Raw genomic sequence first — 107,701 nt, forward strand, 5'->3', positions numbered from 1 at the left:
GTGCGGGCATGCCAAGCCTCGTTGCAGCGCTTCCAGGATCTCCGAGGACTCCTCATCGGGTGTCTCGGGGTTCAGCACGCGTTGAACGAGGGGGATCGCTGCTTTGCGGCTCATCCTCGATGCGGGCTGCGCGGTCACTGCTGCGCGATCAGGTGGCGTCCGTCGTGGCTGCGGACATGTGGGCCATTCCCATCGACCGCGTCCAGGAGGCGGATCGCGTAGACCTCGGACATTCGGTCCTCGATCTCTGCCGGTGTTAGCCAGTCGACCGCGGTCGACTCGTCCGACGTTCGCTCGGTGCCGCCTGACGGCTTGCAGCGGAAGACCAGGGCGACGATGCCGCGCGTCGTGTTCTTGTAGACGCCTGTCAGCTCGTCCACCTCTACGTGAATGCCTGTCTCCTCCAGGACCTCGCGGGCGACGCCGGCCTCGGGGGCCTCCGTGAGTTCGAGGACTCCGCCCGGGAGTTCCCACGTTCCGTTGTCCGCTCGGCGGATCGCGAGGAGGCGCCCGTCGTCGCGGACCACTGCTCCCGCCACCGACACGGAGTGCAGTGGCGTTGACTGGGCTTCGCGGGCGCTGTTACTCATGTACAGGAGCATAGGAGAGTGAGTAGGACCGTGGGAACTTCAGTGGGAGGTGATCGGGCCGTACCGCGGTACGTGCAGATCGCCAACGAGATCGTTCAGCAGATCCGGGCCGGCATCCTCAAGCCCGGCGACATGGTGCCCAGTGAGTCGGAGCTCGTCGAGCGCTATGGGGTCGCCGGGGGGACCATTCGTAAGGCCATGGTCGAGGTGCGGGCTAGTGGCCTCGTGGACACTCGGCACGGGAAGGGTTCGATCGTTAAGGATCGGCCTCCTGTGCGGCTCCGCTCCTCGGATCGGTTCCGTGCCTCGCACCGGCGGGGCGGTAAGGCCGCTTACCTCGCTGAGTCCGCACAGTCCGGCGCCACCGCCAAGGTGAGTGTTCTCTACATCGGGCCCATGGAAGCGCCGGCGGGCATCGCCGAGCGGCTTAGCGTCGACGCGGGTACACAGGTGCTCGCGCGGCGGCGTCTGTACTTCCGGAACGGGACCCCAGTCGAGACAGCCTCGTCGTACCTGCCGTGGGATGTCGTCAAGGACATCCCTGAGCTGTTCGCCGAGAACCCTGGGCCTGGCGGCATCTATGCCCGGCTCGAAGACCACGGGCACACCTTCGTCGAGTTCGTCGAGACGCTTCAGGCGCGGCCGGCCGCGAAGGCAGAGGCTTCGGAGCTGGCTCTGAGTCCCGGAGCTCCTGTGGTTCATCTGCTGCGGGACGCGGTGACCAAGAAGGGGCGCGTCGTCGAGGTCTGCGACACCCTCATGGCCGCTGACCAGTTCGTCTTCCAGTATCGGATCCCCGCCACCGACTGACGCTCGCTCAACTCCCCACAGCCCGCTGCGGTTTCTTCTTCGCAGCGGGTTGACTCATGTACAGGAGTCAGGCACTCTTCTTCATGTCACTCCTATACATGAGTGATGGAGTTCATCATCTATAGAGGAGTGATCCACTGTGCGTCAGATCCCCGTCGACACGTCCACCGCGATGGTGATGGTGGCCCAGCCCCCGGCCCCGAAGATCGCGAACCGGCAGACCGGCGAGGTCGCCACCGACCGCGAGACCGGCGCGACGCTGATGACCGTTGACGTCATGTTCGTCATGGACGGCAGCGCCGAGATCCTGAACCTGGTCGTGCCCTCGACCGGGGTCTCCGGCGAGCTGACGATGGGCACCCCGGTCGCCCTGACCGGCGTCGTCGCCCGGCCGTGGGAGAACGAGTTCAACGGCCAGAAGCGCCACGGCATCAGCTTCCGCGCCGTCGCCGTCACCTCCCTCGCCGCCGCGAAGGCGGCCTGATCATGACCGGCTTATCGGTCGCCCTCGCTCTGGTCGCCTCCGTCGCGCTGCTGCTGCGGTGGCAGCGTCCGGCCTGGTACTGGATGACCTTCGGCATCCTCTTCGCGCTCGTGCGGGTCCTCGGCCGGTACTCCTCCGTGATGGACGCGTGCGGGTTGACCGTCCCGCCCCCTCGCTGGCGCCTCGCGCTGGCGCGGATGACCAGCCGGCCCGTCCCAGAGGCTCGGGCGCCTCGGATCCTGCGACTGCGGCCCACCCGAACGGGGCTGGTGCTGCGGGTGAAGCTCCGGCCCGGTCAGGACGCGTTCGACTTCTCCGCCGCGTCAGACCGGCTGCGACACTCGTTCGTCATGCGGAACGTCACCGCCCGGGAGATTCGATCCGGTGTTGTCGAGCTGCGGATGACCGGTTACGACGTCCTCAAGCGAGTCCAGATGCCCTCCCTGCCGGGTGGTGGGGTGATGCGGGTTCCGGTCGCCATGAGGGAGGACGGAGAGGTCTACTACCGCGACTACCGGCAGATCCCGCACGCGCTGAACGTCGGTGCCACTCAGTCGGGCAAGTCCGTCTATCAGCGCAACCTTGTCGCCGCTCTCGCCGCGCTCGATGTTGCCCTGGTCGGGATTGACTGCAAGCAAGGTGTCGAACTCGCGCCGCTCGCACGTCGGTTCACCGCCCTCGCCGACAATCCCGACATTGCGGCCGACCTCCTCGACGCGCTCGTCGGGCACATGGAAGACGTCTATCAGCTCATCCGACGCGAACAGCGGCTGAGTGCGGATCTCCCTGATGCGGATATCACCGCGGACATCTGGGACCTGCCCGATCACCTCCGCCCGACCCCGATCGTCCTGATGGTCGACGAGGTCGCCGAACTCGCCCTGTTCGCCACGAAGGACGAGGAGAAGCGCCGGGATCGGATCATCACCTCCTTGGTCCGTCTCTCCCAGCTCGGCCGCGCCGCCGGCATCTATCTGGAGATCTGCGGGCAGCGCTTCGGCTCCGAACTCGGCAAGGGCATCACCATGCTCCGTGCCCAGCTCACCGGCCGTACCGCCCACCGCGTCAACGACGAGACCAGCGCCAACATGGCCTTCGGTGACATCGCCCCGGATGCCGTGCTCGCCATTGTCCAGATCCCCACCGACCGGCCCGGTACCGCCGTCGTCGGTGACGCCTCCGGCGGCTGGGTTCGCATCCGTACCCCGCACCTCACCCTGCGACGGGCCGTGAACACCTGCAACGCGCATGCCGGCCGCACTCCGGAGATCCCCGCGCTGGACGCCTTCCGGCCCGTCCTGCCGCCCCTGGCCAAGGCTTCGGAGCCTTCCGCCGCCGCGGCTCCCGCAATCGCCTGACACCCCTCGCTCCACGGCTGGCGCGACCGCCTCACGCCCTGTCCCTACCCCTCCCATGTCCAAAGCCGGAAGGAGGACCCCGCGATGCGCTCGACACTGCGACCCGACGCCGTTCTCGTACAGGCCGTGATCGCCGGTGCCCTGTCCTTCGCCCACCTTCACGACCTCGCCGAAGCGGCCGGCCAGACCGGATGGAAGGCGTGGGCCTACCCCGTCTCCGTCGACCTCCTGCTCGTCGCCGCCTGGCGCCGTCTCCGAAGCCTCCGGGCCGCTGGTGACTCGGCCCGCTCCGCGTGGACCTGGTTCACCGTCGCCCTGGTCGCGTCGCTCGGCGCGAACGTCGCAACCGCCGGCCTCCTCGACCTCACCCACGTGCCCGACTGGTTGCGCATCCTCGTTGCCGGATGGCCCGCCCTCGCCTTCCTCGGCGGCACCCTCCTCGTCCACACACCGGCCGTGCCCACGCCGGCGCCTCATCCCGTGGAACCCGTAGCCGTCGACACGGTCATCGGGCGAAGCGACTCGTACGAGCCGGATGCCGGTCCCGCATCTCCGTCAGCGCTACCCGTCATCGAGCCGGAGCCGGAGCCCGCAACCACCGCCCTCGCTGTCCCTCCAGCTCTGGTCGCTCACGCCCAGAAGGTCGCTGACGACCACCGCGCCCGCACCGGCTACCCGATCGACGCCGACACCCTGCGTACCCGCCTCGGCGTCCCGTCCCAGATGGCCGACGCCATCACCGCCCAACTCGTCTGAAGGGGAGATCCATTCATGCGCGACTCGACCCGGCACGCATTGGAGCGCGCCGCCGAACTGACCCGGAACAACCGCCTCGTGGACGCCATGGCCATCGCCGAACCGGTGATCATCGCCGCCGACGAGTTCGAGTCGGCCGAGATCCGCCAGTGGCTCCGCGAGCACGCCGACGACTTCTCGAAGGAGGTCTGAGCGATGGCCCCTCGCGATCACTTCCACTCCGTGATGCGGATCGGCCCCGTGCAGATCGGCACCCACCGCGACCGCCACGGCCACACCAAGTACGCCGCCGTCTGCACCGCCGACCGCTGCGGCTGGTCCTCCGACTACTCCAGCTCCTCCGCCGCCCAGCTCGCCGCCCGCACCCACCGCTGCCGCATCGCCAACTGAACGGATACCGCTCGTGGACGTCCCGCTCTGGCTCGCCCTGGTCGTCGTGGGCGCCCTCGGCATCAAGCTCATCCGCCCGCCCTGGTGGCTCGTCGTCGTGATCCTCCTCGGCGGCTACCTCCTCGCCGACAGCGTCCTGACGCCGCTCATCGACCCGATCACCAAGTAGGGAGACCCGCCATGTTCCGACCGCGCATCCCGGTCAACCCGCTCCCGACCGGCATCGTCAGCCCGCTCATCCAGCCGACCGCCGCCACGGCGACCCACATCGAGTCGGCCACCTGCCACCACGCCCACACCCCGGCCCCGGCCTCGCCGCGGGCTCAGGTCCCGGCCGTCCGCCTCACCCCGACGGGCCTCGTCACGGTCGTCGCCGGCGGCGCCGGACTCGTCCTCATCGTCGGCACGGTCCTCGTCTCGATGCTCCTCGCCGTCGCCATCAGCGCCGCCTCGGTCGCCGTCTGCGCCGTCGTCATGCGCTCGCTCCTCAACAGCCAGCACAAGCACCGCTAGTCGGGCTCCCGGGCGGCCTCAACCGCCAAGTCTCCGCCGCGCGGGAGCCCCGCCCCTACCCAGTCCAGAGAACCGGAAGGCGCCCGCCCATCATGGCCGACCACCACGACTCCCACTTCACCCTCCGCCCGGCCTCCCCGGCGGTGGCCGCGTGATCAAGACCCCGCCCCTCATGGGACTGGACTCGGCCACCCTGAGCGACATGCTCCGGGTGGCTGCGTCCCCCGGGTACGACCGCTGGAAGGAGCAGATCCACCGCACCGGCGGCTGCTCCAGCCCCATCCACCTCACCGGGTGGACCCTCTCCAAGGACAAGGCCACCGGCGAGACCCTCCACCGCTACTCCACCGACACCGAGCCGGACGGGCGCCTCCGCATTGCCTGCGGCAACCGCCGTGCCTCCCGCTGCCCCTCCTGCGCCTGGACCTACGCCGGCGACACCTACCACCTCATCCGCGCAGGCCTTGCCGGGGACGACGGCCGCGATATCCCCACCGCCGTCCGCGACCACCCCCGTGTCTTCCTCACCCTCACCGCCCCGTCGTTCGGACCGGTCCACAACCGTCCCGATACGCGTCCCTGCCGCTGCGGCATCTGGCACGCCGAGGACGCGGCCGAGTTGGGGAATCCCCTCGACCCCGCGTCGTACGACTACGAAGGCGCCGTCCTCTTCAACAACCACGCCGGACAGCTCTGGCAGCGGTTCACGACCCGCCTCCGCCGAGAGCTCGCCGCCTCCGCGGGACTGTCCCAGCGAGCGCTGAAAGACGTCCTCCGGCTCGCGTACGGGAAGGTGGCCGAGTTCCAGAAGCGGGGCGCCGTCCACTTCCACGCCGTGATCCGGCTCGACGGACCCGACGGACCGGACACCCCGCCCCCGTCCTGGGCCACCACCGAGCTCCTCAGCCAAGCCATCCACACCGCCGCCGCCCACGCGTACACGACGATCACCGTCCCCGCCGTCGGCAATCAGCCCTCACACCGACTGCGCTGGGGCACCCAGCTCGACATCCGGCCCGTCAAAGCCTTCGGCGACGGCTCCGACATCACCGAACAGGCCGTCGCCTTTTACATCGCCAAGTACGCCACCAAAGCCGCCGAGACCACCGGCAGCCTCGACCGCCGTGTCGGTAACCGCGAAGCCCTGCTCCTCCTCGGCGTCCCCGACCACACCCGCCGCCTCGTCGAAGCCTGCTTCGACCTCGACCCGCTCTACCCGGATCGCCGGCTCCTGGCCTGGGCCCACATGCTCGGCTTCCGCGGCCACTTCTCCACCAAGTCCCGCCAGTACTCCACCACCCTCGGCGAACTGCGCCAGACCCGCGCCGACTACCGCGCCGCCCAGGAGCGCACCGCCCGCGGCCTGGACGCCATCGAGCCGGACACCGTCCTCGTCCTCACCTCCTGGCAGTACGCCGGCCAGGGCCACTCCCCCGGTGAAGCCGCCCTGGCCGCGTCCATCGCCCGGGACATCCAGCTCAACCGCGAGACCGCCCGCGAGGCCCTGCGCGACCAACTGGCCCTGGAAGGAGCCCCAGCATGACCACCGCCACTGCCCCCGCCGAACTGCTGACCGTGCCCCAGGTCATGGCGCTCCTCAAGCTCGGACGCTCCACGGTCTACGACCTCATCCGCTCGCGCCGCCTGACCTCCATCACCATCGGGCGGGCGCGGCGCGTCCCCGCCGATTCAGTACGGGACTTCATCAATCACGAGATCGAGGAGGCAGCCTGATGGCCACCCCGCGCAAGCGCAACCCCAACGGCTCCGGCACCATCACCAAGCGCCAGGACGGCCGCTACCAGGCCGCCGTCTACGTCCTCCAGCCGGACGGCACCCGCGCCCGCAAGTACGTGTACGGCAAGACCTGGGCCGACTGCGACGCCAAGCGCCGCGCACTGCTGGACAAGGTCGACAACGGCATCCCGGTCCCCACCCGGTCCATGAAGCTGGCCGAGTGGCTGCCGTACTGGCTCGACAACATCGTCAAGCCCCGTCGCAAGCGGACCACGGCCGCCAAGTACGAGGTGCACGTCCGGCTCTACCTCGTCCCGATGATCGGCTCCAAGCGGCTGGAGTCCCTCAGCGTCGCCGACGTACGGAAGTTCGTCGTCGCGTTGGAGAACAAGACCAGCGCCGCCACGGCGAAGGAGTCGCATCGCGTCCTGCGGACGGCTCTCACCGCGGCCTGCCGCGAGGAGCTCGTTACACGGAACGTCGCCACGCTCGTCGAGCCGCCGACAGTGGCGGATCGGGACCTGGACCCCTGGTCTCTGGAGGAGACGCTCGACTTCCTCACCGCTGCCCGGAAGGACCCGCTGTACGCCGCGTTCGTGCTCGCCATCGCGCTCGGCTTCCGTCGTGGTGAGGTCGTCGGTCTTCGTTGGGAGAACGTCGACCTCGACAAGCGGGAGATCCGGGTCAGGACTCAGCGTCAGCGGGTCGGCGGAGAGGTGTATGAAGACGACCCCAAGGGTCGGCGCCGCAAGCAGACGCTTCCCCTGCCCGGGATCTGCGTCGCTCCCCTGCGATGGCAGCGTCTCAAGCAGGCCGCTGCCCGCGAGCTCGCCGGAGAGAAGTGGGAGGAGACCGGATACGTCTTCACCACCCGCACCGGCAAGCCGATCGAGCCGCGCAACCTCTACCGCTCGTTCACCCGCGTCGCGAAGAACGCCGGCCTTCGCGTCATCCGGCTGCACGATGCCCGTCACGGGACCGCGACTCTCCTCACCGCCGCCGGCGTCGCTCCCCGCGTCGTCATGGAGATCCTCGGGCACAGCCAGATCGCTGTCACGATGAACGTCTACGCCCACGTCGTCCAGGACACGCAGCGGGAGGCCGTCAGCCACATGGACCGGCTGCTCAGGAGGCGTCCGCGGTCGTGATCGACCGTCCCCGTTGATGTCAGATGTAGATGTCAAAGGCCCCAGACCATGATCGGTCCGGGGCCTTTGCACTGGTGGGCGCGGACGGTTTCGAACCGCCGACATCTGCTTTGTAAGAACCCGTGGAACGGGCGTGAGGCTCAGTGAGTCTCAATGAGCCCTGGTGAGGCGGGTGCAACACCCGGACAGGACCCAAGAGTGAGGCTCCGTGAGGCTCAATGAGTCTCCGTGAGGGGGTCTTGTGGCATCTATGTGGCATCCCGTGGCATCCATGCCTCACGACACCGCCCGCAGGTGCCTGCCGCTGACCAGCGCCAACCGTACTTCCTCGACCAGCTCAGGCCCCGCGTGCTGGTACAGCCACGTGACGCGACCGCCGCGCTCGTGCCCCATAACGACCTGGACATCCTTCTCCGGGACACCGGCGTCCTTCAGACGGGTGGCGAAGGTGTGCCGCAAGTCGTGCACCCGCGGCCAGAACTCCATCCGCCCCGTCTCCGGGTTCTTCACCTGTCGAGCCAGGCCAGCGGCCTTGATGGCGGGGATCCAGTGCCGGCGGAAGTTCGGGCGGGTGAGGGCCCCTTCGAGCTCCACCTTCACGCCGTCCTTGCCCTTCCGCTTGGTGCCGGACAGCGGGCCCCGGAAGATCAGCTCCTCGGGGTGCATACCGTCGTCGATGGCCGACTCGGTCGCGGTGGGGTTCCACTTGTCCACCATCACCTGAACCGCGGCGACAGCGGCCGGCGTGAGCGGCACGGTTCGGAATCCGGCCTTGGACTTGGGCGCGGGCTTTCGACGGATCTTGCCCCGGTCGTCGATGAGAACTTCCTTCACCTTCACCGTGGCGGCGTCCAGGTCCACGTTGCAGAGGCGGAGCGCGGTGTACTCGCCCCAGCGCATCCCTGTCTCCTCGGCGAACACTACCAACGGCAGGTAGTACTCACTGAGATGCTTCCGAATTAGTTCGCACTGCGCCGCGGTGGGCGGAATGAGGTCGTCGGGGTGCTTGGCCGGTGCCGGGGACACCTCGATGTCGAGGGTGGGGTTCACGGTGATCCGCCGGTCTCGGAGCGCCGCGACCATCAGGTGGCGCAGCAGCTCCAGCACCTTCTTCTGGGTAGCGTGGCCCTTCACTTCGTTGGTGATCCAGTCCTGGACCTGGATCCAGGTGATGCTGTTGAGCTTCCGCCGGCCCCACTTCGGCTGGACGTGCACCGTCCAAGCGGAGAGCTTGCGGTTCTGCGTCGTCACCGACTTGACCTTGACGGTGGGCCACCAGATCTCCCACCAGTCATCGACCGTAATGGCGCCGCGCTTCGGGTCCTGGTACGTCCCCTCACGGACCTGGGTGCGGACCTTGTCGAGGTGCGCCAGGGCCTCCTTCTGGGTGGGGAAGGTCGGCCCGCACTGCTTGCCGTCCGGGTCTCGGTAGCGGGCCTGCCACGAGCCGATGCAGTCCCGCCGGCTCTTCCGGGCGCCGTACTTTTGCTCGGGGTACTTCTCCTTGCACGGGCCGCAGCCACAGCCCTTCTCTCGCAGCTGCCGCGGGTTGTTCGCTGCTCTACGCGCCATGGCGCTCACCCTCCAATGCGGCAGTTGCAAGGAACGCTTGGGCGTCCTGATGGGTGGCGAAGCTCACGGCCCGCTGCCTCCCGTCGGAGGCGCGGTAGCGAACGTGCCACTGGCCCAGACACGCGGCCCGTGGCGGCCTAGCGCCGTACTGCTCCGGCGGGTAGTCGATGAGGCATTCCTGGCATCCGCACTGGGGGCTGGACGCCTGCTCTGGTTTACGCGCCATGGTGGGTCACCTGGCCACTCCTCCGCTGAATGGGAACGCGGGGCATGAGGTCAACAGGCGCCCCGCACCAGCAGATTGCACCGTCCAGAGGCTGCTCGACAGCCAGTTCCTCAAGGACAGCCCGAAGGGCTACGAGAGAGGTGTCCTGGCGGAGCGCGTCGGGGAGGGTGACCGTGTTTCCGACGGGGTCGTACGGCCGGAAGTTAAGCGGGTCGAGAGGTGCGAAGCGGACGCGAAGACACATGGGAATCCCCCGGGCAGGCAGGCGACGACGTTTGACCGTCGGCCATGGGGGAGGGCAGGCCGCTTGACCGACCGTACCCCCTTGTAGGTGAATATGCGACCACTCTGCGTACACCAAGCACCCGGAGAATCACGGGGAGTGGTGGGGTCCATTTTTGTTAGACCCGCAAGGGCGGCACACGGTTGTAGCCGCGCGGCCGACTACTGCTTATTCGCCTCGCCGAGCGCGCGCATCTCGATGAGCTTGGCGCGCTGCTGCTCTTCAGTGAGACCCCGGAAGAGATCCAGAAGGCGCTGCTCGGCCTCCTCGTCGAGGGGGCCGGGCGCGGCCCTGCGTGCAGCGGCGAAGATGCGCTCTTCGGTGAACTTCGGGAAGGCGGCGTGGAGGGCGCGGAGCTTCTCGGGGTTCGGGCCGCGGGAGCCACCACGCTTACCCAGCTTCCAGGCGTTGACCGTGGCCGGCGCGACTTCGATGGCGCGCGCGATCGCGGACTGGCTCACCTTGTAGGTGGACTCGATGGCCTCGATCAGCTGCGCCAGGTTTTCGGTGCGCTCGGCAGGGGTTTCCACATGGGTAACCATGCCTGTGGATCTTCTACTTTTGCAAGTAAAAGTAGAAGCATGGCGGGATCGCGCGACGGCGCGTGACCTCCCCGTCGCGCGCCGTCGCGCATGGCATATGCGGCGAGAATAGAACAGCCATTCGATACCCGCCAGCGACTTACTCAACCTCACCGAAACTCACCGCGACTCACCGAGACTCACTTGACGAGCTGACACTGACACAGTAGAAATGTGTCAACGACGACGGGGAACCCGTCGCCAGCCACACGACCAGCGCGAGGCGTACATGACCCACCTGCTCCGCAAAGACCACGGCAAGCCAATCCGCAGCGCAATGGAGCGCCACGGGCTCACCGGGGAGAAGCTCGCAGCGGCCACAAAGAAGGTCGACGCGGCGGGGCGCGGGATCAGCCTGGCAACGGTCTCGAAGATCACCGGACGCGGCGAGACGGCAGTCGACAAATGCCGCCTCCGGACCGCGTGGCTCATGGCCACGGTCCTCCGCGAACCGCTCCAGGAGCTCTTCGACATGCCCTCAGTTTCAACTGACACAGTGGAAAGGTCTAGCCCCCATGGCGACTCAGACCCTCGCTGATCGCACCGAGGTCCTCCGCCCCACCGGCATCACGCCGCTCCTCACCACCGCCCAGCTGATGGCCCGCTACGGGGTCAGCAACTGGACGGTCAACGAGTGGGTGAAGTCGGGCTGCCCCCTGGAGCCCACCGCGTTCCGGGGCCGGCGCTTCGACATCGACAAGGTCCGCGCCTGGATGTCCGAGCAGTCGCTCGACACCGCTGCCTGACCCAAGAAAAACGGGGCCGCCTCGAACCCAGCCCGGTCCGAACGCAGCCCCTCGGAATCCCACACACCCAAGAAGGAGTGGAACCCCGTGAACACCAACCCTACCGACCTTCCCGGTCAGACCGCATTCACCAACCACATCCCCGTCGAGCTCCCGGCCACGCCGGTCGAGCTGTTCCAGTCGGAGGACGGCAAGGAGTGGCGCCTCGCGGGCCACGACGAGGAGGGTGGCCGGCTGTTCGTCCCGGCGCACCTGGACCCGGCGAACGTTGCGCGGTGGCTGTGGGCCGAGGAGTCGTACCTGGTCGAGGCCGTGGGCGCGTTCTCGCCGGTGGAGCGTGCGGCGTGAACGCGAAGCGTGTGGCTGCGGCAGCTGGTGTGGTCCATGCCGCGATGCAGACCCGGCAGACGGCTGCGGGTATCGCGGTGGCTCTGGAGTCGGCGTGTCTGCTCCAGTCGCCGGAGTCGGCGGCCGAGCAGGTCGAGCTGCGGAAGACGTTGGAGCAGCGCACGGAACTGCTGCGCGAGGTCCAGAAGATCGCTCGCCAGCGGACGGCCGAAGCGAAGGGCCGGAAGGCGCACGGCGACCGGCTGAAGTCGGAGAACTCCCGACTGGTGGCCGAGGTGCACGAGGCGCGCAAGGAGGTCCGCGCGGTCCGGTCGTGGGTCTCCGAGAACACTCCGTTCTCCGGCAGTGTGCCCGGCCAGGTGCTTCGGACGCTGTCGTGGCTGCGTGAGTCCCGGGACATGAACGCGGGCTGGCTCCAGGACAAGTCTGTGCGCGGCCGGGAGCTGCTTCGGGAACTGATCGCCGTGAACGCGGACCGGGATCGGTTGGAGAAGGAGCGGCACTCGACGAACGAGTCGCTGAGCGACGCGGCCGAGGCGCTGCGTGTCCAGCGGGACCGGATCGCCGAGCTGGAGGGCGAGCTGCGCGCGACGATCGGACACCGCGACTACTGGCACGGCGAGTTGATGCATGCAGATGCCCGGATCGCTGAGCTGGGTGCCCGCCAGGCACGGAAGCCGTGCGGCCGGGAGCTGTCGACGGGCCTGCCGTGCCCGGACCACCCCCGTTCCCTTCTGGCCCGGCAGCAGGAGGACCCGCACGACGGGCCGCTCGCCAGCCGGTACGCGATCCCCCACGACCTCCCCACCACCACGATCGAAGTCACCGGGAGCGCCCTGTGAGCACCGACCGCACGCCCATCACCGGGCCCATCCCCATCTACGTCGAGACCACCCCGGCCGCCGTCGTCCTCGACATGGCCGCGCTCACGCGCCTCGTCGTCGGCGACGTCCTCGACGCGCTTCTCCACCCGGAGGACACGAGCGCGTGGGACCGGCTCCACGAGCTGGCCGAGGCGCCGGCCGCGACGGACAACCGGCTCCCGTACGAGGAGCTCGTCGAGCAGATCGCGGCGGCCGCATCGTCGAAGGTCCCGCTGTACGGCACGAAGGCCGTCGAGTTGTCCCGCGAGCTCGCGTCGCGGTCCTGGACCCGGCCGGTCCCGAAGCAGATCCGGAGGGCGTCGTGAAGAACACCCTCCGCCTGCGCGGCACTCTGACCGTCACCCCGCAGTCCAGCCCGCACTGGGGCCCGGCCGAGCACGCCCACGAGACGGAAGCCTTCCGGACCTCGGTGTGGCCGGCCGTCCAGAAGCTGATTGCCGAGGAGTTCCCCGGCTGTGGCGTCGTCTTCGCCGCCGACTCCGTGGCGGTGTGCTCGCACTGCGGCCTGTTGTGGGAGGAGTTGACCGCCGACGAGGCGGCCGACGACTCCACGAACGTCGACGCCCGCAGCATCGAGGGCGAGCCGGTGTGCTGCGGCAAGGCGATCGAGGAGTTTCGGGCCGAGCGCGGTATCCCGATGCCGAGCTGGACGGGCGGTGCCGCATGAGCAGCGCCCGCGCCGAGATCCTCCGCGCTCTCCAGTACGTCGGCCACGGCCCCGTGAGCGCCGCCGGTGTTCTGGCTCGCGCCGACAAGGAGCCCCGCGAGACCACGCCCAACCCCGACTTCCGGGAGACGTTGGCCGGTGGTCACGCCCTGATCGTCGAGTACGGCGACTGCGAGCTGATCGGCTCGTGCCAGTGCGGCGCCGAGCTCGGTCGTACGACGCCGGACGCCAGCCTCGACACCTTCGTCCCGGGCTGGGAGCGCCACAGCATGACGGAGGTGCCCCGTGGCTGAGCCGATCACCGCCCGCCGCACCTGGCTTCTCACCGAGATCCGCCGCACTGGCGGCGTGTGGACGGTCCGCCGCGTGGAGGCCGTGATGCACGGGAGCCCGTGGCCGACGACCGGCCGCAACACGTCGAGGAAGGACCTGCGGGCGCTGGCCGCCCACGGGGCCCTCGTCGCCCTGGACGACCGGGAGACCGGCCGCCGCACGTACACCGCGAAGATCCTGAACCTGAGGAGTGCCGCATGACGACGACCGCGCAGGCTGGGGCCACCACGGCCCCGGCCGCCGGCCGCCGGGTCACCCCCACCGGCCGCCTCATCCTCTCCGCCGACGCCGACCGCGACGTCTGGCTCTACGCCCGCCGCGCGGGGCTCGGCTCCAGCGACATCGCCGCCATCCTCGGCATCAGCCGCTACGGCAACGCCCTCTCCGTCTACCACGACAAGACGGGCGGCCTCCCCATCGACGGCGACGACTCCGAACCCGCCCTCTGGGGACGGGCGTTCGAGGAGACCGTCGCCCGCGAGTGGGCCCGCCGCAACCGTTCCGTCGTCCGCCGCGTCGGCCTCGTCCAGAACGTCGACCGTCCGTGGCAGATGTGTACCCTCGACCGCCGCGTCCTGGAGTGCCCGCTCGCCGACGGCCGCGAGAAGTGCGCCGTCGAGATCAAGTGCCGCGACAAGATGAAGGCCGGGGCCTTTCGGCGCGGCGTCGCCGACGACGTCCTCGTCCAGACCCTGTGGCAGGCCGACGTCTGCGGCTTCGACCACGTCCACGCCGCCGTCCTCATCGGCGGGAACGACTACCGGCAGTTCGTCATCCGGGTCGCGGACCACGCCGACCTGATCGCCGACCTCCGCACCGCCGGCGCCCTCGCCTGGCAGCAGATCACCGACCGGCGCCCGCCGTCCGTCCCGGGCGACGCCGACCCGGACGTCCTCCTCGACCTGTACGACCGGCTGTACGCCGAACGTGACGGCGAGATCGACATCACCCGCGACGTCGACACCCAGGACGCCGTCGGCGACTACCTCGACGCCCACGCCGACTACGCCGCCGCCGAGCGCCGGAAGAAGGCAGCCAAGGCCCGGATCCTGTCCGGCCTCGGCGGCGCGGAGGCTGCCTCGGTCCTCGGGTCCCGATTTGTGTCCCTCGACGAGCAGTCCCGCGAGCACTGCGACGTCAAGCGGCTCGCCGAGCGCTGGCCAGACGCCTACGCCGACTGCGTCGAGGACCGGGTGTCCCGCCGCCTGACCATCCCCCGCTCTGTCCGTGAGGAGCACACCTCGTGACCACCATCGCTGAGCGCGCGGCCGCCGCCGCCGGACGCGCCGACAACCAGCCCGCCGCCGACGCCTCGCCCGCCCAGGCCCCGGAGCAGCTGCACGACCCTGGCATCCCCGAGCCTGGTCCCGACGGCCCCGAGCAGATTCCGGTGCACGTCGCGTGGTCCAGGGTGATGGGCACCGTACGGGGCATCGCCAAGGGCGCCTGGTACGGCGAACCCAATTCGCGTGGCAGCTACCAGTTCCGTGGCGTGGACGCCGCTCTCAACTCCTTCGGCCCGGCCTGCCGCTTGCACGGCGTACTCGTCCTGCCGGTGCGTACTGAGGCCTCGTACCGCGACGTGAAGACATCGACGGGCAAGAACTCCCGTGAGTGCACCGTCACGGTGACGTACCGCATCGTCGGTCCCGCCGGCGACTTCATCGAAGTGCAGTCTGTCGGTGAATCGATGGACTCGGCTGACAAGGGAACGGCCAAGGCCCTGTCCACCTCGCTTCGGTCGCTCCTGCTCCTGGGCGGTCTCGTCCCGACCGCCGATCCCGATCCGGACTCGGTCAACGTCGAGCGCGGAGAAGCTGCCGTCCGCAGCGCCGAGGACTACCGCGACGAGATCCTCAAGTCGGGAACGTCCCGCCAGCGTCTCGCCCAGATCAACTACGAGATCAAGCAGATCGGCCACTACGACACGCTCGTGCAGAACGAGGTCGGCGACGAGGAGAAGCTTGGCGCTTTCCTCTTCCGGATCGGCCAGGAGCGCATCCAGGCAGGTGCCGAGTGAGCTGGCACCTGGGCCGCATGGCTGGCTTCGATCTGGAGACCACCGGCATCGACGTCGAGCAGGACCGCATCGTCACCGCCACGGTGGTGCAGTGCGGCGGCGGACAGCCCACCGTGGCCGCGAACTGGCTCGCCGACCCCGGGATCGAGATCCCCGACGGCGCAGCCGCCGTACACGGCATCACCACCGAGAAGGCGCGCGCCGAGGGGAAGCCGGCGGCCGAGGTCGTCGCCGACATCCTCGCCGCGCTCGGGCAGGTCATCGCCTCCGGCGTGCCGATCGTCGCGATGAACGCCCGCTACGACCTGACCCTGTTGGACCGGGAGGCCGCGCGACACGGACTCCCCCCGCTCCCGGACGGACCGGTCATCGACCCGCTCGTCATCGACAAGTACGTCGACCGTTACCGCAAGGGCCGCCGCACCCTCACGGCCCTCTGCGAGCACTACGGCGTCCCGCTCGGCGCCGCCCACACCTCGGACGCCGACGCGATCGCCGCGTGCCGCGTCGCCTGGCGGATCGGCAGCACCCGCCCCGAGCTGGCCGCCATGCCACTCGAAGGCCTCCACTACGCCCAGGTCACGTGGGCCGGAGAGCAGGCCGCCGGCCTCCAGGCCCATCTCCGCAAGACCGACCCGGCCGCGTACTGCCCGCCCGAGTGGCCGCTCATCCCCCGCCAGCAGACAGGAGACCGCTGATGTTCACCTCCTCCCGCCGACTCCGAGCCGCGAACGACGCGGTGCGCGCCGCCTCGGCCAAGGTCATCGAGCGTGACGCCCGCATCCGCGAGCTGGAGACGAACCTCGCCTCCGCTCAGGACCGCACGTACGAGCTCGCCCGGGGCCGCGCCGACGTCAACCACGTCATCCAGCTGGAGAAGCAGGTGGAGACGCTCACCACGACCGTCTCCCAGCTCCGCAAAGGGGTCGTAGACGACGCGCTGACCGCCGAGCTCCGCCGTCAGCTCACGCTGGAGAAGCGCGCCAACCGTGACCTGCACGACCGGCTCGCTGTCCTCCAGGCCGCAAACTCCGGCATCTCCGAGATCCGGGTGATCGCGTGAGCCTCACCCAGACCCCCGCGGCCGGGATGACCCGCCTCCCGGCCGCGGGCGCCAAGCGCCTCTACCGCGTCGCCGGACTGGACATCAGCCTCACCGGCACCGGCATCTCCACCATCGGCGGCACCACGCGTGTTCCGACCGCCGGCCGCCGCGCCGACTCGCTCGCCGACCGGGACACCCGCCTGCGGTTCATCACCGGCCGGGTGATCGAGGAGGTCGGCACGGTCGACCTCGTCTGCGTCGAAGGGCCGGTCAGCTACCAGCAGCCCGGCGGCTCCACGTGGGACCGGGCCGGGCTGTGGTGGCGGATCGTGTCCAGCTTCGTCGGCCGCGAGATCCCCGTTGCCGTCATCCCGCCCACCTCCCGCGCGAAGTACGCCACGGGCCGGGGCAACGCCCGCAAGAACTCAGTGCTGGAGGCCGCGCAGCAGCGGTACGGCGCAATCCTCCCGACGGACGACGAGGCCGACGCACTGATCCTGCGCGCCATGGGCCTCGACTGGCTCGGCCAGGCCCTCGTGTCCGTCCCGGACGGCCACCGCGCGGCGCTCGGTGGAGTCCGCTGGCCCGAGATGGCGGTGGCGTCATGACGTTTCGCCAGAACGTCGCCGACATGCTTCACGCTGGGCACTCTGACCGGGCCATCGCCCGCGAGCTGCACGTCGACTGGACTACGGCCGCCACCACCCGGACTGCCCTCGGCCTGCCGAAGGCCCGGCCCGGCAAGAAGCCTGCCGCCACGCTCCAGGACGCGTTCCATGCCCACGTCCAGAAGGGCCGCGACGGCCACATGCAGTGGACGAGCCGCGTCCAGAAGAACGGCGTCGCCGCCTTCCGGTGGCAGGGCCGCCAGTGGACCGCCTACCGAGCCGCGTTCGAGATCCACCACGGGCACGCACCCGTCGGAAAGACACTCCCCGCCTGCGGCAAGCCCAAGTGCGTCGCACCGGCCCACATGCAGGACCAGAACGGCCGCACCGGGAGCACCCGAACGGCCGCCGAGGCCCGGGCGGCTGTGGCCGCCAAGCGCACTGTGCCGCGCGCCGTCATCGCCGACATGCTGACCGCCGGCCACTCGATCTCCGAGATCCTGCGGACCCACAAGGTCAGCCCGGACCGCGTCCGCGCCGTCCGCGACGACCTCGGCATCCCCCCTCACCCGCCCGGTGCCAAGCCCGAGCCCATCGAGCAGACGTTCCGGCGCCGCGCGATCCCCACCGCAGACGGGCACCTCGTGTGGCCCACCACGGACTACCACATCAAGACCGTCGAGGGCGGCTCCCTCAGCGCCACCCGGTACGCCTTCCAGCAGCGGCACGGCCGCCCCCCGGTCGGCAAGGTCCTCCCCGGCTGCGGCACCGCGCGCTGCGTCCACCCCGACCACGTCGAGGACCGACCCATGCGCGACCGGTACGCCGCGATCTTCGGAGGCGCCTGATGGAGACCCGAGGCATCAACACCGAGCAGGCCACCGACTGGCGAACGCTCGCCGCCTGCCAGTACGTCAAGCCCGACGACATGTTCCCTGACCCCGGCAACAAGAAGGCCGTCGTCCAGGCCAAGCAGATCTGCGGCCCCTGCCCGGTCTGGGACTCCTGTCTCACCGACGCCCTGGCCACCGAGGGCGGCAAGACCAAGGACAACCGGTACGGCATCCGCGCCGGCCTCACGCCGACCCAGCGGTACAACCTGCACCACCGCAACCGCATGCGTGACCAGAAGGCCGCCGCATGACGGGCCCTCAGCAGGTGGCCGGCGCCCTGTTCATCGACTGCGGCCAGCAGCTGAAGAACCTCACCTGGGTCCGGCCGCCTCGCGCCCGCTACGAGTGCCTCACCTGCCGCACCGTCGAGGGCCCGGTCGTCGGCGCCGCCGCCGTCACCGCCTTCGTCCAGACCATCCGCACGAAGCACCAGCACCGTCAAGGAGCAGCCGCATGACCGCGATCCAGCCCGAGACCAGCACCGACGAGCAGGCCACCGCGCCCGTCGCCGCGTTCCTCGCCAGCCACCTCAACGGCCGCACCGACGAGGAGCTCTCCCGCGAGCTCCACGGCCTGCTCGAAGCCGTCCGCACCCATGGCAAGAAGGGCTCGCTCACGATCACGATCGTCGTCGACCCGCCGGCCAACGGCGTCGACAGCGCGCCCATGCCGATCGGCGTCGAGTCCACGGTGAAGGCCCCGAAGCCCACCCCGGTGAAGTCCTTGTACTTCCTCGACGACGAGGGACAGCCCGTCCGCGAGGACCCCCGCCAGCTCGCCATGGACTTCCGCACCGCGCCCGCCACCACCGAGTTCAAGAAGGCCTGACACCCATGACGATCGACACCTCCGACAACGTCCGCGCCCTCGTCGCCGTCGCCCAGCAGGCCGCCGCCCCGGTCGCCCTGGAACCCGGCAAGTACCACGTCGTCCACACCGGCGACCGCATCCACACCGTCGACCTCACCACCCCCGAGGCCACCGGCGTCCCGGCCCGGAAGTCCGGCACCACCACCGTCCGCGACGCCGCCAGCTTCGCCGCCTACTACGGCAAGCACGCCGACCCGAACACCGAGGTCTACGCCGACGCCGACCGACTCACCGTCACCGCCGTCCTCGACGCCCACACCACCACCTCCCCCCGCTGGTCCGGCCACCGCCTGACGCTCTCCCTCCGCAAGACGAAGGCGTGGGAGCAGTGGATCACCAACGACGGCAAGCTCATGGGCCAGGAGCTGTTCGCCGAGTTCCTGGAGGACCACCTGCCGGAACTCCGGAGCCCCGACGCCGCGACCATGCTGGAGATCGCCCAGTCGTTCCAGGCCACGAGCAAGGTCGACTTCACCGCCGGGACCCGGCTCGCCACCGGTCAGCGCCAGTTCAGCTACGTCGAGAACACCCAGGCGCGGGCGGGCCAGAAGGGCCAGCTCGTCATTCCTGAGGTCTTCACCATCGGCCTCGTCCCCTTCGAAGGCTCCGGGGGCTACGAGCTCACTGCCCGGCTCCGGTACCGCATCCAGGAGTCCCAGCTGCGGATCGGCTACAAGCTGGAGCGCCCCGACGACACGGTCGCCGACGCGTTCGCCGACGTCGTCGAGAAGATCCGCGAGCAGATCGAGCAGCCGATCATGAACGGCACCCCGGCCTGATGAGCCGGCCACGCGCGACGGGCGCCGCCGACTCCCGGTGCCCGTCGTGCGCGGCCCCCGCCCTCACCCAGTGGGTCGGCACCGTCGCCGCCCTGAAGGTCACTGCGGACCTCACCCCGCTCGCCCCCACCGAGCAGGACGCAGTCCGCGAACCGAACCGGCTCATCTGGTGCCTCTACCGGGCCTCCGCCCACAGCCCGCCCCGGCTCCGCTGGATCACCGCCAGCCACCCCAAGACCTGCGGCCACCCGCACGTCACCGAACACCGCTGCCCGCCCGCCGAGCCGACCACCTTGTTCTGAGGAGCACCACGTGGACAACGTCCGCCCCATGAACCGCGACGCGGCGGACCACGACGGCTTCACCCGGCTCCCCCCGCACAACGCGGAAGCAGAGACGTACGTCCTCGGCAGCTGCATCCACCAGCCCCGCCACATCCCGCTCCTGCGCACCCTCATCACCGGCGCCGACTTCTACCGGCCCGCCCACGAACTGATCTGGAACGTCCTCGGGGAACTCTTCGATGCTGGCCAGCCCACCGAACCCGTCGCACTCGCGCGGGCCCTGGAGAAGCGCAAGGACCTGAAGCGAGCAGGCGGAGCCGCTTACCTCCACACCCTCGCCAACTACTCGTGGCCCGCGCCCGACTACTACGCCGACTTCATCCGAGAGACCGCCGACCTCCGGGCCGCCGAAGAGCTCGGGCGCCGAATCTCCCTGTACGCCAACGAACCGGACGCCGAACCCGCCAAGGTCGTCACCTTCATCGACGACTACCTCACCCGGCAGAAAGAGCGCACCGCCGGCCGATCCGGCGACCCCGCCGACGCGCTCCTCGCCGAACTCCTCGACGCCAGCGCCCTCGACAACATGCCAACCCTGGAGCCCCTCGTCGGCGACCTGCTCCACCTCGACTCCCTCGCCCGGATCATCGGCCCGTCTGGGCATATGAAGTCCTTCGTCGTCATCGACATCGCCGCCCACGTCGGCACCGGCAAGCCCTGGCACGGCCACCATGTCCGGCAGGGCACCGTCGTCTACCTCGTCGCCGAGGGCGCCCGCGGCATCCGCAAGCGCGTCCGGGCCTGGGAGAAGCACCACGGCCTGAAAATGGACAACGTCCTCTTCCTGCCCCGGCCTGTCCAGACCCGCGGGCCCGAGTGGGACACGTGGATCGAGGCCATGCGCCGCCTCGGACCCTCCCTGATCGTCATCGACACCCAGGCCCGCGTCTCCGTCGGCGTCGAGGAGAACTCCAACACCGAGCTTGGGCTCGTCGTTGAACGGCTCGACGACCTGCGGCGCGCCACCGGCGCCTGCGTCCTCCCCATCCACCACACCGGCCACATCGGCGAGCACGGCCGCGGCGCCTCCGCCGCCAAGGGCGCCCTCCAGTCTGAGATGCACGTCTCGAAGAAGGGCGACAACGCCTCCAACATCGTCGTGACGATGAAGGTCGGGAAGCAGAAGGACGACGAGGAAGGCGACGACCTCCAGTTCGGTCTGAAGGTGGTCACCCTCGACGGCGAGCTCAAGGCCGACGGCCGGCCGGTCACCTCCGTCGTCCTGGAGTCCCTGGCCCCGGTCGGACCCGCGCACAACAGCCCCGAGTGGCTCGTCCAGATCCTCGACCGGGCCGACATCCCCCTCGCCTGGGGCAGCCCCCGCGTCATCAAGTGGTGCGCCGAATCCGACATCCAGATGCGCAAGTCGAAGATCGAAGAGGCCGTCAAGATCCGCAAGACGCGGAACACGTTCGACGACCCTCGGAATGCCCGAAATGACCTCCCCCCGAACCTCCCCCGCGATCTTGAAACCACTTCTCCCCGTGATCTTGGGGGGACCCCGGGGGAGTTCAAGCAAAACCCCAGGTCAAACAACCCCCCGCAGACCGGGGGAGGCCGGGGGGATGGCCCTACAAAACCTCCCTCCCCCCGCTCCCCCTCTAGGGAGGGGGGAGGTGCGGGGAGCGAGGGAGAAGAAACCCCCTCCGACACCCCCCACTGCACCGTCTGCGGAGACCCCCTCCACGGCTACCGCCTCACCCGCGGATACGACACCTGCCTCCAACACGACACCCCCGCAGCCTGACCCGCAGCCATCCGGTTCCACCCGACCTCGCGCACAGGAGAGCCCCATGAACCTCGCCATCCCGACCGGCCGTCTCAGCACCACCGGCCTCGGTGAAGCCGTTGCCGCCGAACTTGACATCCCCCTCGCGGACGGCAGCCTCGCCGTGCAGGCCGTGTTCAACGTCATCGCTCGCGCCGTGGCCGGCGGGCACTCGGTGGCCGTCACGAACTTCGGAACGTTCCTCCCGGTTGAACGGGCCGCCCGCATCGCCAGGAACCCCCAGACCGGGCAGCCGGTGACGGTGCCCGCGAACGCGGACGTTCGGTTCCGGGTGTCGCCGGGTCTGCGGGCGACGGTCCGGACGGCGGATCCGGAATCCGCGACGATCCGGAAGAGCCCGAAGACGGTCCAGACCGTGGCGCAGAACGAGGTGACGGGCCAGTGAGCACCCACCGCGTACCTCTGTTCGTAGCCACTCCCGGCTTCCACCGGTTCGCTGGGGCCGTTGACGACGAGCGCCAGGCGCAGCTCGCGAAGTGGGGCGAGCAGAAGCACCCCGACGGCACCGGCCCCCGAGTCCCGGCCATCGTCGGGCGGCTGTGCTTCGCCGATGAGGCCGCCGACTACGCCCGCCTCGAATGCCAGTCCGCCGCCAAGGCCGACGAGGTCACCTGGCGGCACATCCTCGCGGAGGAGGTCCTGGAGGCCCTCACCGAGGACGACCTCGTGAAGCTCCGCGCCGAGCTGGTCCAGGTCGCCGCCGTCGCCGCCGCATGGGTCCGGGACATCGACACCCGGCCGCACCCGATGATCTGCGCCCACTGCGGCCAGCCGATCCCGGTCGACGAGCACCACAACACGTGGCACGGCCCGGTGCCGCTCCCCGGCCAGCCGAACTGCACGGTGCCGCGCTACCACCTCGGCCCGGAGTACCCCGAGTGCCGGAAGGCCGGCAGCCCCGGGGGCGGAGAGAACGCATGACCGCGCCCGACACCGCCCAGTCCATGCCCGCCCTTACCGTCGCCTGCCCGGCCTGCGGCTCACCGCCCGGTTCCTTGTGCACCAGCCACGGCGGCACTCGGCTCCGCCGGAGCGACGTCCACCAGGCGCGCACCAAGGCCTTCAAGGCACAGCAGCCGACCGCCACCGCCTGACCCGCCCACCACGAAGGAGACACACGACATGACCAGCACCCTGCGCCACGCCGTCGACACCAACCTCGGCCCCGTCGAGGTCGATGCGGTCGCCCCCGTCCCCGGGATCCGCGTCTTCCAGCTTCCCGCCGACGTCAGCCCGGACTCGCCGTACCGCTGGATCCTCGCCCACCACGACGGCCCCGCCCTGGCCAGCTTCGAGACCGACGACGCCGCCAAGCGCGCAGCTGAGCAGGCCGGTTCGCTCGTCGACTGGACGCGCAACGCGATGACTGTGGCCAACCTGCTCGGCCCCGGCGGGATGAACGAACTCATGGAGCAGCTCCGGGCCGCGGGTGGCCAGCACCCCAACGCCTGACCCCGCACGCAAGTCGGCCGCCCCGGGGCTATCGGGGCGGCCACCCACAGCATCCCACCACCAGGAGCAGACGCATGAACCGCTACCGCCGTCAGACCATCCGCCAGCTGGCTGCCGAGCGCGCCGCCCGAGAGCTGGACGCCGCCATCGATTCGGAAGTCGCAGTGCGCCTCGGCCTCGACCGCGAGGAGAGCGAGGAGTTCGACGCGGAGATCCGTCGGATCGTCGCCCGACTCCGAAAGCGCGCCTCCGCCTGACCCTCGCCGCCGGGCCGTCCTCCGGGACAGCCCCCACCAAGGAGCACCCCATGGCCTACTTCAGCCCGAAGATCGAGATCAAGAAGATCGTGAACGCCGCGCTTGACGAGGCGCTCCCCACCTGGGAGGCCAACTACGAGCCCGGGAACGTCTCCGACTACCTCATCGGCTACGCCAACAGCGAGGCCGCCGCCAAGGGTGCTGCGCTCGCCTGGCTCCAGTCCCAGAGCGACATCGACCTGGAGACCGTGGAGTGGGTCGAGATGCCGGTCGGGGATCAGCATGACCACTGGTACGACCTGATCCAGAACCATGCCGACGGCATCCCCACGGACACGGGCATCAACGTCCGGCACCGCCTGCCCGCCACGGTCCGGGACGCCGCCCGCACCGTCAGCGGACAGCAGCCCGAGCCGACCGTGGCCGACGCCACAGCGATGCTCCGCCGCATGGCCGCCGACGCCGGACTACCCGTCCCCGCTGTCGGGCAGCCGGCCGAAGCACAACCCGCCGACGAAGCCCACCCGCCGCACACCGGCTGGGTAGTCGAGGTCTACGCCGACGACAAGTGGATCTGCGTCACCGGCGCCTTCGACACCCCTCAGACCGCTGCGCAGCAGCGGGGCCGCATCAAGAAGCGCCACCCTGGCAAGCCCACCCGGATCGTCCGCGAGACAGTCACCCGGACCGTGGAGGACGAGACCCGATGACCCAGCCGAACTCCAGGCGGCCCGAGATCACCCCGCGCGAACGCCTCGCAATCATGATCCGCACCAGCCGGGGCGACATGACCGTCTGGGACGCGCCCGAAGTTCAGGACGCCCTCGACGCGTACCGGGCCGCCGTCCTCCGCGAAGCCGCCGCTCTGGTCCGCGCGGGAGCTGAGGACGGCGACTTCAACGCCCCCGAGTACGGCTCCCACGAGAACGTCCTCGAAGCCGCCGACATGCTCGACCGGACGGCCGAGGAGGCCCGCTCATGACCACCGCCGTCACAGTCCTCGCCTGGCTCGCCGCCGCTGTTCTCGCCCTCAGCCTCATCGGCGCCTGCTACGCCTTCTACCGCGCCTGGAGGGACTGGCGATGAACCTGCTCCTGCCCCTCGCCCTCGTCGCCCTGGTCGTCCTCGGCACCGCCGTACTCCTCGGCCACCCCGCCGCACGACACCGCACCCGCCGCCAACGCTGGCGCCACTGGGCCTACCGCGCCGGAATCCTCTGGGGGCCAGCCTGCGCATGGGCCGGATGCCGCTTCGGCAGCCGCCGCCAGCGCGCCCAACTCCGCGCCGGCCTCCCCGTCATCCGCCCGAGTGCCCGCGACCGCGCCCGGATCGTCGCCTCCCACGCACGCCGCGGTCTCCACGCCGAATGCCCCACCCAGTGCAGCGAGGACCACACCTACCGCCGGCCCTGCGCCCTCGCCCACTCCCGGACCACCCCGAAGGGAGGGCGGTCGTGACCGCCCGCACCATGGCCCTCCGCCTCGACCGCGCCCAACGCCGTACCGAGCGCCGCGACACCCTCCTCGGCCTGCTCGCCCGCCTCGACACCCTCACCAGTGCCGAGCAGGCGCTCCTCGTCGAGTACACGTACGCCGAACTCGCCGCCTCCGACGAGCTACGCCGGACCGTGCAGGGCCAACAGCGCGCGCTCCAGGCGGCCATGGACCGGACCCAGGCGGCCGGGGACACGATCGTCGAGGTCGAGCAGGACCGGGACTTCTGGAAGGAGCTCGGCCAGGGAGCACGGGACGCGGAGCTCCGCCGAACTGCCGAGCGGGACGCCGCCAAGAGCGCCGTCTTCCGCGTCCGGGCCTTCGCCGCCGACATCGACACCCCGACATGGCGCGCGCCCGGCAGCGAAGTCGCGGCACGCATCCGTCTCGCGCTCGACGAGTACCAGGAGCAGCCGCACCGGCACCTCCCGGGCGAGCGCATGGTCTCCACCTGCCCTACGTGCATCACCGCCACCACGAAGGAGAACTGACCATGACCGACACCATCGAAGACCTGAAGCTCGACTACACCCGCGCCTGCAAGACCATCGCCGACATGCACGCCGCCGCCATCGGCCGCAACGACCTCGGCCCCATCCGCGGAGTCGTCGAGGACGTCGCCGACATCCGCGCCGCCATGCTCCAGGCCGAGGAGCAGCGGGACGCCATCTACCGCGAGCGAGCGCACCTCGTCGCCCTGCTCGCCACCCACTACCCCTCCCACATCGGCTACACCGACCCCGACGCCCCCGACTGGGCCGTCCTCATCATCGAAGCCCCCGGCTGCCAACTCTCCTGGCACATCGCCCCCAGGGACATGGACCTCTTCGGCCACGTTCGCGCCACGAGCGTCATCAGCCGGGCCTGGGACGGCCACACCACCGACCAGAAGTACGAGCGCATCCGCACGCTGACCGCCCGTCGTGCGGCCGGCATCCACCTGATGACTGTCCCGCTGACGACCCCGAAGGAGAGCTGACCATGGGATGGGGATCCGGCTACGAAGTCTTCAACCGTGTCGCCGACGGACTCATCAAGGCCGGCGCCACCGACGAGGTCAAGGAGTCCGTCCTCACCGACCTCATCGGCTCGCTCCAGGCAGAGGACTGGGATACCGAACTCGACAGCCTTCAGGACTACCTCGACGACCCCGCGATCGTCCGCGCCTTCGCCGCCCACGACGTCCACTGGCCCGACGAATAGCGACCCAAGCGACTGGCCCCCAGACATGCGAGAGGGGCGCGCCTCCAGACCTCCCCAGGCCAGGCACGCCCCACACGGTGCCACCACCGTACGCCCCACCAGCACCCCGGAGCGCACCATGAACGACACCCGCACCACCGCCACCCAGCTCCAGCAGATCGCCCGCCTCTGGCCCGACCTCCACGACGCCCTCGGCGACCGCACCCAGCACGCCTGGCCCCCGCCGCAGCTCCGCGACTACATCGCCGGCCTCGAACGGGACGCCCTCGACGACCCCGCCGCCTACAACACCGCCCGCCGCGGCCTGGAGCGCTCCCCCGACCAGCTCGGCACCCGCCCCATCCCCATCAGCCTCCGCGTCCACGACACCATGCGTACCGTCGAGGCCGCCCTCCTCGACACCGCCGACCGACTCGCCCGCTCCGTGCAGCGCGCTCCGATCCAGCCCCCGCCGCCGGCCCGAGCCGCCGCCGTCCGGACCCGCGGGGAGCGCCTCGTCTGGGAGGACCGGGCGCGCCGCATCGAGCAGGCCCGGCAGGACTCAGCCGACCCGCGCCGTTGGCACACAGTCGGCGGCGGCCGGACCGCGATCCGGGCCGCGCTGTGGCTGTCCGGACGCGCAGCCGGATCGTCCGGACCGTTCCGGCCGTTGCGCGAGGCCGAGCAGCGGCAGGTGGCGACCGTCGCGGCCGGCGCCCTCGGGCGCGTGGAGTCGGTGCTCGACCTGGCGGACCAGAGGCGCGAACTCACCGCGGAGCACCCGTGCCAGTGCGGCGGGACGATCGAGATGTACGGCGGGGCCGGCGCCCGGCCGGTGGCCCGGTGCAAGCGTTGCGGGGCGATCTGGTCAGAGGGAGGGGTAGTTGCGGCTTAGCGCCTCGGTGGCACGCGAAGCGGCAGGTGCTCCTCCTGCCCGTCCCACTTGGCGAACAGCTGAGCCGGGACGGGCGAACCTGCCGCGCCCCTCATTTGGAAGTCGATGGCTTCTCCCGCTGAGAGAGACAGACCTTCCCTACCCCGGAGCTGGAACAGATACGGCAGGCCGTCCTCTCTGAACGAGACGTTTGCGGCTGGCGCGTTGCCGTCGTTCTTCAGCCGGTACCGATATGCGCCCACGAACTCCACTGCCAATCGGACCCGTGGCCGTGCAGCTTCAGCCTCAGCTGCTCTCTGTTCTGCTTCCATTCGGCGTTGATCGGCCAATGCGGCCTCGGCGACATCTGCCGACCGCACGGACGCAGCAGCAGCCGTCTCGGAAGCATCGGCCGACCGCTTCCCGTCCCCTCGTGTCTTGATCGCAACGCCCAGCGCCGCCGCCGATATGACGAATGCCGCCCATGCGGGTGTGTCTCCCCAATCCATGGCGAGACAGTACGTCACCGTTACTCAGGGATGAATCTTCAGTGGCGATGCCAACCCGAGCCCAGGCCTCGGCGGCGCCATTCGAACGGCAGCCATCACGCCGAGCGGTCTACGGCGGGGCCGACACGGACCAGTCGCCCGATGCGACGGGCGAGGCCCGTGGCGCGGGGACGGGAGGTTGGGGGGACGTAGGGCCGTCGCCAATTTCCACGAAACTGACCCACTTTCAGCGAGAGTTGCCTAGTCTCTGCGAGAGCGGCGCACGCGGCGCCGAGGAGGAGGGGTCATGACTGACGGCACACCGCGGGTACTGCGCGTCTCGTTCGAGTTCCACGTCGATCGCGAGCTCAAGAAGAACATCCAGTGGGGCCGTATCGAACGGGCCCTCGAAGCAATCACGCACCGAGTCATCGGCATGGCCGAGACCGTCTTCCCCTGGGCCTGGAAGGTGACCGTCCGCAAGCAGTGGGTCTACAACTGGGCCGACGACACGGAGAGCCACATCCTTCCGTCGACGAGCGACAACACGCCTGCATGACTCATCCTGGCCGCGGCTCCGGAGCCCACATCTTGGGGCCAGCACCCGGCCAGCCGCCCAATGCAAGGGCGCGGGGCGATGTGGCACGAAGGCGGGGTGGTTGCGGCGTAGGGAAGCACTACTATCACCCCTGACCTTGGGGGGGGACATTGAACAGCTTGAAGAGCCTGTGGGATCGCGCTCCACGTCAGACGCGGAGGCTAACAATGTGGTTGGCGCCAGCAGGCGTCGTGCTGGCAGCCATTGGTATCACCGGTGACTTCATGAAGTGGTGGGAAGGCAAGTCCTTCCTCACGAACCTCCTCAGCAGTCTGACCGGTATTGCCTTCGCCATCCCAGTCGCCCTGTTGATCATCAGCAAGTTCAGCGACGAGCAAGCCCGAGCCACGGAGCTTTCGAACGCCCAGAGGTTCGCCCAGAGCACCCTGGACTCCTTCTTCAAATCGGTCCGAGACCTTCAGCCCTTCATCCTTGGACTGAAGGACATCGAGCAGAACGTGGGTCGGGTCGCTAGCTCTTCTAGCGAAGCGGGCGATATCGAAGGCGCAGCCACTCGGATCCGTGCGCTTGCAGATGAGTACTACGACCTGATGCATGTGCCTTCCGGGGAGTGGGAAGCCCTGCATGCCGTGGCCCGGCCTCGGCTTGCCCAGTGTGGAGTTCGCTGGCTCGCGGAGGCCGATGTTGCAAGGATGTCGACTATGGCCAACGGCCCCCTGAAGGCATTTCTGGAGATGATCGAATCGCCAGGGCCCGACGACTCCGGGTCTTCCGAAGTCGCGGCGCTCGATGTTCTGAGAGGTGCCAAGCTGACGCTCATTGGACTGGAAACCCTCAAGGACATCGCAGACGCACCTGCGACCGTGAACTGGCTTTACAAGATCGGCTAGCTGAGAAGGCGGCCTAACCTCCAGCCCCGTCTGAGGGCGAGCTCCAGCCCTCGGCCGCCGCCGCGCCACTCGATCGGCGGCCACTTCTCCGCGTCGAGCCAGCCAGCCCGGCGGAGGAACTCAATCACGTCCTTCATCGCGTACGCCATGCCGGAGATCTCGCCGTCGATCCGGACTCGCCGTCCGCCCTGGTCGTCCGGCAGGTACACGACGACCCGCGGCTGCTCCTCGCTCACGAGGCGTACCGAGTGACGTCCGTGACTCGGCAGGAGATCTCGGTCGTCACCTGAGTCAGGCCTTGCGCCGTCACCTCGGACTTCTGCCCGGGCGCCAATCCGTTCGACGACGCAAGAGCCTCACCCAAGCGCTTGTTGGACGCATCGACGAACTCGACGTTCACGATGTAGTTGCTGGGCTTGCTCGATCGATTGGTGATCAGCAGTTCCGCACTCGGCCACTTGGTTGCCGAATCAACCGCACATGCCGTGATCCGGACGTCTCCACGGGCGCCACTCTCATCCGCTGGCCCCTCCCGCTCCGCTGACTGTGTAGCCGGGCCTGTCGGAGTCCTGTCTGACTCGTCGTCGCCGCCGGCAGCCGTGAGAGCGATCGCCAAAACGACGACCAGCAGGATCAGGCCGAGGCACGAGAATCCGATGACCTTGCCCGTGCTCCTCTTGCGAGGCGGGGGCGGCCCTCCCTGGCCAGGCGGCTGGCCCCACCCGGGCGGGGGTGCTTGTTGCGACATGAGCACAGCGTCCGCCTTGTTCAGGTGGGACGCATCCGGACCGGTCCGGACAGGCGAACCGTCTACTCCTCGGCCGGCACCCGCGCCGCCAGGTCTCGCGCCAGTTGCTCCGCGGCGCGGCCTTCGGTGGTGTCGTCGCTGAAATGCCGCAGCAGGCCGATCAGCTCGGCTGCTTCGCTGGCGGTGAGCAGGGGGAGGCGGGTCTGGTCTGGGTAGGTGCCGGTGACCGGCAGGAAGGTGTCCACGCTCGGACAACGTGATGGACGGGGGTCCGGACACGACAAGGCCCCCGCCGGACGAATCCGGACAGGGGCATGCGTGCGGGCGCGGCTACAGCTTGTTGCGCTCCAACGAGAAATACAGCACCGCACCTTCGAGACCTCCGAAGGTCGTCAGCGCGATGTCGAAGGCCGTGTCGTACAGGTTCTGCCGGGTGTGGTCCTTCCCCGCCACCAGCACCCCGTTCGTAGTACGAACCTGGGTGGAACCGCGTGAGGTGTGGAACTGAAGCGTGATCACGTAGTGGTACTCCACGTTCACTCCTCTTCCTTCTTCGGCCGCTTCGACCCCGAGCCGGAGTAGCCCTTCATGATGTCCTGCACCGTGCTGAACGACAGCTCCAGCTCGGCGCCCACTGAGCGGAGCGACGCGTCCGGGCGTGCCATGAGCTCGGCCACCGCTCGCTGCCGCGCCTCCTTCAGCGCCTTGTTCCGTCCTGGGAGCGCCTTCAGCACCTCGCTCAGCGCCTTCGCCCGCTCCGACGGGTCGGCAATCTTTTCGAGCGCGTCGATGGCATCGAACACCCGCTGCGCCTCCTCGCTCATCCGGCCCCTCTCCTCGGCGGGCCACTTCCCAAACTGTAGGGGGTCCCCCTACAGTGACGGAAGTAGCCCGCGCTGCTGATGCAGAACGGCCCCGGTCGGTGTGTGAGAGCCCGGCCGGGGCCAGCCCACCCCTGAGTAACCAGGAGAAGGCCATGCCCGAGCGTATCGGCGCCCACGCCACCCTCACCAGCCACCCAACCGCCCGCACCCTCCTCGCCACCCGAGTCCGGCGCGCCCTCGGCCTCCGAGGCTCCCTCACCCTCCAGCACGACGAGACCCCCACCCGCGTCACCGTCTGGTCCCTCCACGAGCTCCAGGACGTCTACGCCCGCGTCGGGGGCACGGTCACCCTCACCCAGGCCACCCGCACCGTGTCCGACGGCACCGAGTACACCGTCATCGAGACCACCCTCACCACCCAGCTCCCGGGCCTCGCCATCGCCGAGATCACCACCGACTGGGACCCCCACACTGAGCTCGACGGCTACGGCCTCCCCGTCATCCGCGACTACGCCGCCGCCGGAGCCCGCCGTGGCTGACCAGACCCGCGCGCTCCTCCGCGACCTCGCCAACTGCCTCGACGGGCAGTTCCGCGAAGCGCCGATGACCAAGCGCCTCGCCGACGCCCAGGCCCTCATCGTTGCCGACGCCGCGTTCGGCCCCGGCACGTACTCGGAGCTGGCCGAGCGCCGCCTCCTCGACAAGCTCCCGCCGATCCTGCCGGGCGACACCCGCGACGCCTACGCCCAGCGCCTCCGGCTCATCGCCGAGGAGGTAGCGGCCTGATGGACACGCCCACCTATGAGCCCGCCCCGGAGCCGGACCGCACCCCGCGGCCGAGCCAGATCATCGACACCCCCGCGACGCCGGCCGCGTGCGCCCAGGACTACGCCGCGGCGTCCGACGTCCGGGCCGCGCTCGACAAGCAGCGGAGGGCCGCCTGATGCGCTTCCTGCCGCGCCGCCGCCCCACCGTCACCTTCCCGCCCCCCGCGCCCGTGCCGCTCCACACCCCGGGCACCGAACCCCCGCCGGGTGCCATCTCGCTGGAGGTCGCTCTCCACATCGCCCGCCGCGCCCTCACCCGGCACAGCAGCGCGAACGTCCACAGCAAGGTCGCCATGTTCCACGCCGCGGTCGACCTGGAGCACGCACTCCGCACCCTCGTCACCGCCCTCGACCACCCGCAGGACACCTGATGCGCACCCGCACCGAGCGCCGCGAGCGCCTCGTCCCCCACACCATCGACGGCGAGACGAAGATGGTGAAGGAGCCGTACGACGTGGAGGTACCCGTTCCTCCCCGGGACTGGGACCAGATCGTCCTCACTGGCGCCCTCGCAGTCGTCGTCGTCTTCCTCGCCATCGTCATCGTCTGGTCGACCTCCTCCATCGGCGACCTCCTCGCCCGCGCTGTCTCCGAGCCGGCCATCGCCTACGCCGCCGCCACCGGCTTCAGCCTCGGCTGGATCGTCTGCATGGCCCTGGAGTGGCTCGCCCGCTACGACCCCGTCCGCATCAAGCGCCCGCGTACGGCCGGCCACGTCTTCCTCGCCGCCGACATGGCCGCCGTCTGCGTTCACGGTTGGGTGGCTGACTCGCTGAAGGTCGGCGTCATCGGCGCGGTCCTGTCCGGCGGCGCGAAGGCTCTGTGGACGCTGGTGCTTGACCACCAGGCGACGCCGCTCGATGCCCGGACGCAGCAGTGGGTCGCCATCAAGCGCGGGGAGGTGAGCAGCCGTCTCGCCCTGGGCGCCGTCCGCCGCCAGCTCACCCGCGCGGAGAGCCGTGCCGCCGCCGAGGAGGTCGCGCTCCGGACCGCTCCGGATCCGCGTCCGGACGAGCCCGAGGACGGTCCGGACGCTGACGTTCTGCCGCTCCCGCCCGGCGCCGTGACCGCGAAGGACGCCGTCCGGACCGCGTGGGAGGCCGGATTCCGCGACGAGGACGCGATCCGCCGTACGGCCAGCACCGCGCTGGGCCGCCCGCTCTCTCCTGACACCGTGTCCCGCTACGTACGCGCCCTCAAGGTCGGTGCCTGATGCCCGACCTGCCGATCGTCCCGACGCGGATCATCCCCGCGGGCGCGCCGCTTCCCGAGCGGCCGCCCGGCCCCGGCGACATTCCGCCGTGGCGCGCCCCGGCCGCGCCGCCCGCGCCCCCTGCCCCGCCCGTCCCGCCGACAGTGATGACCTGGCACGAAGCCCCGCCGCCCGGGCCCATCGAGGTCCACGTCCACTTCCTGCCCGTCGAGGAGCCGCCGGAGCCGTCCCGGCGGGAGCGGCTGTGGGCCTGGATCACGAGCATCGCCTCCCCCGGGAAGATCAGCCTCGCGCTGCTCGCCGCGCTCGTCCCGATCCCCGGCGTCGGCTACAGCCTCGCCGGCGTCTGGGCCCACACCGTCGGCGAGGCCCGCACCGAGGTCGGCGCCCCCTGGGCCTACGCCCTCACCACCGTGCCCCTGCTCCTCGGCGCCCGGCTGCTGCACCGCACCCGCGCGCTGCGCCACCTCATCGGAGTCGTCATCGCTCTCGTTGGCCTGCTCTTCGGCGCCCTCGACCCCTTCGACCTCGTCACCATCACCACCGGAGTCACCCGATGAACCAGGCCGCCCTCACCCTCACCGGACTCGCGCTCACCCTCGTCATCCTCTGGGCCAACCTCCGCCCCTGGTGGACCGGTTCCAGGGACCCGAAGATGCTCGCCCCCTTCGGCAAGGGCGCCGCTCTCGGCATCCTCAGCGCCATGTGCGCGGGCGGACTCCTCGGCTTCCTCTCCGGCTGCGCCCCCGCCGTCGGCAGCGCCGCCGGCTCGAAGGCCGTCGGCGCCGTGACCGGTGCGCAGTCCAGCACCGCCCTCGCCCGCGGATCCCTGTCCGGCAGCCTCAGCGAGGAGGGCGCCGTCGTCGTCTTCCTCCTGACGGTCGGCGTCGTCTTCGCCTGGAAGAAGGCAGGGAAGGACGACAAGAAGCGGATGGCCGGCGGCGCGTTCTGCGGCGCGACCCTCTGCGCCACCGCCGGCATCGCGGGCGCCCTCAGCTTCCTGCCCGACCTCGTCAACCAGGCCGGGACCGCGGGCCGGGCCGCGTTCGAGAGCGCGGGTGTCCTGTGATCAGCCGTCTCGCTGCCGGGTGCGCGGTCGTTGCTCGGCACCGGTCCGAGGCCCTCGCCGCATGGGTCGCGGCGGGGCGCCGGGACGACCTAACGGGCTGGCGCGCCGCCCTCGGCCCGGTCGTGCGGCTGGTCTTGCTCGGCACCGCCGCATACGTCGCCCTGGCGGTGCTGCGGGCGCTGCCGTGGCTCATGTGGCTCCTCGTCGGGTGGTGGCTGCGGGCGGCGTGGAAGGCCTATCCCGCATTGGCCGAAGAGGAGCCCGAGAGCACCGCGGAGGCCCCCGCTACGACCTCGCCCGAGGCTGTGTACGACGCCACTCTTATCTGGGTCCGCAACCAGGTCGGCGACCGCAACGGAGTACACCTCAGCGACCTCCTCACCCACGCCCACGCCCACCACCTCCTCATCGGCCTCGACCTGCCCGCCTTCCGGGCCGCTCTGGAACGCTGGGGCATCCCCGTCCGACAGCAGCTGAAGGTGGGCGGGAAGAACCGGCCCGGCATTCACCGCGACGATCTTCCGGACGTCCCCTCCTCCACGACAGCTACGCCCACCGCCAAAGCAGCCTGATACCCCGCTCTACCTGCGCAAATACCAGGCCGCCTACCGGCCACTACCCGATGAGGTATCCGTGACTACCCGCCCTCGCACCGGCTTCGTGTACACCCTCACCGACCCTCGCGACGGAACCATTCGGTACGTCGGCAAGACCAACGGCCAACTCCTCACCCGGCTCGCCCAGCACCTTGCGTCACCGACCAACCCGGCCATGCGGGTGTGGCTCAACGCGCTCAGCCTCCAGGGCCTGACCCCCGAGATCACCGCCGTCCGAACCGTCTCCGTCGACGAGCTCGCCGCCGAGGAGACACGCCAGATCGCCTCTCATGCTCAGCGCGGGCACCGGCTCCTGAACTCGCCGCACTACCACCAGCACCTCGCCGATCTGATCGGCGTCCGCGCGGCCATGCGCACCGCGGCGGGTCCGCCGGCCGAGCAACACGGGCGGTTCGCCGCGTTCCTGTACGGACGACTCGCCAGTCGGCGGGCCTCCGGCAGCATCAGCAAGCTGGCCGCGGCGGCATACGTGATCGGCACGGGTCCTGTCTTCCTGGTTGGGGCGGCCGGAGTTGCCCTGTGGCGCAACCGTGCCGTCCGCGCGACGGTGTTCGTCGCCCTCGTCGCTAGCTACCTGATGGACGTCGGCTTCGACCGGCTGGCGCAGGACTTCCTGGTGCCGTACCTCCATCTGCCTGAGTTGGCTCTGTTCTGGCACAGCTATCTGACCGAGCCGCTGCGGACGATCGGGGTGCACCTGCTGGTCTTTTCGCCGGTCGTCTCGGGCGCCGCCTACAAGACGATCGCGGACGCAGCAGGCGTTGATGCGCGAACGAAGGTCCCGGAGCAGAGGAAGTCCGTGGATCTCAGCAGCCACGACACTGCCGCCCGCGCTGCGGCTGCCCTGGACGCGGCTCTCCCGAAGCGCTCCTCCTGACGGCCGTTCGTTGCCCGATCCGCCCGTCTCGTACGGGCGGTGAGGGGAGCCGGAACAGCCCGGACCGAGCAGCAGAGGAGGACACTGTGTCCGACTACGACGACATGACCAACGCCGACGTCTTGGACCCCGCCGAGCTGGCCGAGTTGGAACGCGCCGACGAGTACCGCCTCGACGCCGAGGACGAGGCGCGTTGGGCCGCCGAGGACGAGGCCGCCGCCGCGCAGCCGGCCGACGACGAGCCGTGGGACGGCCTCGCCGACGGCGAAGAGCGCTGACCGTGGGCGAGTTCAAGGCCACGATGTCGATCGGCGAGCTCCGGCAGCGGAATGAGACCAGCAAGGCCGCCGTGAACACCCCGCCCCTCGCAGCAGCCACCGAGGAGCGGGGCTCTGCTGTACCTGCGGTTTCAGCACAGACGCCTCGGGCGCTATGCGGACGGGGTCCCCTCCTCTTCCTGGGGCACGCTTTCCAGCGCCCCTTCAGCGCTGAGACGCCATCGCTCGCCATCTTCATCGCTGAAGAGGACACACAAAGCACCCGTGAACTCCCCCTCGGGAGGCGCGAATGCGTAGGTGCGCCCGGCCCCCACGATCTGAACCGGCGTCTCGAAGTCGCCGCGCAGCAGTTCATGATTTCCGAGGCCCGAAGGGACCACCTCGTGCGCCTTCGGCGACGGGAGCTCGCCGAACATCGCAGTCACAGCGGTGATGGGTGCGCTGCTGGCGTTCAGGACGCGGAGCATGTTGCCGTACCAGTCGGCACTGATCTGGCGAGCATGCGCAACCCGGCGGTCTTGTGCCTGAGCACTGAGCGCCTGCCGTTCCAGAGCAAGGTTGGCCGACTGTTCGGCAATGAACTGACGCTGCTCGTCGATCTGCTGCCGCTGACTCTTCAGCATGCCCCGCGTGTAGTAGGCGGCGGCCGCCGCAAACGCTCCAGCGACCCAAGTCGGGGCGTCACCCCAGTCGATGCTCATGAGCGGAACCTAGCGGCCTGCACTGACACCCCCGACGGGGAAGTTACCGTTCGATTCTGCACCTAGTTGCAAAATAGTCGCGCATGCCGCATCCTGGAGCCGCTTCCGGCGTGCCCGGACACGAAACCACCGAAGGCCCTGACCACCACCCCGGTCAGGGCCTTCGTCGCTAACCACTCAGATGCTGTTCAGGATCGCCGTACGCCGGTCCTGGTACTCCACATCCGTGATCGCCCCCGCCACACGCAGTTGATCCAACGTCGCCAGACGCGACGCCACATCCGGCGCCCCTGTTGGCGCCGCAGCCGGAGAAGTCGGCATGGCCTGAGTCTTGGCCGTCGCCAGCAGCATTCGGAGCCGGCCGGACAGCGCCTCGCCGGGCGCCTTCGCAACGGACTTGATGTCCGCCCGGTTGCCCGACGCGAACACCGACAGCGTGCCCATCAGAATCCCCGCGGACCACTGCACCGACGAGATGTTGCTCAGCGGGAAGTCCTCCAGCTTCTGGGACATCATCCCGTGCTTGAAGAAGACCAGCCGCATGTTCGTGAGCGCCACCAGACCGTTACCGCCGCCGTAGATGCCCGAGGCGAGCATGTCGACCGTCTCGCCCTCCCACAGCACGGACGGCAGGTTCTCGATCTCCCGCCTAGACCCGATCGCTGGCCCGGCCTTCTCGGCCGCCGCGTCGATGTCGGGCCTGACGTTGTACTTGCCCATTCCCCACCCCTTCTGTCGTGGCCCGGATGCTATCCGTCCACCCCGTCCGTCCGGAGGTGAATCGTGGGCCTGAAGAAGAACGATCGGCCCGTCGGCGAGGCCGACGACGAGGCCGTCCGACAGCTCCACGCCGAGGGCCTCGGCCGCAACGAGATCGCCCGTCGCCTCCAGCGCAGCGGCCGGACCATCTCCGTCATCGCCGCCCGCCTCGGCCTGGAGTTCACCACCGAGCAGACCGAGAAGGCCACCCGACACCGCACAGCCCAGCTCGCCGAGAAGCGCGCGATCCTCGCCGACGCACTCACCGACGACGCCCTCCGCCTCTCAGCCCAACTCTGGGAACCGGCCAAGGTCTTCAACATCGGCGGCAAGGACAACGAGTACACCGAGCAGCAAGTCCCCGAGCCGCCGGCCGCCGACAAACGCGCGTTGATGGCCGCGGCCACCGCCGCCGCTGCGCAGTCACTGCGCCTGGTCCCGCCGGAGACCGACACCCAGGGCCTCGCCGCCGTCGACGCCTGGCTCCGAGACGTGATGGGCGGTGGCCAGCCCCCGGCGGAGTAGCCGACCCGGAGGAGGCGCCGTGTACAAGGCCCTTACCGGGAAGCAGCTGCGCTCAACGCAGCTGGCGGCGGCCCGCGGCAACCTCTGGGAGGGCGCGGTCCGATCGTCCAAGACGATCAGCTCGATCATGGTGTGGCTCCGGTACGTCCGAACCGGACCCGCCGGGCCGCTGCTCATGGTCGGCAAGACCGAGCGCACCCTGAAGCGCAACATCATCGACCCGATCATCGAGATGCTCGGCACCCGTCGGTGCATCTACAAGTCCGGCGTGGGCGAACTGATCCTCCTCGGCCGCACGATCTACGTGGCCGGCGCGAACGACGAGCGGGCCGCCGAGAAGATCAAGGGCTTGACCCTCGCGGGGGCGTACCTCGACGAGGTGACGACCTTCCCCGAGAGCTTCTTCGCGATGCTCGGCACCCGCCTTTCAGTGCCCGGCGCCCAGTGGTTCGGAACGACCAACCCCGAGGGCCCGAACCACTGGCTCAAGAAGAAGTACCTCGACCGCGCCCGCCTGCACCTGCGGCGGGACGGCACGCTCGCCGAGTCCCAGGACCCGACGGCCATCGACCTGCACCGCTTCAGCTTCAGCCTCGACGACAATCCGTATCTGCCGCCGGCCTACGTGGACGCGCTGAAGCTGGAGTACACCGGCCTCTTCTACCGGCGGTACATCCTTGGCGAGTGGTGCCTGGCCGAGGGCGTCGTCTACGACATGTTCGACGAGAAGCGGCACGTCGTCGACCTGCTCCCGGACATCCATCAGTGGATGTGCGTGGGCCTGGACTACGGCACGATCAACCCGTTTTCGGCGCTCCTCATCGGCGTCGGCACGGACAGCCGGCTGTATGTGGCGTCCGAGTATCGGCACGACTCCCGGCTCGCGCGCCGCCAGTTGACGGACGCCGAGTACAGCGAGAACCTGCGCGGCTGGCTGGCCTCGTACGAGCACCGCGGCACGAAGGGCGTGACCCCGCAGTGGGTGTTCGTCGACCCGTCGGCGGCATCGTTCATGAACCAGCTGTGGTCCGACGGCGTGCCGGGCGTCGCGAAGGCGGACAACACGGTGAAGGACGGCATCCGGTCTGTGTCCGTCGCCCTCGGCCAGAACGTCCTCTCGATCCACCGCTCGTGCAAGGGGCTGCTCTCCGAGCTGCCGTCGTACGCGTGGGACGAGAAAGCCGCGCTGAAGGGCGAGGACGCGCCCCTGAAAATCGACGACCACAGCGTTGACGCGTTGCGGTACGGGCTGCACACCACGGCGCACGAATGGCGCCCCCTGATCCGCTCGAAACTGGAGGTGGCTGCCTGATGCCTGCCGAGATCGAACTCAGCGCCACCGGCGAGGGCACCATCAAGGTCGACGGCGTGCCACTCAAGGGCATCCGCGCCCTGTCGCTCGACGCTGCCGTGGGCGAGCGGCCGATCCTGCGGCTGGAGCTGGCGGTGTACGACATCAGCACCGTCGCCGAGACGAGCATCCACATCCCCGACGACACGGCCGCCACGCTGGTCGCGCTCGGCTGGACCCCGCCGCCCGGACAGCCCGTAGACGAGGAGGAGCACGATGCCGCTCCCTGACAAGGGCACCGCGTGGCCGCCGATCAGCCCGATCATCGCCTCCGACATGGAGGACTGGTCCGCCTGGTACGCCGCCAGCCCCGACCGGCTCACCTACCGCTACCGCACCCGGCGCAGCACCGGGCGCCAGTACGGGCAGCCGCAGAACCGGCCCAGCCAGTACCGCGGTGGCCTCGTCGGCACGGTGGCCCGCTGGTTCTGGGGCGAGCCCACGTCCCTCGGCGAGAAGCGTGCGAACCTGCACATGCCACTCGCCCGCGACATCGCCCGCACGAGCGCGGACCTCCTCTTTTCCGAGCCGCCAACCCTAGTCACCGAGAACGCGGCGACTCGGCAGCGCCTCGAAGACCTCATGAACGACGGGCTCCTCCGCACGCTGATCGCCCAGGCGGAGATGACCGCCGCGCTCGGCGGCGGCTACCTGCGGATCATGTGGGACACGACGATGAGCCCGCGCCCGTGGGCCACCGTCGTCCGAGCCGACGGCGCCGCGCCCCGCTTCTACGGCGGCCGGCTCCGCGAGGTGACGTTCTGGAAGGTCATCGCCGTCGACGGACAGAAGGTCGTCCGGCACCTGGAGCACCACGAGCCGAACCTCATCCTCCACGGCGTGTACGAGGGGACCGAGGACAACCTCGGCAGCCCCGTCGACCTCGGCGCCTTCCCGGAGACGCAGGGACTCCAGGCCGTCATCGTCCTGCCGATACTGAAAGGCCGTCTCGCCTGCGTCTACATCCCGAACTCGATGACGGCCCCGGACTGGCACGACGTCCCAGGCGCCGCCGGCCTCGGGACGTCGGACTACCAGGGCTCGGAGACCTTCCTCAGCGGGATCGACGAGACGTACACGAGTTGGATGCGGGACGTCCGGCTCGCCAAGTCGCGGATCATCGTCCCCTCCGGATACCTCAACTCCAACGGGCCCGGTGAGGGCGTGTCGTGGCAGGACCGCGAGGTCTACGCCCCGATGAACATCCCGCCGACCGAGCAGGGGCAGGGCATCACCCTCAACCAATTCGCGATCCGGCACGCCGAGCACCGGGCCACGATCGACGACCTCGTGTCCCGGGTCGTACGGAATGCCGGCTACTCGGGCGGCACGTTCGGCGACGACGACGGCGGATCGATGGTGACCGCGACCGAGGTCCGGGCGCGCACCGCACGCAGCATGACCACCCGGGCCCGGAAGTCCGAGCTGGAGGCCGTCGGTATCGCCGACCTGGCCGAAGCCATCCTGATTCTGGAGGCGTCGGCCCTCTTCCCTGGGCTGCCCTCGGTCGAGGTGGAGCGGCCGTACGTCCAGTTCGCCGACTCGATCCAGGAAGACATCAAGGTGCTGGCCGAATCGGCGGAGATCCTGCACCGTGCCGAGGCCGCGTCCCTGGAGGCCCGGGTCGCGCTCGTCAACCCGGGGATGCCACTGGAGGAGCAGGCGGCGGAGGTCGCCCGGATCCGGCGCGAGACCGGCCAGGACACCGCGGATCCCGCGCTCACGGGCGCCGAATGACCCGGCCCCGGGCTCGGGCAGGACGGTAAGGAGGCGGACTGATGCCCGTCTCTCCCGCCATGGCCGAGGATCTGGCCGCCGCCATCGCGAAGCTCTACGCGGACGCCGAACTCGCGCTCTTGGAGAAGCTCCGCAAGGCGCTGATGGAGGGCATCGACAGCCCGCTGTGGGCCGAGATCAAGCTCCGCTCGATCGGTGACCTGCGGGCCGCAGTCGAGGACGTCACCTCCGCCCTTCAGACCGATGCGAACGGCGCTGTGGGCCGGGCCCTGGCGGAGGCGTACAGCCGGGGCCGGCAGGCCGCCGTCGCCGAGCTCGGCGCCCTCGACATCGGCCGGGAGCTCCAGGCCCGGGACGTCCTGCCCGGGGCGCCGGCCGTCGACCGGCTGGCCGCGTCGTACGCGCAGGACACGCGCCCGCTGTACGTGCGGATCACGCGCGCGGTCCTGGACGTGTACCGGTCGATCGTCACCAGGGCGTCGGCGTCGGTGCTCCTCGGCGGCCTCACCCGGCGGCAGGCCACTCAGCACGCGCTCGACCGCTTCGCCCAACGCGGTGTCACCGGCTTCACGGACTCTGCTGGCCGCTCCTGGGAGCTGGCGGCGTACGCCGAGATGGCCGTCCGGTCGGTCACCGCGCGCGCGGCGATCGAGGGGCATGTCGACGCGCTCGCCGAGCTCGGGGTGGGCCTGGTGATCGTGTCCGATGCGCCGCTGGAGTGCGAGCTCTGCGCCCCGTGGGAGGGCGAAGTCCTCTCCCTGGGCCCCGACTCGGGGCCGCGAACGATCCGCGCCGAGGCAGCGGTCCAGACGACCGGCCTACGGGCCGCGTTCCGGCCGCCGGAGACGGTGGCGGTGCACGTGGCCGGCAGTCTCACCGAGGCCAGGGCGGCGGGCTTGTTCCACCCGAATTGCAGGCACTCGCTGTCCGCCTTCCTGCCCGGTGTAACGACCCGGCCGCCGCACCATGCGACGCCGGGGACGACGTACAAGGACACGCAGCGGCAGCGGGCGATCGAGCGGAACATCCGGGCGTGGAAGCGGCGTCAGGTCGCGGCGACGACGGACGCCGACCGGCGCCGGGCGGGGGTGTTCGTGCGGAAGTGGCAGGCGCAGGCGCGCGCGAACGTGGCCGCGCACCCGGACCTTCGCCGGAAGCCTGCCCGGGAGCAGATCGGGCAGGCCCACTGACCCTCTACTGGCGCTTCCGGAAGAGCCGTATCTGGTCATCGAGCCACTCCTGCGGAGTCATGCCCCGGTAGTGGGCCGCCTCTGTCACCGCGACGGCTGCGACGGCAGTCAGCCACCAGGCCGTCCGTTCTGGATCCTCGGCGCCCGCCCAGAGAGCGTCCATCCCCTCCGAGTCCTTCCGGAGGACCGCGCTCGTCATACCGAGGGCCGTTCGAAGCGCCTCTTCCGTCTGCTCGTCTGCCATGTGCCGACGATACCGACGCCCATCACGGGCGTCCCTCGTACTTCCCTCCGCCTGGCGCGGACGGGAGCACCACGGCCCGCCTGGCGCGGGCCCATGCACCACCCCTTCCTCAGGTCGGCCAGGCGTCGGCCAACCCCTACGCGCCCCAGGAGGGCACGACCATGCCGAAGCGCACCCTCGCCCGCCACCAGCACCGCCTCGACGGCGGCGGCTGGGCCCACCCCTACTCCACCGGCCCTTTCGGCCCGTACCTGTACGCGGACGGCGGGGACGGCGACGGATCCGCATCCGGATCCGAAGCGGACCAGTCCACCGGACAGGCCGCTGACCAGGGCGGACAGCAGTCCGGACAGACGGACAGCAGCGGATCCGGCGACGGACAGCGCTCCGGACAGCAGCCCAAGGCGACCGGCGGCGACGAGAACGCCACGACCGTGAAGCGGCTGGAGAAGGAACTCGCGGACGCCCGCAAGGAGGCCGCGAAGGACCGCACCACCGCCAAGAACCAGGCCGCCGACGAGGCCCGCGCCGCACTCGCCCAGGAGATCGGCAAGGCCCTCGGCCTGGTGAAGGCCGACGAGGCACCGGACCCCGCCGAACTCGCCAAGGCCATCACGGAGAAGGACTCGACGATCGCCGAGCGGGACACCGCGCTCCGCGCGAAGGAGATCGAACTCGCCGTGTGGGCCCGGGCCGACAAGGCCGGCGCGAAGGCCGGCGCGCTGCTCGACTCCCGCTCCTTCGTCCGCGCGCTCAAGGACCTCGACCCGGGCGCCAAGGGCTTCACCACGGCCCTCGACGACGCCATCAAGACGGCCGTGAAGGACAACCCGGCCTTCGCCGCCCAGCAGCCCGCGGCCCGCTCCGGCGGCGACCTGTCCGGCGGCACCGGCGAGAGCAAGACGAAGCGGTCCGGGTCCCTGTCCGGCGCCGTCTCGCACCACTACCAGAGCTGACCCCCACCTGAGGAGAACCTCATGCCCATCACCCTTGCCCAGGCGCAGGTGAACACGCAGACGGACGTCGACTACGCCGTCATCGACAACCTCCGCCGGTACTCCTGGCTCCTCGACCAGATCGTCTTCGACGACACGGTCAACCCGGGCACCGGCGGCGGAACCCTGACCTACGGCTTCACCCGCCTCACGGCCGCCCGCGCCGCAGCCTTCCGCGCGCTCAACGCGGAGTACACCGCCGGACAGGCCACCCGCGCCCGCTCCACCGTCGACCTCAAGCCCCTCGGCGGCAAGTTCGACATCGACCGCGTCCTCGCCCGCCTCGGCGCCGCGCAGACCAACGAGATCACCTTCCAGATGCAGCAGCTGCTGACGGCTACCCGGACGAAGTTCCAGGACGAGCTGATCAACGGCGACGTGGCGGTCGACGCCAACGGCTTCGACGGCCTCGACAAGGCCCTTACCGGGTCCAGCACCGAGTACCTCCCGGTCAACGAGGGCGTCACCACCGGCTACCTCGACTGGACCCGCGGCACCATCGACACCCAGGCCGAGGCCATGGCGCAGCTCGACGTCGTCGACGACTGGCTGTCCCGGATCGTCCCGTCCACCACCGGCGGCGGCGACCAGGGCGCGCCCGGCGCCCTCCCCCCGGGCGTCAAGGGCATCCTCGGCAACACGCGCTCCATCACCCGCCTGCGGGCGCTCGCCCGCTGGGCCGGCATCTACACCCAGGAGCGCGACGACCTCGGCCGCGCCATCGAGCGGTACGGCCCGTGGGTCCTCATCGACCTCGGCGACAACGCCACCGGCGCCGCGCCGATCATCCCGGTCGAGACCCGGGACGCGGATGGCGCCGGGGCCGGCGGCAACATCACGGGCCTGACCGACCTGTACGCGGCGTCCTTCGGCCTGGACTCGCTGCACGGCGCGTCCGTCGCCGGGGTGCCGCTCGTGCAGACGTGGATGCCGGACTTCGAGCACGCGGGTGCGGTCAAGTCGGGCGAGATCGAGATGGGCCCGGTCGCCATGGTGCTCCGCAACACCAAGGCGTGCGGCGTCCTGCGGAACCTCAAGGTCCAGTAACCCCGGAAGGGAGCAGCACCCCATGAACACGGTCCACGTGACCTCTCCCGACCCGGAGTTCAGCGGCGAGTCGTGCGGCATCGTCTTCACCGACGGCGCCGCCATCGTCTCCGACGCGGAGAAGACCGGCCGTCAGGCGATCGAGTACTTCCGCCGCCGCGGCTACGGCGTCACCTCGAAGGCCGTCGAGGAGGTCGAGGAGGCATCCGGCACCAGCCCGGAGGCGCTCTTCGACCCGGCTGCGCACGACGCGGCCGAGGTCATCGACTACCTCGACCAGCTCGACGCCAACCTCCCCGAGGAGGAGGCCGAGATCGCTCGCGTCATCGACGCCGAGCGTGCGGGCAAGGCCCGTAAGACGGTCCTCGCGCTCGACGAGAGGGGCTGACCATGCCGCTGACGGCATCCCTGTCGGTCGCAGCTTCTGCGACCCTCACCTCCCCGCTCGACCTGACCACCGCGTCCGCGCCGGTCACGGTCCGGGCCGCCACCACGTGGCAGACCGGCACGACGGCTGGCCGCGCCGACCGCGTGTTCTCCGACCGGCGCAGCCTCGTGGCGTCGGCGACGGAGGATCTCGACCTCGCCGGTGTCCTCCTGGACGCTTTCGGGGCCGCGATCACGTGGGCCCGGATCAAGGGCCTGTACATCCGGGCCGCCGACTCCAACGTCAACAACGTGGTGATCGGCGCCGCCGCAACCAACGCGTGGGCCACGCTCCTGGGCGCCACCGGCACGATCACCCTCCGTCCCGGCGCCGCGATCGGCGTGACCACCGGGGCCGCGGACGCCACCGCGTACGCGGTCACGGCCGGAACCGGTGACCTGCTGAAGGTCGCCAACTCCGCTGCCGGGACGGCGGTCTCGTACGACGTCGTCATCATCGGCGCCAGCGCCTGAGGGAGGTGGTCGCCGTGGCCCGCGTCTACGCGACCCCCGCCCAGTACGAGGCCTACACCGGGGTATCCCCGGCGCCGGCCGACATCGGTACCCGTCTCCGGAAGGCGAGCGTGTTCCTCGACGCGCAGGTTCTCCGGTACTGCTTGTACGCGAAGGACGGCACCGGGATGCCCACCGACGCCCTCGTCCTGGCCGCGGTCTCGGACGCGGCATGTGCGCAGGCGGAGTGGGGCATCGACGTCGGCGACATCACCGGCGCTGCCGGTGTCGGCTGGGGCAAGGTCGAGATCGGCTCCGTCAGGCTGGAGCGGTCCCTCACCACCACGTCCGGAGGTGACGCCCCCGGGCGACAGGTCGCCCCTGCGGTGTGGGACGCGCTCCAGTCTCCGGACCTGACCCCGGCGATCTTTCAGATGGGGGTGGTGGTCTCGTGCTGACGATCCCCGCCTCGATGCTGATCCACCGGGTCACGGTCGAGCCGTACCAGGGGGTCGGGCCGTCCGGTCCGGTGTACGGACCGGCTGTCGAGGTGCGGTGCCTGAAGGAGGACCGGACTCGTCTCGTGCGCTCTCCCGAGGGCGACGAGGTGGTCTCCTCGGCCACCTTCTACGCCATGCCCGGCACCGTCGCCCCCGCGAAGTCGCGGGTGGCGCTGCCGGGCGGCCGGAAGACGAAGGTCATCGCGTTCATCGACGCGGACGGCGGGGCCCTCGGCACCCCGAACCACGTGGAGGTGCAGCTCGTATGAGCCCCCAGTACGCGCGGATGACCTGGCAGGGCAACCGGCTGTGGACCCAACGAGGTCGCCGCCTTGCCTCCCAGGGGCTCGGCCGAGGCGCTGAGCACGTCCTCGGCGTCTCCAACACCAGGGTCCCGCTGGAGGAAGGCACCCTCGAACGCTCGGGCCGGGCCGATGTCAACGAGCTGGTAGCAACGGTCTCGTACGACACCGTGTACGCCGTGCGCCAGCACGAGGAACTCACCTGGCGGCACCTTCCCGGCCGCCGGGCGAAGTACCTGGAGTCGGCCATGAACGACTCCCGCGAGACGGTCCTGCGGCTGATGGCCGTCCCCCTGCGGGCCTGGCTCCGCGGCTAGCTCCGCCCCCTCCGGCCCGCCGCCGCGCGGGCCCTCACCCATGCCCGGAGGTGACCGGTGGGCTACACCCGCGACGTCCTCGACGGATCCGCCCGGCTGCTCTCCACGGCCGGCCTCGGGGAGTACCGGCCCGACGGCGTCTACGGCCCGGACGAGTCCGTGACCGCGATCGGCTACGGCACCCGACCGGAGGCACCCGACCGGATCCTCTGGCTCAACCCGTACCCGGTCGAAGACACCGACCTCACCGACGTCATCACCGGCATCCAGATCTGGATCCGAACCGGCCCGAACCCCCTCGACGCGAGCGACCTCGCCGACGGCGTGTTCGCCACGCTCCACAACCGCCAGGACGTCGCCTTCGGCAGCACCCGCGTGGCGCTGATCTGGCGCCAGTCCCAAGCACTCCTTGGCCAAGACCCCCACGGGCGCCAGGAGATGACCGCCAACTACTACCTCCGGGCGCAGCGCCCGGCCCCATACCTGATCGACTGAGGAGGACCGCGTCATGTCGACGCCGACCGAAACCGCCCTGGCACGCCGCTGGAAGATGGACGTGAACATGGGCGACGACCTGACCCCGGACTGGCAGCCGATGATCGCCATCACGGAATTCCAGCCGACCTGGCCGCCGAACATCGAGGACTCCGGCACGTACGACACCGACGGCTGGAAGGAGCAGACCAAGACCGCGCAGGAGTGGCAGGTCGAGCTCACCTTCAACCGGAAGAAGAGCCCCGACTCCACCACCTTCTCTTCCGTCCACGAGAAGCTCCGCCTCGCCAGCTTCGCCTACGGCTCCGCCTCCGAGGTCGGCGTTCGCTTCTACGACCGCAGCGGCCTCCCCGAGGCGTACACCGGCAAGGTGCTCGTCGAGTGGGAGGACCAGGGCGGCGAGTACACCGCCCTCGGCCAGGTCCAGGCCACCCTCCACGGCACCGGCCCGCTCGCCCCGATCACGAACCCGGTGACCCCCTGATGGCCGGCGGCTTCAAGGTCCTGGAGGAGTTCCTCGGCGACTCCCTCGACCTGCCCGTCAAGTGCCGAGACGGCCAGGTGCGGACCTTCCACATCGCGGGCCCGTCCGCCGAGGACGGCCTCCGGGTCGAGAAGCTCATGGAGACCGGCATCAAGCTCGCGGCCGACCCGGACGCGACCCCGGACGCCGCCGCCCTCGACGACCTCGCCGAGCTCAACCTCTACCGTGCTGCCCTCGGCACGGCGTACGACGAGGTCCTCGCGAACGTCGACTGGCCGCGCTTCCGGCACGTCGCGCTCACCGCCGTCCTGTGGATCAGCCAAGGCCTTGAAGCCGCCGAGCAGTACTGGGACGCCGGCGGCGACCCTTCTCCGCAGGGCCCGGCGAACAGGGAGCAGCGCCGGGCCTCATCCCGTGCGGCGAAATCGACCCCCACACCGGCCTCCCGGAGTGGTACGAGCACCCCGCCGGCTACAAGCCGCGCCCGCAAGGCCACCCGAGCCTGACCTGGTCTGACCTGCTGGAGCAGTGGGCACTCGTCGAGGCCGACTGCCACGAGATCTACGGCCTCGACCTGTCCACGCCCGGCCTGCTCCAACAGCGCTCTTGGCGGTGGCTCCGCGTACGCATCCTCGGCCTGCTGTCCACCGAGTGCCGGATCCAGCGCCACTTCACACCACCCGAACCCACTACATCGAAGGGGGTGCGGTAGATGGCGCTCACCGTTGGCGAACTGGTCGGCGTCCTCCGGGCAGACGACTCCGGGTGGAGGTCCGGCCTCGCGTCCGCCCAGCTGCGTATGCGCGGCCTCACCCGCGACGCGCAGGGACAGCTCCGGGACCTCCGCGGCCGGTTCGTCTCCGAGGGCGACGCCGCCGGCCGCGGGCTCGCGGACGGCATCCGGGCCAACGCTGAGGTCGCCGTCAACGCTCTGAAGAAGATCGGCCCGGCAGCGGCGAGTGTCGGCGTAGGTCTGCCGGCGGTTGCTGCGCTGTCGTCGGCACTCGGCGGTCTGGCCGCCGGTGCGGTCGCGGCAGGTCTGGCCGTTGGGGCGTTCACAGCCGCGGTGAAGCCGCAGTTGGCGCTCATGCAGGAGTCGTCGGCCGCCGCTGACAAGCTCGCGAAGGCGGAGGAGAACGAGGCCCGGAAGAAGGCCCTGGCCGAGAAGCTCAAGAAGTCGGGCTCGGACCTGGCCACGAAGGCCGCGAAGGCCTACACCACTGCCCGCCTTGCCACGAAGGACGCCGAGGCGGCCTACCAGCGGCAGACGGCCGGCATGCCGAAGGCCACCCGGGACGCGGCCCTCGCGCAGGCCAAACTGAAGGTAGCGACCGAGGAATGGTCCGCGAGCCTCGCAGACACGACCATGCCCGTCTTCACCCGGGGCCTGGATCTGCTGCGGTCGCTGCTGCCCACGCTTACGCCGTTCGTGAAGGCGGCGGCCAAGGCTCTGGGCGACATGCTCGACCGGGTCGCGGTCGGCGTGAAGGGCGCCAAGTTCAAGGAGTGGGCAGCCGACATGGCGGCCGCGTCCGGGACGTCGCTGGCCAACTTCATCAAGGTCATCGGCAACTTGGGCAAGGGCTTCATGGGCCTGATGCAGGCCTTCCTGCCCACCTCTCTCACCGTCACCGGCGGCCTCGTCGCGATGACCCAGGCGTTCGCCGACTGGGGCACCAGCCTCAAGGGCTCTGCGGGGTTCGCCGAGTTCCTGGAGATCGCCGGCCAGGGCGGCGGCGTCTTCCTCAACCTCGCCAAGGCCGTCGGTGCGCTCCTCGTCGCCGCAGCCCCGCTCATGGGCGCGCTGACCCAGATCGCCAACGCCATGGCGACGGTCATCAGCAACACCCCGACACCCGTTCTGACCGCGATCGCCACCGCGCTGCTCGTCGCGAAGGTCGCGATGATCGGCTACGCGGCCGGCGCCCGGGTCGTGGCGGCGGCCAACGCACTGATGGCGACGTCAGCGTGGACGGCGATCGCCGCGTGGACGAGGCTGATGGCCGTCGGGCTGATGGCCTACGCGCGGCTGGGCGCCGCCGCTGTCGTGGCGGCAGCCCGAACGGCCGCAGCGTGGACGGGTGCCGCCCTGGCGTCTTTGGTCACCTTCACAGTCCAGGTGGTCCGTACCGCGGCGACGGCCGCAGCCCAGTACACGCTCATGGCGGCCCGCGCCGTTGCCGCTGCGGCTACGACCGCAGCTGCGTGGCTCGGCGCCGCGCTCACCTCGATGGCCACGTTCGCCGCGCAGATCCTTCGTACTGCCGGCATCGCAGTCGCGCAGTTCGCCTTGATGGCTGCACGCGCGATCACCTGGGCCGCCGTCATGGCCGCGCAGTGGCTGATCGCCATGGGCCCGATCGGCTGGGTCATCGCCGCCGTGATCGGCCTGGTAGCCCTGATCATCCTCAACTGGGACAAGATCAAAAACGCCACCAAGAAGGCCTGGGACTGGGTCTGGCAAAAGATCCAGGGCGCCGTCCAGAAGGTCATCGCCGCAGTCAACTGGCTCGGCCGACTGCCGACGATGGTCAGCAACTTCTTCGGCAAGGTGAAGGAGTGGGCCATCCGCAAGATGGCCGAACTGGTCATCTGGCTCCGCGGTCTCCCAGGCAAGATCAGGAGCGCACTCGGCAACCTCGGCAGCCTCCTCGTCAGCGCCGGTACGGACATCGTCCGCGGGCTCCTGAGCGGCGTGAAGTCGATGGGCGGCTGGATCAAATCCCAGCTGATGAGCTGGGCCAAGGCCGTGATCCCCGGCCCGATCGCCAAAGCTTTGGGGATCGCCTCGCCGTCGAAGGTCACCGCGAAGCAAGGCGAATGGATCGCTCGCGGTCTCGTCGTCGGTATGACCTCCGGGCTGAGCCAGATTCGGTCTACCGCGGCCAAGATGGCCAACATCATCATCGATGCGACCGATGTGACCCTGACCCCCCGAAAGAAGCGCATTCCGCGCAAGAAGCGCAAGGAGGTCAAGGGCACTAAGGCGCAGAAGAAGCGAATTCGCGAGCAGAACAAGGAAATCGATAGCCAGAACGCGGAGATCGACAAGCAGAACAGAAAGATCGATCAGCAGAACAAGAAGATCGACGAACAGAACAAGCTCCTCGCGAGCCGGTCGAAGACCGCCCGCGACAAGGCCATGGGCGTCCTCAACAGGGGCACGACCAAGCTCAACGCGCTCGCCAAGCGCGAGGGCCAGGTGGCCACGAAGCTGAAGGCCGCCACCGCCAAGCTCAACGACTTGGTGAAAGCCAGGAATGCGCTGGCGGCCGACGTAAAGAAGGGCGTCCTCGACGCCGCGAACATCACGCAGACCGACGAGGGCGGCACGACCGCGACCAGCATCTGGGCCAACTTGAACGCCCAACTGGCCAAGGCCAAGACGTTCGCCGCCCAGCTCGCCACCCTGAAGGCGAAGGGCGTCAGGGCGGACTTGATCGCGCAGATCGCGGAGGCCGGCGTCGAGCAGGGCAGCGCCGCGGCCGCCGCGCTCGCGTCCGCGTCGTCCGGGCAGATCGCCCAGATCAACAGCACGCAGAAGCAGCTCGTCGACGCTGCCACCCGCGCGGGCAACACGGCGGGCGACGCAATGTACGGGGCCGGGATTCAGGCGGCGAAGGGTCTCGTCGCAGGCCTTCAGAGGGAACAGGCCTCGATCGAGCGGCAAATGCTCGTCATCGCCACGAGCATGCAGAAGGCCATCCGTAGTGCGCTCGGAATCAAGTCTCCGTCCCGGGTGATGGCGGCAGTCGGACGGTTCATTCCGGCCGGCCTGGTCCGGGGCATCGAGGCAGGCCGCTCCGCGGTCGATGCGTCGATGTCCAGTCTCGTCACGCCCCCGGCCTCCGTGGCCACCACGGGCGCCGTCGGAGTGGCTGGCCCGACCGCATACGGGCGCACCGGCCCTCCGATCGTCATCGAGTTCAAGTCCTCGGGCAGCCCGCGGGGCGACTACCTCGTCCAGGAGCTCCGCCAGGCCGTCAAGAACGGCGGCGGAGACGTCCAGGTCGTCCTCGGACAGAGAAGGAGATAGGTCATGGCATTCCCGGACACACCCCTCGGCGTGCGTGTCGAGCTTCAGGCCGGAGGGGTGTGGACGGACGTCACGGCGGACGCCTACACCCGGGACCCGATCACCATCACCCGCGGGCAGCCGGACGGGGCATGGGTCGCGGACCCGTCCCGCTGCACCGTCACCCTCAACAACGCGGGCGGCAAGTACACCCCCCGCAACCCGCTCTCGCCGTACTACGGGCAGATCGGACGAAACACGCCGCTGCGAGTGTCGGTCCCCGGGACCGAGTCCTACCTCAGCCTCCCCGGGCTCCCCCTGTCCGGCGCCCAGACGCCCGACGACGCGTCCCTCGACATCACGGGCGACATCGACATCCGCGTCGAAGCTGAAGTCGACAACTGGCAGTCAAACTCGGGCTCATTCCAACTCATCGGCAAGTGGGGACTTCCCGGCCAGAGGTCCTACAGGCTCCAGGCCGAACAGGGCGGGTGGCTGTACCTGCTGTGGTCGCCAGATGGCGTCAGCACCCTTTCGGCGGCCCGGCTTCTGCCACTGCTACCCCGGCGGGCCGCGCTGCGCGCAACACTCGACGTGAACACCGGATCGGGCTACGCGGCCGAGTTCTTCACCGCCCCGACCCTCGACGGCCCGTGGTCAAGCCTGGGAACTGTCCTGGGCGGCGCCCCCACGAGCATCTTCAACTCCACGACCGAGGCCAAACTCGGCGGCTACACCGGCTTCATTGGGCGCGCCTACCGCGCCGAGATCCGTTCCGGCATCAACGGCACGATCGTTGCCGCGCCCGACCTGCGCGCGCTCGCGCCGGGCACGACCGCGTGGACGGACTCCGCCGGCCGTCCCTGGTCCGTCATCGGCAGCGCCTCCGTCAGCAATCGGACCCATCGATTCGTGGGCGAGGTGTCGTCCTGGCCTCCGCAGTGGGCCCCGTCCGGCCGGGATGTGTGGACGTCGGTCGAGGGTGCCGGGATCCTGCGGCGTCTCGGGCAGGGAACGAAGGCGCTCGACAGCACCCTGCGACGACGCCTGCCGTCGCGCTCCCCCTTGGCGTACTGGCCGTGCGAGGAACCGCAGGGCGCCACCCAGGCGTACTCGCCGCTCCCCGGCGCCAGCCCGCTCACCGTCACGAAGTGGGACTTCGGGCAGGACACCGAACTCGGCGGCTCTGCTGCCCTTCCCGCGATCGAGCCCGGCGGCACCATGCGCGGCCGGGTCCCGGCCTCGTCGACCGGGGTGTGGGAGATCTGCATGCCCTACCGGGTCGACGGTGCAGCGCCCGGCGCCGAGCAGGAAATGCTGTCCTGGACGACGACCGGCACCATCCGCCGGTGGCGCATCACCATGGGCGCCACCGGAACGCACATCCTGGGATACGACGCCACCGGCGCCCTCATCCTGGACCAGCCAGTCGTCACGGGGCCGGATCTCTTCGACGGCTGGTGGCGACTGGAGCCCCACGCCGAGCAGTCCGGCGGGAACATCGCCTGGAGGCTGCGCTGGACGAAGGTCAACGGCGGCAGCACGTTCATCTCCGGCAGCATCGCCGGAACCGTCGGCGCCGTCTCCCAGATCGACACCACCTTCGGCGGCGGCCTCCCCGACATCCGGGTCGGACACATCACCGTCTGGTCCTCCGAAGCCATCACGGCGGCGTACGACAGCGCCGACCGTGGCTTCATCGGCGAGACCGCAGCGGACCGACTCCGCCGGCTCTCGTCCGAGGAGTCAGGCACCGTCCGCGTCACCTACCCGGATGGCTACCCGTCCGGAACAGCGCCCATGGGGACCCAGCGCCCTGACACTCTCCTCGCTCTCCTCCAGGAGTGCGCGAACAGCGACCTGGGAACCCTCGCGGAGGACCGCGGCGCCGCAGCTCTCGTGTATCGGGCGCGGTCGGCCCGCTACAACCAAACGCCAGCGATGATCCTCGACTACTCGGCCGGGGACGTCGCCCCACCGCTGGAGCCAGTCGACGACGACCAGGCCACCCGCAACGACGTCACCGTCAACAGGGTGGGTGGCTCGTCCGGGCGCGCAGTGCTGGAGACCGGGCCGATGTCCATCCAGGCTCCGCCCAACGGCGTCGGCCTGTACGACGATTCCGCCGATCTGTCCCTGGCGAGCGACACCCAGACGCAGCCGATCGCCGAGTGGCTGCTGCACCTGGGCACCTGGGATGAGTCCCGAGTGCCGACGGTGCAACTCCTCCTCCACAAGCGGCCGAACTTGATCCCGGCCTTCCTTGAGCTGGAGCTCGGCGACCGGATCCAGATCATCAACACCCCGCCGTGGCTGCCGCCGGGCCCGATTGACCTGATCGTGCAGGGCGTCAGCGAGATTTTCGGCATCCGCACCTGGTCCGCCACGTTGACGTGCGTGCCGGCCGGGCCGTGGACTGTCGGCGTCCTCGACGACCCGGTCCTCGGCCGCCTGGACACGGACGGCACCACCCTCGGTGCAGCAGTGGACTCGGACGACACGTCCCTGCTGCTCGTGTCCGAACCGGGCCCAACGTGGATCACGACCACCACGCACCCGTCGGAGTTCCCCTTCGACGTGCTCGTCGGCGGGGAGCGGATGACGGTCACCGGGATCACGCAGGGCGCGGCCGACGCCTTCGGCCGCACGGTCGCGTCCGGCTGGGGCAGCGCGGACACGGGCGGGGCCTGGACGAGCACGGGCGGCAGCGCGGCGGACTACTCCGTCGGCTCCGGCGTCGGCAGCCACAACCTGGCCAGCGTCAACGTGGCCCGCCACAGCACGCTCACGGCGCCGAGCCCCGACTTCGATCTGTACGCGACCGTCGCGGCGTCCGCTGTGGCGACCGGCGCGAGCATCTTCGGCGGGCTCACCGCCCGAGGCTCGGGGGCGAACGATCTGTACTACGCCAGACTGGAGTTCACGACCGCTGGGGCGGTGATCCTCGCCATCCGCGAGCGCGCGGCAGGCGTCGAGACCACTGTGGCGACGTTCACGACGCCGTACACGTACACCGCGGGGCAGTCCTTCCGGCTCCGGTTCCAGGCGAAGGGCTCCACGCTCCAGGCACGGGTGTGGCCGATCACCAGCGGCGAGCCGACGGCCTGGCAGGTCTCCGGTACGGACACGACGCTCACGGCCGCCGGTGCTGTCGGCTGCCGGTCGATCCTCGCCACCGGCAACACGAACGTCAGCCCGGCCGTCCGGTACGACAACTTCCTCATCGCCAACCCGCAGTTGGCCACCGTCACCCGGTCCGTCAACGGCATCGCGAAGTCCCACGCCGCTGCGGCGGACCTGCGACTTGCCGAACCGCTGATCCTGGCCCTGTAGGAGGCCCGTCTTGGTCTACACACCGTTTGCCGCGGGCGAGCTTCTCACCGCAGGCAAGCTCAACAGTCGCATCATCGAAGAGCTGATGGAGTGGACCCCGTTCACCGACATCGGCACCTTCTCCGCCGGCTTCAGCGCCGCCACTCTCACCCCCCGCATGCGCAAGATCAGGCTGCTGGGCCAGGAGCGCTGGGAGTATGAGGGGCGGATTTCCGTCGTTGCTGGAACCCTCGTCGCGAACGTGAACACGACCGTGTTCACCTTCAACGGCGGGACGCCCGTCTACCGGCCGGCCTTCGAGCACGGCTTCCAAAAGGCGGGTGGTACGACGGCCTTCTACGGGGTGCGAATGACCCTCCAGGCGTCCGGCCAGCTCCAGGTAGGCGTTCCTACGGCCGCAGGCAACAACACGAACGGCATCCTGCTGGACGCCTGCTACATCGACGCCCCCATCTGACCCTGTCACCCCGCTCGCCCCGCGCCACTGGCCGGGGCTCTCTTCATGTCTGGAGGCCTCCATGGCCCAGCACCACCCCGCCGTCACGAACCTGCTGCGGTACTTCGCCTACGACCACCTGCCCGAGCAGCTCCGCGAGATCAGCCAGCCCTTCGGCGAGCTCGCGCACGGCCTCGTGGAACGCCGGGACCTTGACGGCCCGGAGCTGACCGTCGCGCTGCGCAAGCTGCTGGAGGCCAAGGACTGCGCCGTACGGGCCGCGCTCCCGGCCCCGGCCGGAGAGGACATCTGATGGCCACGCCGATGACCGCAGATCAGTGGATCGCCGCCCTTCGCGCGGAGGGCGTCACCGACATCGTCGAGATGCCCGGCTGGCGCACCCACAACCGCGGCCAGCGCGGCGACGGCTGGGGCGACGTCCACGCCACGATGGTCCACCACACCGCCGGCGAGGGCTCCGGCCTGGCGGACTACTGCTACCGCGGCAGCCCCGACCTGCCCGGCCCCGTGTGCCACGACTTCCTCGCCCGTACGGGCCGCCTGTACCTCGTCGGCAACGGACGGGCGAACCACGCGGGCATGGTCGCGCGGAACGCCTACGACGCGGTCCTGAACGAGCGCGCGGAGCACCCGGCGCCCGGGCCCGACGAGCTCGACGGCAACGCGCGCTCGTACGGCCTGGAGGTCGAGAACTCCGGGGCCGCCGACCGTCCGTGGCCGGCAGTCCAGTACGACACCGCCGTCCGCGTCCAGGCCGCGCGCTGCCGCTTCCACGGCTGGTCGGCGAACTCTGTGTGGGCGCACAAGGAAGCCACCCGGCGGAAGCCGCTCGACCCCCGCATCCCCATGGACACCTTCCGGGCCGACGTCGCAGAGCGGCTCCGGCACCCCGCGTCCTGGAACCCCGGGGACAAGCCGACCACGCCCATCCCGAAGCCCACTCCTGAGGAGGATCCCGTCATGAACGTGCCCGACCTCGTGCAGCGGATCGCGGTTGCGGTGCTCAGCTACCGCAACAAGAAGGCCGACGACGCTTCGAAGAAGGCTGGCCGCCGGATCCCGGACGTCTACGGCTACATCGTCCAGACCTTCGCCACCGTCACGACGCTCGCCGCAGACGTGAAGAAGATCCTCGCCCTGCTCAACGCCCAGAAGGAGAAGTGACCATGTCCGACGCCGCCAAGCGCACCGCCCGCACGATCCTCCAGTCCGCCATCGGCATCGCCGTCGTCCTTCCCGCGGTCGTCTCCGCATCGGAGGTCCCCGAGGCCCTGCCGTGGGTCGCGGGCGGCCTGGCCGTCGCGGGCGGGTTCGCCCGGGTCATGGCCCTTCCCGGGGTCCAGTCGCTCCTGCCGCGCTGGCTCCGCACCGACGAGCCGGCGGCGCGGGGATGACGCCGACCGAGTCGGGGCAGGTGGCCCTCGAACTGGAGCGCCTACGCGGGACACTCGACGCAGGGTTCGCGCGGGTCGACGGCTCGCTCGCCCTGCTCGTACAACGCTCCGACCAGACAGACAAGCAGCTAGCCGACCACGAGGCCCGCCTCGACGCGCTGGAAAAGAGCCGGTGGCCGCTCGCCAGCATCGCCGCCCTCACGGCGAGCGCCGGCGTCCTCATCGCCGTCTGGGAGATCGCCGCCCGCTGAACGCCACGCCCCCTCTCGCGCCACGTGCGCGGGAGGGGGCCTTTTCGTAGTTTTCAGGACCAATGTCGGACCCGCCTGCGACACTCACCCACAACTTGTCCGGGAGGAGGTGTATTTGGTGTCGGAGAAAGAGAAGGCATTCGCCATCTTCGCTGGCGCGCTCGTGGTGCAGGCGATCGTCAACCGTGTCGTGAAGGAGCAGGCCGCGATCCTCGGCCTGCCCGCGAAAGTGGTGACCGCCGCCGCAATCGTGGCGGCTGCTGCCCTCGCATGAGCACACCGCCTCCTCTGCCTTCGGGCGGAGGAGGCACTTCGCCGTGTCAGAGCTCAGTCCACCGCGAATTGATCGGCAGCTCCTTGTAGATGAACCACGGCCTGTGCCCCTTGAGGCGACACTCGATCTTCAACCGGACCTTCTGGTTGCGGTACTCCCCCCGCCAACGCTCACGGGCCTGATCATCGCTCCACCAGGGGGGCTCATGCGTGTTGGTCATGTCGAAGCGCCTGAGGTCATCGCGCTCCAAAGAGAATGCAGGCGTCGCGCGCCCAGGTTCGGCCACGTCGTCGATTCCCGGCGTAAACCGGAGTGGCCCCCAGATGTGTTGCGCCACATCCTCAGCCGTCGGGGGCGGCGCCGTCCGTGGTGTGCGGTCTACCTCGTCGTCGCGAACAGTCACCACTACGGCGTCCAGGCGGTCGAGTCCTACGGGGCCAGTCAGCTTCGCCCGGAACCATGCTCGCTCTCCAGGCGCCGGCCGGACGATTGATACGGCCAACTCCGGCGTGAGTTCTCTGTGCCACCGCTCACGCTCGATGCTCGCTACTGCCTCCGCTGTGTCGCTGGCCCGGCTGGTCGCCGCCCAGGACGCCAACGCCGCCATGAGCGCGCCCCCTGCAACCAGGACGTTGGCGTCGTCAGCTGCAAGCCAGTCCGCTCGTATCGTCACGACGCCCGCAATGACCAGCGCAACGGCAACTGCGGCAGGCCATGCTCGTCTGATCGTCTTCATTGACATGGGCGGATGGTACGACCCGGCCCTGACAGCGCATGCCCGTGCCGCCGATCAGTCGAGGATCCCGAGCTCGGAGTCGGGTCGGCAGATCTCGCAGGCTCGGATCCCGTGCGAGGCGAGGGCCTCGCGGGCCTGCTCGCGGTCGAGAGAGCGGGTGTGCCGACTGGCCATGCTGCACCCGCCGACGTGGACAGAGTCGGCCACGGGTTGGCCGCCCTCGCGGAGGTAGGAGAGCACCCAGGTCGGGCCCTCGGGGAGGGGCCGGACGGGCCGCATGGCGGCTTCCCACTGTTCCGCCTCTGCGATGCGGCGCCGGATCTCCCCGAGCATGATCTCGGCCCAGGTCTCCAGGACGCGGAGCCGGGGCAGGTCAGGCGGCAGAAAGTCGGACACATGTTCGAGTCTAGACCTCGGCCGCGAGCGAGCCCGCAGACGGCCGCCCCTCCCGCGCCACGTGGCCAGGAGGGGCGGCTTCGTCGTGTCTGGGGTCAGTCGAGCGGGAGCGCCTGGTGCGCGGCAACGATCGCGTCGATCCGGTGCGCAAGGTCGAAGTCCGCCTCGGTCAGCCGGTACCCCGCGTCGTGCGTCGTGATGGCCGCCCGCAGGTGGTCCATCCGCAGATCGAGGTCGGCGTGGTGCTGGACTCGACGAGACCGGTCCGCGATCGTCACGATCGCTGCCACGGCCGCGTGGTAGCGGATCGGATACGTGCGGGTGATCTCGTCACCCTTTCGCTTCCACCCCGGCAGCGCGGCGAGGCGCTCCGCGATCTCCTCATCAGACAGCGGCGCAGGAACACCCATCGTCAGCTCCCCTCGGTGTCGTGTGACCCGCCCCTGGCGGCATCGAGCGCCACACGCCACGGGTACACCGCCGGATTTCCCTGACCAGGCTGGTTGGGCACGAACCCGCCCTCGCCGTACAGCACCGTGATCCCGGCGCCCCGAAGCGTCTCAACGGACCGGTCGAACTGCGGATGCTGGACGTAGGCCGCGTTCACGCACGGCATCGCCACCGTCGGGATCCCCTTGCCGATGCCCTCCGCGACCACGCCGACGATGTACTTGTCCGTGATCCCGAGCGCCCACTGATTGATCGTGTTGAAGGTGGCCGGCGCGACGAGGATCGTGTCCGCCTTCGGCCATACGTCCGGCTCGCCGGGGAGCTTGTAGTCCCAGCGGACAGGGTGCCCGGTGAGCACGGCGAGGCCGTCAAGGGAGTCGGCAAGCCAGCGGGCCGCGGTGGGGGTGAGGCCGAGGCAGACGTCCCAGCCGTCGGCCTGCGCGTCCTCGATCACGTGGGCGATGTCGAAGACGGGCGGGGCCGCCGAGCTGAACAGGTACAGGGTCCGAGTGCTCATGGACCCATCCGACCATATGCAACCGCCCCCGCTCCGGGTGGAGTCGGGGGCGGAAGAGGCACACCCGCACCAGTGCGCGGGTACCGTTCCAGATGACGAGTCAGGAACGGAGACCAGTATGCCGCCGCTGGACGACGACCACACCGGAACGCGCATCAAAGAGCAGCGACGCCTGGCCCGTCTCTCCCAACGGGAACTGGCCAACCGGATCCCGTACTCGTACAGCCTGCTCAACCAGGTCGAGTGCGGAGCCCGGCCGGCCACTGCGGACTTCGTCGCTGCCGTCGCGCGAGCCCTCCGGGTCGACGTCACCGTGCTGACAGGACAGCCCTACGTGACCCAGCTCCACCAGGACCGCCTCGCCGACCTCGTCCGCCCGATCCGCGAGGCCCTCGACCTCTACGACCTCGGCCCCGACCCTGCCGTCACGACCCGCACGGCCAGCCAGCTGATCGCCGCGGCAGACATTTTGTGCGGGCAGGTCCGGGCCACTCACCTGCACAGCGCGGCCGCCGCGCTGCCCAACGCAATCACGGAGCTGACGACAGCCGCGTGGCGTACCCCGGCGACGGCGCTCTGGCAGGCCCTCGCCTCGACGTACCGCACCGCCCACGACATCGCGGTGAAGCTGGGCTACTACGACCTCAGCTCTGTCGCGTTGGACCGCATGGACTGGGCGGCGCAGCGGGCGTCTGACCCGTGTCTGGCCGCGGTCCGTCAGTACATGCGGGCACTCGTCTACTTCCGCGAGGGCGAGTACTCCATCGGCCGGCGGCTCATCGGCTCGGGGCACCGCGTTCTCGGCCAGGCCGACGAGACCCGCGAGTCCCTCGCCGTGGCTGGGCAGCTCCATCTCGGCGCTTCGGTCATCGCCGCCCGGGCGGAGGACGAGACGGCGGTCGACACCCACATCGCGGAGGCGAAGACCCTCGCGCGCCGGGTCGGGGACGCCTCGGACGTGCACTGGCTCAGCTTCGGTCCGACGAACGTGGCCATGCACCGGATGAGCGCGGCTGTGGAGATGCGGCACTACGACGATGCGCTGAAGCTGGCGAAGAAGATCAAGCCTCCGGCGGCCATGGCCACGAGCCGGCGGGCGCACTTCCTCATCGACCGGGCCCGGTCGGAGATGGAGCTCGGCCAAACGGAGGCATCCCTCAAGTCACTGGTGGCGGCTCGCCGGGCAGCGCCCGAGCAGACCCGCTATCACCCTGGTGCGCGCGAGACCATCCGTGGACTCGTGCACGCGTCACGGCGTACGCCGGAGGCGCTCGGCGGCATGGCCTCCTGGGTCGGCATGTAGTCCGACCAGAGGGGCGGGGCGCTCACAGATCTGTGAGCGTTCCAGCTCCTCCTGCTCGTCACGATGGTGATGTTCCTGATCACCGACGAGCCGGAGGCTGCGATGCCGATCAAGCCCAGCAGACCGCGGCCCTGCACGTACTGCCCCAGGCCCGACGCCGACGCGTGCGTCCGCACCCTGCGCAACGAGGCCGGCGGCGCCCACATCTACGCCCACCAGGAGTGCGCGGCCGCGCGCGGCGTGGTCCCGCTGTACCTGTTCGTCGACGAGCCGACGCTCGGGGCTCCCCGGTGACGGCCGAGAAGGGGCAGGCGACGGTGCGGCCCGTGTGCCAGTTCGGCGAGCACTCCTGGTGCAAGATCGGCGAGGTCCTCGTCGGCGCCACCGTCGTGTTCCCTGCGGAACGTTGCGACTGTTCCTGTCACAAGAAGGAGGTAGCCCGATGAAGCGCTGCGCCTACTGCGGGCACGTCATCGTCGGCGAGGCCATCGAGATCTGCACTGAACCGGCGAACGGCGCTCGACCGACGGCGTACTGGCACAAGACCGCCAGGAACTGCGTGATCGCCGTGGCTGCCGAGGAGAAGACAACTGGAGTCTCCTCACCCCTTCGGCGACACCTGAGCCGTCTCTGATCTCCTGCTCGTCGGTGGCACGCCGATCGCCGACGGACAGGACGGGCCCCGGCCGGACCGTCCCTCCGGCCGGGGCTACCGCACCAACTCCGCGAGTGGGAGCCCTACCGCCCGCGCGATCTGGAGCAGGAGCCCGAGGCTCGGGTCGGACGCGCCGTACTCGATACGGTGGATCGTCTTGTGGTCGGCCCCCACGAGGTCGCCGAGTTGAAGCTGAGACAAGTTCGCGTGTTCACGTGCGGCGCGGACTCGTGCGCCGATCGTCTGCCGGCGGCTGAGTACCCAGGTGGGTTGGTCGGAGGGCATCCCTCCAACGTCCGACGCCCATGATCTTTTTGTCTTTACCCACCCAGGTAAAGAGTTTGATCTTGAAAATGGTCGGGTATCAGCCACCGACCCCCACCCAACGTCCGCGCCCCCGGCTCCGCCAGGGACTGCGGACCAGGCAGCGAGTCGCGTACATGCGTCCGCCCTCGCCGCCAACTGCCCTGGTTTCGGCCAGAGCAGAGCTGCCCCGTCCTTCGCAGGACGGGGCAGCGCCATGTGAACTACCGTGTACGAGAAGACCCCCGCCGACATACACGGCGGGGGTCTCTGCCTGTGGGGCCGGCCTCCCCGCCGAACATCCACAGAATGTCGAGCGGCATGCGTCTGACGCGTGTGGGGAGCACGTCGGCCCGCTCAGTGATCAGCACTCTACGCGGCAGAGGATGCTGTCTACATCCCCTTTCGCCACATCCATCAGGTCCACCCCCATGGGGATGTGGCATCCATGTGGCATCCGAACGCAGAATGGCCCCTCAGCCGATTCGGGCTGAGGGGCCACTACAGGCTTTCACCTGCTGTTTCTCCTGGTGGGCGCGGACGGTTTCGAACCGCCGACATCTGCTTTGTAAGAGCAGCGCTCTACCCCTGAGCTACGCACCCGTGGAAGAGGCAACAGCCTACATGGCCTACGGGTGGGGGCCGAATCCGTTGTTCGTGGCGGGGTGGCGGGGCGGGGGGGTAGCCCCACCCTGTGGACGGTGGGTCGCCTGATCGTGACGGGGGGTGGTGGGCTCGTACCGTCGGGGGACCGACGTTTTCTTCTGGGGGTTCGATCGTCATGGCCGCAGTACGTCAGCCGTTTCTCGCCGTCGGTGGGGTCCTCCTCGCCGTGTTCGCGCTCAGTGCCTGCGGGGCCGATGCCGGGGAGGCGCCGGTCGAGAAGAGGACGTTCGCGTTCGACGGGGACGCACTCGTCGTCGACTCCGACGACTCCCGGCTCGTCGTCACGGCCGCCGACGTCGACGACGTGCTCGTCGAGCGGCAGGTCGACGGGTGGGTGTTCATGGGGTCGGGGCCCGACGCGAGCTGGAAGCTGGAGGGCGGGCGGCTGACGCTGCGGGTGGACTGCGACGCCGTCACCGCCAGCTGCGACGCCGTCCACCGCATCCAGGTACCGCGCGGCACCGCCGTCACCGTCGAGGACGACAACGGGGACGTCACGGCCGAGGGGTTCGCCACGCCGCTGAAGGTGCGGTCCGACAACGGCGACGTGCGGGTGACCGGGAGCACCGGGACGCTCGACCTCGGGAGCGACAACGGCGACCTGACCGTCGAGGGCGGGACCCGCGCGCCCAAGGTGCTCGCGCACTCCGACAACGGCGACGTGCGGATCGTCCTCGGAGCCGTACCCCGGCAGGTCGACGTCAGCACCGACAACGGTGACGTCGACGTCACGCTGCCCCGCGCCGAGTACGCGGCCACCGGCGACAGCGGCAACGGCGACGTCCGCCTCGACGTGCCGCGCCGCGACGACAGCGAGCACTCCGTGAGCGTCCGCAGCGACAACGGTGACATCGTGGTCCGTACGGCGAACTGACCGGCCCGTGTGTTCGTCCTTACCGGGTGGGAGAATGAACCCGGACCGGGGACGGCGGACACAGCACGGGGAGAGGTACGTGGCGGCGAGCGACGGCAGGACACCCCCTGGGGGCAGTGCGACGCCCAGGATTCCGTCCACCTTCCGGCTGGCCCTCGCGCTGCCGCTGCTGGTCGGGGCGCTGCTGCCGCAGTCCTTCGCCGGGGGCGGTACGCGGCGCTGGTTCGGCGGGCGCGGCGAGGGCCAGCGGGCCGAGGCCCAGGCCGCCAAGGACGCCGCCGCGGCCGCCTTCTACGAGCTCGACACCGCCCAGCGCGGGCTGCGGATCTCCATCGAGACGATCACGGCTGTCGACAGTTCGTCCGAGGCGCGACGCGTCGTCGAGGGGTTCGAGGCCCTCGGACGCCGGATCGACGAGGTCAGCCACACCTACATCGGCGCCGTCGACGCCCATGACCTCGACCGCGACGAGCTCGACGCGGCCACCGCCGGCCGGGCCCGCGCCGAACTGACCGCCGCCAAGGACGAGCTCGACCGGGTCAAGGGCGAGCTCGACCGCTTCGAGGAGGGGCTCGGGCCGCTCCTCGACCGCGCCGAGACCCAGCTCGCCCGGCTCGCCCCCGCCGTCGAGCGGGCCCGCCAGGCGCTGCGCGGCGCGAGCGGCGCGCTCGACGCCGTACGGGACGGGGGGCTGCGCGCCGACGATCTCGCGTTGCGGCTCGCCCAGCTCGGGCCCGAGCTGACCCGCCTCAACGAAGGCGCGGGGCGGCACGGCGTCCCCGAGACCCTCCAGCGCGCCGACCGCGTCCTGCGGGACGCCGAGGCCGTACGCGCCGAGGCCGAGCGCCTGCCGCAGCGCGCCGCCGAGATCGACCGGCGCCTCGTCTCCCTCCGCACCCGCACCGAGGCGCTGACCACCCGCACCGGGGGCGTCGAGCCGGTCCTCTCCGAGCTGCGCCGGCGGTTCTCGGCCGCCTGCTGGCAGGACCTCCAACATGTGCCCGAGCAGGCCGCCGGCACGCTCCGGCAGGCCGAGGAGCGGCTCGCCGAGGCCGTGAAGGCCCGCGAGGAGCAGCGCTGGCCCGACGCGACGTCCCTGCTCTCCACCGTCCGCGCCCTCCTCGACTCGACCGACGAGGCCGTGTCGGCTGCCGGAGAGCGGCTGCGCCGCCTCGACGCCGTCGCGAAGGACCCGAAGGCGGAGACCGACCGCGCCCGGTTCGCGGTACGGGACGCCCAGCGGCTGGCGATGGCGGGACGGAACACGCCCGACCCGCGCCACGCCCGGCCCCTCGACGAGGCCGTGGCCCGGCTCGACCGGGCGGTCGGCACGCTGGAGGGCCGCCACCCCGACTACTGGCACTTCCTCACCGAACTGGAGGGCGTCCGCGCCACCGCCGCGCGCGTCGTCGAACAGATCCGGGAGGATCGGGGCACCGCCGCCGGTCACTGACCGGGCCAGGGCCTTGGGCGGCACTGCCGCCGCCGGACCGGGCCGGGCGCCCCTGGGCGGCACTGCCCTCCGCGGGCGTCCGCCGTTAGCCTGTCCCCATGCCTCGTTACGAATTCCGCTGCCGTACCTGCGGCGACACCTTCGAGATCAGCCGGCCCATGGCCGAGTCCTCCGACCCGGCCGCCTGCCCCGCCGGGCACGACGACACCGTGAAGCTGCTCTCGGCCGTGGCCGTCGGCGGCAGCAGCACCGCCGCCCCCGCGCAGAGCGCGGGCGGCGGCGGGGGTGGCGGTGGCTGTTGTGGTGGAGGGTGCTGCGGCTAGGCCCTGATCCGCCGGACAGGCGCTAACCCGCCACGGCCGCCCGGAAGCGGCGGAGGATCTCCTCCCCCGCCGCGACCCCGCGTTCCGCGAGGACGTCGAGGTGGGGGGCGGTCCACTCGCTCTCCGCGAGTTCGCCGTGGCCGGGGCGCCACGCCCGGTCGGCGGCCATCAGCAGGTCGGCGTCGAGGAGCGAGTCCCCCGCCGCCAGGGTGAGCGTGGCGCCGATGCGCCGGGCGACCTCGCGGACGGCCGCGCTCTTCGTGAGCGGCTTCGGCACCGCGTACACCTTGCGGCCCTGGAGCGAGACGGTCCAGCCGCGCTCGCCCGCCCACTCGCCGAAGCGCCGCAGCCACTCCTCGGGGAGCCGCTCGCGCTCGACGACGAGGTAGGCGAAGAGGTCCTCGGCCACCCGGTGCTTGCGGACCCACGACAGGTCCGTGGTGGCCGTGAGGTAGGCGCGGATCTCGGAGAGCGGCGCGCACTCCTCGGCCAGCCGGTGCACCACGCTCGTGTGCCAGTCGCGGTCGGAGACGCCGTCGACGAGGATGTGCCCGCCGTTCGCGCAGATCGCGTACTTCGGTGTGGTGCCCGGGAGTTGGATGCGCTGGTACTGCTTGCGCGTCCGGGTCGTCGTGGGGACGAAGACGGTCTCCTCGGCCAGCCGCGCGAGCAGGCCGGCCGCGTCCTCGGTCATGTAGGAGAGCGGCTTCGACTCGTGGACCTCGACGCAGAGGAGCCGGGGCGCCTGGGCGTCGGGCATGCCGAGGGCGAGGGCCGCGCTGGAGTAGATGAGGGTGCGGTCGAGGTCGCTCGCGACCAGCGTCGTGCTCGTCGCGTTCGTCGTGCTCGTAACGTTCGTCGCGTTCGTCGTGCTCGGCTGCTTGCTCACTGGGACACCACCGTCTTCCCGTCGGCGCCCGTCGCGCCCCTCGTGTACTGAGGGTGAATCAGGCCCACGCAGCTGTACGGGAGTTCGTCGACCTCCTCGACCGGCACACCGCGCTGCTCGGCGAGCAGGCGGACGTGCGCGAGGTCGGCGTCGGCGCCCCGCTTGGCCAGGATCTTCCAGGGGACGCGGCGCAGCAGGACGCGGGTGGTCTCGCCGACGCCGGGCTTGACCAGGTTGACGTCGTGGATGCCGTACTCCTCGCTGATCCGCTCGACGGCGGCCCAGCCCTCCCAGGTGGGGGTGCGGTCGGCGGCGAGGAGTTCCTTGACGTCCAGGTCGACGCTCTCGACGACCTCGTCGAAGCGGGCGGCGACGGCGTCGAGGAAGGCGACCGAGACGTCGGCACCGGCCAGTTCGCGGTAGAACTTGGCGCCGTGGAAGTCGTGCGGCCCGACGAGGTCGGAGCGGAGCACGGTGCGGGATATCAGGCCGGAGACCGTGGAGTTGAGGCAGGCGGAGGGGATGAGGAAGTCCTCGCGGGTGCCGTACGTGCGGACGCAGGAGCCGGGGTCGGCGAGGACCGCGATCTCCGGGTCGAAGCCCGAGATCCCCTCGGTGGCCTCGAACTCCTTGACGGCCTCGGCGAGTTCGCGGGTGATGGCGCCCTTGCCGGTCCAGCCGTCGACGAAGACGACGTCGGCGGGGTCGTGGTGGGCGGCGAGCCAGCGCAGCGCGTTGGCGTCGATGCCGCGGCCGCGCACGATGGAGACGGCGTAGTGCGGGAGGTCGAGGCCGTGGCGGGCCTTCGCCCAGCGGCGCATGAGGACGCCGACGGGGGTGCCGGCCCGGGCGAGCGACACGAGCACGGGGCCACGGCCGGGGCCGGAGCCGGGGCCGGGGCGTTCGGCGAGGACGGTCTCGGTGACGGTGCCGACCGCGCGGGCTATTCGGGCGGCCGAGCCCTCCAGGGCGGAGTGGAACAGGTCCTGGTAGCGGGCGCTCGGCTGGTACTCGACGGGGAGCGACTCGGCGTAGTGCGCGCCGCCGCTCTGGATGGCTTCCTCGCGTTCCTCGGTGGGCGCCTCCAGCTCGACGCCCGAGAGGTCCTGGAGCAGCCAGCCGACCTCCTCGGGTGCGTACGAGGAGAAGGCGGGGCCGCGGAGGGGCTCGGGCAGCATGGAGCTCCTTTCGGGAGCTTCGGGGGCTTCGAGAGCTTCGGAGACTGTGGGCTTCGTGGCCGACGGGACGGCCGTCGGCTCGTACGACGGGGCGGATGTCGGCCCGTACGGCAGGGCGGCCGTCGGCGCGTACGACGGGACGACCGCGAGCACCACGTGCGGGACGTGTGCGGCGAGCTGGGCGAGCAGGCCGTCCGGGGCGTGCAGTTCCGGGGTGTCGGCGGCGGAGTCGACGACGAGGACGACGGCGTCGAAGCCCCCGCCCGCCACGTTGTAGGCGTAGCGCTCGCCGGGGCCGTCCGCCGGGTCGTCGTGGGCGGGGAAGACGAGCCGGGTGCGGATCGCGTAGCCGGGGTCGTCGACGGCGAGGACGGGCGAGCGGGTGGTGGTGGAGTAGTGGACGTCGTGCCCGGTCTCCTCCAGGGCCGTGGCGAGGCGCAGCGGCGCGTACATCAGCTCCTCGAAGCCGAGGACGAGGACCCGGCAGCCACGGTCGGTGACGACCGCCTCCGCCCCCGGGACCGCGCCCGGGACCGCCCCCAGCGCCCGGCCGAGTCCCGTCGCCAGGCCGGGCAGGGCCTCCTCCAGGAGCTCGCGGTGCTCGGGCGTGAAGCCGTGCCGCCCGCCGTCGGGCAGCCCCTCGGGCCAGTCGAGCGTCACCCGTACGGGCTCCCGCGCGCCGCCGGCCGCGCCGGCGGCCGGTGCCCCTGTCCCGTACGCCTTCTCGTGCTCCGCCACCAGGGCCTGGCCCTTCTCCAGGATCCCCTCGGGGAGGCGTACGGTCCCGGCGGCGGCGGATATCAGGTCGACGCGGGCGCCGATCTCCTCCGCGAAGGCGTCCAGGCGGCCGAGGTCGGCGGTGGAGCGCATGTCGACGAGGGCCACGACGACGTACCGCTCGCGCGGGTAGCGGGCGTGCAGGTCCCTGATCGTGTTGAGGACGGTGTTGCCGGTGGAGAACTCGTCGTCGACGAGGACCAGCGGCCCGCCGCCGGCGAGGAGCTTCGGGTCCTCGGGGAGGAGCAGGTGCGAGGTCGCGTGCGAGTGGGACTCCTCGAAGCCGCCCGCGCGGGCGACCCCGGCCACCGGCCGCCGGGTGGAGTGGAGGTACGGGGCGAGGCCGAGGCCGTCGGCGACGGCGTGGCCCAGCGCGGTGGCGGTCTCCGCGTAACCGAGGACGACCGAGCGGGCCGCCTCCTCGTCGCCGAGGAGCGCGCGGACGCGTACGCCGAGGCCGAGGCCGGAGCCGTACACGACGGAGGGCCGCTGCGGCACGTGCTTGCCGAGCACGCTGGAGACGAGCAGGTGCGCCCGCTTGGGGTTACGACGCAGTGCGAGGCCCAACAGGGCCGGTAGCTCCTCGCCGCCGATCAGTTCGACGCCCAGTCGCTCCGCGACCCACGTTCCGGTCCACACCACGTCGTCGACGTCCCTTCGTCAGCCGGCAAGTCCGGCGGTGAGCAGATCCACGAAGCCGACGTCTTCCTTCGCGACGCCGAAGACCTCGGCGCGCTGGAGGATGCGTTCGGCCCACGCGCGATGCGGCTTCACTTCGTTCATCTTGTTCGTATACGCGGAGCGCAGCACTCCGCCACCGCCCTGTTCCGGCCGCAGGATGTCCTGGGCGTCGCTCCACTCCTCGTGGCTGACCACGGAGAGCGCGTGCACCGGCACCACGTGGGTGGGGTGGATGCAGGTCTTGCCGAGGAGGCCGTTCGCGCGGTCGAGCTCGATCTCGCGCAGCAGGCCGTCGAGGTCGTGCTCGATGAGGGCGGTGCGCAGGTCCTCGGCCCGGCCCTCCAGGAAGGGGCTGCGGCGCAGCTGCGGCTTGAACATGCGCTCGCCGGGTCGGAAGTACTCCCAGACGGGACCGGTGACGGTGAAGCCGGTGCCGTCGGAGCGGCCGAGGACGTTGACGACGTCGGCGATGACGTTCGCGACGATCTTGACGTCGTAGGCGGTCATGTCGGGCGAGCGGCGCAGGCCGTAGGCGGAGCAGAAGTCGGTGACGCCGAGGCGCAGGGCGAGGACGCGGTCGCGGTACTTGTCGGTGATCGAGGCGATCCCGGCCAGGGTCTCGGCCCGGGTCTCCAGGTGGAGGAGCTCGGGGGACTCGAGGACGGGCATGGCGAAGAGGCGCCTGCCGGTCGTCCGCTCGGCCTGGGCGAGTGCTTCGAGGAAGGCGCGGCCGCGGCTCTCGGTGAATTTGGGTAGTACGAATCCGGACAGCAGCCGGACCGTCTCGCCGAGCCGGGTGGCGAGGTCGGTGATCTGGCGCGGATCGCGGACGCGAATGAAGAGCAGGGGCACGTCGGTGGCGGTGTCGGCGTCCGCCCCGGTCGTGCCGGCGTCCGTCCCGGTTCCGCCGGCGAGGTCGGCGAACTGGCGGACGAGGTTGGCCTCGCCCTCCTGGACGTCGCCGTCGCTGATGGAGTCCTCCAGGCAGAGCACCATGGAGACCACGCCGCGCGCCGCCTGTTTGCGGATGTCGTCGGCCAGCCGCGGCCGGGTGGCCGGGCTGTAGAGCGTGGCACCGAGGGCCACGGCGAGCGTGCGTGCGGGCGAGTCGGCCGTGAACTCGGCAGGCTCGCTGTGGAACAACCCGGTCCGCGTTGCGGACGGGATGTGCCCGAAATGACGCATGTAAGTCCCCCGTCTGCCTCTCTGGGCTCTGACGACATGTGGCCGGTAATAGTACGTAGGTGCGGGTGTCCGTAGTTCCCTTCGAGTATGAAATTCAGGTAACTCGTCAGCATCTGGCATCTCGTACCGGTATCGGTGACGCCCCCGCGTTGTCCGCGGGTCGGGCGGGAGGGCAGGATTGCGGTCATGACGCACGCGATGCTGAAGGGCTCCAACGTCCCTCTCGACACCGCGGCCGTACGGGCCGTGCTCTGCTGGACCCCGGGCCCCGGGGTCCCCGACGTGGATGCCTCGGCCCTGCTCCTCGGCGCCGACGGCCGTGTGCGGTCCGACGAGGACTTCGTCTTCTACAACCAGCCGCGCCACCCCTCGGGTGCCGTGCGGCGGCTGCCGAAGAAGCGGGTGTCCCAGGGCCTGACGGACACCGTGGAGGCCGACCTGGGCGGCCTTGAGGCCTCGGTCGACCGGGTGGTCGTCGCGGCCTCCTCCGACGGCGGCACCTTCCGGTCCGTCTCCGACCTGCGGATCCTGCTGTACGACGCGGTGGCCGGGCCCGACCGCGAGCCGCTGGCGCGGTTCGACGTGACGGCGGAGACCGGCGAGGAGACGGCGGTCATCTGCGGCGAGCTGTACCGGCGCGGGGACGCCTGGAAGTTCCGCGCCGTGGGCCAGGGCTATCCGACGGGCCTTGTCGGCCTCGCCACGGACTTCGGCATCTCGGTCGACGAGGACGCCCAGGAAGCGGCGCAGGAGGCCGCCCAGGGGGCGGCTCAGGGGCCCCAGGACCTCCCGGAGGCCCAGGGCGGCACGTCGTCCGGCGTCCCCGCCCCGGATTTCCCCGTCCCCGCCCCGGATTTCCCCGTCGCCGGCGCCCCTGATCTCGACGCGACCGTGGTCCACGCGCCCGTGCCGCCGCAGCCGACGGTGCCGCCCGTGCCGGACCGGGCGCCCGCCTACGGGTACCCGCAGCCGCCGGTGAACGCCCCGGCCCCCGCGTACGGCTACCCGCAGCCCGTGGCCCAGCCGAACCCGCACGCGGCACCGGAGTTCCGGATGCCGCCCATGGGACCGCAGTTCGTCAGGTCCTGAGACCCGGGGCACGGCTCGGGCCCCGGACACGGCCTACGCCTTGGTCTTGTAGCCGCGCCCCCACTGGAGGCCCCAGCCGTACAGCCGGTCCAGCTCGGCCTGGAAGCCGTAGACGAACCGCACCTCGCGGCGGACCGTCAGGTCTCCCTTGACGTTCTCCACGGAGAAGACCGCGCAGGAGCGGGCCTGCGGGGCGCGCTCGTCGAGTTCGATCTCGATCCGGGGCCCGTTGCTCGGGTAGAGCGTGATCTTGGCGTGCGTACGGTCGAAGGCCGGCGTCTGGTCGTAGATGTACGCGAAGAACAGCAGCCGCTTGATCTCGTCCTTGTGGTCCAGATTGACGAAGATCGTCTCTCCGGACGGGGCGCCGAAGCGGTCGTCCCCGCTCAGCTTCACGTACGGCGCGGCGTTGAGGTCCCCAAAGAAGCCGCCGAGGGGCTGCACCACGCCCTTGCTGCCGTCGGCGAGCTCGTACAGGCACCCGAGGTCCAGGTCGACGTTGACGACGCCCTGGGTGTGCGCCTGGACGACCTCGGGCTTGAAGAGCTGCGAGGGGTTCCGCAGCAGCCGGCCGCTCTGCCGGGACCGCCCTTCGAGGTCGGAGGTCCGCATCCGCCAGGAGAGGTTGACCCGGAGGTTGCCGGTCGCGGCGCCCTGTTTGGTGAGCGAGACCGACGGGCGCCTCTTCGTCAGGTCGATCGTGTTCGACGCGGCACCGCCCATGTCGAACGACTGCGCCGCCCTCGCCGGAAACAGGTTGTCCCAGAAGGCCATGACGCCCCCACCCCCCACTGCTCTCTCACTCGTCACCGCGCACATGCCTGCGGGGCGGCCGGGTGCACCGACCGCCCCGCAGTGAAGCGTTCCTCGTTACCGGGGGTGTCACACCCCGGAGGCGACCTCGGTCTTGTCCTCCGAGCCGCCCGATCCGCCCTCGGCCTCCGCGAGCCGCTTGTTGCGGCGGACGGAGGACCAGAAGGACAGGCCGATCAGCGCGACGCCGATGCCACCGGTGACGATCTCGGGGATCTCGTAGCGGATGGTGACCATGAGGATCGCGGCCAGGGCGCCGATCGCGTAGTGCGCGCCGTGCTCCAGGTAGACGTAGTCGTCGAGGGTGCCCTGGCGGACCAGGTAGACCGTCAGCGAACGGACGTACATGGCACCGACGCCGAGGCCGAGCGCCATCAGGACGATGTCGTTGGTGATGGCGAAGGCGCCGATGACACCGTCGAAGGAGAAGGAGGCGTCGAGGACCTCCAGGTAGAGGAACATGAAGAAGGCGGCCTTGCCGGCCAGCTGGACCGCGGAGACCTTCTTGCCGCTGCGCTTGGCCTCTTCCTCGGCCTCGTGCTCGCGCTCCTCTTCCTCCTCCAGCTTGTTCTCGAAGTAGCCGGAGAGACCGCCGACGATGAGGTAGGTGATGAGACCGAAGACGCCCGAGAGCAGGACGGTCGACGCCGCGTCGATGTGCGTCCCGCCGTGCTGGTGGGCCTGGGTCGCGAAGGTCATGGCGCTGATCGCCAGGACGATGAGGGCGATGCAGACCGACAGCATGTCGATCTTGCCGAGCTTGGCCAGCGGGCGCTCCAGCCAGCCGAGCCACTTGATGTCACGGTCCTCGAAGATGAAGTCGAGGAAGATCATCAGGAGGAACATGCCGCCGAAGGCCGCGATCGACGGGTGGGCGTCGGTCACGAGCTGCTCGTAGCGCTCGGCGTCGTTGAGAGCGAGATCGACGGCCTCGATGGGGCCGATCTTGGCGCTGATCGCGACGATCACGACGGGGAAGACCAGTCGCATGCCGAAGACGGCGATGAGCACACCGACGGTGAGGAAGATCTTCTGCCAGAAGGCATTCATCTTCTTCAGGATTCCGGCGTTGACCACCGCGTTGTCGAAGGACAGCGAGATCTCGAGGACGCAGAGGATCGCGACGATCCCGAACGCTTCCCACCCCCCGTAGAGCACCGCTGCGATCAGACCGAGCGCAGTGATCGCGAACGACCAGCCGAAGGTTTTCAGAACCACTGTCTACCCCATCGTGAAATTACATGGCTTTACGAAACGTTGACCCCGAAGTCTAGAGCGATGCCCCGCAGCCCGGACGCGTACCCCTGGCCCACCGCACGGAACTTCCATTCGCCGTTGTAGCGATAGAGCTCGCCGAAGATCATCGCGGTTTCGGTGGAGGCGTCCTCGGAGAGGTCGTAGCGGGCGAGTTCCTGACCGTCCAGCTGGTTCACGACGCGGATGAAGGCGTTCGCGACCTGGCCGAAGCTCTGACCTCGGTTGTCGGCGTCGTGGATCGACACCGGGAAGACGATCTTGTCGCAATGGGCCGGGACCTGGGTGAGGTCCACGATGAGGGACTCGTCGTCCCCGTCACCCTCGCCCGTGAGGTTGTCGCCGGTGTGCTCGACGGAGCCCTCCGGGCTGCGGAGCTGGTTGTAGAAGACGAAGTACTCGTCCCCCAGCACGCGGCCGGCCTTGCACAGCAGGGCGCTGGCGTCGAGGTCGAAGGGGGCTCCGGTGGTGGAGCGCGCGTCCCAGCCGAGCCCGACGAGGACCTTGGTGAGGTTGGGAGCGGCCTTGGAGAGGGAGACATTGCCTCCCTTGGCGAGTGTGACGCCCATGTGATCTTTCCTCCCCGGTGGTGATGAGGCACGTCCGGCGCCGCACGGAGGGTGCGGCGCCGGACGGTTGGAACGGTTCGGCTCAGACGTTGACGCCGAAGTCCTGCGCGATACCGCGCAGACCAGAGGCATACCCCTGACCGACCGCGCGGAACTTCCACTCCGCGCCGTGGCGGTACAGCTCGCCGAAGACCATGGCGGTCTCGGTCGAGGCGTCCTCGGAGAGGTCGTAGCGGGCGATCTCGGCGCCGCCGGCCTGGTTGACGACGCGGATGAACGCGTTGCGCACCTGGCCGAAGGACTGCTGGCGGTTCTCGGCGTCGTAGATCGAGACCGGGAAGACGATCTTGGCCACATCGGCCGGCACGGTCGCCAGGCTGACCTTGACCTGCTCGTCGTCGCCCTCGCCCTCACCGGTGAGGTTGTCACCGGTGTGCTCGACCGAGCCGTCGGCGCTCTTCAGGTTGTTGAAGAAGACGAAGTCCTGGTCGTTGCGGACCTTGCCCTCTTCGCTCACCAGGATGGCGCTGGCGTCGAGGTCGAAGTCCGTACCGGTGGTGGTGCGGACGTCCCAGCCCAGACCGACGGTCACGGCGGTGAGGCCAGGGGCCTCCTTTGTCAGCGAGACGTTGCCGCCCTTGCTGAGGCTGACTCCCACGAGTCCCTCCATACGTTTTCAGGGGCAGCGCCCCAGTCGTGCGTTGGCATCGGATCAACGAGTGGATCCTAGTGACGGGTTCCCGGTCGAAACAGTCGATTCGCCCCGCGAATCGGAGATGTCGGTCCCCGACCGGCTCAGAGGGCGTCGAGGGCCTTGACGTAGTCGCCGAGGTCACGGGCGTCCGACAGGGCGTTCACGACGGTCCAGCGGACGACGCCCTCCTTGTCGATGACGAAGGTGCCGCGCACCGCGCAGCCCTTCTCCTCGTCGAAGACGCCGTAGGCGCGGGAGGCCTCGCCGTGCTTCCAGAAGTCGGAGAGCAGCGGGAAGTCCAGGTCCTCCTGGTCGCCGAAGACGCGCAGGGTGTGGATCGAGTCGTTGGAGACGGCGAGGAGCTGGGTGTCGTCGTTGACGAACGCCGGGAGGTTGTCGCGCAGCTCGCGCAGCTCTCCGGTGCAGACGCCGGTGAAGGCGAAGGGGTAGAAGAGCAGCACCACGTTCTTCTCGCCGCGGAACTCCGAGAGCTTCACGGTGCGTCCGTGGTTGTCCTTCAGCTCGAAGTCCGGGGCCTCGGTGCCGACCTCGATCGCCATCGCCACGCCACGCATCCCTTCGCCGGAACCCGGCCCAGATCTTGGGCCGAATCGGTGAGGCCAGCCTACGGCCTGCGCACGAAAACCCCCGCCGGAGGACCGGCGGGGGCTGTTCGTCACACGGTGATCAGCGCTTGGGGGCCACCAGACGGGCGCCCGCCCAGTCCTTGGCGACGCTGATGCTCTTGGTCTGGGAGAGACCAGCAGTCTGCGCGGCATCGTTGATATCGCTCGGCTCGATGTAGCCGTCACGGCCCGTCTTCGGCGTCAGCAGCCAGATCACGCCGCCGTCCTCCAGAAGACCGATGGCGTCCACCAGTGCGTCGGTGAGATCGCCGTCCTCGTCGCGGAACCAGAGCACAACGCCGTCGGCGACGTCGTCGTACTCCTCGTCCACGAGCTCGGCGCCGATGATGGACTCGATGCCTTCACGGAGATCCTGGTCGACGTCGTCGTCGTAACCGATCTCCTGGACCACCTGGCCAGGCTCGAACCCCAGCCTCGCTGCCGGGTTGGTCCGCTCCTCCGCGTGGTCCGCGGTCGCGCTCACGGCTTGCCTCCTGCTCATTCGGAAAATGCTGTGGGCCACGCGTATGCGCGCGGCGCTGGCCGTAGTCCACACGTGCCGGGGCTCATCGCGCAAGTACTGGGCCGCTGAGACCGCCGAAACGGTGACGTTTGGGGCCGTCTCGCCCCAACTTCCGGCACGCTCGGACCGCCCTTCGTGATCAGTCCCACATGATTCATCCCGGTTTACGGACTTCTGAGGTTTCAGTCTGCCGAACGCCCGGACGAAACGCATGCGCGAGTTGGGCGTAAGGTTGCGATTTGAACACATCCGAACACGTGGAGGACACCGCAGACACCGCTGGGCGCCTCCTAGGGGTTACCCCTCGGTAAATGTGACGTCTGGCGTCGACGGGGTACACGATGGACATCCCGACCACTTCGTGGCCCCGTGGGCACCACCGAACAGCGAAGGAAGAGCGTGGCTCCCGGATCCGATCGCAACCCGATCATCATTGGCGGCCTTCCCAGCCAGGTCCCGGATTTCGACCCGGAAGAGACCCAGGAATGGCTCGACTCCCTCGACGCGGCCGTCGACGAGCGGGGCCGTGAGCGCGCCCGCTACCTCATGCTCCGCCTGATCGAGCGGGCGCGCGAGAAGCGCGTGGCCGTGCCCGAGATGCGCAGCACGGATTACGTCAACACCATCGCCACCAAGGACGAGCCCTTCTTCCCCGGCAACGAGGAGATCGAGCGCAAGGTCCTCAACGCCACGCGGTGGAACGCGGCCGTGATGGTCTCGCGCGCCCAGCGCCCGGGCATCGGCGTCGGCGGTCACATCGCCACGTTCGCCTCCTCCGCCTCGCTCTACGACGTCGGCTTCAACCACTTCTTCCGCGGCAAGGACGAGGGCGACGGCGGCGACCAGATCTTCTTCCAGGGGCACGCCTCCCCCGGCATCTACGCCCGCGCCTACCTCCTGGACCGGCTGAACGACACCCAGCTCGACGGGTTCCGCCAGGAGAAGTCCAAGTACCCGAACGGCCTTTCGTCGTACCCGCACCCGCGACTGATGCCGGACTTCTGGGAGTTCCCGACGGTGTCGATGGGCCTCGGCCCGCTCGGCGCGATCTACCAGGCCCGGATGAACCGGTACATGGAGGCGCGCGGCATCGCCGACACCTCCAAGTCGCACGTCTGGGCGTTCCTCGGCGACGGCGAGATGGACGAGGTCGAGTCGCTCGGCCAGCTCTCCATCGCCGCCCGCGAGGGCCTGGACAACCTCACCTTCGTCGTCAACTGCAACCTCCAGCGGCTCGACGGCCCGGTCCGCGGCAACGGCAAGATCATCCAGGAGCTGGAGTCGATCTTCCGGGGCAACGGCTGGAACGTCATCAAGCTGATCTGGGACCGCTCCTGGGACCCGCTGCTCGCCCAGGACCGCGACGGCATCCTGGTGAACAAGCTGAACACCACCCCGGACGGCCAGTTCCAGACGTACGCGACGGAGACCGGCGGCTACATCCGCGACCACTTCTTCGGCGGCGACCACCGGCTGCGCGCGATGGTCGAGTCCATGTCGGACCAGCAGGTCCTGCACCTGGGCCGCGGCGGTCACGACCACAAGAAGATCTACGCGGCCTACGCGGCGGCGAAGGCGCACGCGGGCCAGCCGACCGTGATCCTCGCCCAGACCGTCAAGGGCTGGACGCTGGGCCCGAACTTCGAGGGCCGCAACGCGACCCACCAGATGAAGAAGCTGACGGTCGACGACCTCAAGCGCTTCCGCGACCGGCTGCACATCCCGGTGACGGACCGGCAGTTGGAGGACGGCCTGCCGCCGTACTACCACCCGGGCCGGAACTCCGAGGAGATCCAGTACATGCACGACCGGCGCAGCTCGCTCGGCGGGTACGTGCCGACCCGTGTCGTGCGGGCGAAGCCGCTGGTCCTCCCCGACGACAAGACCTACGCGGCGGCCAAGAAGGGCTCGGGGCAGCAGTCGATCGCCACCACGATGGCCTTCGTCCGCATCCTGAAGGACCTCATGCGGGACAAGGAGATCGGCAAGCGCTTCGTGCTGATCGCCCCCGACGAGTACCGCACCTTCGGCATGGACGCCTTCTTCCCGAGCGCCAAGATCTACAACCCGCTGGGCCAGCAGTACGAGGCGGTGGACCGCGAACTCCTCCTCGCCTACAAGGAGTCGCCGACCGGCCAGATGCTGCACGACGGCATCTCCGAGGCCGGCTGCACGGCCTCGCTGATCGCCGCGGGCTCGGCGTACGCCACGCACGGCGAACCGCTGATCCCGGTGTACGTCTTCTACTCGATGTTCGGTTTCCAGCGGACCGGCGACCAGTTCTGGCAGATGGCCGACCAGCTGGCGCGCGGCTTCGTGCTCGGCGCCACCGCCGGCCGCACGACGCTGACCGGTGAGGGCCTCCAGCACGCGGACGGCCACTCGCACCTGCTGGCCTCGACCAACCCGGCCTGCATCGCCTACGACCCGGCGTACGGCTTCGAGATCGCGCACATCGTCAAGGACGGTCTGCGGCGGATGTACGGCCCGGCCGCCGAGGACGTCTTCTACTACCTGACCGTCTACAACGAGCCGATCCAGCACCCGGCCGAGCCGGAGAACGTGGACGTCGAGGGCATCCTCGCCGGTATCCACCGCTTCAAGCCGGCCGAGGCGGGGACGATCCCGGCGCAGATCATGGCCTCCGGTGTCGCCGTGCCGTGGGCGATCGAGGCGCAGCGGATCCTCGCCGAGGAGTGGAACGTCCGGGCCGACGTCTGGTCCGCGACCTCGTGGACCGAGCTGCGCCGCGAGGCCGTGGCCGTCGAGGAGCACAATCTGCTCCACCCCGACGAGGAGCAGCGCGTCCCGTACGTGACGCGCAAGCTCCGGGGCGCCGAGGGCCCGTTCGTGGCGGTCTCGGACTGGATGCGTGCGGTCCCGGACCAGATCTCCCGCTGGGTGCCGGGCACGTACACCTCGCTGGGCGCGGACGGCTTCGGCTTCGCGGACACGCGGGGTGCGGCCCGCCGCTACTTCCACATCGACGCCCAGTCGGTCGTGCTCTCGGTGCTGACCGAGCTCGCCCGCGCGGGCAAGGTCGACCGGTCGGCCCTGAAGCAGGCCGTGGATCGCTACCAGCTGCTCGACGTGGCGGCCGCCGACCCGGGCGCCGCGGGCGGCGACGCCTGAGTCCGTAGCGCGTAGCACCTGGTGAGGGGCGGTGGGGCCGACGGTCTCGCCGCCCTTCGGCGTTCTCTACGATGCCCGGCATGAGGGATCGCTGGGAAGAGCGCACACAGGTGCCGCTGCTGGTGCTGGCCGTGGGGTTCGGCATCGCGTACGCCGTGCCGATCGTCGCCCCCGGCGCCGACCCGTGGGTGCACCGGCTGTGCACCCACGTCGAGTGGACCGTGTGGGCCGCCTTCGCCCTGGACTACCTGGTCCGTCTCGCGCTCGCCCCGGCCCGCTGGGCCTTCGTCCGCTCCCACCCCCTGGATCTGCTCGCGGTCCTGCTGCCGATGGTGCAGCCGCTGCGGCTGCTGCGGGTCGTGTCCACGCTCCTCCTCGTGGGCCGGCGGGCCCGGATGGCCCCGCAGATAACGCTCACCACCTATGTGGCGGGCGCGGTGGTCGGGCTGATGATGTTCGGCTCGCTGGCCGTGCTGCACGTCGAGCGGGACGCCCCGGACGGCAACATCAAGACGCTCGGGGACGCGGTCTGGTGGTCCTTCACCACGATGACGACGGTCGGCTACGGCGACCACGCCCCGACCACGGGTCTCGGCCGGGTCCTCGCGGTCGGTCTGATGCTCTCGGGCATCGCCCTGCTGGGTGTGGTCACCGCCAACATCGCGGCCTGGTTCATCGCCCGCTTCGACCGGGACGACGCGGTGGAGCGTCGGCACACCGAGCTCCTGGAGGCACTGACCCGTGAGGTGCGGGAGCTGCGCGCGGAGGTCGCCCGGCTGTCGCCCCCACCGGTGGAGGCGCCCGCGCCGGACGGGGCGCCGGACGTCCCCGTGCCTACCGCTCCCAGATCTTGAACGCTCTGACCTCGTAGGGCGTCTGCGGCACCCAGGTCCCGCGCCCCGGGTAGGTCTCGAACTCCCCGGCCTCGGCGCACTCGGCGGACTGGTACGTCGTCACCGGCCGCCCCGTGCGGTTGGCGAGGGACTGGGCCGAGGCGCCCGGCGGCAGGGCGACGCAGCTGTCGACGTCCGTCGTGGCCAGCTCGTGGGTCTGCGACCGGCCCTTGAAGTCAGGCTTGGGCCAGAGGCAGAGCCGCCCGGGCCCGCAGGCTCCGAGAGCGGTCCCGGACGGGCCGGCCGCCGCCGGTGCCGCGAGGAGCCCGAGGAGTGCGATCAGGACGGCAGTGGTGGCAAATGTCGTCTTCGTATACATGCTGATGAACCCCCGTTTGATTACTCTCTGTAATCAAAGCATGGCGGAGGTCACTCACCGACGGAAGAGGGGCCGCCCCCGTTCACGCGAACGGGTGACGGCCCCCTACGGGAACCCTGAGCAGGGACCCGGCTACGGGCATCCGGCGGACGTCAGATGTGACCGCCCATGCCGCCCGCCTCCGCGTTCTCGCCGCGCTTGGTGAGCGTGGCGACGAGGGCCGCCACGACCGCGACGCCGCCGGCGACGGTGAAGGCCAGGCCCATGCCGTCCAGGAAGGTGTCGTGGATGACCCCGGAGATCTTGTCGAAGAGGTCGGGGGTCATCCCCGGCGCCTGCGCGAGCTCCGGCGGGGCCATGCCGAACTCGGCGGCCTCCTCCAGCTGCGGGTTGACCGGGGCCGGGATGCCGGCCTCCTTCCAGTTGTCCGCGAAGGAACCGGCCACCTTGGAGGACATGACGGCGCCGAGCACCGCCGTACCGAGCGCGCCGCCGACCTGCATGGCGGCCTGCTGCAGACCGCCGGCGACACCGGACAGCTCCAGCGGGGCGTTGCCGACGATGACCTCGGTGGCGCCGACCATGACCGGGGCGAGGCCCAGGCCGAGCAGCGCGAACCAGAGGGACATCACGAGCGTGCTCGTACCGTCCGAGAGCGTGATCATGCCGAACATCGCGACGGCCGTGCAGACCATGCCGCCGACCAGCGGGACCCGCGGGCCGAACTTGGTGATCAGGGCGCCCGCCAGCGGCGAGGAGACGATCATCATCGCGGTCAGCGGCAGCAGGCGCAGACCGGCGTCGATCGGGCCGAGCCCCTTCACGCCCTGGAGGTAGAACGTCACGAAGAACAGGCCGCCCATGAAGGCGAAGGCCATCAGGACCATCAGCACCACGCCGGCCGAGAGCGGCACGGAACGGAACATGCCGAGCGGGACGAGCGGCTCCTTGACCTTGGTCTCCCAGAAGGCGAAGACCAGGAAGAGCAGCAGCGCGCCGATCAGACAGCCCCACGTCTTGCCGTCGGTCCAGCCCCAGTCCGCGCCCGCCTGGATGATGCCCCAGATGAGCGAGCCCATGGCGCCGGAGAGCAGCAGGATGCCGAGGACGTCGAAGGAGCGCGGCGCGTTCTCGGCGCGGTGGTCCGTGAGGATCACCAGACCGAGCACGAGCGCGATCACACCGACCGGCACGTTGATGAAGAAGACGGACTGCCAGCTGACGTGCTCGACGAGGAAGCCGCCGAGGATCGGGCCGCCGGCCGTCGAGGCGCCGATGACCATGCCCCAGATGCCGATGGCCATGTTCAGCTTCTCGGCGGGGAAGGTGGCGCGCAGCAGGCCGAGCGCCGCCGGCATGAGCAGGGCGCCGAAGACGCCCTGGAGGACACGGAAGGTGATCACGGCCCCGATCGAGTCGGAGAGGCCGATCGCACCGGAGGCGGCGGCGAAGCCCGCGATGCCGATGAGGAAGGTCTGGCGGTGGCCGAAGCGGTCACCGAGCTTGCCGGCGGTGATCAGGGCGACGGCGAGCGCGAGCAGGTAGCCGTTGGTGATCCACTGGAGCTGGCCCAGTGTGGCGCCCAGGTCGGCCTGGATGGCGGGGTTGGCGATGGCGACGATCGTGCCGTCGAGCGCCACCATCATCACGCCCACGGCGACGGCGAACAGGGTCAGCCACGGGTGACCGCGCAGTCCCTTCGTCGGGGCCGGTACGGGTTCCCGGACGCCCCCATGACCCTGCGGGGCCTTTTCCACGGTGGTCTGACTAGTCATGGGAACGAGGCTAATGACAGTCACTGACAATTGACAAAGCGATTCACACGCCGGTAACTGTCACGTAGCTCACAGGTACCCTGCACTCGGACGAACCATCCGAAAACACGCCAGAGAAGAGGATTCGCGTTGACCGTGCCTGCCCCCGGCCTCCGTGAGCGGAAGAAGCAGCGCACGCACGACGCGCTGATCCGGGTCGCCCTGGAGCTCTTCACGGCCCAGGGGTACGAGCGGACCACCGTCGACGAGATCGTCGATGCCGTCGAGGTCTCCCAGCGGACCTTCTTCCGCTACTTCGCCTCCAAGGAGGAGGTCGCCTTCGCCGTCCAGCACATGGTGGAGGAGCTGTTCGTGACCGCCCTCGCCCAGCGGCCGCCCGGCGAGGGCCCCTTCGACGCCCTGCGCCACGCCGTCCTGAGCGCCTGGGACCACGCGGGCGAGGCGATCGCCGAGGTCGTCCCGATCGAGCAGTACCTGCGGACCTTCCAGATGATCGAGTCGACGCCCGCGCTCCTCGCCGTCCATCTGCGCCGTTCGGCGGAGACGGAGGAGACGATCGCCCGGATCATCGCCGAACGGGAGGGCCTCGACGTGGACGAGGACCCGCGCCCCCGGATCGCGGTGGCGGCGTTCAGCGGCGTCATGCGGGTGACCGGTCAGATGTGGGTCCGGGGCACGGACCAGAGCCTGGAAGCCATCCGCGCCCTCACCGAGCGGTACCTCGACCACCTCGGCCCGGCGCTCGCCCCGCACTGGCGACCGCGGCCGGCCGGCGACGCCCCGTAGCGGCCCCGGTCCGACGCGCCACGCGGTTCGGCGACGCACCGTAGCGCCCCCGGTCCGGCGCGTCACACGGTTCGGCGACACCGCGTAGGCGGTCCGTACCGCTCCGAAGTGCACGGCGACAGGCTTTGGGCCGTTCGTGTCGGCCCCCGTAGGGTGGCGGCCCGTGACCTCCGCCGACGCCTCGCCCGCCCTCGCCGTGACGCGCACGCTCCTCGCGCTCGCCGTCGTGTTCGTGCTGCTCGCGACCACCGGGTGGACCACGATCCGGCACCGCCCCGAGCCCGGGCCGTCCCGCGCGACCGCGCTCGCCGCGTGGGCGCGCGACCGGGTCGGCCACCGCCCGCTGCCCGACCCGGCCACCACCCCGGCCCGTTCGGTCGCCGCGTTCTTCGCCCGGCTCGGGCCGGCCGGCGGTCTCCGGCTCGCCGAGCGGCACCCGCTCGTCGTCGGCAATCTCAACGGCGCCCCCGTCGCCCTCCGCTACCGCGCCAACCGGCACACGCTCGGTCTCGCCCTCGCCGCCGAGCGGGGCCGGGTCGACGACTCCCGGCTGTCCGCCGAGGGCCGCCACGAGGCGCGGCGCCGGTACGACCGCTTCGCCTCCCTGATGCGGCCCGGCCGCCAGGTCCTCGCCTTCGACCCGACGGGCAAGGGCCGCGCGGCCGAGGTGCTCGGCGACCTGGAGCGGGCCCGGCGGGTCTCGGTAATCGTGCCCGGCGTCGACACGACCCTGCTCACCTTCCAGAAGACCCACGGCCGGTACGCGGCTCCCGCCGGCATGGCCGAGGCACTGTTCGCCGCCGAGCGGCGGGCCTCCCCCGACGCGCGGGTCGCCGTCATCGCCTGGGCCGACTACACCGCGCCGGCCGGGGTCGGCGTCGACGCGATGACCGGCCGGCTCGCCGCGAACGGAGCCGTACGCCTCGTGGAGCTGACCTCGGCGCTGCCCGGGACCGCCCGGGTGGCGCTCTTCTGCCACAGCTACGGCTCCGTCCTGTGCGGGCTCGCCGCGCCCCGGCTGCCCGCCCGGGTGACGGATCTCGCCGTGGCCGGGAGCCCGGGCATGCGGGTCGAGCGCGCGGCGGACCTCTCCACCCGGGCCCGGGTGTGGGCCATGCGGGACGCGGACGACTGGATCGCGGACGTACCGCACGTCGAGGTGGGCGGGGTGGGGCACGGCGCCGACCCGGTGGAACCGGAATTCGGCGCGCGGCTGCTCTCCGCGGGCGGAGCGATCGGCCACGGCGGCTATTTCGAGCCGGGTACGGAGAGCCTCGGCAACTTCGCGGCCATAGGGGTCGGGGAGTACCGGGAGCTGATCTGCGCACGTGCCGACAGCGCTTGCCACCACGGAATATCCGGGGCGGAAGGGTCCTGACGCGCGTAGATCACAGAATTTCCCGACCTTTCACAGGGGCGACGCACGGGCACGCGCCGCTTACGATGAGGCGTATGGGTGATGTGCTGGCCGGAATTCATGCCACCTGGGAGTTCGAGAGCGATGCCCTCGTCATCCGCTTCGAACGGGGGAACCGCAACACGCCGAAGCTCTTCAGCGCGCTGCGCGAACGACGAGTACCGCACGAGGCGTTGGCGTCGGTGACGCTCACGCCCGGCAAGCGGGGCACCGTCGTGCTGCACGCCGTGCCCAGGCCCGGCGCGGATCCGCTGATGGAGGCGGCCGCGGGCCAGCTCAAGGAGGCCTGCGATCCGTACCGCCTGGTGCTGCCGGCGGACCGGGAGACGCTCGCCGAGTACTACCGGGACGAGCTGCGGGCGCTGCTTCCGCGGGACGCGGTGCATCCCGGGGATCCCGGGGATCCTGGGGACGCCGGTGACGGCGGTGACGGTGGTGACGGCGGTGGCGGCGACGTCGAGCGGGACGCCGTGGTCGTGACGCCCACCGACGGCTTCCTGGTGGCCGCGCCCACGGGGCCGCAGTCCTTCAAGACGTACGACGGGCGGGCGAGCTTCGACGGGACGTCGGAGATCGCGTTCCGCTGGTCCTGGACGGGCGCGTCCTCGGAGAAGTGGAAGGCCGGCGACCAGACCTTCTCGGTACGGGAGCTCAGCGGCGTCGAGTGGCGCTCGCCGGAGATCCTCGACGGGTACCTGCGCCTGGTGCCCCGGGACGGCGCGCCCCGGCCCGCGCAGCCCGACCGGGACCCGGCCTCGGTCGTCTTCGGTCTCGGTCTCGGGCCGGTGCACGAGTCCCTCCCCTTCGCGGCCGCGGTCCTCGCGGCGATCCGGGGCAAGGACCGCGCGCCCGTCGCCGTACCGGCCGGCGCGGCGCGCCGCGACCCCGGGGTGGTCGCGGAAAGGATCCGGCACCTGGGCGACCTGCACCGGGCGGGGCTCGTGACGGACGAGGAGTTCTCGGCGAAGAAGGCGGAACTCCTCGCGGAGCTCTGAGCCGAGGGAGTCGTCACGGCCGAGGGAGTCGTCAGGGCCGCGCGAGCCCTTCGAGCGACGGGAGTCGTCCGAGGCGAGGGAGTCGTCCGAGCCCCGACGTCATACCCCGGTATCGGGTCGCGGCCCCCTCCCCGGTATGACGCCCGCCGCCACACGTGCTGCCTACCCTGGGCGGGTCATGGCTACCGAACAGCGGCACGAGCCGCCCATCCGCCGCTTCAGCGCCCGGTCACGCGAGTTGTTCCAGGGCCTCGGGGTCGCGCTCTCCACCCCGACCACCCCCGGCGCTCCCCTGCTCGGCGAGGCCTCCTCGCGGTGGGTGCGGCTGCTGCCGTACGTCGTCGCCGTGGCCTTCGTGTCCTCGCTGCTGCCCTCCACGGTCACCGTTCTCGTCAACGACTACGGCGTCAACGGCGCCCTGGCCGGGGCCCTCGCCACCGCCCAGACCGCGCCGCTGCTGCTCGCCGTCTCGCGGCCCCTCCAGGCCTGGTGGGTGATCTTCACCGCCGACGTGCTCGGCGCGCTCCCCCTCATCTCCTCCGACGGCCCCCACGCGGACCTGTGGCCCTGGACCGCGCCGGTCGTCGTCGGCTACTGCGCGCTGATGGTCGCGCTCGGCCTGCGCGAGTCCCGCCGGGCCCTGTTCGGCGTCTGGCTGGCGACCGGTGCGGCCGGGTACGTCCTGGAGGTCTTCCGCCCCGACGGCGACACCAGCCTCCACACGCTGCTGCTCGTCCTGAGCGGCGTGCTGCTGCTCCTCACCTCGGCCGTCCGCGCCCGGGGCGACGCGCAGCGGCGGCTCGTCGAGCAGGAGACCATCAGCGAGGCCGAACGGTCCCGCCGCACGCTCCTGGAGGAGCGGGCGCGGATCGCGCGCGAGCTGCACGACGTCGTCGCCCACCACATGTCCGTGATCACCGTGCAGGCGGACTCGGCGCCGTACCGCATCCCCGACCTCCCGGACGCGGCCCGCGAGGAGTTCACCTCCATCGCGACGAGCGCGCGCGAGTCGCTGGCCGAGATGCGGCGGCTGCTCACCGTGCTGCGCAGCGACGGCAGCGAGGGCGAGCGGGCCCCGCAGCCGGGTCTCGACCGGGTCCAGCAGCTGGTGGAGGCGACGGTACGGGCCGGGGTGCCGGCCGAACTGTCGCTCGCCGCCGACCTCGGGGACGTACCGCAGGCGGTGGACCTGTCCGCGTACCGGATCGTGCAGGAGGCCCTCGCCAACGTCGTCCGGCACGCGCCGGGCGCGGCGACCCGGGTGTCGGTCCGGCCGTCGGACGACGGGTGGCTGACGGTCCTCGTCGTCAACGGGCCGGGCGCGGAGGCGGGTTCCGGGGTGGAGCGCGGTGCCGCCGGCACCGGGCACGGCCTCGTCGGCATGCGGGAGCGCGTACGGTTGACGGGCGGCTCGCTGGACACCGGGCCGCTGCCGGACGGCGGCTTCCGGGTGGCCGCACGGCTCCCGCTGACGGCGGACCCGGCGCCCGCGTGACCGGCCAGGCGACGGCCCCGACCCCCAAGGACCCCGAGTGACCATCCGCGTGATCATCGTCGACGACCAGGCCATGGTGCGGGCCGGTTTCGCCGCGCTGCTCGCCGCGCAGCCCGACATCGACGTGGTGGGCGAGGCGCCGGACGGGCGGCAGGGCGTGGACGTGGCCCGTTCGACGCATCCGGACGTCGTATTGATGGACGTGCGGATGCCGGAGCTGGACGGGCTCGCGGCGGCCCGGGAGATCCTCCACCCGCCGACCGGCGTCACGCACCGGCCGAAGGTGCTCATGCTGACCACCTTCGACGTGGACGACTACGTGTACGAGGCGCTGCGCGCGGGCGCGTCCGGCTTCCTCCTGAAGGACGCGCCGCCCGCCGACCTCATCGCGGCGGTACGGATCGTGGCGGCGGGCGAGGCGCTGCTCGCGCCGTCCGTGACCCGCCGGCTCATCGCCGACTTCGCCGCCTCCCGGCCCGCCCCGCGCCGGGACTCCACGGCGCTGCGCCTGAACGGTCTCACCCCGCGCGAGACGGAGGTCCTGGAGCTGATCGCCCGGGGGCTGTCCAACCAGGAGATCGCGGAGCATCTGGTCCTCGCGGAGCAGACGGTGAAGACCCACATCGGGCGGGTCCTCGCCAAGCTGGACCTGCGCGACCGGGCGCAGGCCGTGGTCTTCGCGTACGAGTCGGGCCTGGTGACCCCCGGCACGACCTGAGCCGCCCCGCAGAGGCTCCTCCCGGGGCTCCGCGTCCGCGACCCGGGGGAAAACCCCACCCCCGCCGGGGGGTTGGCTGCTCATCCACCCCCTACCCCGGTATCAACCCGCGGTTGGCCCCCCGGTGTGACGTGCCGTCACCCGTCGTCTTCCTACCTTCCTCTCGCCGACGAAAGAGCGAGAACCGGAGAGGGAGGGCGACCCCATGCGCCGCTTTGCGAGGACCCTGACCACCGTGGCCCTGGTGGCCACCGTGATCGCCGGGACGGCCGGCTGGGCGTCCGGGAACGCCCAGGAGCCCGTCACCGGCGCCCCGGTCGGGACGGGGGCGTGGCGGGATGCGGGGCTGCCTGACCCCGAGGGGATGAGCCCGGCCGGGACCGCGCGGTTCTTCGCGGGACTCGCTCCCGTACGACAGCACGAGCTGGCCCGGACGCACCCGACGGTCGTCGGGAACCTCGACGGCGCCCCCCTGGCCCTGCGGTACGAGGCCAACGACCGTGCCGCGCAAGGCCGGTTCGCCGGGGCGCGGGTCCTCGCCCACGATCCGCGCGGCCGGGGGCAGCTCGCCCTCGTGTACGGGGACCTGGCGCGGGCCGAGCACGTCGCCGTGATCGTGCCCGGCTCCGACGTCGACACCGACCACGTCACGCCGCTCGCCGACATGGCGCGGGCCCTGCACCGGGCGACCGGCGGCCGTACGGCGGTCGTCGCCTGGGCCGGGTACACCACCCCCGTCGGCGTCGGCCTGGACGCGGCCACCGGCCGGCTCGCCGAGGCCGGGGCGGACCGTCTCACCCGCTTCGTGGACGGTCTCGCGGCCGTCAGGCCCGCCGGGGCCGCCGAGCCGTCCGTGTTCTGCCACAGCTACGGCTCCGTCGTCTGCGGCCTCGCCGCACACGAGCTGAAGGCGAAGGACCTCGTGGTCTTCGGCTCCCCCGGGATGCGCGCCGCGAACGTCGCCGAGCTCGGCACCTCCGCCCGCGTCTGGGCGGCGAAGGATCCGACCGACTGGATCGACCGGATCCCGAACGTCGAGGTCGGTGGGCTCGGCCACGGCGCCGACCCCACCGACCCGGACTTCGGGGCCCGCCGGGTCCCGGCCGAGGACGCCACCGGCCACGGCGGCTACTTCGCGCCCGGCACCAGCTCCCTGCGCACGTTCGCCGCGATCGCCGAGGGAGACGTCCGATGAGCACGCTGACGACGATGGCCCGGAAGACGGCATCGACGATCGAGTCCGGCACCCCCGCCCACCGCGACCGGGCGATCGACGGGCTCCGCGCCCTCGCCCTGCTCGCCGTGCCGACCGGGCACTGGCTGCTCGGCGGCTTCACCCTCTCCTCCGACGGGGCCCTCCACAACGCCAGCCCGCTGGGCACCTTCGCCGGGCTCGCCCCGGTCAGCTGGGTCCTCCAGATGCTGGGGATCTTCTTCCTCGTCGGCGGCTACGCCTCCGTCCTCTCCTACCGGCGCCGCAAGGGCTCGACGGGCGAGTGGCTGAAGGGCCGGCTGGCCCGGCTCGGCCGCCCGGTGCTCGGGGTCACCGCCGTGTGGGCGGCGCTGCTCCCGCTGCTCCACTTCGGCCTCGGCGTGCCCGTGGACACCCTGCGGACGGCGTCCACGCTGGTGATCCAGCCGCTCTGGTTCGTCGGGGTCTACACGGTGGTCACCGCGCTCACCCCGTACTGCGTCCGGGTCGCCCGCCGCCTCGGCGTCTGGGCCGCGGCGCCGCTGCTCGCCTCGGTCGCCGTCGTCGACTTCCTGCGGTACGGGCCGTACGCCGACGCCGTACCGTCCTGGCTGAGCCTCCTGAACATCGTGCCCGGCTGGCTCTTCGCCTATCAGCTCGGCGTCTCGTGGGGCGAGGGCCGGGTCACCCGGCGCCACGCCTGGGCGCTGCTCGCCGGCGGCGCCGCGCTCTTCGCCGCCCTGCTCGTCTGGTTCGGCTACCCGGCGTCGATGGTCGGCGTCCCCGGTGAGGCCCGCACCAACTCGCACCCGCCGTCGCTGCTCGTCCTCGCCCTCGGCGCCGCGCAGAGCGGTGCGGCGATCCTGCTCCGCGACCGGCTCGGCAGGCTCCTGAAGCGGCCCGCGCTGTGGGCGCCGGTCGTGGTGGTCAACCTGTCCGCGATGACGATCCTGTGCTGGCACCAGACGGCGATGCTCGCGGCGGCGATCCCCGGCTCGTACCTCGGGGAGATCCCCGGCCTGGTCGGCGCGCCGGACTCGGTCGGCTGGATCCTGGCCCGGCTGGCCTGGATGCCGGTCTTCGCCGGACTGCTCCTCCTCATCGGGCGGTTCGCGCGGGGCTTCGAGTCCCCGTGGACGAAGACCGGTCCGGCCCGCCGCACGGTGGCGGGGCTCCTCGCGGCGGGCTTCGCGGTCTTCGCCCTGGGGCTGGCGTGAGCGTGGTCGCCGCCTCGCGGGACGGCGGTGTCGGATCTCGCGGGACGGGGTTGTCGGACCTCCCGGGACGGGGGCCTCAGCCCTCGCCTGACCGCGGTGTCAGACCTCGCGCGACAGGGACGTGAACCGCATGTCGGGGTACCGGTCGCCCGCCACCAGGCCGGCGATCGGCTCCAGTTCGGCCAGTTCGGCCGCGGTGAGGGAGATCCGGGTGGCGGCCGCGTTCTCCTCCAGGCGGGAGCGCTTGCGGGTGCCGGGGATGGGGACGACCGTCAGGCCGTGCACGGCGGACCGCTGCTGCACCCAGGCGAGGGCGATCTGCGCCGGCGTGGCGCCGTGCGCGGCGGCGATCTTCCGGACCGGGTCGAGCAGGGCGGCGTTCCGCTCCGCGTTCTCGCCGGTGAACCGGGGCTGGTGCCGGCGGAAGTCGTCGTCCGTCAGGTCCTTGCCGGCGTCCGCGAACGCCCCGGTCAGGAAGCCCCGGCCGAGCGGCGAGTACGGCACGAGGGTCACCCCGAGCTCGGCGGCGACGCCGACGGCGCTGCGCTCCACGTCCCGGGAGAAGAGCGACCACTCCGACTGGAGGGCGGCGATCGGGTGCACCGCGTGGGCCTCGCGCAGTTCGGGCCCGGTCACCTCGCTCAGCCCCAGGAAGCGGACCTTGCCCTCCTGGACGAGCTCGGCCATCGCGCCGACGGACTCGGCGAACGGGATGTCGGGGTCGCGGCGGTGCATGTAATAGAGGTCGATCGTGTCGACGCCGAGCCGGCGCAGGCTGTCCTCCGCGGCCCGCTTGACGTACGCGGGGTCGTTGCGGATGCCCCGGTACGCCGGGTCGTCGGCGCGCCGCTCGATGGCGAACTTGGTGGCGAGGGTGATCTCGTCGCGGTGGGCGGCGACGAAGGGCGCGAGGAACTCCTCGTTGGCGCCGCTCCCGTAGACGTCGGCCGTGTCGATCAGGGTGACGCCGGCCTCCAGGGCCGCGTCGAGGGTGTCGCGGGCCGCGGTCTCGTCGGTGTCTCCGTAGAACTCGCTGATGCCCATGGCTCCGAAGCCCTGGACGCCGATCTCCGGGCCGTCCTGGCCGCCGAGACGTACGGTGTCGATCCTGGTCATGTGGGGGTGCCTCCGCTTGCGGTTCCGTAGTGGCCGATCTTGACGTCGAGCACGGCGAGCGTGTCCTGGAGCTCGGTGATCCGGGCGAGGACGTCCCGCCGGGTGGTCTCCAGGAGCTCCCGTCGTTCGTCCCTGGTGTGATCGCCCTCGCGGACGAGTTCGGCGTACCGGACCATGTCGGCGACGGGCATGCCGGTCAGCCGCAGCTTGCCGACGAAGGCCAGCCAGCCGAGGTCGCGCTCGCCGAAGCGGCGCTGCCCGGTGTGCGAGCGGTCGACGTGCGGCATCAGGCCGATCCGCTCGTACCAGCGCAGGGTGTGCGCCGAGAGGCCGGTCAGGGCGGCGACCTCGCTGATGGTGTAGTGCGCCCGGGTCCCGCTCGTGCCGGTGGCCGTGCTCGCCGCCGCACTCGTCGCTGTACTCGCCGCCGCACTCGTCGCTGTACTCATCGCCGTCATCGCCGCCGTCGTCGTCGCCGTGCTCGTGCTCGCGATCGCGCTCATGCCCCCACGCTAAAACGTTGGAGTGCACTCGAAGCAAGTAGGCTCGGCCCCATGCAGAGCAGCAGCGTGCCGAGCCTGGCGTCGATCGAGAACTGGCCCGTCCCCACCGCGGCCGCCGCCGTCGTCCGTGCGGACGGCACCCTGGCCGGGACCCACGGCCCCACCGGGCGGCGTTTCCCGCTCGCCTCGGTCACCAAGCCGCTCGCGGCGTACGCCGTCCTCGTCGCGTACGAGGAGGGGGCGATCGACCTCGACGAGCCCGCCGGGCCCGAGGGCGCGACCGTCCGCCACCTGCTGGCCCACACCTCGGGGCTCGCCTTCGACGAGAACCGGGTCATGGCGGCCCCCGGCACCCGCCGGATCTACTCCAACACCGGCTTCGAGGCGCTCGGCGACCACGTCGCCAAGGCGACCGACATCCCCTTCGCCGAGTATCTGCACCAGGCGGTCCTGGAGCCGCTCGGCATGGTCTCGACGACGCTGGAGGGCTCGCCCGCCAAGGACGGCGTGTCGACCGTCGACGACCTGGTGCGGTTCGCCGCCGAGGTGCAGGCGCCCCGGCTGCTCGACGCCCGGACCGTCCTCGACGCGATGACCGTCACGTACCCCGGTCTGACCGGCATCCTGCCCGGTTACGGGCACCAGCGGCCGAACGACTGGGGGCTCGGCTTCGAGATCCGCGACGGCAAGTCCCCGCACTGGACGGGCGCCACCTCCTCGCCGCGCACCTTCGGGCACTTCGGGCAGTCCGGGACGTTCCTGTGGATCGATCCGGACGCGCGGGCCGCGTGCGTGGCCCTCACCGACCGGCCCTTCGGGCCGTGGGCGGTCGAGGCCTGGCCGCCGTTCACGGACGCGGTCCTCGCGGAGCTGCGCGCGGCCTGAGCACGGCCTGAGCACGGCCAGGCGCGTCCTGACCGGGCGCTATTCCCCGGACGCCCCCGACGCCCCGGCCGCCCCCAGCGTCTCCGCGCAGGTGGCCGGCGCCAGGAAGCCGTCGAGGCCGGCGACGGCCACCTCCGTCCGGCCTTCCGGATCGTCCGCGTAGCCGGCCGTGCACACCAGCTGGCGGACGGCCGCCGGCGGCAGGTCCGTGACCTTGAACGGGGCCCGCAGCCGCAGCAGTCGGCCGGCCTGCGAGCCGGCGGGCCTCTCCACCTGGACCTGCGGAGCGCCGACGCCGCGCGGCAGGGCGGTGGTCAGGCCCGCGGCGGCCTCGGCCCCGCTCGGCCCGGCGAGGAGCGCGGAGAGCACCTTGGTGCCGGGCATGTGCGCGCCCGGGATCTTCTGGTCGGCGCCCGTGCCGGATCCGTCGGCGTGGCCCCGGGCGTTCCCCGAGAGGTCGGCCTCGCCGGTGGAGTCAGGGCTCCCGAACCCGACGTCACGGGCCACCGGCATGGAGCGGCCGTCCGGGCCGACGAAGTACAGCACCATCCGGGACCCGGGATTCGGCGCGACGAGGACGGTCGCGGCGGCGCCCGCCTCGACGACGTCGGTCCCCTGGATGCCGCAGCCGGCCAGCGGCAGGAGCCCGGCCAGGGCCGCGAGGGCCGCGAGACCCGGCCGGCGGCGGGTCACCGGGGCATCCTCACGGTGAAGACGGCGCCGCCGCCGGGATGGTTGGCGGCCTCCACGGTGCCTCCGTGCAGTCGGACGTTCTCCAGGGTGATCGCGAGGCCGAGGCCACTGCCCGCCGAGCGCGTCCGGGCCGGGTCCGCCTTGTAGAAGCGGTCGAAGACGTGCGGCAAGACGTCCGGGTGGATGCCAGGACCCCGGTCGGCGACCTCCGTCACGAAGTGGTCCCCCTCCTCGTACACCCGGACGGTCACGGGCGCGCCGCCGTGCCGCAGGGCGTTGCCGACGAGGTTGGCGACGACGACGTCGAAGCGGCGCGGGTCGAGGCGGGCCCTGATGCCCGGGGCGAGGTCCGGGACGACGGACGCGGGGTCGGTCCAGTGCCGGTTCCGGAGGGTCATGCGGACGCAGTCGGCGGCGTCGACCTCGTCGGTGTGGAGCTCGGCGGCGCGCGCGTCGAAGCGGGAGATCTCCATCAGGTCCTCCACGAGGACGGCGAGCCGGCCGGTCTCGGCGCTGATCAGCCGGACGGCGCGGGCGGTGTCGCTGTCCAGGGTCCCGGAGTCGGCGTCCTCGTCGAGGACCTCGGTGACGGCGAGCATGCCGGCGAGCGGGGTGCGCAGCTCGTGCGAGACGTCGGAGGCGAAGCGGCGGGCGCGGGTCTCGGCACGGCGGAGTTCGGCGACGGACCGTTCGAGCTCGGCGGCGGACTCGTTGAACGTGCGGGCGAGGTCGGAGAGTTCGTCGCTGCCCTTGGCCTGGATCCGGGTGTCGAGCCGGCCGCGGCCCATGTTGTGGGCGGCGAGCCGCAGCTCGCGTACGGGGCGGAGGACGCCGCGCGCGGCGAGGAGGGCGGGGATCAGGGCGACGGCGAGGGCGGGGAGGGCTCCGTCGCGGGCGGCGGTGACCATGGCCTCGATGTTGGCCTCCTCCTCGTCGAGCTCCATGACGGCGTAGAAGACGAGGCCGGTGGGCTGCGTGGCGTCGTCGTTCGGGGAGAGGGCGTAGAAGACGGTGGGGACGGCCATCGTCAGGTACGGGATGCCGTTCTTGACGACGCGCTGGAAGCTGCCGTGCGGGGCGGCGGACGCGTTGGCCCGGGCCCGCAGCTCGGGGGTGATGACGGAGGAGGTGGGGCGGTCGGCGGAGGAGACGCGGAGAGCGCCGTACTCGGCGTAGACGCGCCAGGGGCGGGGCTTCCCTTGGCGGGCGATCAGGAGGACCTGGCTCTTCACGGTGTCGGCCTCGACGGGCAGGGAGGTGCCGAGGCCCTGGACCTGCTCGCGGAAGGCGGACATGGCGGTGTCCTGGACCTGCTCCAGGATGGCGTTGCGGGCGGCCCGGTAGGTGAGGGCGGCGGTGGTGCCGCAGCCGACGGCGGCGACGAGCAGGAACGCGAGGACGAGCCGGGTGCGCAGGCCGAAGGGGCGCGTGCGGGGGCCGCGGGCCCTCCGGCGGCGGGGGGCCGGTTCGGGTCCGGAGCCGGCGTCCGGTTCGCGCCCGGCCTCCGGATCCGGACCCACGCGGGTCTTCACGCGGGTCTTCACGCCGGTCTCCACGCCGGTCTCCACACGGGTCTTCACGCCGCCGGTCTTCACGCGGGTCTTCACAGGGGTCCGAAGCGGTAGCCGAAGCCGCGCAGCGTCTGGATGTAGCGGGGTTCGCCGGGGGTGTCCTCGATCTTGTTGCGCAGCCGGCGGACGCAGGCGTCGACCAGCCGGGCGTCGCCGTGGTAGCTGTGCTCCCAGACGTGTTCGAGGAGCTGCTGTCTGCTGAAGACCTGCTCGGGGGCGGCCGTGAGGTGGAGCAGCAGCTTCAGCTCGGAGGGGGCGAGGGCGAGCCGCTCCCCCGCCTTGGCGACGGTGAGTCCGGCCCGGTCGACGGCGAGCTCGCCGTGGAACTCGACGGCCGGGCGGCCCGCGCCGGGCTCCTCGATCCGCCGCAGAACGGCCCGTATCCGCGCCTCGATGACCTCGGTACGGGCGGGCTTGACGATGTAGTCGTCGGCGCCGGCCTCCAGGCCGATGACGACGTCGAAGTCGTCGCCGCGGGCGGTGAGCATGATGATCGGCAGCTGGCTGCTCTCCCGGACCCGGTGGCAGACCTGGACGCCGTTTAGGCCGGGCAGCATCAGGTCGAGGAGGAGCAGGTCCGGCCGGAACTCCCCGAGGGCGGCGAGCCCGGCCTCCCCGGTGGCCGCGGTCAGCACCTCGTGCCCGCGGCGGCGCAGCCCGAGTTCGACGCCCTCGCGGACGGAGGGGTCGTCTTCTATGAGGAGCACGCGGGGCATCTGTGGAGTATCCCAGGGTCGTTCGGGGCCTCCCCGGAGAGGGGGTGCCGGGTGGGTCAGGCCCGCCGCGCGAGGCCGCGGAGGCGGGTGGTGCCGGTGGTGAGGAGGGCCTGCACCTCGACGAGGCGGAGGGGGCGGGCGAGCAGGGCGAAGACGGCGAGGACGGTCAGGCCTCCGGCGAGCCCGGCGACGACGGCACCGGCCGCCGCGCCCGTCAGGTCGGCGACGAGCAGGGCGTACCCGGCGGCGGGGACGGCGGCGACGAGGAGCCGCGCGAGCGCGGAGCCCGCGCCGCCGCTCTCCCCGGAGGTGCCCGCGCCGGAGGCCCCCCGCAGCCGGCGCCCGAGGACGTACGCGGTGAGACCCCAGCCCGCCCACAGGGCGATCGAGTAGCCGGCGGCCATGCCCGCGACGGCCCAGCGGGTCGGGAGGTAGTGGTACGCGGCCAGGGAGAGCCCGGCGTTGAGGCCGGCGATCACCAGGTTGAGGAGGAACGGCGTGCGGGTGTCGCGCAGGGCGTAGAAGGCGCGGGTGCACACGTACTGGCCGGAGAGGGCGACGAGGCCGGGCGCGAAGGCGATGAGGATCCAGGACATCGCGCGGATGTCGTCGCCGTCGGTCGCCCCGTACTGGAAGACCACCGTCATCAGCGGGACGGCGAGGGCGAGGAGCGCGCAGGCCGCCGGGACGACCGCAGCCGCGCTGGTCCGCTGCGCGTAGTCGACGTCCCGGCGGACGCCCGCGAGGTCGCCGTCGGCGGCGGCGCCGCTCATCCGGGGCAGCAGCGCGGTGACGAGGGAGACGGTGATGATGCCGTGCGGGACGCTCCACAGCAGATAGGCGTTGTTGTACGCGGCGAGGCCGCCGCCGCCCGAGGTGTCGGAGCCCGAGGAGGTGGCGAGCCAGGTGGTCACCCAGTACGCGCCCTGGTTGGTGAGGACGAGCAGCACGAGCCAGCCCGCCGCGCGCAGCGGCGTGGCGAGGCCGCTGCCGCGGAAGTCGAAGCGGGGGCGCCAGCGGAAGCCGGCGGCGCGCAGCGAGGGCAGGAGGGCGAGGGCCTGGGCGGCGATGCCGGCGGTGGTGCCCCAGCCGAGGAGGGCGGTCTCGCCGGAGGTGAGCTCGCCGCCGTCGCTCACGACGAGGAAGAGGCCGAAGACGGCGACGACGACCACGTTGTTGAGGACGGGGGTCCACATCATGGCGCCGAACCGGCCCCGGGCGTTGAGGACCTGGCCGAGGAGGGTGAAGAGGCCGAGGAAGAGGATCTGCGGCAGGCAGGCCCGGGCGAAGGCGACCGTCATCTCGCGCTGCGCGCCGGTGTAGTCGGTGTACGTGTCGACGATCAGCGGCGCGGCGAACACGGCGGCGGCCGTGAGGACGGTGAGGGCGAGCGCGCAGAGGGTGAGGAGCCGGTCGGTGTAGGCGACGCCGCCGTCCTCGTGTTCCTTCGCCGCCTTGACCAGCTCGGGGACGAAGACGGCGTTGAGGGCGCCGCCGAGGAGCAGCATGTAGACGATGGTGGGGACGGAGTTGCCCACCGCGTAGCCGTCGGCGACGGCGGCCGCGCCGAGCGCGGCGGCGACGACGGAGGCCCGGACGAAGCCGGTGGCGCGGGAGACCAGCGACCCCGCGGCCATGAGGGCGCCGGAGCGGAGCGCGGAGGGGGCCTTGGCCCTCCGGCGCGTGGCGGTGAGCGTGGCTGCCGGGCTCGTCACCGGCGGGCCAGATATGCCTGGAAGGCGCGGAACAGCGCCTGGTTGGTCGTGCCCTGCATCGGAATCTCCCACTCCCCCAGCGTCTCGACGACCTGTCCGCCCGTGCCGAGCTTCCAGCGCAGGAGCCCGTGGGCGCGGTCGTCCGGATCGAGGGTGGAGGGTACCCCGCGGAGGTCGTACACCGCGGCGCCGAGGGCGTGGGCGTCGAGCATCATGCGCCACTGGAGGGCGTTGGAGGGGCGGACCTCGCGGCGGTGGTCGGCGGAGGCGCCGGTCTGGTACCAGACGCGGGCGCCGACGGTGACCATGGTGTGGGCCGCGAGTATCTCGCCCTCGTGGCGGGCGAGGTAGAGCCGCATGCGGCCGGGCTGTTCGGCGTTGAGGACGGCGTACTGGCGCTCGTAGTAGGCGAGGGAGCGGCCGAGGCGGAAGCCGTCGCGCTCCTCGGTGATGCGGAGCAGCCGGTAGAACTCGGGCAGGTCGGCGGCGGAGCCGATGGTGATCTCGACGCCGGACTTGCCGGCCTTGCGGACGTTGCGCCGCCACTCCTGGTTGAGGCCGGACCAGAGGTCGTCGGTGGAGCGGCCGGCGAGCGGGACCTGGAAGACGTGCCGGGGCTGGGCGTCGGCGCCGTCCTCGGAGTCGCCGCCGCACTTGCGCCAGCCGCGGGCCCTGAGGCGTTCGGCGACGACGGTGCCGAGCGGGTCGACCTCGTCGGCGAGGACGTCGGCGAGGCGGCGGCCTGGTCCGGTGGCGGCCTTGGCGGTGGCGGCGCTCCAGCGGCGGTAGGCGGGGCCGGGGCCCATGCGGACGGCGAAGACGCCGGAGGCGCGCAGGTGGCCGAGGAGCGGGGACAGCCAGCCGTCCAGGTCGGGGTCGGACCAGTCGGCGACGGGCCCTTCGGGGAGGTAGGCGAAGTACTTGCGGGTGCCGGGGAACTGGCGGAGCAGGACGAGGGCGACGCCGGTGAGATCACCGGACTCGGGCCCCCAGCCGACGAGTTGATGGCGCCAGCCGTCCTTGACCTCCGCCCAGGAGGGGAGTTGCAGGAAGCTGGGGCCGTCCGCGCCGGTGGAGCGGGAGGCGAGGAAGGCCCGGTACGTCTCGGGGGTCACGGGGCCGAGCCTGACCGGGCCCGCGGGGGTGCGGCGGTCGGTGGGTGCGGCCGTCACGAGCAGCGCTGACACAACGGGAGCCTCCTGGTTCCGCCCCTCGGTGGTGGGGCGCACAGCAGGCTCACAGCCGAATTCGACGGGTGCGCGCGGTGATTGTGACCGGACGATGACGGTTGCGCCGCAGCCCTTGTCACACGAGCTCCGGGCGGCCCGCGAGCGGCGTACGCGGCCTACAGTCCGGAACATCCCCCCTTCTTCCTTCCCTTCTCCTCTCGCGGAGGTCTTCCGTGCTGCCGATACGCACATCCCGTTCCGCCCGTTCCGCCCGTTCCGCCCTCGCCGCCGTCGCGCTGGGCGTCTCGCTCACCGCCTGTTCCGCCCAGGCGGCGAGCGGCCCCGGCCCGTCGGGGACGCGGGACCCTGCGTCGGCGGCGTCCCCGGCGAAGGTGACGGTCGTGGATCCGGCGGCCGGCCGGCCGGTCTCGGTGACCGCGGCGGGCGGCACGCTCGCGGTGGTGAAGGTCGCCGACGCGGAGGGCGGGGTCCTCACCGGCCGTACGGGGGCGGGCGGGACGACCTGGACGTCGGACCGCAAGGCGGCGCCGGGCACCTCGTACACGGTGGAGGTGACGTCCCGTACCGCCGACGGCAAGGAGGCGACGACCCGGTCCTCCTTCTCGACGCCGGAAGCGAAGAAGGTCAACAAGCTGACCCTGGCGCCCGGCAAGAACACGACGGTGGGCATCGGGCACCCCCTGTCGATCGTCTTCGACCTGCCGGTGACGCGGAAGGCGGACGTGGAGCGGCAGTTGAAGGTCACCACGTCGAACGCCACCGAGGGCTCCTGGGGCTGGGTGAAGGACTACTCGGGCCGCGACCGGGCGGACTGGCGGCCGCGGGAGTACTGGAAGCCGGGCACGAAGGTCACCCTCGAAGCGGACCTGAACGGCACGGACTCGGGCGGCGGCTGGTTCGTCCGGGACTACCGCACGGGCTTCACCGTCGGCGCCGCGCAGGTCGTCAAGGTCGACCTGGACCGGCAGAAGCTGACCGTGGTGCGGGACGGGCGCGCGGTGCGCACGATCCCGGTGTCCGGCGGCACCCCGGGCGGCGACAAGCGGTCCTGGCGGGGCACGGCGGTCCTGATGGCGAAGGAGGGCACCATCAACATGAACTCGGAGACGGTGGGCCTCGGCGACGCCTACGACAAGATGGTCGACTACTCGATGCGGCTGACCTGGTCGGGCATGTACGCGCACGCGGCGCCGTGGAACGCCGCGTACTTCGGCAAGGCCAACAAGAGCTCCGGCTGCATCGGCATGAGCGACGAGAACGCCGCGTCGTTCTACGGCCAGGTGAACGTCGGCGACCCCTTCGAGATCATCGGCCGCGACACCAAGGGCACGGTCGCGGAGGGCAACGGCTACGGGGCGTGGAACCTGAGCTGGGCGCAGTGGAAGGCGAAGAGCGCGCTCGCCTGAAGGCTCAGCCCAGGGCCTTGCGCCAGTCCGACATCTCCCAGATCAGGACCTCCGCATCGGTCGTGGCGGCGAGTGTGCGGCCCTCGGCGTCGGTGATCCGGGCGGCGTCGCCGGGGCCGAGCTCGTCGCCGGAGCCGAGTGCGTCGCCGTCGAGCACGACCGTGCCGCGTACGACATGGACGTACGCGAAGTCGGCGTCCGGTATGGCGGTGCGCTCGCCCGCCGCCGGTCGCAGGACGTGCAGCCGCGCGTCCGCCGCCGGCAGGTCGTACGCCCCGTCGAGCGCGCGCACCACCTCGTACGAGGGGTCCCCGCCCGGTGTCAGCGGGGCGAGCCACATCTGCACGAAGACCAGGGGCACGTCGGCGTCGTTGCGTTCGACGTGCCGGACGCCCCCGGCGGAGCCGAGCCGCTGGAGGTCGCCGGGGCGGACGACGGTGGTGTGACCGGCCGTGTCGTGGTGGGTGAGCTCGCCCTCGACGATCCAGGTGACGATCTCGGTGTGGCTGTGCGGATGCTCGTCGAAGCCCGCACCCGGCGCGAGCCGCTCCTCGTTGCAGGCGAGGAGCGCGCCGAAGCGGAGGTTGTCGGGGTCGTAGTACGGCCCGAAGGAGAGGGCGTGGCGGGTCTCGATCCCGGCCGCCGGTTCGCCCCCGGGGTACCGCTCCGCCGCCCGCTGGATGCGTGTCACGGTACGTACGGTAGTGCGGGCGGCCCGGGTGAATCCGCCCCGCCCCCGCATGTCGGCGGCCTGATAAGGCAGTCTTGTCCCCGTGCCAGAACCCACGAACGCCGCTCATCCGCACGCCGCGACCCTGAAGCGCCTCGAACAGTCCTCCGGGAGACTCGCCGCCGGCGCCATCGCCCGCATGGACGAGACGCTGCCGTGGTACCGGGCGATGCCGCCCGAGAACCGTTCGTGGATCGGTCTGGTCGCCCAGGCCGGTATCGCCGCGTTCACCGAGTGGTTCCGGCACCCCGAGACGCCGCAGGCGATCTCGACGGACGTCTTCGGCACCGCGCCCCGCGAGCTGACCCGGGCGATCACCCTGCGCCAGACCGTGGAGATGGTCCGCACGACCATCGAGGTCATGGAGTCGGCGATCGAGGAGGTCGCCGCCCCCGGCGACGAGTCCGTGCTCCGCGAGGCGCTGCTCGTCTACGCCCGGGAGATCGCCTTCGCCACCGCCCAGGTGTACGCGCAGGCCGCCGAGGCCCGGGGCGCGTGGGACGCGCGCCTCGAGTCGCTCGTGGTGAACGCGGTGCTCTCCGGCGAGGCCGACGAGGGCGCCGTCTCCCGGGCCGCCGCCCTCGGCTGGAACTCGCCGGACCACGTCTGCGTGATCCTCGGGACCGCCCCCGACGGGGACAGCGAGCTGACCGTGGAGGCGATCCGGCGGGCCGCCCGGCACGCCAAGCTCCAAGTCCTCACCGGCGTCCTCGGCGACCGGCTCGTCGTCATCGCCGGCGGCAGCGACAACCCCCTCGCCGTGGCGAAGTCGCTGATCGGCCCGTACGCGCCGGGTGCGGTCGTGGCCGGTCCCGTCGTCCCCGACCTGCTGGCCGCGACCCGCTCCGCGCAGGCCGCGGCGGCCGGCCTCAAGGCCTGCACCGCCTGGCAGGACGCGCCCCGCCCGGTCCTGGCGGACGATCTCCTCCCGGAGCGCGCCATCGCCTCCGACCCTTCGGCCCGCGACCAGCTGGTGGAGGAGATCTACAGACCGCTGGAGGAGGCGGGCTCGGCGCTCCTGGAGACGCTGAGCGTCTACCTGGAGCAGGCGAGCAGTCTCGAAGGCGCGGCGCGGATGCTGTTCGTGCACCCCAACACCGTGCGCTACCGGCTTCGACGTGTGACCGACGTCACCGGTTGGTCACCCTCCGATGTCCGCTCCGCGTTCACGCTGCGGATCGCGCTCATTCTCGGACGCTTGGCCGACGGAGATACCCAGTCCTAGACTTTTGTCGAAGACCAACAATTCCCCCGACGGTTCTTCGTCCTTGTCCTCACGGGCGCTGGGAGCCGTCCCCAAGAGAGAGTGTGAGGGTGCTCGTACTCGTCGCTCCCGGCCAAGGCGCTCAGACGCCCGGCTTCCTGACTCCCTGGCTCGAACTCCCCGGTGCCGCCGACCGCATCGCGGCGTGGTCCGAGGCCATCGGGCTCGACCTCGTCCACTACGGCACGAAGGCCGACGCGGACGAGATCCGTGACACCGCCGTGGCGCAGCCGCTGCTTGTCGCCGCCGGCCTGCTCTCGGCCGCGGCCCTCGGTGACGTGTCGCCCGGCGCCGTCGCCGGTCACAGTGTCGGCGAGTTCACCGCCGCCGCGTTCGCGGGTGTCCTCGACGACACCGCCGCGCTGCGCCTCGTCCGTACCCGCGGTCTCGCGATGGCCGAGGCCGCCGCGGTCACCGCGACCGGCATGTCGGCGCTGCTCGGCGGCGACCCCGAGGTGACCGTCCCGCACCTGGAGAAGCTCGGCCTGACCGCGGCCAACGTGAACGGCGCCGGCCAGATCGTGGCCGCCGGCACGCTGGAGCAGCTGGCCGCCCTGGACGCGGACAAGCCGGAGGGCGTGCGCCGTGTCGTCGCGCTGAAGGTCGCCGGCGCGTTCCACACGCACCACATGGCGCCCGCCGTCGCGAAGCTGGAGGAGGCGGCCGCCGCGCTGTCCCCGGCGGACCCGACCGTGACGTACGTCTCCAACAAGGACGGGCGGACCGTCGCCACCGGCGCCGAGGTCCTCGCGCGTCTGGTCGGCCAGGTCGCCAACCCGGTCCGCTGGGACCTGTGCATGGAGACCTTCCAGGAGCTCGGCGCGACCGCCCTGATCGAGGTGTGCCCGGGCGGCACCCTCACCGGCATCGCCAAGCGCGCGCTGCCGGGTGTGGCCACCGTCGCCCTCAAGACCCCCGACGACCTCGACGCGGCCCGTACGCTCATCGCCGAGCACGCGGCCGTCTGAGAAGGAGTGTCGAGAAGCATGTCGAAGATCAAGCCCAGCAAGGGCGCCCCGTACGCGCGGATCCTGGGTGTCGGCGGCTACCGCCCGACCCGGGTCGTGCCGAACGAGGTGATCCTCGAGAAGATCGACTCGTCCGACGAGTGGATCCGCTCGCGCTCCGGCATCTCCACCCGTCACTGGGCTTCCCCGGAGGAGACCGTCACCGCCATGTCGGTGGAGGCCTCCGGCAAGGCCATCGCGGACGCCGGGATCACCCCGGAGCAGATCGGTGCCGTGATCGTCTCCACGGTGTCGCACTTCAAGCAGACCCCGGCCGTGGCCACCGAGATCGCCGACAAGATCGGCTCCGGGAACCCCGCCGCGTTCGACATCTCCGCCGGCTGCGCGGGCTTCGGCTACGGCCTGACCCTCGCCAAGGGCATGATCGTCGAGGGCTCTGCGGAGTACGTCCTCGTGATCGGCGTCGAGCGGCTCAGCGACCTGACGGATCTGGAGGACCGCGCGACGGCCTTCCTGTTCGGCGACGGCGCCGGTGCCGTGATCGTCGGCCCCTCGGACGAGCCGCACATCGGCCCGACCGTCTGGGGTTCCGAGGGCGACAAGTCCGAGACGATCAAGCAGACCGTGCCGTGGAACGAGTTCCACGTCGGCGACGTCTCGAAGCTGCCGCTCAACGAGGCCGGCGAGATCAAGTTCCCCGCCATCACGCAGGAGGGCCAGGCGGTCTTCCGCTGGGCCGTCTTCGAGATGGCGAAGGTCGCCCAGCAGGCGCTGGACGCCGCCGGCATCACGGCGGACGACCTGGACGTCTTCATCCCGCACCAGGCGAACATGCGGATCATCGACTCGATGGTGAAGACTCTGAAGCTGCCGGAGCACGTCACGATCGCCCGTGACGTGGAAACCACCGGCAACACCTCGGCCGCCTCGATTCCGCTCGCGATGGAGCGGCTCCTGGCGACCGGGAAGGCGAAGAGCGGCGACACCGCGCTCGTCATCGGCTTCGGGGCGGGTCTCGTCTACGCCGCGACGGTCGTTACCCTCCCCTAGGCACCCGGATCCTTCCGGAAGCCCTTTTTACCGAAGCAATCACAGAAGGAGCGCCACCATGGCCTTCACCCAGGAGCAGGTCGTCGAGGGTCTCGCCGAGATCGTCAACGAGATCGCCGGCATCCCGACCGAGGACGTCCAGCTGGACAAGTCCTTCACCGACGACCTGGACGTCGACTCCCTGTCCATGGTCGAGGTCGTCGTCGCCGCCGAAGAGCGCTTCGAGGTCAAGATCCCGGACGAGGACGTCAAGAACCTCAAGACGGTCGGCGACGCTGCCGACTACATCCTGAAGCACCAGGCCTGATTCGGCCCCTGCTGACTCGGTCCGCCACCCGGCGGTGGCGCCGTATTCCGACCATCACACACATGGAGAACGAATTCCTGTGAGCTCGACCAATCGCACCGTGGTCGTTACCGGTATCGGCGCAACCACACCGCTGGGTGGCGACTCCGCGTCGACCTGGGAAGGTCTTCTCGCTGGTCGCTCCGGCGTCAAGCCCCTTGAGGGCGAGCGCTTCGCGGAGCTGCCCGTGCAGATCGCCGCGACCGCCGCCGTCGACCCCGGTGACGTCCTGCCCCGCCCGCTCGCCCGCAAGCTGGACCGCTCGGCGCAGTTCGCGCTGATCGCGGCCCGTGAGGCCTGGGCCGACGCGGGCTACACCGCCCCCGCCGGCGAGGACGAGAAGATCGTGCCCGAGCGGCTCGGTTCCGTCATCGCCTCCGGCATCGGCGGTGTCACCACGCTGCTCGACCAGTACGACGTGCTGAAGGAGAAGGGCGTTCGCCGCGTCTCCCCGCACACCGTGCCCATGCTCATGCCGAACAGCCCCTCCGCCAACGTGGGTCTGGAGGTGAACGCCCGGGCGGGCGTCCACACCCCGGTCTCCGCGTGCGCGTCGGGCGCCGAGGCGATCGGCTACGCCGTCGAGATGATCCGTACCGGCCGGGCCGACGTGGTCGTGGCCGGCGGTACCGAGGCCGCGATCCACCCGCTGCCGATCGCCGCCTTCGCCAACATGATGGCGATGTCCAAGAACAACGCGGAGCCGACGAAGGCCTCGCGTCCGTACGACACCGGCCGGGACGGCTTCGTCCTCGGCGAGGGTGCGGGCGTCGTGATCCTGGAGTCCGAGGAGCACGCGAAGGCGCGCGGCGCGCGCATCTACTGCGAGGTCCTCGGCCAGGGCCTGTCGGCCGACAGCCACCACATCGCGCAGCCCGAGCCGACCGGCCGGGGCATCGCCGCCGCGATGCAGAACCTGCTCGACTCGACGGACCTCAAGCCGTCCGAGGTCGTCCACCTCAACGCGCACGCCACGTCGACGCCGCAGGGCGACGTCGCCGAGATCAAGGCGCTGCGGAAGGTCCTGGGCGACGACCTCGACCACGTCGCGATCTCCGCGACCAAGTCGATGACCGGTCACCTCCTGGGCGGCGCGGGCGGCATCGAGACCGTCGCGACGGTCCTGGCGCTCCACAACCGTCTGGCCCCGCCGACGATCAACATCGACGACCTGGACCCCGAGGTCGACGCGGACATCGTCCGCGGCGAGCCCCGCGAGCTCCCCCAGGGCACGATCGCCGCGATCAACAACAGCTTCGGCTTCGGCGGCCACAACGTGGTCCTGGCGTTCCGCACGGTCTGATCCCCGTCCGGCACCCGTCCGACGCCGAGGAGGCCCACCCCGAGCACGGGGTGGGCCTCCTTCGTTTTCCCGACACAGCGGGCATCCTTCATATTCTCGTACGAAAGGTATGAACGGGTGCGCGTGTCCCACCCGAACGAGGGATCACCCCGTGTGATGCTGACGCCCGTGCCGCCGCCGGGACCGCTCCTGGTGGCGGCCCTGTGCGGTCGGCGACAGGCGCCGACCGGGAACTCCGCCCGCGAGAGGCGTCACACATGATCCGTCGTCACCAGCTGCGTGGGCGGCCGGGAAGAATCCTGCTCCCCGTGGTGGGCACCTTCACGGTGGCCGCCCTGGCCCTGGGATCGCCACCAGCGGCGAACGCCTTCCAGACAGCCCCGCGCGGGGCCGGGTCCCAGCGGCCGATCGGCCCGGACCCGGTGGTCACCCTGCTCACGCACGGCAACCTGACGATGGCCTCCAACTCGGTGCTGACCTGCGACGACAGCGACGGCACCGTCTGCTCCGACACCGAGGGCTCGAACAACGGCCGGACCATGTTCGTGAAGTCCGACCCCGACGCCCCGGGCCCCAACGCCTCCTCCGCGCGACTGGAGCTGCCGGCGGGCGCCACCGTGCTTTCCGCGCGGCTCTACTGGCAGTTCAACCCCACCGGTACGAGCACCAACGGCACCTCCGGCGACCTCGCCAAGGGCGACCGGGTGTCCTGGAAGGTCCCCGGGTCGAGCGACTACCAGCAGGTCACCGCGGACACCTACGACTACTTCGACCAGAAGGTCGGCGGTACGCCACCGGAGCCGTTGATGGCCGCCGGCGCCGTCAAGGACGTCACCGCCGAGGTCAAGGCGGCGGGAGCGGGGACGTACACCGTCTCCGACATCCAGGCCTGCAGCGGACGCTCCTCCGCCCAGAACCACGGCGGCAACAACGTGGGCTGCTGGGGCGGCTGGTCACTGGTCGTCGCCTACGAGGACCCCGCGCAGCCCCTGCGCTACCTCCAGGTCTGGGACGGCTACCAGCTGCTGCGCGACCCCGACAACCTCGCCACCCTCACCCTGGCCGGCATCCGCACACCGGCCGGCGGCCCGGCGGCGGCCACGATGGGCGTCACCGTCGGGGACGGCGACGCGCCGATCGCCGGCGACCAGGCCCTGGTCGGCTCCGAGGCAGGCAACCTCACCGAGCTGCTGATGCCCGGCCCGACCGGAGTCGCCACCGACAACGCCTTCACCAGCCGCATCGACAACGTCGCCACCGACGGCACCGGCGCCAACATCACCACCCGCACCCCGGCCCCCGTCAACAACTACGGCTACGACGCCCGCATCCTCGACGTGACCGGCAAGATCCCCGCCGGCAGCACTCAGGCCCTGCTCCGGATCAACGGCGCGGGCGACGCGCTGGAACCCCAGGCCGTCTGGCTGGCCCTGGCGGCCCACGAGCCGGACCTGCAGCTCACCAAGGCCAACGACCCGCCCGGCAGCACCACCGACAGCCCGCCCGGACTGGTCGGCCCCGGCGACACCATCACCTACACGTTCACCCTCACCAACAAGCACGCCGACGGCACCACCGACGACCTGGACACGGCCACGGACGTCACCCTCACCGACGAGCTTCCCGCCGGCACCACGTACGTCGACGGCTCCAACCCGGACTGCGCCGTGGAGGGAACCACCGTCACCTGCACCTCCGCCGACCTGGCACCCGGCGCGTCCCGCACCGTCGCGTTCAAGGCGAAGGTCGCGGCCGACACCGCCCCGGGCACGAAGCTGGACGACACCGCCACGGTCGCCTTCCAGGGCAAGCAGACGGGCCGCGACCAGGAGCGCACCAGCAACACCGTGCGCAACACGGTGTCCTCCAAGCCCGCCTACCTCGTCGAGAAGACCGTCGACCGCACCAGCGCCGCCCCCGGCGACAAGGTCGCCTACACCGTCGACATCACCAACAGCGGCAACACCCCGCTCGACGCGCTGACCGTCACCGACGACCTCGGCGAGGTCCTGGACGACGCGACCTACGACGACGACGCCACCGCCACCAGCGGCACCACGGACTACACGGCCCCGAAGCTCAGCTGGACCGGTGACCTGGGGGTCGGCGAGAGCGCCCGGCTGACCTACACCGTCACGGTCAGGAAGCCGGCCGCCGGAGACAAGAAGCTGACCAACACCGTGGTGGGCGACCTGCCCGGCGGCAACTGCCCGGCCGACGGCAGCGACCCGGACTGCACCACCACGACCGACGTCGTCGTACCCCCGACACCCACGCCGACGCCGACGCCCACACCCACACCCACGCCGACGCCGACGCCGACGCCTACATCCACTTCCACACCCACTCCCACGCCTGAGCCGAGCACGAGCACGAGCACCGGCCCGGTTCCGACGGAGAGCGGCGCTCCGGGGCCCGGCCCCGACCAGCTCCCCGACACCGGCTCGCTCGCCGGACCGGCCGCCGTCGCCGCCACGATCGCCGTCGTCCTCGGTGGCGTCCTGGCCTTCACCGCCCGACGCCGAAGCCGGGGCCGTCACTCCTGACCCCTGGACGCGCCGACGGCCTCACCCACCAGGGTGAGGCCGTCCGGCCGTACGGGGAGGGAACGGACCGTCAGACGACCTGGTGCAGCCAGCGGACCGGGGCGCCCTCGCCCGCGTACCGGAAGGGCTCCAGTTCGTCGTCCCAGGGCTTCCCGAGGAGTTTGGCCACCTCGGCCTCCAGCTGCGTCTCGCCCTGGAGGGAGCGCGCCAGGGCGGCCCTCAGCCGGTCCTCGGGGATGAGGATGTCCCCGTGCATGCCGGTGACGGCGTGGAAGATGCCCAGTTCGGGCGTGGCGCTGTAGCGCTCGCCCTCGGCGGTGGGGCAGGGTTCCGCGGTCACCTCGAAGCGGAGCATCTGCCAGCCGCGCAGCGCGGAGGCGAGTTTGGAGGCGGTGCCGGTCTGCCCCTTCCAGGAGAACTCGGCTCTCCAGGTGCCGGGGGACGCCGGCTGGCGGATCCAGTCGAGCTGGACCCTCGCGCCGAGGACACCCGCGACCGCCCATTCGACGTGCGGGCACAGCGCGCGCGGTGCGGAGTGTACGTACAGGACTCCACGTGTCGTCACCGGGACCTCCAGTGTGGGACGAGGTTCGCCTTCCCAGCGGCCTCAGTTAACAGCATCCGGAGCAAATCCTCACAAACCCTCAAAAAGGGGACAGCATGTGACGTGAGGTAATTTACCGGAGCCCGTCGGCGAAGGCGCCTCTGGTTCGACGGGGGAAAAGCTACCGTGCCGCACCGTCATCGGTGTGACGTACGGTCGGTCCGGGGGCCGGTGAACACGAACCTTTCACCCGCCAGGACGCCGAAGGAGGGGCCGAGGATGCGCGGCCGACGCAGATTCCCTACCGCTGCCCGCACTACCGCCCGTACCGCTGTCGCCTCCGGCGCGGCGGCGCTGCTGTGCGTGGGCGTGCTCTCCGGCTGTACGGCCGGGGGGTCGGAGACCGAGGCGGCGAGACGGACGCCGACGACCGCACCCACTCCCTCGCCCACACCGACTCCGACGTCCTTGTGGGACGTCTCCCCCGGCTCGCTCGCGGCCGTCGGCGATTCCGTCACCCGCGCCTTCGACGCCTGCGCGGTCCTGGCCGACTGCCCCGAGGCGTCCTGGGCGACCGGGACGGACGCGGC

140 protein-coding genes and 1 tRNA gene (2 of these 141 only partly in view) are annotated in these 107,701 nt (G+C 70.9%); 102 read left to right on the top strand and 39 right to left on the bottom strand.

All coding sequences use genetic code 11. From position 1 onward, the window contains the following. A protein-coding gene (locus ACFC0G_RS19880) for an e9imm peptide (RefSeq protein WP_376404927.1) crosses the window boundary here: on the bottom strand, positions 1–138 show its 5' portion. The gene continues 93 nt to the left of window position 1, outside the view; the window shows 138 of its 231 coding nt (coding positions 1–138); the start codon lies at positions 136–138; its stop codon lies off the left edge, out of view. Further along, complete coding sequence (locus ACFC0G_RS19885; RefSeq protein WP_376404930.1) at positions 135–602, bottom strand: NUDIX hydrolase; 468 nt, start codon at positions 600–602, stop codon at positions 135–137. Before ACFC0G_RS19885 ends, ACFC0G_RS19880 begins: the two co-directional genes overlap by 4 nt. An 18-nt stretch (positions 603–620) precedes the next feature. On the opposite strand from ACFC0G_RS19885, the gene ACFC0G_RS19890 reads away from it, so the two are divergent. From ACFC0G_RS19890 to ACFC0G_RS19940, 11 genes are all read left to right on the top strand, one after another. Further along, entirely contained in the window at positions 621–1,400 is a 780-nt protein-coding gene (locus ACFC0G_RS19890; protein WP_376405226.1) for a GntR family transcriptional regulator, read from the top strand. 139 nt (positions 1,401–1,539) lie between these two features. Further along, a complete protein-coding gene (locus ACFC0G_RS19895) occupies positions 1,540–1,884 on the top strand; it encodes a hypothetical protein (RefSeq protein ID WP_024761265.1) in 345 nt (114 codons plus the stop codon). A gap of 2 nt (positions 1,885–1,886) precedes the next feature. After that, a complete protein-coding gene (locus ACFC0G_RS19900) occupies positions 1,887–3,242 on the top strand; it encodes an FtsK/SpoIIIE domain-containing protein (protein WP_376404932.1) in 1,356 nt (451 codons plus the stop codon). 84 nt (positions 3,243–3,326) lie between these two features. Beyond that, on the top strand, positions 3,327–3,998 hold the full coding sequence (locus ACFC0G_RS19905; RefSeq protein WP_376404934.1) for a DUF2637 domain-containing protein: 672 nt from the start codon (positions 3,327–3,329) through the stop codon (positions 3,996–3,998). 15 nt (positions 3,999–4,013) lie between these two features. Next, on the top strand, positions 4,014–4,190 hold the full coding sequence (locus ACFC0G_RS19910) for a hypothetical protein (protein WP_376404936.1): 177 nt from the start codon (positions 4,014–4,016) through the stop codon (positions 4,188–4,190). 3 nt (positions 4,191–4,193) lie between these two features. After that, entirely contained in the window at positions 4,194–4,388 is a 195-nt protein-coding gene (locus tag ACFC0G_RS19915) for a mobile element transfer protein (RefSeq protein WP_056639939.1), read from the top strand. Positions 4,389–4,401: 13 nt separating this feature from the next. Continuing rightward, positions 4,402–4,557: a hypothetical protein gene (locus tag ACFC0G_RS19920; RefSeq protein WP_376404939.1), complete on the top strand. Its 156-nt coding sequence runs from the start codon at positions 4,402–4,404 to the stop codon at positions 4,555–4,557. Between the two features lie 11 nt (positions 4,558–4,568). Next, positions 4,569–4,901, top strand: a complete 333-nt coding sequence (locus ACFC0G_RS19925) for a SpdD-like protein (protein ID WP_376404941.1) — start codon at positions 4,569–4,571, stop codon at positions 4,899–4,901. A 172-nt stretch (positions 4,902–5,073) separates the two neighbouring features. Then, on the top strand, positions 5,074–6,444 hold the full coding sequence (gene repSA, locus ACFC0G_RS19930; RefSeq protein WP_376405228.1) for a replication initiator protein RepSA: 1,371 nt from the start codon (positions 5,074–5,076) through the stop codon (positions 6,442–6,444). After that, a complete protein-coding gene (locus ACFC0G_RS19935) occupies positions 6,441–6,635 on the top strand; it encodes a helix-turn-helix domain-containing protein (protein ID WP_024761271.1) in 195 nt (64 codons plus the stop codon). Before repSA ends, ACFC0G_RS19935 begins: the two co-directional genes overlap by 4 nt. Further along, positions 6,635–7,786 carry a tyrosine-type recombinase/integrase gene (locus ACFC0G_RS19940; protein ID WP_376404944.1) on the top strand — a complete coding sequence of 384 codons (1,152 nt, stop codon included), beginning with the start codon at positions 6,635–6,637 and terminating at the stop codon, positions 7,784–7,786. The genes ACFC0G_RS19935 and ACFC0G_RS19940 overlap by 1 nt, the downstream gene beginning before the upstream one ends. A gap of 276 nt (positions 7,787–8,062) precedes the next feature. Here the strand turns inward: ACFC0G_RS19940 and ACFC0G_RS19945 are convergent, their stop codons facing one another. Together ACFC0G_RS19945 and ACFC0G_RS19950 are read right to left on the bottom strand one after the other, a co-directional pair. Further along, the gene (locus ACFC0G_RS19945) at positions 8,063–9,358 is read right to left on the bottom strand and encodes a tyrosine-type recombinase/integrase (protein WP_376404946.1); all 1,296 of its coding nucleotides are present in this window, start codon (positions 9,356–9,358) and stop codon (positions 8,063–8,065) included. Between the two features lie 670 nt (positions 9,359–10,028). Continuing rightward, positions 10,029–10,409, bottom strand: a complete 381-nt coding sequence (locus ACFC0G_RS19950) for an XRE family transcriptional regulator (protein WP_376404948.1) — start codon at positions 10,407–10,409, stop codon at positions 10,029–10,031. Between the two features lie 554 nt (positions 10,410–10,963). On the opposite strand from ACFC0G_RS19950, the gene ACFC0G_RS19955 reads away from it, so the two are divergent. The 31 genes from ACFC0G_RS19955 to ACFC0G_RS20105 all read left to right on the top strand — a co-directional run bounded on the left by ACFC0G_RS19955 (position 10,964) and on the right by ACFC0G_RS20105 (position 27,053). Then, entirely contained in the window at positions 10,964–11,194 is a 231-nt protein-coding gene (locus ACFC0G_RS19955; protein ID WP_376404950.1) for a hypothetical protein, read from the top strand. An 87-nt stretch (positions 11,195–11,281) separates the two neighbouring features. Beyond that, entirely contained in the window at positions 11,282–11,542 is a 261-nt protein-coding gene (locus tag ACFC0G_RS19960) for a hypothetical protein (protein ID WP_376404952.1), read from the top strand. Beyond that, positions 11,539–12,384, top strand: coding sequence for a hypothetical protein (locus ACFC0G_RS19965; protein ID WP_376404954.1), 846 nt, complete (start codon positions 11,539–11,541; stop codon positions 12,382–12,384). Before ACFC0G_RS19960 ends, ACFC0G_RS19965 begins: the two co-directional genes overlap by 4 nt. Next, on the top strand, positions 12,381–12,731 hold the full coding sequence (locus ACFC0G_RS19970; RefSeq protein WP_376404956.1) for a hypothetical protein: 351 nt from the start codon (positions 12,381–12,383) through the stop codon (positions 12,729–12,731). The genes ACFC0G_RS19965 and ACFC0G_RS19970 overlap by 4 nt, the downstream gene beginning before the upstream one ends. After that, positions 12,728–13,093, top strand: coding sequence for a hypothetical protein (locus ACFC0G_RS19975; protein ID WP_376404958.1), 366 nt, complete (start codon positions 12,728–12,730; stop codon positions 13,091–13,093). Before ACFC0G_RS19970 ends, ACFC0G_RS19975 begins: the two co-directional genes overlap by 4 nt. Further along, positions 13,090–13,386, top strand: coding sequence for a hypothetical protein (locus tag ACFC0G_RS19980; RefSeq protein ID WP_376404960.1), 297 nt, complete (start codon positions 13,090–13,092; stop codon positions 13,384–13,386). The genes ACFC0G_RS19975 and ACFC0G_RS19980 overlap by 4 nt, the downstream gene beginning before the upstream one ends. Next, positions 13,379–13,627 (top strand): hypothetical protein, encoded by a 249-nt coding sequence (locus ACFC0G_RS19985; protein ID WP_376404962.1) that lies wholly within the window; start codon positions 13,379–13,381, stop codon positions 13,625–13,627. The genes ACFC0G_RS19980 and ACFC0G_RS19985 overlap by 8 nt, the downstream gene beginning before the upstream one ends. Next, positions 13,624–14,673 carry a YqaJ viral recombinase family protein gene (locus ACFC0G_RS19990; RefSeq protein WP_376404964.1) on the top strand — a complete coding sequence of 350 codons (1,050 nt, stop codon included), beginning with the start codon at positions 13,624–13,626 and terminating at the stop codon, positions 14,671–14,673. Before ACFC0G_RS19985 ends, ACFC0G_RS19990 begins: the two co-directional genes overlap by 4 nt. Continuing rightward, positions 14,670–15,446 (top strand): hypothetical protein, encoded by a 777-nt coding sequence (locus tag ACFC0G_RS19995; protein ID WP_376404966.1) that lies wholly within the window; start codon positions 14,670–14,672, stop codon positions 15,444–15,446. Before ACFC0G_RS19990 ends, ACFC0G_RS19995 begins: the two co-directional genes overlap by 4 nt. Beyond that, positions 15,443–16,144, top strand: a complete 702-nt coding sequence (locus ACFC0G_RS20000) for a 3'-5' exonuclease (RefSeq protein WP_376404968.1) — start codon at positions 15,443–15,445, stop codon at positions 16,142–16,144. Before ACFC0G_RS19995 ends, ACFC0G_RS20000 begins: the two co-directional genes overlap by 4 nt. Continuing rightward, entirely contained in the window at positions 16,144–16,509 is a 366-nt protein-coding gene (locus ACFC0G_RS20005) for a hypothetical protein (protein ID WP_376404970.1), read from the top strand. Before ACFC0G_RS20000 ends, ACFC0G_RS20005 begins: the two co-directional genes overlap by 1 nt. Beyond that, positions 16,506–17,099: a hypothetical protein gene (locus tag ACFC0G_RS20010; protein ID WP_376404972.1), complete on the top strand. Its 594-nt coding sequence runs from the start codon at positions 16,506–16,508 to the stop codon at positions 17,097–17,099. The genes ACFC0G_RS20005 and ACFC0G_RS20010 overlap by 4 nt, the downstream gene beginning before the upstream one ends. Further along, on the top strand, positions 17,096–17,947 hold the full coding sequence (locus ACFC0G_RS20015; RefSeq protein WP_376404974.1) for a hypothetical protein: 852 nt from the start codon (positions 17,096–17,098) through the stop codon (positions 17,945–17,947). The genes ACFC0G_RS20010 and ACFC0G_RS20015 overlap by 4 nt, the downstream gene beginning before the upstream one ends. Then, positions 17,947–18,243, top strand: a complete 297-nt coding sequence (locus tag ACFC0G_RS20020; protein WP_376404976.1) for a WhiB family transcriptional regulator — start codon at positions 17,947–17,949, stop codon at positions 18,241–18,243. Before ACFC0G_RS20015 ends, ACFC0G_RS20020 begins: the two co-directional genes overlap by 1 nt. Further along, on the top strand, positions 18,240–18,449 hold the full coding sequence (locus ACFC0G_RS20025) for a hypothetical protein (protein WP_376404978.1): 210 nt from the start codon (positions 18,240–18,242) through the stop codon (positions 18,447–18,449). The genes ACFC0G_RS20020 and ACFC0G_RS20025 overlap by 4 nt, the downstream gene beginning before the upstream one ends. Further along, positions 18,446–18,820, top strand: a complete 375-nt coding sequence (locus tag ACFC0G_RS20030) for a hypothetical protein (protein WP_376404980.1) — start codon at positions 18,446–18,448, stop codon at positions 18,818–18,820. The genes ACFC0G_RS20025 and ACFC0G_RS20030 overlap by 4 nt, the downstream gene beginning before the upstream one ends. A gap of 5 nt (positions 18,821–18,825) precedes the next feature. Beyond that, positions 18,826–19,641 carry a DUF2303 family protein gene (locus tag ACFC0G_RS20035; RefSeq protein WP_376404982.1) on the top strand — a complete coding sequence of 272 codons (816 nt, stop codon included), beginning with the start codon at positions 18,826–18,828 and terminating at the stop codon, positions 19,639–19,641. Next, positions 19,641–19,943 carry a hypothetical protein gene (locus ACFC0G_RS20040; protein ID WP_376404984.1) on the top strand — a complete coding sequence of 101 codons (303 nt, stop codon included), beginning with the start codon at positions 19,641–19,643 and terminating at the stop codon, positions 19,941–19,943. Before ACFC0G_RS20035 ends, ACFC0G_RS20040 begins: the two co-directional genes overlap by 1 nt. 10 nt (positions 19,944–19,953) lie before the next feature. Continuing rightward, positions 19,954–21,732, top strand: coding sequence for an AAA family ATPase (locus tag ACFC0G_RS20045; protein ID WP_376404986.1), 1,779 nt, complete (start codon positions 19,954–19,956; stop codon positions 21,730–21,732). A 46-nt stretch (positions 21,733–21,778) separates the two neighbouring features. Then, positions 21,779–22,159 carry an HU family DNA-binding protein gene (locus ACFC0G_RS20050; RefSeq protein WP_376404988.1) on the top strand — a complete coding sequence of 127 codons (381 nt, stop codon included), beginning with the start codon at positions 21,779–21,781 and terminating at the stop codon, positions 22,157–22,159. Beyond that, complete coding sequence (locus ACFC0G_RS20055) at positions 22,156–22,695, top strand: hypothetical protein (RefSeq protein WP_376404990.1); 540 nt, start codon at positions 22,156–22,158, stop codon at positions 22,693–22,695. Before ACFC0G_RS20050 ends, ACFC0G_RS20055 begins: the two co-directional genes overlap by 4 nt. Then, positions 22,692–22,868, top strand: a complete 177-nt coding sequence (locus ACFC0G_RS20060) for a hypothetical protein (protein WP_376404992.1) — start codon at positions 22,692–22,694, stop codon at positions 22,866–22,868. The genes ACFC0G_RS20055 and ACFC0G_RS20060 overlap by 4 nt, the downstream gene beginning before the upstream one ends. 28 nt (positions 22,869–22,896) lie before the next feature. Then, complete coding sequence (locus ACFC0G_RS20065; RefSeq protein ID WP_376404994.1) at positions 22,897–23,226, top strand: hypothetical protein; 330 nt, start codon at positions 22,897–22,899, stop codon at positions 23,224–23,226. 74 nt (positions 23,227–23,300) lie between these two features. Beyond that, positions 23,301–23,483 carry a hypothetical protein gene (locus ACFC0G_RS20070; RefSeq protein ID WP_376404996.1) on the top strand — a complete coding sequence of 61 codons (183 nt, stop codon included), beginning with the start codon at positions 23,301–23,303 and terminating at the stop codon, positions 23,481–23,483. Between the two features lie 50 nt (positions 23,484–23,533). Next, positions 23,534–24,193, top strand: coding sequence for a hypothetical protein (locus ACFC0G_RS20075; RefSeq protein WP_376404998.1), 660 nt, complete (start codon positions 23,534–23,536; stop codon positions 24,191–24,193). Further along, positions 24,190–24,465 carry a hypothetical protein gene (locus ACFC0G_RS20080; protein WP_376405000.1) on the top strand — a complete coding sequence of 92 codons (276 nt, stop codon included), beginning with the start codon at positions 24,190–24,192 and terminating at the stop codon, positions 24,463–24,465. Before ACFC0G_RS20075 ends, ACFC0G_RS20080 begins: the two co-directional genes overlap by 4 nt. 100 nt (positions 24,466–24,565) lie before the next feature. Continuing rightward, positions 24,566–24,940: a hypothetical protein gene (locus ACFC0G_RS20085; RefSeq protein WP_376405002.1), complete on the top strand. Its 375-nt coding sequence runs from the start codon at positions 24,566–24,568 to the stop codon at positions 24,938–24,940. After that, positions 24,937–25,467: a hypothetical protein gene (locus ACFC0G_RS20090; RefSeq protein WP_376405004.1), complete on the top strand. Its 531-nt coding sequence runs from the start codon at positions 24,937–24,939 to the stop codon at positions 25,465–25,467. The genes ACFC0G_RS20085 and ACFC0G_RS20090 overlap by 4 nt, the downstream gene beginning before the upstream one ends. Positions 25,468–25,469: 2 nt before the next feature. Next, the gene (locus ACFC0G_RS20095) at positions 25,470–25,955 is read left to right on the top strand and encodes a hypothetical protein (protein ID WP_376405006.1); all 486 of its coding nucleotides are present in this window, start codon (positions 25,470–25,472) and stop codon (positions 25,953–25,955) included. A gap of 2 nt (positions 25,956–25,957) precedes the next feature. Continuing rightward, complete coding sequence (locus ACFC0G_RS20100) at positions 25,958–26,179, top strand: hypothetical protein (RefSeq protein WP_376405008.1); 222 nt, start codon at positions 25,958–25,960, stop codon at positions 26,177–26,179. A 118-nt stretch (positions 26,180–26,297) separates the two neighbouring features. Continuing rightward, positions 26,298–27,053 (top strand): hypothetical protein, encoded by a 756-nt coding sequence (locus ACFC0G_RS20105; RefSeq protein WP_376405010.1) that lies wholly within the window; start codon positions 26,298–26,300, stop codon positions 27,051–27,053. Here the strand turns inward: ACFC0G_RS20105 and ACFC0G_RS20110 are convergent. Further along, on the bottom strand, positions 27,050–27,541 hold the full coding sequence (locus ACFC0G_RS20110; protein WP_376405012.1) for a hypothetical protein: 492 nt from the start codon (positions 27,539–27,541) through the stop codon (positions 27,050–27,052). The genes ACFC0G_RS20105 and ACFC0G_RS20110 overlap by 4 nt on opposite strands. A gap of 286 nt (positions 27,542–27,827) precedes the next feature. Here ACFC0G_RS20110 and ACFC0G_RS20115 point away from each other — a divergent pair, with 286 nt between their 5' ends. Next, positions 27,828–28,079: a hypothetical protein gene (locus ACFC0G_RS20115; protein ID WP_376405014.1), complete on the top strand. Its 252-nt coding sequence runs from the start codon at positions 27,828–27,830 to the stop codon at positions 28,077–28,079. Between the two features lie 230 nt (positions 28,080–28,309). Next, on the top strand, positions 28,310–28,969 hold the full coding sequence (locus tag ACFC0G_RS20120) for a hypothetical protein (protein ID WP_376405016.1): 660 nt from the start codon (positions 28,310–28,312) through the stop codon (positions 28,967–28,969). Here the strand turns inward: ACFC0G_RS20120 and ACFC0G_RS20125 are convergent. The 5 genes from ACFC0G_RS20125 to ACFC0G_RS20145 form a co-directional block, all read right to left on the bottom strand. Next, positions 28,966–29,205, bottom strand: a complete 240-nt coding sequence (locus tag ACFC0G_RS20125) for a hypothetical protein (RefSeq protein ID WP_376405018.1) — start codon at positions 29,203–29,205, stop codon at positions 28,966–28,968. The two genes, ACFC0G_RS20120 and ACFC0G_RS20125, sit on opposite strands and share 4 nt — an antisense overlap. Beyond that, positions 29,202–29,717, bottom strand: coding sequence for an FxLYD domain-containing protein (locus ACFC0G_RS20130; protein ID WP_376405020.1), 516 nt, complete (start codon positions 29,715–29,717; stop codon positions 29,202–29,204). The genes ACFC0G_RS20125 and ACFC0G_RS20130 overlap by 4 nt, the downstream gene beginning before the upstream one ends. A gap of 62 nt (positions 29,718–29,779) precedes the next feature. Next, a complete protein-coding gene (locus ACFC0G_RS20135) occupies positions 29,780–29,962 on the bottom strand; it encodes a hypothetical protein (protein WP_376405022.1) in 183 nt (60 codons plus the stop codon). 85 nt (positions 29,963–30,047) lie between these two features. Next, positions 30,048–30,251, bottom strand: coding sequence for a hypothetical protein (locus tag ACFC0G_RS20140; protein ID WP_376405024.1), 204 nt, complete (start codon positions 30,249–30,251; stop codon positions 30,048–30,050). Between the two features lie 2 nt (positions 30,252–30,253). Continuing rightward, positions 30,254–30,541 carry a hypothetical protein gene (locus tag ACFC0G_RS20145; protein ID WP_376405026.1) on the bottom strand — a complete coding sequence of 96 codons (288 nt, stop codon included), beginning with the start codon at positions 30,539–30,541 and terminating at the stop codon, positions 30,254–30,256. A 152-nt stretch (positions 30,542–30,693) separates the two neighbouring features. Here ACFC0G_RS20145 and ACFC0G_RS20150 point away from each other — a divergent pair, with 152 nt between their 5' ends. The 10 genes from ACFC0G_RS20150 to ACFC0G_RS20195 all read left to right on the top strand — a co-directional run bounded on the left by ACFC0G_RS20150 (position 30,694) and on the right by ACFC0G_RS20195 (position 35,422). Then, positions 30,694–31,080 (top strand): hypothetical protein, encoded by a 387-nt coding sequence (locus ACFC0G_RS20150; protein WP_376405028.1) that lies wholly within the window; start codon positions 30,694–30,696, stop codon positions 31,078–31,080. After that, positions 31,073–31,327: a hypothetical protein gene (locus tag ACFC0G_RS20155; protein ID WP_376405030.1), complete on the top strand. Its 255-nt coding sequence runs from the start codon at positions 31,073–31,075 to the stop codon at positions 31,325–31,327. The genes ACFC0G_RS20150 and ACFC0G_RS20155 overlap by 8 nt, the downstream gene beginning before the upstream one ends. After that, positions 31,327–31,485, top strand: a complete 159-nt coding sequence (locus ACFC0G_RS20160; protein WP_376405032.1) for a hypothetical protein — start codon at positions 31,327–31,329, stop codon at positions 31,483–31,485. The genes ACFC0G_RS20155 and ACFC0G_RS20160 overlap by 1 nt, the downstream gene beginning before the upstream one ends. Then, the gene (locus ACFC0G_RS20165; RefSeq protein ID WP_376405034.1) at positions 31,485–31,739 is read left to right on the top strand and encodes a hypothetical protein; all 255 of its coding nucleotides are present in this window, start codon (positions 31,485–31,487) and stop codon (positions 31,737–31,739) included. Before ACFC0G_RS20160 ends, ACFC0G_RS20165 begins: the two co-directional genes overlap by 1 nt. Then, positions 31,739–32,581 (top strand): protein transporter Sec31, encoded by an 843-nt coding sequence (locus ACFC0G_RS20170; RefSeq protein ID WP_376405036.1) that lies wholly within the window; start codon positions 31,739–31,741, stop codon positions 32,579–32,581. Before ACFC0G_RS20165 ends, ACFC0G_RS20170 begins: the two co-directional genes overlap by 1 nt. Further along, positions 32,581–33,141 (top strand): hypothetical protein, encoded by a 561-nt coding sequence (locus tag ACFC0G_RS20175; protein WP_376405038.1) that lies wholly within the window; start codon positions 32,581–32,583, stop codon positions 33,139–33,141. Before ACFC0G_RS20170 ends, ACFC0G_RS20175 begins: the two co-directional genes overlap by 1 nt. Then, on the top strand, positions 33,138–33,650 hold the full coding sequence (locus ACFC0G_RS20180; RefSeq protein WP_376405040.1) for a hypothetical protein: 513 nt from the start codon (positions 33,138–33,140) through the stop codon (positions 33,648–33,650). Before ACFC0G_RS20175 ends, ACFC0G_RS20180 begins: the two co-directional genes overlap by 4 nt. Next, a complete protein-coding gene (locus ACFC0G_RS20185; RefSeq protein WP_376405042.1) occupies positions 33,647–34,222 on the top strand; it encodes a hypothetical protein in 576 nt (191 codons plus the stop codon). Before ACFC0G_RS20180 ends, ACFC0G_RS20185 begins: the two co-directional genes overlap by 4 nt. Positions 34,223–34,283: 61 nt before the next feature. Further along, positions 34,284–35,144 carry a hypothetical protein gene (locus ACFC0G_RS20190; RefSeq protein ID WP_376405044.1) on the top strand — a complete coding sequence of 287 codons (861 nt, stop codon included), beginning with the start codon at positions 34,284–34,286 and terminating at the stop codon, positions 35,142–35,144. Positions 35,145–35,230: 86 nt separating this feature from the next. Then, positions 35,231–35,422, top strand: coding sequence for a hypothetical protein (locus ACFC0G_RS20195; protein ID WP_376405046.1), 192 nt, complete (start codon positions 35,231–35,233; stop codon positions 35,420–35,422). A 152-nt stretch (positions 35,423–35,574) separates the two neighbouring features. Here the strand turns inward: ACFC0G_RS20195 and ACFC0G_RS20200 are convergent, their stop codons facing one another. Next, positions 35,575–36,123, bottom strand: a complete 549-nt coding sequence (locus tag ACFC0G_RS20200) for a hypothetical protein (RefSeq protein ID WP_376405048.1) — start codon at positions 36,121–36,123, stop codon at positions 35,575–35,577. Positions 36,124–36,300: 177 nt separating this feature from the next. Further along, a complete protein-coding gene (locus ACFC0G_RS20205) occupies positions 36,301–36,843 on the bottom strand; it encodes a PH domain-containing protein (protein ID WP_376405050.1) in 543 nt (180 codons plus the stop codon). 63 nt (positions 36,844–36,906) lie between these two features. Here ACFC0G_RS20205 and ACFC0G_RS20210 point away from each other — a divergent pair, with 63 nt between their 5' ends. The 5 genes from ACFC0G_RS20210 to ACFC0G_RS20230 are packed head-to-tail and all read left to right on the top strand — an operon-like array spanning position 36,907 to position 41,685. After that, on the top strand, positions 36,907–37,407 hold the full coding sequence (locus tag ACFC0G_RS20210; RefSeq protein WP_376405052.1) for a helix-turn-helix domain-containing protein: 501 nt from the start codon (positions 36,907–36,909) through the stop codon (positions 37,405–37,407). A gap of 19 nt (positions 37,408–37,426) precedes the next feature. Beyond that, complete coding sequence (locus ACFC0G_RS20215) at positions 37,427–38,719, top strand: PBSX family phage terminase large subunit (RefSeq protein ID WP_376405054.1); 1,293 nt, start codon at positions 37,427–37,429, stop codon at positions 38,717–38,719. Next, positions 38,719–38,988: a hypothetical protein gene (locus ACFC0G_RS20220; RefSeq protein ID WP_376405056.1), complete on the top strand. Its 270-nt coding sequence runs from the start codon at positions 38,719–38,721 to the stop codon at positions 38,986–38,988. The genes ACFC0G_RS20215 and ACFC0G_RS20220 overlap by 1 nt, the downstream gene beginning before the upstream one ends. Continuing rightward, positions 38,975–40,495, top strand: a complete 1,521-nt coding sequence (locus ACFC0G_RS20225; protein ID WP_376405058.1) for a capsid protein — start codon at positions 38,975–38,977, stop codon at positions 40,493–40,495. Before ACFC0G_RS20220 ends, ACFC0G_RS20225 begins: the two co-directional genes overlap by 14 nt. Positions 40,496–40,536: 41 nt before the next feature. Further along, a complete protein-coding gene (locus ACFC0G_RS20230; RefSeq protein ID WP_376405060.1) occupies positions 40,537–41,685 on the top strand; it encodes a phage minor capsid protein in 1,149 nt (382 codons plus the stop codon). Positions 41,686–41,689: 4 nt separating this feature from the next. On the opposite strand, the gene ACFC0G_RS20235 is transcribed toward ACFC0G_RS20230, so the two are convergent. Next, positions 41,690–41,929: a hypothetical protein gene (locus ACFC0G_RS20235; RefSeq protein WP_376405063.1), complete on the bottom strand. Its 240-nt coding sequence runs from the start codon at positions 41,927–41,929 to the stop codon at positions 41,690–41,692. A gap of 161 nt (positions 41,930–42,090) precedes the next feature. On the opposite strand from ACFC0G_RS20235, the gene ACFC0G_RS20240 reads away from it, so the two are divergent. The 18 genes from ACFC0G_RS20240 to ACFC0G_RS20325 all read left to right on the top strand — a co-directional run bounded on the left by ACFC0G_RS20240 (position 42,091) and on the right by ACFC0G_RS20325 (position 56,672). Next, positions 42,091–42,885 (top strand): hypothetical protein, encoded by a 795-nt coding sequence (locus tag ACFC0G_RS20240; RefSeq protein ID WP_376405065.1) that lies wholly within the window; start codon positions 42,091–42,093, stop codon positions 42,883–42,885. Positions 42,886–42,906: 21 nt separating this feature from the next. Further along, complete coding sequence (locus ACFC0G_RS20245; protein WP_376405067.1) at positions 42,907–43,971, top strand: major capsid protein; 1,065 nt, start codon at positions 42,907–42,909, stop codon at positions 43,969–43,971. Between the two features lie 22 nt (positions 43,972–43,993). Further along, the gene (locus ACFC0G_RS20250; protein ID WP_376405069.1) at positions 43,994–44,359 is read left to right on the top strand and encodes a hypothetical protein; all 366 of its coding nucleotides are present in this window, start codon (positions 43,994–43,996) and stop codon (positions 44,357–44,359) included. Between the two features lie 2 nt (positions 44,360–44,361). After that, a complete protein-coding gene (locus tag ACFC0G_RS20255) occupies positions 44,362–44,871 on the top strand; it encodes a hypothetical protein (protein WP_376405071.1) in 510 nt (169 codons plus the stop codon). Between the two features lie 14 nt (positions 44,872–44,885). Beyond that, a complete protein-coding gene (locus ACFC0G_RS20260; RefSeq protein ID WP_376405073.1) occupies positions 44,886–45,308 on the top strand; it encodes a hypothetical protein in 423 nt (140 codons plus the stop codon). Beyond that, positions 45,302–45,619: a hypothetical protein gene (locus ACFC0G_RS20265; protein ID WP_376405075.1), complete on the top strand. Its 318-nt coding sequence runs from the start codon at positions 45,302–45,304 to the stop codon at positions 45,617–45,619. The genes ACFC0G_RS20260 and ACFC0G_RS20265 overlap by 7 nt, the downstream gene beginning before the upstream one ends. Further along, positions 45,616–45,969 carry a hypothetical protein gene (locus tag ACFC0G_RS20270; protein WP_376405077.1) on the top strand — a complete coding sequence of 118 codons (354 nt, stop codon included), beginning with the start codon at positions 45,616–45,618 and terminating at the stop codon, positions 45,967–45,969. Before ACFC0G_RS20265 ends, ACFC0G_RS20270 begins: the two co-directional genes overlap by 4 nt. 57 nt (positions 45,970–46,026) lie before the next feature. Beyond that, complete coding sequence (locus tag ACFC0G_RS20275) at positions 46,027–46,464, top strand: minor capsid protein (protein ID WP_376405079.1); 438 nt, start codon at positions 46,027–46,029, stop codon at positions 46,462–46,464. A gap of 13 nt (positions 46,465–46,477) precedes the next feature. Next, entirely contained in the window at positions 46,478–46,948 is a 471-nt protein-coding gene (locus ACFC0G_RS20280) for a phage tail tube protein (RefSeq protein ID WP_376405081.1), read from the top strand. Beyond that, positions 46,948–47,454: a hypothetical protein gene (locus tag ACFC0G_RS20285; RefSeq protein ID WP_376405083.1), complete on the top strand. Its 507-nt coding sequence runs from the start codon at positions 46,948–46,950 to the stop codon at positions 47,452–47,454. The genes ACFC0G_RS20280 and ACFC0G_RS20285 overlap by 1 nt, the downstream gene beginning before the upstream one ends. Before the next feature lie 206 nt (positions 47,455–47,660). Continuing rightward, entirely contained in the window at positions 47,661–50,984 is a 3,324-nt protein-coding gene (locus ACFC0G_RS20290; RefSeq protein ID WP_376405085.1) for a hypothetical protein, read from the top strand. A 3-nt stretch (positions 50,985–50,987) separates the two neighbouring features. Continuing rightward, positions 50,988–54,296: a hypothetical protein gene (locus tag ACFC0G_RS20295; protein WP_376405087.1), complete on the top strand. Its 3,309-nt coding sequence runs from the start codon at positions 50,988–50,990 to the stop codon at positions 54,294–54,296. Positions 54,297–54,306: 10 nt separating this feature from the next. After that, the gene (locus ACFC0G_RS20300; protein WP_376405089.1) at positions 54,307–54,753 is read left to right on the top strand and encodes a hypothetical protein; all 447 of its coding nucleotides are present in this window, start codon (positions 54,307–54,309) and stop codon (positions 54,751–54,753) included. Between the two features lie 61 nt (positions 54,754–54,814). Continuing rightward, a complete protein-coding gene (locus ACFC0G_RS20305; RefSeq protein WP_376405091.1) occupies positions 54,815–55,045 on the top strand; it encodes a hypothetical protein in 231 nt (76 codons plus the stop codon). Between the two features lie 11 nt (positions 55,046–55,056). Then, complete coding sequence (locus ACFC0G_RS20310; protein ID WP_376405093.1) at positions 55,057–55,917, top strand: N-acetylmuramoyl-L-alanine amidase; 861 nt, start codon at positions 55,057–55,059, stop codon at positions 55,915–55,917. A 2-nt stretch (positions 55,918–55,919) separates the two neighbouring features. Continuing rightward, positions 55,920–56,147: a hypothetical protein gene (locus ACFC0G_RS20315; protein WP_376405095.1), complete on the top strand. Its 228-nt coding sequence runs from the start codon at positions 55,920–55,922 to the stop codon at positions 56,145–56,147. Then, positions 56,144–56,398: a hypothetical protein gene (locus ACFC0G_RS20320; RefSeq protein WP_376405097.1), complete on the top strand. Its 255-nt coding sequence runs from the start codon at positions 56,144–56,146 to the stop codon at positions 56,396–56,398. The genes ACFC0G_RS20315 and ACFC0G_RS20320 overlap by 4 nt, the downstream gene beginning before the upstream one ends. A gap of 118 nt (positions 56,399–56,516) precedes the next feature. Continuing rightward, complete coding sequence (locus ACFC0G_RS20325; protein ID WP_376405099.1) at positions 56,517–56,672, top strand: hypothetical protein; 156 nt, start codon at positions 56,517–56,519, stop codon at positions 56,670–56,672. Positions 56,673–56,718: 46 nt separating this feature from the next. Here the strand turns inward: ACFC0G_RS20325 and ACFC0G_RS20330 are convergent, their stop codons facing one another. The 4 genes from ACFC0G_RS20330 to ACFC0G_RS20345 all read right to left on the bottom strand — a co-directional run bounded on the left by ACFC0G_RS20330 (position 56,719) and on the right by ACFC0G_RS20345 (position 58,771). After that, positions 56,719–57,414 carry a hypothetical protein gene (locus ACFC0G_RS20330; RefSeq protein ID WP_376405101.1) on the bottom strand — a complete coding sequence of 232 codons (696 nt, stop codon included), beginning with the start codon at positions 57,412–57,414 and terminating at the stop codon, positions 56,719–56,721. Positions 57,415–57,462: 48 nt separating this feature from the next. Beyond that, entirely contained in the window at positions 57,463–57,804 is a 342-nt protein-coding gene (locus ACFC0G_RS20335; RefSeq protein WP_376405103.1) for a DUF6233 domain-containing protein, read from the bottom strand. Positions 57,805–57,899: 95 nt separating this feature from the next. Next, a complete protein-coding gene (locus ACFC0G_RS20340; protein WP_376405105.1) occupies positions 57,900–58,214 on the bottom strand; it encodes a 4a-hydroxytetrahydrobiopterin dehydratase in 315 nt (104 codons plus the stop codon). Between the two features lie 2 nt (positions 58,215–58,216). After that, positions 58,217–58,771 (bottom strand): flavoprotein, encoded by a 555-nt coding sequence (locus tag ACFC0G_RS20345; protein ID WP_376405107.1) that lies wholly within the window; start codon positions 58,769–58,771, stop codon positions 58,217–58,219. Between the two features lie 118 nt (positions 58,772–58,889). Here ACFC0G_RS20345 and ACFC0G_RS20350 point away from each other — a divergent pair, with 118 nt between their 5' ends. The 3 genes from ACFC0G_RS20350 to ACFC0G_RS20360 all read left to right on the top strand — a co-directional run bounded on the left by ACFC0G_RS20350 (position 58,890) and on the right by ACFC0G_RS20360 (position 60,708). After that, positions 58,890–60,074, top strand: coding sequence for a helix-turn-helix domain-containing protein (locus tag ACFC0G_RS20350; RefSeq protein ID WP_376405111.1), 1,185 nt, complete (start codon positions 58,890–58,892; stop codon positions 60,072–60,074). Positions 60,075–60,137: 63 nt separating this feature from the next. Continuing rightward, positions 60,138–60,368, top strand: coding sequence for a hypothetical protein (locus tag ACFC0G_RS20355; protein ID WP_376405113.1), 231 nt, complete (start codon positions 60,138–60,140; stop codon positions 60,366–60,368). A 148-nt stretch (positions 60,369–60,516) separates the two neighbouring features. Next, positions 60,517–60,708 (top strand): hypothetical protein, encoded by a 192-nt coding sequence (locus ACFC0G_RS20360; RefSeq protein WP_376405115.1) that lies wholly within the window; start codon positions 60,517–60,519, stop codon positions 60,706–60,708. A 75-nt stretch (positions 60,709–60,783) separates the two neighbouring features. On the opposite strand, the gene ACFC0G_RS20365 is transcribed toward ACFC0G_RS20360, so the two are convergent. Both ACFC0G_RS20365 and ACFC0G_RS20370 read right to left on the bottom strand, forming a co-directional pair. Then, complete coding sequence (locus ACFC0G_RS20365) at positions 60,784–61,287, bottom strand: helix-turn-helix transcriptional regulator (protein WP_376405117.1); 504 nt, start codon at positions 61,285–61,287, stop codon at positions 60,784–60,786. A gap of 273 nt (positions 61,288–61,560) precedes the next feature. Further along, positions 61,561–61,635: transfer RNA gene (locus ACFC0G_RS20370), tRNA-Val, on the bottom strand. Positions 61,636–61,813: 178 nt separating this feature from the next. Between ACFC0G_RS20370 and ACFC0G_RS20375 the strand changes: the two genes are divergently transcribed. The 3 genes from ACFC0G_RS20375 (at position 61,814) to ACFC0G_RS20385 (ending at position 64,348) form a co-directional block, all read left to right on the top strand. Further along, a complete protein-coding gene (locus ACFC0G_RS20375; protein ID WP_376405119.1) occupies positions 61,814–62,572 on the top strand; it encodes a DUF4097 domain-containing protein in 759 nt (252 codons plus the stop codon). Positions 62,573–62,606: 34 nt separating this feature from the next. Beyond that, a complete protein-coding gene (locus ACFC0G_RS20380; RefSeq protein ID WP_376405121.1) occupies positions 62,607–64,025 on the top strand; it encodes a hypothetical protein in 1,419 nt (472 codons plus the stop codon). A gap of 98 nt (positions 64,026–64,123) precedes the next feature. Then, a complete protein-coding gene (locus ACFC0G_RS20385) occupies positions 64,124–64,348 on the top strand; it encodes a zinc ribbon domain-containing protein (RefSeq protein ID WP_376405123.1) in 225 nt (74 codons plus the stop codon). A 22-nt stretch (positions 64,349–64,370) separates the two neighbouring features. Here the strand turns inward: ACFC0G_RS20385 and ACFC0G_RS20390 are convergent, their stop codons facing one another. The 3 genes from ACFC0G_RS20390 to ACFC0G_RS20400 form a co-directional block, all read right to left on the bottom strand. Next, entirely contained in the window at positions 64,371–65,168 is a 798-nt protein-coding gene (locus tag ACFC0G_RS20390) for an HAD family hydrolase (RefSeq protein WP_376405230.1), read from the bottom strand. Positions 65,169–65,233: 65 nt separating this feature from the next. Then, entirely contained in the window at positions 65,234–67,834 is a 2,601-nt protein-coding gene (locus ACFC0G_RS20395) for a phosphoribosyltransferase (protein WP_376405125.1), read from the bottom strand. Positions 67,835–67,852: 18 nt separating this feature from the next. After that, on the bottom strand, positions 67,853–69,058 hold the full coding sequence (locus ACFC0G_RS20400; protein WP_376405127.1) for an HpcH/HpaI aldolase/citrate lyase family protein: 1,206 nt from the start codon (positions 69,056–69,058) through the stop codon (positions 67,853–67,855). A gap of 186 nt (positions 69,059–69,244) precedes the next feature. Here ACFC0G_RS20400 and ACFC0G_RS20405 point away from each other — a divergent pair, with 186 nt between their 5' ends. Then, positions 69,245–70,147, top strand: coding sequence for a TerD family protein (locus ACFC0G_RS20405; protein WP_376405129.1), 903 nt, complete (start codon positions 69,245–69,247; stop codon positions 70,145–70,147). 33 nt (positions 70,148–70,180) lie between these two features. On the opposite strand, the gene ACFC0G_RS20410 is transcribed toward ACFC0G_RS20405, so the two are convergent. From ACFC0G_RS20410 to ACFC0G_RS20435, 6 genes are all read right to left on the bottom strand, one after another. Continuing rightward, entirely contained in the window at positions 70,181–70,921 is a 741-nt protein-coding gene (locus ACFC0G_RS20410) for a Tellurium resistance (RefSeq protein WP_376405131.1), read from the bottom strand. A gap of 108 nt (positions 70,922–71,029) precedes the next feature. After that, the gene (locus tag ACFC0G_RS20415; protein WP_376405134.1) at positions 71,030–72,178 is read right to left on the bottom strand and encodes a DUF475 domain-containing protein; all 1,149 of its coding nucleotides are present in this window, start codon (positions 72,176–72,178) and stop codon (positions 71,030–71,032) included. Positions 72,179–72,207: 29 nt separating this feature from the next. Further along, a complete protein-coding gene (locus tag ACFC0G_RS20420) occupies positions 72,208–72,783 on the bottom strand; it encodes a TerD family protein (protein WP_376405136.1) in 576 nt (191 codons plus the stop codon). A gap of 82 nt (positions 72,784–72,865) precedes the next feature. Then, entirely contained in the window at positions 72,866–73,441 is a 576-nt protein-coding gene (locus ACFC0G_RS20425) for a TerD family protein (RefSeq protein WP_026058190.1), read from the bottom strand. A 137-nt stretch (positions 73,442–73,578) separates the two neighbouring features. After that, positions 73,579–74,037: a peroxiredoxin gene (locus ACFC0G_RS20430; protein ID WP_376405232.1), complete on the bottom strand. Its 459-nt coding sequence runs from the start codon at positions 74,035–74,037 to the stop codon at positions 73,579–73,581. 127 nt (positions 74,038–74,164) lie between these two features. Continuing rightward, positions 74,165–74,587, bottom strand: a complete 423-nt coding sequence (locus tag ACFC0G_RS20435) for a DUF3052 domain-containing protein (RefSeq protein ID WP_376405138.1) — start codon at positions 74,585–74,587, stop codon at positions 74,165–74,167. 438 nt (positions 74,588–75,025) lie between these two features. Between ACFC0G_RS20435 and aceE the strand changes: the two genes are divergently transcribed. Together aceE and ACFC0G_RS20445 are read left to right on the top strand one after the other, a co-directional pair. After that, positions 75,026–77,758 carry a pyruvate dehydrogenase (acetyl-transferring), homodimeric type gene (gene aceE / locus ACFC0G_RS20440; RefSeq protein ID WP_376405140.1) on the top strand — a complete coding sequence of 911 codons (2,733 nt, stop codon included), beginning with the start codon at positions 75,026–75,028 and terminating at the stop codon, positions 77,756–77,758. A 71-nt stretch (positions 77,759–77,829) separates the two neighbouring features. Next, positions 77,830–78,612: a potassium channel family protein gene (locus ACFC0G_RS20445; protein ID WP_376405142.1), complete on the top strand. Its 783-nt coding sequence runs from the start codon at positions 77,830–77,832 to the stop codon at positions 78,610–78,612. Here the strand turns inward: ACFC0G_RS20445 and ACFC0G_RS20450 are convergent. Further along, positions 78,593–78,970 carry a peptidase inhibitor family I36 protein gene (locus ACFC0G_RS20450; protein WP_376405144.1) on the bottom strand — a complete coding sequence of 126 codons (378 nt, stop codon included), beginning with the start codon at positions 78,968–78,970 and terminating at the stop codon, positions 78,593–78,595. The genes ACFC0G_RS20445 and ACFC0G_RS20450 overlap by 20 nt on opposite strands. 152 nt (positions 78,971–79,122) lie before the next feature. Further along, on the bottom strand, positions 79,123–80,745 hold the full coding sequence (locus ACFC0G_RS20455; RefSeq protein WP_376405146.1) for an MFS transporter: 1,623 nt from the start codon (positions 80,743–80,745) through the stop codon (positions 79,123–79,125). A gap of 135 nt (positions 80,746–80,880) precedes the next feature. Here ACFC0G_RS20455 and ACFC0G_RS20460 point away from each other — a divergent pair, with 135 nt between their 5' ends. From ACFC0G_RS20460 to ACFC0G_RS20490, 7 genes are all read left to right on the top strand, one after another. Further along, on the top strand, positions 80,881–81,531 hold the full coding sequence (locus ACFC0G_RS20460; RefSeq protein ID WP_376405234.1) for a TetR family transcriptional regulator: 651 nt from the start codon (positions 80,881–80,883) through the stop codon (positions 81,529–81,531). A gap of 163 nt (positions 81,532–81,694) precedes the next feature. After that, positions 81,695–82,909: an alpha/beta hydrolase gene (locus ACFC0G_RS20465; RefSeq protein ID WP_376405148.1), complete on the top strand. Its 1,215-nt coding sequence runs from the start codon at positions 81,695–81,697 to the stop codon at positions 82,907–82,909. Between the two features lie 74 nt (positions 82,910–82,983). Next, positions 82,984–83,943 (top strand): DUF4429 domain-containing protein, encoded by a 960-nt coding sequence (locus tag ACFC0G_RS20470; RefSeq protein WP_376405150.1) that lies wholly within the window; start codon positions 82,984–82,986, stop codon positions 83,941–83,943. 178 nt (positions 83,944–84,121) lie between these two features. Beyond that, entirely contained in the window at positions 84,122–85,438 is a 1,317-nt protein-coding gene (locus ACFC0G_RS20475) for a sensor histidine kinase (RefSeq protein ID WP_376405152.1), read from the top strand. 37 nt (positions 85,439–85,475) lie between these two features. Next, a complete protein-coding gene (locus tag ACFC0G_RS20480; RefSeq protein WP_376405154.1) occupies positions 85,476–86,156 on the top strand; it encodes a response regulator in 681 nt (226 codons plus the stop codon). A 205-nt stretch (positions 86,157–86,361) separates the two neighbouring features. After that, a complete protein-coding gene (locus ACFC0G_RS20485; RefSeq protein ID WP_376405156.1) occupies positions 86,362–87,351 on the top strand; it encodes an alpha/beta hydrolase in 990 nt (329 codons plus the stop codon). Continuing rightward, positions 87,348–88,565, top strand: coding sequence for an acyltransferase (locus ACFC0G_RS20490; RefSeq protein WP_376405158.1), 1,218 nt, complete (start codon positions 87,348–87,350; stop codon positions 88,563–88,565). Before ACFC0G_RS20485 ends, ACFC0G_RS20490 begins: the two co-directional genes overlap by 4 nt. 99 nt (positions 88,566–88,664) lie before the next feature. Here the strand turns inward: ACFC0G_RS20490 and ACFC0G_RS20495 are convergent, their stop codons facing one another. Further along, complete coding sequence (locus tag ACFC0G_RS20495; RefSeq protein WP_376405160.1) at positions 88,665–89,681, bottom strand: aldo/keto reductase; 1,017 nt, start codon at positions 89,679–89,681, stop codon at positions 88,665–88,667. Further along, on the bottom strand, positions 89,678–90,139 hold the full coding sequence (locus ACFC0G_RS20500) for a MerR family transcriptional regulator (protein ID WP_376405236.1): 462 nt from the start codon (positions 90,137–90,139) through the stop codon (positions 89,678–89,680). The genes ACFC0G_RS20495 and ACFC0G_RS20500 overlap by 4 nt, the downstream gene beginning before the upstream one ends. Positions 90,140–90,250: 111 nt before the next feature. Here ACFC0G_RS20500 and ACFC0G_RS20505 point away from each other — a divergent pair, with 111 nt between their 5' ends. Continuing rightward, complete coding sequence (locus ACFC0G_RS20505) at positions 90,251–91,069, top strand: serine hydrolase domain-containing protein (RefSeq protein WP_376405238.1); 819 nt, start codon at positions 90,251–90,253, stop codon at positions 91,067–91,069. Positions 91,070–91,108: 39 nt separating this feature from the next. On the opposite strand, the gene ACFC0G_RS20510 is transcribed toward ACFC0G_RS20505, so the two are convergent. From ACFC0G_RS20510 to ACFC0G_RS20530, 5 genes are all read right to left on the bottom strand, one after another. After that, positions 91,109–91,762: a hypothetical protein gene (locus tag ACFC0G_RS20510; protein ID WP_376405162.1), complete on the bottom strand. Its 654-nt coding sequence runs from the start codon at positions 91,760–91,762 to the stop codon at positions 91,109–91,111. Beyond that, positions 91,759–93,294, bottom strand: coding sequence for an ATP-binding protein (locus ACFC0G_RS20515; protein ID WP_376405240.1), 1,536 nt, complete (start codon positions 93,292–93,294; stop codon positions 91,759–91,761). Before ACFC0G_RS20515 ends, ACFC0G_RS20510 begins: the two co-directional genes overlap by 4 nt. Before the next feature lie 71 nt (positions 93,295–93,365). Beyond that, entirely contained in the window at positions 93,366–94,049 is a 684-nt protein-coding gene (locus ACFC0G_RS20520) for a response regulator (protein ID WP_376405163.1), read from the bottom strand. A gap of 56 nt (positions 94,050–94,105) precedes the next feature. Further along, a complete protein-coding gene (murJ, locus tag ACFC0G_RS20525) occupies positions 94,106–95,764 on the bottom strand; it encodes a murein biosynthesis integral membrane protein MurJ (protein ID WP_376405165.1) in 1,659 nt (552 codons plus the stop codon). Further along, positions 95,761–96,951: a lipid II:glycine glycyltransferase FemX gene (locus ACFC0G_RS20530; RefSeq protein WP_376405167.1), complete on the bottom strand. Its 1,191-nt coding sequence runs from the start codon at positions 96,949–96,951 to the stop codon at positions 95,761–95,763. The genes murJ and ACFC0G_RS20530 overlap by 4 nt, the downstream gene beginning before the upstream one ends. A 215-nt stretch (positions 96,952–97,166) precedes the next feature. Here ACFC0G_RS20530 and ACFC0G_RS20535 point away from each other — a divergent pair, with 215 nt between their 5' ends. Beyond that, on the top strand, positions 97,167–98,360 hold the full coding sequence (locus ACFC0G_RS20535; protein WP_376405169.1) for an Ig-like domain-containing protein: 1,194 nt from the start codon (positions 97,167–97,169) through the stop codon (positions 98,358–98,360). A gap of 4 nt (positions 98,361–98,364) precedes the next feature. Here ACFC0G_RS20535 and ACFC0G_RS20540 read toward each other — a convergent pair whose 3' ends face one another. Beyond that, positions 98,365–99,051 (bottom strand): pirin family protein, encoded by a 687-nt coding sequence (locus tag ACFC0G_RS20540; RefSeq protein WP_376405171.1) that lies wholly within the window; start codon positions 99,049–99,051, stop codon positions 98,365–98,367. 82 nt (positions 99,052–99,133) lie between these two features. Here ACFC0G_RS20540 and fasR point away from each other — a divergent pair, with 82 nt between their 5' ends. The 6 genes from fasR (at position 99,134) to ACFC0G_RS20570 (ending at position 106,567) form a co-directional block, all read left to right on the top strand. Continuing rightward, positions 99,134–100,315, top strand: coding sequence for a fatty acid biosynthesis transcriptional regulator FasR (gene fasR, locus ACFC0G_RS20545; RefSeq protein WP_376405173.1), 1,182 nt, complete (start codon positions 99,134–99,136; stop codon positions 100,313–100,315). A gap of 89 nt (positions 100,316–100,404) precedes the next feature. Further along, positions 100,405–101,322 carry an ACP S-malonyltransferase gene (locus tag ACFC0G_RS20550; protein WP_376405175.1) on the top strand — a complete coding sequence of 306 codons (918 nt, stop codon included), beginning with the start codon at positions 100,405–100,407 and terminating at the stop codon, positions 101,320–101,322. A gap of 18 nt (positions 101,323–101,340) precedes the next feature. Then, a complete protein-coding gene (locus tag ACFC0G_RS20555; protein ID WP_376405177.1) occupies positions 101,341–102,372 on the top strand; it encodes a ketoacyl-ACP synthase III in 1,032 nt (343 codons plus the stop codon). 58 nt (positions 102,373–102,430) lie between these two features. Continuing rightward, positions 102,431–102,679: an acyl carrier protein gene (locus tag ACFC0G_RS20560; protein ID WP_376405179.1), complete on the top strand. Its 249-nt coding sequence runs from the start codon at positions 102,431–102,433 to the stop codon at positions 102,677–102,679. A 79-nt stretch (positions 102,680–102,758) separates the two neighbouring features. Further along, the gene (fabF, locus tag ACFC0G_RS20565; protein ID WP_376405181.1) at positions 102,759–104,021 is read left to right on the top strand and encodes a beta-ketoacyl-ACP synthase II; all 1,263 of its coding nucleotides are present in this window, start codon (positions 102,759–102,761) and stop codon (positions 104,019–104,021) included. 308 nt (positions 104,022–104,329) lie between these two features. Next, entirely contained in the window at positions 104,330–106,567 is a 2,238-nt protein-coding gene (locus tag ACFC0G_RS20570) for a hypothetical protein (protein WP_376405183.1), read from the top strand. Between the two features lie 70 nt (positions 106,568–106,637). On the opposite strand, the gene ACFC0G_RS20575 is transcribed toward ACFC0G_RS20570, so the two are convergent. Next, complete coding sequence (locus ACFC0G_RS20575; protein ID WP_024761313.1) at positions 106,638–107,132, bottom strand: DUF3145 domain-containing protein; 495 nt, start codon at positions 107,130–107,132, stop codon at positions 106,638–106,640. A gap of 258 nt (positions 107,133–107,390) precedes the next feature. On the opposite strand from ACFC0G_RS20575, the gene ACFC0G_RS20580 reads away from it, so the two are divergent. Continuing rightward, positions 107,391–107,701, top strand: partial view of an SGNH/GDSL hydrolase family protein gene (locus ACFC0G_RS20580; RefSeq protein ID WP_376405185.1) — the 5' end (the start) only. The gene runs 619 nt beyond the window's last position; the window shows 311 of its 930 coding nt (coding positions 1–311); the start codon lies at positions 107,391–107,393; its stop codon lies beyond the right edge, outside the window.

Origin of the sequence: Streptomyces sp. NPDC056169 (genome assembly GCF_042268445.1) — a bacterium.
Taxonomy (GTDB): Bacteria; Actinomycetota; Actinomycetes; order Streptomycetales; family Streptomycetaceae; genus Streptomyces.

Coding starts and splice junctions, on each gene's coding strand:
- ACFC0G_RS19885 (WP_376404930.1), bottom strand. CDS start 602: ATGCTCCTGTACATGAGTAACAGCGCCCGCGAAGCCCAGTCAACGCCA.
- ACFC0G_RS19900 (WP_376404932.1), top strand. CDS start 1,887: ATGACCGGCTTATCGGTCGCCCTCGCTCTGGTCGCCTCCGTCGCGCTG.
- ACFC0G_RS19905 (WP_376404934.1), top strand. CDS start 3,327: ATGCGCTCGACACTGCGACCCGACGCCGTTCTCGTACAGGCCGTGATC.
- ACFC0G_RS19910 (WP_376404936.1), top strand. CDS start 4,014: ATGCGCGACTCGACCCGGCACGCATTGGAGCGCGCCGCCGAACTGACC.
- ACFC0G_RS19915 (WP_056639939.1), top strand. CDS start 4,194: ATGGCCCCTCGCGATCACTTCCACTCCGTGATGCGGATCGGCCCCGTG.
- ACFC0G_RS19925 (WP_376404941.1), top strand. CDS start 4,569: ATGTTCCGACCGCGCATCCCGGTCAACCCGCTCCCGACCGGCATCGTC.
- repSA (WP_376405228.1), top strand. CDS start 5,074: ATGGGACTGGACTCGGCCACCCTGAGCGACATGCTCCGGGTGGCTGCG.
- ACFC0G_RS19935 (WP_024761271.1), top strand. CDS start 6,441: ATGACCACCGCCACTGCCCCCGCCGAACTGCTGACCGTGCCCCAGGTC.
- ACFC0G_RS19940 (WP_376404944.1), top strand. CDS start 6,635: ATGGCCACCCCGCGCAAGCGCAACCCCAACGGCTCCGGCACCATCACC.
- ACFC0G_RS19945 (WP_376404946.1), bottom strand. CDS start 9,358: ATGGCGCGTAGAGCAGCGAACAACCCGCGGCAGCTGCGAGAGAAGGGC.
- ACFC0G_RS19950 (WP_376404948.1), bottom strand. CDS start 10,409: ATGGTTACCCATGTGGAAACCCCTGCCGAGCGCACCGAAAACCTGGCG.
- ACFC0G_RS19955 (WP_376404950.1), top strand. CDS start 10,964: ATGGCGACTCAGACCCTCGCTGATCGCACCGAGGTCCTCCGCCCCACC.
- ACFC0G_RS19980 (WP_376404960.1), top strand. CDS start 13,090: ATGAGCAGCGCCCGCGCCGAGATCCTCCGCGCTCTCCAGTACGTCGGC.
- ACFC0G_RS19990 (WP_376404964.1), top strand. CDS start 13,624: ATGACGACGACCGCGCAGGCTGGGGCCACCACGGCCCCGGCCGCCGGC.
- ACFC0G_RS20005 (WP_376404970.1), top strand. CDS start 16,144: ATGTTCACCTCCTCCCGCCGACTCCGAGCCGCGAACGACGCGGTGCGC.
- ACFC0G_RS20015 (WP_376404974.1), top strand. CDS start 17,096: ATGACGTTTCGCCAGAACGTCGCCGACATGCTTCACGCTGGGCACTCT.
- ACFC0G_RS20020 (WP_376404976.1), top strand. CDS start 17,947: ATGGAGACCCGAGGCATCAACACCGAGCAGGCCACCGACTGGCGAACG.
- ACFC0G_RS20025 (WP_376404978.1), top strand. CDS start 18,240: ATGACGGGCCCTCAGCAGGTGGCCGGCGCCCTGTTCATCGACTGCGGC.
- ACFC0G_RS20030 (WP_376404980.1), top strand. CDS start 18,446: ATGACCGCGATCCAGCCCGAGACCAGCACCGACGAGCAGGCCACCGCG.
- ACFC0G_RS20035 (WP_376404982.1), top strand. CDS start 18,826: ATGACGATCGACACCTCCGACAACGTCCGCGCCCTCGTCGCCGTCGCC.
- ACFC0G_RS20040 (WP_376404984.1), top strand. CDS start 19,641: ATGAGCCGGCCACGCGCGACGGGCGCCGCCGACTCCCGGTGCCCGTCG.
- ACFC0G_RS20050 (WP_376404988.1), top strand. CDS start 21,779: ATGAACCTCGCCATCCCGACCGGCCGTCTCAGCACCACCGGCCTCGGT.
- ACFC0G_RS20060 (WP_376404992.1), top strand. CDS start 22,692: ATGACCGCGCCCGACACCGCCCAGTCCATGCCCGCCCTTACCGTCGCC.
- ACFC0G_RS20065 (WP_376404994.1), top strand. CDS start 22,897: ATGACCAGCACCCTGCGCCACGCCGTCGACACCAACCTCGGCCCCGTC.
- ACFC0G_RS20070 (WP_376404996.1), top strand. CDS start 23,301: ATGAACCGCTACCGCCGTCAGACCATCCGCCAGCTGGCTGCCGAGCGC.
- ACFC0G_RS20075 (WP_376404998.1), top strand. CDS start 23,534: ATGGCCTACTTCAGCCCGAAGATCGAGATCAAGAAGATCGTGAACGCC.
- ACFC0G_RS20080 (WP_376405000.1), top strand. CDS start 24,190: ATGACCCAGCCGAACTCCAGGCGGCCCGAGATCACCCCGCGCGAACGC.
- ACFC0G_RS20085 (WP_376405002.1), top strand. CDS start 24,566: ATGAACCTGCTCCTGCCCCTCGCCCTCGTCGCCCTGGTCGTCCTCGGC.
- ACFC0G_RS20095 (WP_376405006.1), top strand. CDS start 25,470: ATGACCGACACCATCGAAGACCTGAAGCTCGACTACACCCGCGCCTGC.
- ACFC0G_RS20100 (WP_376405008.1), top strand. CDS start 25,958: ATGGGATGGGGATCCGGCTACGAAGTCTTCAACCGTGTCGCCGACGGA.
- ACFC0G_RS20105 (WP_376405010.1), top strand. CDS start 26,298: ATGAACGACACCCGCACCACCGCCACCCAGCTCCAGCAGATCGCCCGC.
- ACFC0G_RS20110 (WP_376405012.1), bottom strand. CDS start 27,541: ATGGATTGGGGAGACACACCCGCATGGGCGGCATTCGTCATATCGGCG.
- ACFC0G_RS20115 (WP_376405014.1), top strand. CDS start 27,828: ATGACTGACGGCACACCGCGGGTACTGCGCGTCTCGTTCGAGTTCCAC.
- ACFC0G_RS20130 (WP_376405020.1), bottom strand. CDS start 29,717: ATGTCGCAACAAGCACCCCCGCCCGGGTGGGGCCAGCCGCCTGGCCAG.
- ACFC0G_RS20145 (WP_376405026.1), bottom strand. CDS start 30,541: ATGAGCGAGGAGGCGCAGCGGGTGTTCGATGCCATCGACGCGCTCGAA.
- ACFC0G_RS20150 (WP_376405028.1), top strand. CDS start 30,694: ATGCCCGAGCGTATCGGCGCCCACGCCACCCTCACCAGCCACCCAACC.
- ACFC0G_RS20160 (WP_376405032.1), top strand. CDS start 31,327: ATGGACACGCCCACCTATGAGCCCGCCCCGGAGCCGGACCGCACCCCG.
- ACFC0G_RS20165 (WP_376405034.1), top strand. CDS start 31,485: ATGCGCTTCCTGCCGCGCCGCCGCCCCACCGTCACCTTCCCGCCCCCC.
- ACFC0G_RS20170 (WP_376405036.1), top strand. CDS start 31,739: ATGCGCACCCGCACCGAGCGCCGCGAGCGCCTCGTCCCCCACACCATC.
- ACFC0G_RS20175 (WP_376405038.1), top strand. CDS start 32,581: ATGCCCGACCTGCCGATCGTCCCGACGCGGATCATCCCCGCGGGCGCG.
- ACFC0G_RS20180 (WP_376405040.1), top strand. CDS start 33,138: ATGAACCAGGCCGCCCTCACCCTCACCGGACTCGCGCTCACCCTCGTC.
- ACFC0G_RS20200 (WP_376405048.1), bottom strand. CDS start 36,123: ATGAGCATCGACTGGGGTGACGCCCCGACTTGGGTCGCTGGAGCGTTT.
- ACFC0G_RS20205 (WP_376405050.1), bottom strand. CDS start 36,843: ATGGGCAAGTACAACGTCAGGCCCGACATCGACGCGGCGGCCGAGAAG.
- ACFC0G_RS20220 (WP_376405056.1), top strand. CDS start 38,719: ATGCCTGCCGAGATCGAACTCAGCGCCACCGGCGAGGGCACCATCAAG.
- ACFC0G_RS20225 (WP_376405058.1), top strand. CDS start 38,975: ATGCCGCTCCCTGACAAGGGCACCGCGTGGCCGCCGATCAGCCCGATC.
- ACFC0G_RS20230 (WP_376405060.1), top strand. CDS start 40,537: ATGCCCGTCTCTCCCGCCATGGCCGAGGATCTGGCCGCCGCCATCGCG.
- ACFC0G_RS20235 (WP_376405063.1), bottom strand. CDS start 41,929: ATGGCAGACGAGCAGACGGAAGAGGCGCTTCGAACGGCCCTCGGTATG.
- ACFC0G_RS20240 (WP_376405065.1), top strand. CDS start 42,091: ATGCCGAAGCGCACCCTCGCCCGCCACCAGCACCGCCTCGACGGCGGC.
- ACFC0G_RS20245 (WP_376405067.1), top strand. CDS start 42,907: ATGCCCATCACCCTTGCCCAGGCGCAGGTGAACACGCAGACGGACGTC.
- ACFC0G_RS20250 (WP_376405069.1), top strand. CDS start 43,994: ATGAACACGGTCCACGTGACCTCTCCCGACCCGGAGTTCAGCGGCGAG.
- ACFC0G_RS20255 (WP_376405071.1), top strand. CDS start 44,362: ATGCCGCTGACGGCATCCCTGTCGGTCGCAGCTTCTGCGACCCTCACC.
- ACFC0G_RS20270 (WP_376405077.1), top strand. CDS start 45,616: ATGAGCCCCCAGTACGCGCGGATGACCTGGCAGGGCAACCGGCTGTGG.
- ACFC0G_RS20280 (WP_376405081.1), top strand. CDS start 46,478: ATGTCGACGCCGACCGAAACCGCCCTGGCACGCCGCTGGAAGATGGAC.
- ACFC0G_RS20285 (WP_376405083.1), top strand. CDS start 46,948: ATGGCCGGCGGCTTCAAGGTCCTGGAGGAGTTCCTCGGCGACTCCCTC.
- ACFC0G_RS20290 (WP_376405085.1), top strand. CDS start 47,661: ATGGCGCTCACCGTTGGCGAACTGGTCGGCGTCCTCCGGGCAGACGAC.
- ACFC0G_RS20295 (WP_376405087.1), top strand. CDS start 50,988: ATGGCATTCCCGGACACACCCCTCGGCGTGCGTGTCGAGCTTCAGGCC.
- ACFC0G_RS20305 (WP_376405091.1), top strand. CDS start 54,815: ATGGCCCAGCACCACCCCGCCGTCACGAACCTGCTGCGGTACTTCGCC.
- ACFC0G_RS20310 (WP_376405093.1), top strand. CDS start 55,057: ATGACCGCAGATCAGTGGATCGCCGCCCTTCGCGCGGAGGGCGTCACC.
- ACFC0G_RS20315 (WP_376405095.1), top strand. CDS start 55,920: ATGTCCGACGCCGCCAAGCGCACCGCCCGCACGATCCTCCAGTCCGCC.
- ACFC0G_RS20320 (WP_376405097.1), top strand. CDS start 56,144: ATGACGCCGACCGAGTCGGGGCAGGTGGCCCTCGAACTGGAGCGCCTA.
- ACFC0G_RS20330 (WP_376405101.1), bottom strand. CDS start 57,414: ATGTCAATGAAGACGATCAGACGAGCATGGCCTGCCGCAGTTGCCGTT.
- ACFC0G_RS20340 (WP_376405105.1), bottom strand. CDS start 58,214: ATGGGTGTTCCTGCGCCGCTGTCTGATGAGGAGATCGCGGAGCGCCTC.
- ACFC0G_RS20345 (WP_376405107.1), bottom strand. CDS start 58,771: ATGAGCACTCGGACCCTGTACCTGTTCAGCTCGGCGGCCCCGCCCGTC.
- ACFC0G_RS20350 (WP_376405111.1), top strand. CDS start 58,890: ATGCCGCCGCTGGACGACGACCACACCGGAACGCGCATCAAAGAGCAG.
- ACFC0G_RS20355 (WP_376405113.1), top strand. CDS start 60,138: ATGGTGATGTTCCTGATCACCGACGAGCCGGAGGCTGCGATGCCGATC.
- ACFC0G_RS20360 (WP_376405115.1), top strand. CDS start 60,517: ATGAAGCGCTGCGCCTACTGCGGGCACGTCATCGTCGGCGAGGCCATC.
- ACFC0G_RS20365 (WP_376405117.1), bottom strand. CDS start 61,287: ATGTCGGCGGGGGTCTTCTCGTACACGGTAGTTCACATGGCGCTGCCC.
- ACFC0G_RS20375 (WP_376405119.1), top strand. CDS start 61,814: ATGGCCGCAGTACGTCAGCCGTTTCTCGCCGTCGGTGGGGTCCTCCTC.
- ACFC0G_RS20380 (WP_376405121.1), top strand. CDS start 62,607: ATGAACCCGGACCGGGGACGGCGGACACAGCACGGGGAGAGGTACGTG.
- ACFC0G_RS20385 (WP_376405123.1), top strand. CDS start 64,124: ATGCCTCGTTACGAATTCCGCTGCCGTACCTGCGGCGACACCTTCGAG.
- ACFC0G_RS20400 (WP_376405127.1), bottom strand. CDS start 69,058: ATGCGTCATTTCGGGCACATCCCGTCCGCAACGCGGACCGGGTTGTTC.
- ACFC0G_RS20405 (WP_376405129.1), top strand. CDS start 69,245: ATGACGCACGCGATGCTGAAGGGCTCCAACGTCCCTCTCGACACCGCG.
- ACFC0G_RS20410 (WP_376405131.1), bottom strand. CDS start 70,921: ATGGCCTTCTGGGACAACCTGTTTCCGGCGAGGGCGGCGCAGTCGTTC.
- ACFC0G_RS20420 (WP_376405136.1), bottom strand. CDS start 72,783: ATGGGCGTCACACTCGCCAAGGGAGGCAATGTCTCCCTCTCCAAGGCC.
- ACFC0G_RS20430 (WP_376405232.1), bottom strand. CDS start 74,037: ATGGCGATCGAGGTCGGCACCGAGGCCCCGGACTTCGAGCTGAAGGAC.
- ACFC0G_RS20445 (WP_376405142.1), top strand. CDS start 77,830: ATGCCCGGCATGAGGGATCGCTGGGAAGAGCGCACACAGGTGCCGCTG.
- ACFC0G_RS20450 (WP_376405144.1), bottom strand. CDS start 78,970: ATGTATACGAAGACGACATTTGCCACCACTGCCGTCCTGATCGCACTC.
- ACFC0G_RS20455 (WP_376405146.1), bottom strand. CDS start 80,745: ATGACTAGTCAGACCACCGTGGAAAAGGCCCCGCAGGGTCATGGGGGC.
- ACFC0G_RS20470 (WP_376405150.1), top strand. CDS start 82,984: ATGGGTGATGTGCTGGCCGGAATTCATGCCACCTGGGAGTTCGAGAGC.
- ACFC0G_RS20475 (WP_376405152.1), top strand. CDS start 84,122: ATGGCTACCGAACAGCGGCACGAGCCGCCCATCCGCCGCTTCAGCGCC.
- ACFC0G_RS20485 (WP_376405156.1), top strand. CDS start 86,362: ATGCGCCGCTTTGCGAGGACCCTGACCACCGTGGCCCTGGTGGCCACC.
- ACFC0G_RS20490 (WP_376405158.1), top strand. CDS start 87,348: ATGAGCACGCTGACGACGATGGCCCGGAAGACGGCATCGACGATCGAG.
- ACFC0G_RS20495 (WP_376405160.1), bottom strand. CDS start 89,681: ATGACCAGGATCGACACCGTACGTCTCGGCGGCCAGGACGGCCCGGAG.
- ACFC0G_RS20500 (WP_376405236.1), bottom strand. CDS start 90,139: ATGACGGCGATGAGTACAGCGACGAGTGCGGCGGCGAGTACAGCGACG.
- ACFC0G_RS20520 (WP_376405163.1), bottom strand. CDS start 94,049: ATGCCCCGCGTGCTCCTCATAGAAGACGACCCCTCCGTCCGCGAGGGC.
- ACFC0G_RS20555 (WP_376405177.1), top strand. CDS start 101,341: ATGTCGAAGATCAAGCCCAGCAAGGGCGCCCCGTACGCGCGGATCCTG.
- ACFC0G_RS20560 (WP_376405179.1), top strand. CDS start 102,431: ATGGCCTTCACCCAGGAGCAGGTCGTCGAGGGTCTCGCCGAGATCGTC.